Source organism: Streptomyces sp. NPDC006012, from assembly GCF_042871185.1.
In the GTDB taxonomy this organism is placed as follows: domain Bacteria; phylum Actinomycetota; class Actinomycetes; order Streptomycetales; family Streptomycetaceae; genus Streptomyces.
Genome location: NZ_JBIAIE010000018.1, coordinates 1 through 115,343, shown reverse-complemented (window position 1 = coordinate 115,343; position 115,343 = coordinate 1). Strand labels below are relative to the sequence as shown.

General features: G+C 71.2%; 94 protein-coding genes, 2 tRNA genes, 1 pseudogene and 1 riboswitch. Of the genes and pseudogenes, 51 read left to right on the top strand and 46 right to left on the bottom strand.

Annotated features, from left to right (window positions below):
- Nucleotides 1-68: 68 nt before the first annotated feature.
- The 4 genes from ACFYPJ_RS26855 to ACFYPJ_RS26840 all read right to left on the bottom strand — a co-directional run bounded on the left by ACFYPJ_RS26855 (nt 69) and on the right by ACFYPJ_RS26840 (nt 5,274).
- Complete coding sequence (locus tag ACFYPJ_RS26855) at nt 69-815, bottom strand: DUF6227 family protein (RefSeq protein ID WP_389022168.1); 747 nt, start codon at nt 813-815, stop codon at nt 69-71.
- Nucleotides 816-992: 177 nt separating this feature from the next.
- Entirely contained in the window at nt 993-2,210 is a 1,218-nt protein-coding gene (locus ACFYPJ_RS26850; RefSeq protein ID WP_389022166.1) for an Ig-like domain-containing protein, read from the bottom strand.
- Between the two features lie 733 nt (nt 2,211-2,943).
- The gene (locus ACFYPJ_RS26845; RefSeq protein WP_389022163.1) at nt 2,944-3,972 is read right to left on the bottom strand and encodes a P1 family peptidase; all 1,029 of its coding nucleotides are present in this window, start codon (nt 3,970-3,972) and stop codon (nt 2,944-2,946) included.
- Nucleotides 3,973-4,035: 63 nt separating this feature from the next.
- On the bottom strand, nt 4,036-5,274 hold the full coding sequence (locus ACFYPJ_RS26840) for a low temperature requirement protein A (protein WP_389022160.1): 1,239 nt from the start codon (nt 5,272-5,274) through the stop codon (nt 4,036-4,038).
- 163 nt (nt 5,275-5,437) lie between these two features.
- Here ACFYPJ_RS26840 and ACFYPJ_RS26835 point away from each other — a divergent pair, with 163 nt between their 5' ends.
- A complete protein-coding gene (locus ACFYPJ_RS26835) occupies nt 5,438-5,608 on the top strand; it encodes a hypothetical protein (RefSeq protein WP_389022157.1) in 171 nt (56 codons plus the stop codon).
- Between the two features lie 19 nt (nt 5,609-5,627).
- Here the strand turns inward: ACFYPJ_RS26835 and mscL are convergent, their stop codons facing one another.
- The 6 genes from mscL to ACFYPJ_RS26805 all read right to left on the bottom strand — a co-directional run bounded on the left by mscL (nt 5,628) and on the right by ACFYPJ_RS26805 (nt 12,097).
- Nucleotides 5,628-6,101, bottom strand: a complete 474-nt coding sequence (gene mscL, locus ACFYPJ_RS26830) for a large conductance mechanosensitive channel protein MscL (RefSeq protein ID WP_389022154.1) — start codon at nt 6,099-6,101, stop codon at nt 5,628-5,630.
- Between the two features lie 138 nt (nt 6,102-6,239).
- Nucleotides 6,240-6,959 (bottom strand): hypothetical protein, encoded by a 720-nt coding sequence (locus ACFYPJ_RS26825; protein ID WP_389022325.1) that lies wholly within the window; start codon nt 6,957-6,959, stop codon nt 6,240-6,242.
- Nucleotides 6,960-7,297: 338 nt separating this feature from the next.
- Nucleotides 7,298-8,131 (bottom strand): S-methyl-5'-thioadenosine phosphorylase, encoded by an 834-nt coding sequence (locus ACFYPJ_RS26820; RefSeq protein ID WP_389022152.1) that lies wholly within the window; start codon nt 8,129-8,131, stop codon nt 7,298-7,300.
- Nucleotides 8,132-8,234: 103 nt separating this feature from the next.
- The gene (locus ACFYPJ_RS26815; protein WP_389022149.1) at nt 8,235-8,588 is read right to left on the bottom strand and encodes an FmdB family zinc ribbon protein; all 354 of its coding nucleotides are present in this window, start codon (nt 8,586-8,588) and stop codon (nt 8,235-8,237) included.
- 67 nt (nt 8,589-8,655) lie between these two features.
- Nucleotides 8,656-9,948, bottom strand: coding sequence for an MFS transporter (locus ACFYPJ_RS26810; RefSeq protein ID WP_389022147.1), 1,293 nt, complete (start codon nt 9,946-9,948; stop codon nt 8,656-8,658).
- A gap of 640 nt (nt 9,949-10,588) precedes the next feature.
- Complete coding sequence (locus tag ACFYPJ_RS26805; RefSeq protein ID WP_389022323.1) at nt 10,589-12,097, bottom strand: potassium/proton antiporter; 1,509 nt, start codon at nt 12,095-12,097, stop codon at nt 10,589-10,591.
- Nucleotides 12,098-12,364: 267 nt separating this feature from the next.
- On the opposite strand from ACFYPJ_RS26805, the gene ACFYPJ_RS26800 reads away from it, so the two are divergent.
- Nucleotides 12,365-15,172, top strand: coding sequence for a penicillin acylase family protein (locus ACFYPJ_RS26800; RefSeq protein ID WP_389022144.1), 2,808 nt, complete (start codon nt 12,365-12,367; stop codon nt 15,170-15,172).
- A gap of 100 nt (nt 15,173-15,272) precedes the next feature.
- Here the strand turns inward: ACFYPJ_RS26800 and ACFYPJ_RS26795 are convergent, their stop codons facing one another.
- Entirely contained in the window at nt 15,273-15,926 is a 654-nt protein-coding gene (locus tag ACFYPJ_RS26795) for a 5-formyltetrahydrofolate cyclo-ligase (protein WP_389022141.1), read from the bottom strand.
- 61 nt (nt 15,927-15,987) lie between these two features.
- Between ACFYPJ_RS26795 and galU the strand changes: the two genes are divergently transcribed.
- From galU to ACFYPJ_RS26760, 7 genes and pseudogenes are all read left to right on the top strand, one after another.
- A complete protein-coding gene (galU, locus tag ACFYPJ_RS26790) occupies nt 15,988-16,890 on the top strand; it encodes a UTP--glucose-1-phosphate uridylyltransferase GalU (protein ID WP_389022139.1) in 903 nt (300 codons plus the stop codon).
- 4 nt (nt 16,891-16,894) lie between these two features.
- On the top strand, nt 16,895-18,217 hold the full coding sequence (gene glp / locus ACFYPJ_RS26785; protein ID WP_389022136.1) for a gephyrin-like molybdotransferase Glp: 1,323 nt from the start codon (nt 16,895-16,897) through the stop codon (nt 18,215-18,217).
- 252 nt (nt 18,218-18,469) lie between these two features.
- Complete coding sequence (gene moaC / locus ACFYPJ_RS26780) at nt 18,470-18,949, top strand: cyclic pyranopterin monophosphate synthase MoaC (protein ID WP_389022133.1); 480 nt, start codon at nt 18,470-18,472, stop codon at nt 18,947-18,949.
- Nucleotides 18,946-19,467: pseudogene (locus ACFYPJ_RS26775) on the top strand (molybdenum cofactor biosynthesis protein B); the annotation flags it as partial. The gene moaC and the pseudogene ACFYPJ_RS26775, both read left to right, overlap by 4 nt.
- A gap of 242 nt (nt 19,468-19,709) precedes the next feature.
- Nucleotides 19,710-20,393 (top strand): GNAT family N-acetyltransferase, encoded by a 684-nt coding sequence (locus tag ACFYPJ_RS26770; RefSeq protein ID WP_389022130.1) that lies wholly within the window; start codon nt 19,710-19,712, stop codon nt 20,391-20,393.
- A 184-nt stretch (nt 20,394-20,577) separates the two neighbouring features.
- On the top strand, nt 20,578-22,008 hold the full coding sequence (gene glpR / locus ACFYPJ_RS26765; RefSeq protein ID WP_389022127.1) for a gephyrin-like molybdotransferase receptor GlpR: 1,431 nt from the start codon (nt 20,578-20,580) through the stop codon (nt 22,006-22,008).
- 227 nt (nt 22,009-22,235) lie between these two features.
- A tRNA-Ala gene (locus ACFYPJ_RS26760) sits at nt 22,236-22,309 on the top strand.
- A gap of 231 nt (nt 22,310-22,540) precedes the next feature.
- Here ACFYPJ_RS26760 and ACFYPJ_RS26755 read toward each other — a convergent pair.
- Nucleotides 22,541-24,379, bottom strand: a complete 1,839-nt coding sequence (locus ACFYPJ_RS26755; protein ID WP_389022124.1) for a hypothetical protein — start codon at nt 24,377-24,379, stop codon at nt 22,541-22,543.
- A gap of 206 nt (nt 24,380-24,585) precedes the next feature.
- Between ACFYPJ_RS26755 and ACFYPJ_RS26750 the strand changes: the two genes are divergently transcribed.
- On the top strand, nt 24,586-25,740 hold the full coding sequence (locus ACFYPJ_RS26750) for a helix-turn-helix domain-containing protein (RefSeq protein ID WP_389022121.1): 1,155 nt from the start codon (nt 24,586-24,588) through the stop codon (nt 25,738-25,740).
- Nucleotides 25,741-25,913: 173 nt separating this feature from the next.
- Here the strand turns inward: ACFYPJ_RS26750 and ACFYPJ_RS26745 are convergent, their stop codons facing one another.
- Nucleotides 25,914-26,495 (bottom strand): hypothetical protein, encoded by a 582-nt coding sequence (locus ACFYPJ_RS26745; protein ID WP_389022118.1) that lies wholly within the window; start codon nt 26,493-26,495, stop codon nt 25,914-25,916.
- Nucleotides 26,496-26,807: 312 nt separating this feature from the next.
- Here ACFYPJ_RS26745 and ACFYPJ_RS26740 point away from each other — a divergent pair, with 312 nt between their 5' ends.
- A complete protein-coding gene (locus ACFYPJ_RS26740) occupies nt 26,808-27,749 on the top strand; it encodes a serine hydrolase (RefSeq protein WP_389022116.1) in 942 nt (313 codons plus the stop codon).
- 184 nt (nt 27,750-27,933) lie between these two features.
- Nucleotides 27,934-28,212, top strand: coding sequence for a nuclear transport factor 2 family protein (locus ACFYPJ_RS26735; RefSeq protein ID WP_389022113.1), 279 nt, complete (start codon nt 27,934-27,936; stop codon nt 28,210-28,212).
- 27 nt (nt 28,213-28,239) lie between these two features.
- Here ACFYPJ_RS26735 and ACFYPJ_RS26730 read toward each other — a convergent pair whose 3' ends face one another.
- Nucleotides 28,240-28,713, bottom strand: coding sequence for a GNAT family N-acetyltransferase (locus ACFYPJ_RS26730; RefSeq protein WP_389022110.1), 474 nt, complete (start codon nt 28,711-28,713; stop codon nt 28,240-28,242).
- A 135-nt stretch (nt 28,714-28,848) separates the two neighbouring features.
- On the opposite strand from ACFYPJ_RS26730, the gene ACFYPJ_RS26725 reads away from it, so the two are divergent.
- The gene (locus ACFYPJ_RS26725; protein WP_389022107.1) at nt 28,849-29,652 is read left to right on the top strand and encodes an exodeoxyribonuclease III; all 804 of its coding nucleotides are present in this window, start codon (nt 28,849-28,851) and stop codon (nt 29,650-29,652) included.
- Nucleotides 29,653-29,837: 185 nt separating this feature from the next.
- On the opposite strand, the gene ACFYPJ_RS26720 is transcribed toward ACFYPJ_RS26725, so the two are convergent.
- Nucleotides 29,838-30,458, bottom strand: a complete 621-nt coding sequence (locus ACFYPJ_RS26720) for a MerR family transcriptional regulator (RefSeq protein WP_389022320.1) — start codon at nt 30,456-30,458, stop codon at nt 29,838-29,840.
- Nucleotides 30,459-30,659: 201 nt separating this feature from the next.
- On the opposite strand from ACFYPJ_RS26720, the gene ACFYPJ_RS26715 reads away from it, so the two are divergent.
- From ACFYPJ_RS26715 to ACFYPJ_RS26700, 4 genes are all read left to right on the top strand, one after another.
- Nucleotides 30,660-32,165, top strand: a complete 1,506-nt coding sequence (locus ACFYPJ_RS26715; protein WP_389022104.1) for a flavin-containing monooxygenase — start codon at nt 30,660-30,662, stop codon at nt 32,163-32,165.
- Nucleotides 32,162-33,283 carry an alpha/beta fold hydrolase gene (locus ACFYPJ_RS26710; RefSeq protein WP_389022100.1) on the top strand — a complete coding sequence of 374 codons (1,122 nt, stop codon included), beginning with the start codon at nt 32,162-32,164 and terminating at the stop codon, nt 33,281-33,283. Before ACFYPJ_RS26715 ends, ACFYPJ_RS26710 begins: the two co-directional genes overlap by 4 nt.
- Nucleotides 33,280-34,167 carry an SDR family oxidoreductase gene (locus tag ACFYPJ_RS26705; protein WP_389022097.1) on the top strand — a complete coding sequence of 296 codons (888 nt, stop codon included), beginning with the start codon at nt 33,280-33,282 and terminating at the stop codon, nt 34,165-34,167. The genes ACFYPJ_RS26710 and ACFYPJ_RS26705 overlap by 4 nt, the downstream gene beginning before the upstream one ends.
- Before the next feature lie 89 nt (nt 34,168-34,256).
- Nucleotides 34,257-34,487 carry a hypothetical protein gene (locus tag ACFYPJ_RS26700; RefSeq protein WP_389022094.1) on the top strand — a complete coding sequence of 77 codons (231 nt, stop codon included), beginning with the start codon at nt 34,257-34,259 and terminating at the stop codon, nt 34,485-34,487.
- A 155-nt stretch (nt 34,488-34,642) separates the two neighbouring features.
- Here the strand turns inward: ACFYPJ_RS26700 and ACFYPJ_RS26695 are convergent, their stop codons facing one another.
- Nucleotides 34,643-38,179, bottom strand: a complete 3,537-nt coding sequence (locus tag ACFYPJ_RS26695; protein ID WP_389022091.1) for a S41 family peptidase — start codon at nt 38,177-38,179, stop codon at nt 34,643-34,645.
- A 215-nt stretch (nt 38,180-38,394) separates the two neighbouring features.
- Between ACFYPJ_RS26695 and ACFYPJ_RS26690 the strand changes: the two genes are divergently transcribed.
- Together ACFYPJ_RS26690 and ACFYPJ_RS26685 are read left to right on the top strand one after the other, a co-directional pair.
- On the top strand, nt 38,395-39,036 hold the full coding sequence (locus tag ACFYPJ_RS26690; protein WP_389022088.1) for a TetR/AcrR family transcriptional regulator: 642 nt from the start codon (nt 38,395-38,397) through the stop codon (nt 39,034-39,036).
- Nucleotides 39,037-39,260: 224 nt separating this feature from the next.
- Nucleotides 39,261-40,148, top strand: coding sequence for an NAD(P)-dependent oxidoreductase (locus ACFYPJ_RS26685; RefSeq protein WP_389022085.1), 888 nt, complete (start codon nt 39,261-39,263; stop codon nt 40,146-40,148).
- 299 nt (nt 40,149-40,447) lie between these two features.
- Here the strand turns inward: ACFYPJ_RS26685 and ACFYPJ_RS26680 are convergent, their stop codons facing one another.
- From ACFYPJ_RS26680 to ACFYPJ_RS26660, 5 genes are all read right to left on the bottom strand, one after another.
- A complete protein-coding gene (locus tag ACFYPJ_RS26680) occupies nt 40,448-40,723 on the bottom strand; it encodes a DUF1876 domain-containing protein (protein ID WP_389022082.1) in 276 nt (91 codons plus the stop codon).
- Between the two features lie 175 nt (nt 40,724-40,898).
- A complete protein-coding gene (locus ACFYPJ_RS26675; RefSeq protein ID WP_389022079.1) occupies nt 40,899-42,110 on the bottom strand; it encodes a serine hydrolase domain-containing protein in 1,212 nt (403 codons plus the stop codon).
- 188 nt (nt 42,111-42,298) lie between these two features.
- Nucleotides 42,299-43,081 (bottom strand): energy-coupling factor ABC transporter ATP-binding protein, encoded by a 783-nt coding sequence (locus ACFYPJ_RS26670; protein ID WP_389022076.1) that lies wholly within the window; start codon nt 43,079-43,081, stop codon nt 42,299-42,301.
- Nucleotides 43,069-43,830 carry a cobalt ECF transporter T component CbiQ gene (cbiQ, locus tag ACFYPJ_RS26665; protein ID WP_389022074.1) on the bottom strand — a complete coding sequence of 254 codons (762 nt, stop codon included), beginning with the start codon at nt 43,828-43,830 and terminating at the stop codon, nt 43,069-43,071. The genes ACFYPJ_RS26670 and cbiQ overlap by 13 nt, the downstream gene beginning before the upstream one ends.
- Nucleotide 43,831: 1 nt before the next feature.
- Complete coding sequence (locus tag ACFYPJ_RS26660) at nt 43,832-44,887, bottom strand: energy-coupling factor ABC transporter permease (RefSeq protein ID WP_389022071.1); 1,056 nt, start codon at nt 44,885-44,887, stop codon at nt 43,832-43,834.
- A gap of 180 nt (nt 44,888-45,067) precedes the next feature.
- On the opposite strand from ACFYPJ_RS26660, the gene ACFYPJ_RS26655 reads away from it, so the two are divergent.
- A complete protein-coding gene (locus tag ACFYPJ_RS26655; RefSeq protein ID WP_389022069.1) occupies nt 45,068-45,430 on the top strand; it encodes an SsgA family sporulation/cell division regulator in 363 nt (120 codons plus the stop codon).
- Between the two features lie 104 nt (nt 45,431-45,534).
- Here the strand turns inward: ACFYPJ_RS26655 and ACFYPJ_RS26650 are convergent, their stop codons facing one another.
- From ACFYPJ_RS26650 to ACFYPJ_RS26635, 4 genes are all read right to left on the bottom strand, one after another.
- A complete protein-coding gene (locus ACFYPJ_RS26650; protein ID WP_389022066.1) occupies nt 45,535-47,208 on the bottom strand; it encodes a penicillin-binding transpeptidase domain-containing protein in 1,674 nt (557 codons plus the stop codon).
- 101 nt (nt 47,209-47,309) lie between these two features.
- Nucleotides 47,310-48,920: a penicillin-binding transpeptidase domain-containing protein gene (locus ACFYPJ_RS26645; protein ID WP_389022063.1), complete on the bottom strand. Its 1,611-nt coding sequence runs from the start codon at nt 48,918-48,920 to the stop codon at nt 47,310-47,312.
- A 166-nt stretch (nt 48,921-49,086) separates the two neighbouring features.
- Nucleotides 49,087-49,500: a hypothetical protein gene (locus ACFYPJ_RS26640; RefSeq protein WP_389022060.1), complete on the bottom strand. Its 414-nt coding sequence runs from the start codon at nt 49,498-49,500 to the stop codon at nt 49,087-49,089.
- A 262-nt stretch (nt 49,501-49,762) separates the two neighbouring features.
- Nucleotides 49,763-51,520: a dolichyl-phosphate-mannose--protein mannosyltransferase gene (locus ACFYPJ_RS26635; RefSeq protein WP_389022058.1), complete on the bottom strand. Its 1,758-nt coding sequence runs from the start codon at nt 51,518-51,520 to the stop codon at nt 49,763-49,765.
- 96 nt (nt 51,521-51,616) lie between these two features.
- Here ACFYPJ_RS26635 and rsmI point away from each other — a divergent pair, with 96 nt between their 5' ends.
- From rsmI to ACFYPJ_RS26605, 6 genes are all read left to right on the top strand, one after another.
- Complete coding sequence (gene rsmI, locus ACFYPJ_RS26630; RefSeq protein WP_389022055.1) at nt 51,617-52,456, top strand: 16S rRNA (cytidine(1402)-2'-O)-methyltransferase; 840 nt, start codon at nt 51,617-51,619, stop codon at nt 52,454-52,456.
- Between the two features lie 410 nt (nt 52,457-52,866).
- Complete coding sequence (locus ACFYPJ_RS26625; protein WP_389022052.1) at nt 52,867-53,292, top strand: hypothetical protein; 426 nt, start codon at nt 52,867-52,869, stop codon at nt 53,290-53,292.
- Nucleotides 53,293-53,338: 46 nt separating this feature from the next.
- Nucleotides 53,339-54,226: a TatD family hydrolase gene (locus ACFYPJ_RS26620; protein ID WP_389022049.1), complete on the top strand. Its 888-nt coding sequence runs from the start codon at nt 53,339-53,341 to the stop codon at nt 54,224-54,226.
- Nucleotides 54,227-54,503: 277 nt separating this feature from the next.
- Nucleotides 54,504-56,024, top strand: coding sequence for a ubiquitin-like domain-containing protein (locus tag ACFYPJ_RS26615; protein WP_389022317.1), 1,521 nt, complete (start codon nt 54,504-54,506; stop codon nt 56,022-56,024).
- A gap of 119 nt (nt 56,025-56,143) precedes the next feature.
- The gene (gene rsmA / locus ACFYPJ_RS26610) at nt 56,144-57,157 is read left to right on the top strand and encodes a 16S rRNA (adenine(1518)-N(6)/adenine(1519)-N(6))-dimethyltransferase RsmA (RefSeq protein ID WP_389022046.1); all 1,014 of its coding nucleotides are present in this window, start codon (nt 56,144-56,146) and stop codon (nt 57,155-57,157) included.
- On the top strand, nt 57,154-58,053 hold the full coding sequence (locus tag ACFYPJ_RS26605; RefSeq protein ID WP_389022043.1) for a 4-(cytidine 5'-diphospho)-2-C-methyl-D-erythritol kinase: 900 nt from the start codon (nt 57,154-57,156) through the stop codon (nt 58,051-58,053). Before rsmA ends, ACFYPJ_RS26605 begins: the two co-directional genes overlap by 4 nt.
- Nucleotides 58,054-58,075: 22 nt before the next feature.
- Here the strand turns inward: ACFYPJ_RS26605 and ACFYPJ_RS26600 are convergent, their stop codons facing one another.
- On the bottom strand, nt 58,076-58,681 hold the full coding sequence (locus ACFYPJ_RS26600; RefSeq protein WP_389022040.1) for a Uma2 family endonuclease: 606 nt from the start codon (nt 58,679-58,681) through the stop codon (nt 58,076-58,078).
- 145 nt (nt 58,682-58,826) lie between these two features.
- Here ACFYPJ_RS26600 and ACFYPJ_RS26595 point away from each other — a divergent pair, with 145 nt between their 5' ends.
- The 4 genes from ACFYPJ_RS26595 (at nt 58,827) to ACFYPJ_RS26580 (ending at nt 65,815) form a co-directional block, all read left to right on the top strand.
- Nucleotides 58,827-60,635 carry an ABC-F family ATP-binding cassette domain-containing protein gene (locus ACFYPJ_RS26595; protein ID WP_389022037.1) on the top strand — a complete coding sequence of 603 codons (1,809 nt, stop codon included), beginning with the start codon at nt 58,827-58,829 and terminating at the stop codon, nt 60,633-60,635.
- 402 nt (nt 60,636-61,037) lie between these two features.
- Entirely contained in the window at nt 61,038-62,888 is a 1,851-nt protein-coding gene (locus ACFYPJ_RS26590) for a PQQ-binding-like beta-propeller repeat protein (RefSeq protein WP_389022034.1), read from the top strand.
- A 184-nt stretch (nt 62,889-63,072) separates the two neighbouring features.
- Complete coding sequence (locus tag ACFYPJ_RS26585; protein WP_389022031.1) at nt 63,073-64,860, top strand: PQQ-binding-like beta-propeller repeat protein; 1,788 nt, start codon at nt 63,073-63,075, stop codon at nt 64,858-64,860.
- 208 nt (nt 64,861-65,068) lie between these two features.
- The gene (locus ACFYPJ_RS26580; protein WP_389022028.1) at nt 65,069-65,815 is read left to right on the top strand and encodes a LuxR C-terminal-related transcriptional regulator; all 747 of its coding nucleotides are present in this window, start codon (nt 65,069-65,071) and stop codon (nt 65,813-65,815) included.
- Between the two features lie 134 nt (nt 65,816-65,949).
- On the opposite strand, the gene ACFYPJ_RS26575 is transcribed toward ACFYPJ_RS26580, so the two are convergent.
- Together ACFYPJ_RS26575 and ACFYPJ_RS26570 are read right to left on the bottom strand one after the other, a co-directional pair.
- On the bottom strand, nt 65,950-66,318 hold the full coding sequence (locus tag ACFYPJ_RS26575; protein WP_389022025.1) for a hypothetical protein: 369 nt from the start codon (nt 66,316-66,318) through the stop codon (nt 65,950-65,952).
- Between the two features lie 27 nt (nt 66,319-66,345).
- Complete coding sequence (locus ACFYPJ_RS26570; RefSeq protein ID WP_389022022.1) at nt 66,346-68,037, bottom strand: sodium:solute symporter family protein; 1,692 nt, start codon at nt 68,035-68,037, stop codon at nt 66,346-66,348.
- 178 nt (nt 68,038-68,215) lie between these two features.
- On the opposite strand from ACFYPJ_RS26570, the gene galT reads away from it, so the two are divergent.
- Genes galT through galK form a run of 3 tightly spaced genes read left to right on the top strand, consistent with a single transcriptional unit; the run spans nt 68,216 to nt 71,469 of the window.
- Complete coding sequence (galT, locus tag ACFYPJ_RS26565) at nt 68,216-69,331, top strand: galactose-1-phosphate uridylyltransferase (RefSeq protein ID WP_389022019.1); 1,116 nt, start codon at nt 68,216-68,218, stop codon at nt 69,329-69,331.
- Nucleotides 69,328-70,293 (top strand): UDP-glucose 4-epimerase GalE, encoded by a 966-nt coding sequence (gene galE, locus ACFYPJ_RS26560; RefSeq protein ID WP_389022017.1) that lies wholly within the window; start codon nt 69,328-69,330, stop codon nt 70,291-70,293. The genes galT and galE overlap by 4 nt, the downstream gene beginning before the upstream one ends.
- Nucleotides 70,294-71,469: a galactokinase gene (gene galK / locus ACFYPJ_RS26555; RefSeq protein WP_389022015.1), complete on the top strand. Its 1,176-nt coding sequence runs from the start codon at nt 70,294-70,296 to the stop codon at nt 71,467-71,469.
- A gap of 93 nt (nt 71,470-71,562) precedes the next feature.
- Here the strand turns inward: galK and ACFYPJ_RS26550 are convergent, their stop codons facing one another.
- Both ACFYPJ_RS26550 and ACFYPJ_RS26545 read right to left on the bottom strand, forming a co-directional pair.
- Nucleotides 71,563-72,246 carry a maleylpyruvate isomerase N-terminal domain-containing protein gene (locus tag ACFYPJ_RS26550; RefSeq protein ID WP_389022013.1) on the bottom strand — a complete coding sequence of 228 codons (684 nt, stop codon included), beginning with the start codon at nt 72,244-72,246 and terminating at the stop codon, nt 71,563-71,565.
- A gap of 179 nt (nt 72,247-72,425) precedes the next feature.
- On the bottom strand, nt 72,426-72,884 hold the full coding sequence (locus ACFYPJ_RS26545) for a GNAT family N-acetyltransferase (RefSeq protein WP_389022011.1): 459 nt from the start codon (nt 72,882-72,884) through the stop codon (nt 72,426-72,428).
- Nucleotides 72,885-73,146: 262 nt separating this feature from the next.
- Here ACFYPJ_RS26545 and ACFYPJ_RS26540 point away from each other — a divergent pair, with 262 nt between their 5' ends.
- Nucleotides 73,147-73,914 carry a LuxR C-terminal-related transcriptional regulator gene (locus tag ACFYPJ_RS26540; protein ID WP_389022008.1) on the top strand — a complete coding sequence of 256 codons (768 nt, stop codon included), beginning with the start codon at nt 73,147-73,149 and terminating at the stop codon, nt 73,912-73,914.
- On the opposite strand, the gene ACFYPJ_RS26535 is transcribed toward ACFYPJ_RS26540, so the two are convergent.
- The gene (locus ACFYPJ_RS26535) at nt 73,873-74,370 is read right to left on the bottom strand and encodes a MarR family winged helix-turn-helix transcriptional regulator (protein ID WP_389022005.1); all 498 of its coding nucleotides are present in this window, start codon (nt 74,368-74,370) and stop codon (nt 73,873-73,875) included. The genes ACFYPJ_RS26540 and ACFYPJ_RS26535 overlap by 42 nt on opposite strands.
- Before the next feature lie 134 nt (nt 74,371-74,504).
- Here ACFYPJ_RS26535 and ACFYPJ_RS26530 point away from each other — a divergent pair, with 134 nt between their 5' ends.
- Nucleotides 74,505-75,320 (top strand): trans-aconitate 2-methyltransferase, encoded by an 816-nt coding sequence (locus tag ACFYPJ_RS26530; RefSeq protein WP_389022314.1) that lies wholly within the window; start codon nt 74,505-74,507, stop codon nt 75,318-75,320.
- 72 nt (nt 75,321-75,392) lie between these two features.
- Here the strand turns inward: ACFYPJ_RS26530 and ACFYPJ_RS26525 are convergent, their stop codons facing one another.
- From ACFYPJ_RS26525 to ACFYPJ_RS26515, 3 genes are all read right to left on the bottom strand, one after another.
- The gene (locus tag ACFYPJ_RS26525; RefSeq protein WP_389022002.1) at nt 75,393-76,007 is read right to left on the bottom strand and encodes a Uma2 family endonuclease; all 615 of its coding nucleotides are present in this window, start codon (nt 76,005-76,007) and stop codon (nt 75,393-75,395) included.
- Nucleotides 76,008-76,117: 110 nt separating this feature from the next.
- Entirely contained in the window at nt 76,118-76,792 is a 675-nt protein-coding gene (locus ACFYPJ_RS26520; RefSeq protein ID WP_389021999.1) for a TetR family transcriptional regulator, read from the bottom strand.
- Nucleotides 76,789-77,796, bottom strand: a complete 1,008-nt coding sequence (locus ACFYPJ_RS26515; protein ID WP_389021996.1) for an acyl-CoA desaturase — start codon at nt 77,794-77,796, stop codon at nt 76,789-76,791. Before ACFYPJ_RS26515 ends, ACFYPJ_RS26520 begins: the two co-directional genes overlap by 4 nt.
- A 354-nt stretch (nt 77,797-78,150) precedes the next feature.
- Between ACFYPJ_RS26515 and ppc the strand changes: the two genes are divergently transcribed.
- On the top strand, nt 78,151-80,895 hold the full coding sequence (gene ppc / locus ACFYPJ_RS26510; RefSeq protein WP_389021993.1) for a phosphoenolpyruvate carboxylase: 2,745 nt from the start codon (nt 78,151-78,153) through the stop codon (nt 80,893-80,895).
- 124 nt (nt 80,896-81,019) lie between these two features.
- Here the strand turns inward: ppc and ACFYPJ_RS26505 are convergent, their stop codons facing one another.
- The 7 genes from ACFYPJ_RS26505 to ACFYPJ_RS26475 form a co-directional block, all read right to left on the bottom strand.
- On the bottom strand, nt 81,020-81,514 hold the full coding sequence (locus ACFYPJ_RS26505) for a hypothetical protein (RefSeq protein ID WP_389021990.1): 495 nt from the start codon (nt 81,512-81,514) through the stop codon (nt 81,020-81,022).
- 82 nt (nt 81,515-81,596) lie between these two features.
- Nucleotides 81,597-82,193: an aminoacyl-tRNA hydrolase gene (gene pth / locus ACFYPJ_RS26500; RefSeq protein WP_389021988.1), complete on the bottom strand. Its 597-nt coding sequence runs from the start codon at nt 82,191-82,193 to the stop codon at nt 81,597-81,599.
- 77 nt (nt 82,194-82,270) lie between these two features.
- Complete coding sequence (locus ACFYPJ_RS26495) at nt 82,271-82,867, bottom strand: 50S ribosomal protein L25/general stress protein Ctc (RefSeq protein WP_389021985.1); 597 nt, start codon at nt 82,865-82,867, stop codon at nt 82,271-82,273.
- Nucleotides 82,868-83,132: 265 nt separating this feature from the next.
- Nucleotides 83,133-84,113 carry a ribose-phosphate diphosphokinase gene (locus tag ACFYPJ_RS26490; RefSeq protein ID WP_389021982.1) on the bottom strand — a complete coding sequence of 327 codons (981 nt, stop codon included), beginning with the start codon at nt 84,111-84,113 and terminating at the stop codon, nt 83,133-83,135.
- Nucleotides 84,114-84,240: 127 nt separating this feature from the next.
- Complete coding sequence (gene glmU, locus ACFYPJ_RS26485; RefSeq protein ID WP_389021979.1) at nt 84,241-85,689, bottom strand: bifunctional UDP-N-acetylglucosamine diphosphorylase/glucosamine-1-phosphate N-acetyltransferase GlmU; 1,449 nt, start codon at nt 85,687-85,689, stop codon at nt 84,241-84,243.
- Between the two features lie 111 nt (nt 85,690-85,800).
- A tRNA-Gln gene (locus tag ACFYPJ_RS26480) sits at nt 85,801-85,875 on the bottom strand.
- A gap of 23 nt (nt 85,876-85,898) precedes the next feature.
- A complete protein-coding gene (locus ACFYPJ_RS26475; protein ID WP_389021976.1) occupies nt 85,899-86,759 on the bottom strand; it encodes a hypothetical protein in 861 nt (286 codons plus the stop codon).
- A gap of 166 nt (nt 86,760-86,925) precedes the next feature.
- Between ACFYPJ_RS26475 and ACFYPJ_RS26470 the strand changes: the two genes are divergently transcribed.
- Entirely contained in the window at nt 86,926-88,251 is a 1,326-nt protein-coding gene (locus ACFYPJ_RS26470; RefSeq protein ID WP_389021974.1) for a sensor histidine kinase, read from the top strand.
- 102 nt (nt 88,252-88,353) lie between these two features.
- Here the strand turns inward: ACFYPJ_RS26470 and ACFYPJ_RS26465 are convergent, their stop codons facing one another.
- Nucleotides 88,354-88,848 carry an SUKH-3 domain-containing protein gene (locus ACFYPJ_RS26465; protein ID WP_389021971.1) on the bottom strand — a complete coding sequence of 165 codons (495 nt, stop codon included), beginning with the start codon at nt 88,846-88,848 and terminating at the stop codon, nt 88,354-88,356.
- A gap of 163 nt (nt 88,849-89,011) precedes the next feature.
- Entirely contained in the window at nt 89,012-89,563 is a 552-nt protein-coding gene (locus ACFYPJ_RS26460) for a YwqJ-related putative deaminase (protein WP_389021968.1), read from the bottom strand.
- Between the two features lie 307 nt (nt 89,564-89,870).
- On the opposite strand from ACFYPJ_RS26460, the gene ACFYPJ_RS26455 reads away from it, so the two are divergent.
- From ACFYPJ_RS26455 to ACFYPJ_RS26445, 3 genes are all read left to right on the top strand, one after another.
- On the top strand, nt 89,871-90,899 hold the full coding sequence (locus tag ACFYPJ_RS26455) for an SMI1/KNR4 family protein (protein ID WP_389022311.1): 1,029 nt from the start codon (nt 89,871-89,873) through the stop codon (nt 90,897-90,899).
- 7 nt (nt 90,900-90,906) lie between these two features.
- The gene (locus ACFYPJ_RS26450; protein ID WP_389021965.1) at nt 90,907-93,594 is read left to right on the top strand and encodes an SUKH-4 family immunity protein; all 2,688 of its coding nucleotides are present in this window, start codon (nt 90,907-90,909) and stop codon (nt 93,592-93,594) included.
- A gap of 164 nt (nt 93,595-93,758) precedes the next feature.
- Nucleotides 93,759-94,646 carry a cellulose-binding protein gene (locus ACFYPJ_RS26445; RefSeq protein ID WP_389021963.1) on the top strand — a complete coding sequence of 296 codons (888 nt, stop codon included), beginning with the start codon at nt 93,759-93,761 and terminating at the stop codon, nt 94,644-94,646.
- 80 nt (nt 94,647-94,726) lie between these two features.
- Here ACFYPJ_RS26445 and ACFYPJ_RS26440 read toward each other — a convergent pair whose 3' ends face one another.
- Nucleotides 94,727-96,220 (bottom strand): MFS transporter, encoded by a 1,494-nt coding sequence (locus ACFYPJ_RS26440; protein WP_389021960.1) that lies wholly within the window; start codon nt 96,218-96,220, stop codon nt 94,727-94,729.
- Between the two features lie 550 nt (nt 96,221-96,770).
- Here ACFYPJ_RS26440 and ACFYPJ_RS26435 point away from each other — a divergent pair.
- Together ACFYPJ_RS26435 and ACFYPJ_RS26430 are read left to right on the top strand one after the other, a co-directional pair.
- A complete protein-coding gene (locus tag ACFYPJ_RS26435; protein ID WP_389021957.1) occupies nt 96,771-97,559 on the top strand; it encodes an ABC transporter ATP-binding protein in 789 nt (262 codons plus the stop codon).
- Nucleotides 97,556-100,120 (top strand): ABC transporter permease, encoded by a 2,565-nt coding sequence (locus ACFYPJ_RS26430; RefSeq protein ID WP_389021954.1) that lies wholly within the window; start codon nt 97,556-97,558, stop codon nt 100,118-100,120. Before ACFYPJ_RS26435 ends, ACFYPJ_RS26430 begins: the two co-directional genes overlap by 4 nt.
- Nucleotides 100,121-100,236: 116 nt before the next feature.
- On the opposite strand, the gene ACFYPJ_RS26425 is transcribed toward ACFYPJ_RS26430, so the two are convergent.
- Both ACFYPJ_RS26425 and ACFYPJ_RS26420 read right to left on the bottom strand, forming a co-directional pair.
- The gene (locus ACFYPJ_RS26425) at nt 100,237-100,491 is read right to left on the bottom strand and encodes a type II toxin-antitoxin system RelE/ParE family toxin (RefSeq protein ID WP_389021951.1); all 255 of its coding nucleotides are present in this window, start codon (nt 100,489-100,491) and stop codon (nt 100,237-100,239) included.
- Nucleotides 100,488-100,763: a type II toxin-antitoxin system Phd/YefM family antitoxin gene (locus ACFYPJ_RS26420; protein WP_389021948.1), complete on the bottom strand. Its 276-nt coding sequence runs from the start codon at nt 100,761-100,763 to the stop codon at nt 100,488-100,490. The genes ACFYPJ_RS26425 and ACFYPJ_RS26420 overlap by 4 nt, the downstream gene beginning before the upstream one ends.
- Before the next feature lie 143 nt (nt 100,764-100,906).
- Here ACFYPJ_RS26420 and mfd point away from each other — a divergent pair, with 143 nt between their 5' ends.
- The 9 genes from mfd to ACFYPJ_RS26375 all read left to right on the top strand — a co-directional run bounded on the left by mfd (nt 100,907) and on the right by ACFYPJ_RS26375 (nt 114,796).
- A complete protein-coding gene (gene mfd, locus ACFYPJ_RS26415; protein WP_389021946.1) occupies nt 100,907-104,476 on the top strand; it encodes a transcription-repair coupling factor in 3,570 nt (1,189 codons plus the stop codon).
- 293 nt (nt 104,477-104,769) lie between these two features.
- On the top strand, nt 104,770-105,477 hold the full coding sequence (locus tag ACFYPJ_RS26410) for an HNH endonuclease family protein (protein WP_389022309.1): 708 nt from the start codon (nt 104,770-104,772) through the stop codon (nt 105,475-105,477).
- Nucleotides 105,478-105,872: 395 nt separating this feature from the next.
- A complete protein-coding gene (locus ACFYPJ_RS26405; protein WP_389022306.1) occupies nt 105,873-106,700 on the top strand; it encodes a glycoside hydrolase domain-containing protein in 828 nt (275 codons plus the stop codon).
- A 214-nt stretch (nt 106,701-106,914) separates the two neighbouring features.
- Nucleotides 106,915-107,565: a SurA N-terminal domain-containing protein gene (locus tag ACFYPJ_RS26400; protein ID WP_389021943.1), complete on the top strand. Its 651-nt coding sequence runs from the start codon at nt 106,915-106,917 to the stop codon at nt 107,563-107,565.
- Nucleotides 107,566-107,920: 355 nt separating this feature from the next.
- On the top strand, nt 107,921-108,925 hold the full coding sequence (locus tag ACFYPJ_RS26395) for a nucleoside triphosphate pyrophosphohydrolase (protein WP_389021940.1): 1,005 nt from the start codon (nt 107,921-107,923) through the stop codon (nt 108,923-108,925).
- 308 nt (nt 108,926-109,233) lie between these two features.
- Entirely contained in the window at nt 109,234-111,168 is a 1,935-nt protein-coding gene (locus ACFYPJ_RS26390; protein ID WP_389021937.1) for a hypothetical protein, read from the top strand.
- Nucleotides 111,165-112,445 carry a cytochrome P450 gene (locus tag ACFYPJ_RS26385; RefSeq protein WP_389021934.1) on the top strand — a complete coding sequence of 427 codons (1,281 nt, stop codon included), beginning with the start codon at nt 111,165-111,167 and terminating at the stop codon, nt 112,443-112,445. Before ACFYPJ_RS26390 ends, ACFYPJ_RS26385 begins: the two co-directional genes overlap by 4 nt.
- A 194-nt stretch (nt 112,446-112,639) precedes the next feature.
- Nucleotides 112,640-113,743 (top strand): transglycosylase family protein, encoded by a 1,104-nt coding sequence (locus tag ACFYPJ_RS26380; protein ID WP_389021931.1) that lies wholly within the window; start codon nt 112,640-112,642, stop codon nt 113,741-113,743.
- A 182-nt stretch (nt 113,744-113,925) separates the two neighbouring features.
- Nucleotides 113,926-114,093: riboswitch (cyclic di-AMP (ydaO/yuaA leader) on the top strand.
- Between the two features lie 4 nt (nt 114,094-114,097).
- Nucleotides 114,098-114,796, top strand: a complete 699-nt coding sequence (locus ACFYPJ_RS26375; protein ID WP_389021928.1) for a transglycosylase family protein — start codon at nt 114,098-114,100, stop codon at nt 114,794-114,796.
- Nucleotides 114,797-115,343 lie beyond the last annotated feature (547 nt).

Genomic DNA, 115,343 nt, shown 5'->3' with positions numbered 1-115,343 from the left:
GGTGTAAGCCGCTGCCAGGTGCGGACGTGAGGAGCACGCGGCGCGCGTGGCGCGGTGCTCGGGCGTCCTCAGGGCCGGCGTGCCGCCCGGCGTTCCATGGCGGCCCGGGCCGCGTCCTCCGTGCCGTACACCTCGCACATGTGCCGGCCGTCCGGTGTCGCCGTGTGCTCGACCTCCCACAGGGAGAGTTCGCTGCCGTCGCGCAGCAGGAACGCGTGCTCGTAGAGCGAGATGCCGACCGCCGCCCGGCCGGTCCGCCCCGGCCGCCCGAATGCCTGCGTGATCTGGTGCGCGCACGCCGTCGTGAGCAGCGCGACCGTCTCCGTGTCCGGCCGGTCCGCGTTCTCCGCGCGCCGCAGCAGCCGGCGGGCGTGGTCCGCGGAGTCGTCCGGGGCATAGGCGTGCCGCGGCGCGGGGGCCGGTGGCAGCTGGGCCAGCACCGGCAGTTCGAAGTCCGGGCTCTCGGGCGGCAGCGGCAGCCGGGCGGTGGCGGCGCGCAGTTCCTCCTCGTCGGCGTAGATCTCGTGCGCCGGCTGGCTGTCGGGCGCGGTGTTGTGCACCAGCTCCCAGAGCGTGATCGCACAGCCGTCGGTGAGCAGCCAGGTATGCCGGTACGTCTCGCGGTGCAGGCCGGCACTGTGGTGGGCCGAGTGCAGCGAACTGTCGTGCGCCAGCGCGCAGTCGAGCCGCCGTAATGCCTCGTCGGGCAGTTCGAAGGAGTTCAGGGCACGGCCGAGGAGCCGCGCGAGGTGCTCCTCCGGAGACTCGGGCGACTCGGCTGGGTCGTACGCTGCTGTCTCGTACGGAACGCTCAAGGCTTCTCCCGGCGTTGCTGCATGTCACCTTGTGGGTGCATACCGTAGCCCCTCGATCGGACATCATGTCCGGGAACCGAGAAAACGTACGCCGGGAAAACGCGCGGGCCGCGCGGAAAAGTTCCCGCACGGCCCGATGATCCATCAAAAGCCGCCGGTCAGGCGGCACTTCGTCACTCAGACCGCGCTACCGGCGATCCACTGGTTCCACGGCATGTTCCAGCCGTTGAGCCCGTTGTCGGGGGCCACGGTGGTGTCCGGCGAGTTCTTGACGACCACCACGTCCCCGATGAGCGAGTTGTCGTAGAACCACTTGCCGCTCGTGTCCCCCTGCGCGCCCTGCACGTCGGCGAGCCCCACGCAGCCGTGGCTCGTGCCCTGCCGGCCGAAGGGCGGATTGCCCTGGCTGTACCAGTAGTTGCCGTGGACGAACGTCCCCGACGAGGTCAGTCGCATCGCGTGCGGCACATCCGGAATGTCGTACTCACCGCCGAACCCGACCGTCGATCCGTTCATACGCGTCTGGACGAACTTCTCGGAAATCACCATCTGCCCGTTGTACGTCGTGTGCTCCGGGCTGCCCGCCGAGATCGGCACCGACTTGAGGGTCGTGCCGTCCCGCACCACCGTCATGGTCTGCGTGTTGACGTCGACCGTGGAGACCTGCGAGCGCCCGATGGTGAACGTCACGGTCTTCTTCTGCACCCCGTAGACGCCGTTCGCGCCCTCGACGCCGTCCAGGTCGATGTCCACGGTGACCCGGGAGCCGGCCTTCCAGTACTCCTGCGGCCGGAAGTCGAGCCGCTGCGTCCCGAACCAGTGCCCCACCACCTGCTGCCCGCTGTCGGAGTTGACCTTGATGTGCGACTGCACGGCCTTCTTGTCGCTGATGGCCTTGTCGAAGGTGAACGACACCGGCATGCCGACGCCGACCGTGGTGCCGTTGTCCGGCGTGTACGTCCCGATGAAGCTGTTCTCCGTGCTGACCGTGGTGAAGACGGAATTCGCCGCGGCCGTGCGCCCGTCGGCGTCCTTCGCGGTCGCCGATATCTCGTACTTGGTCCCGCGCTCCAGCCGCTCCTTCGGCTTCCAGCTGGAGCCGTCGGCCGACACCGTGCCCGGCACGGCCTGTCCCGACCCCGCGACGGTCAACTTGACGTCGCTCAGCTTGCCGTCGCTGACCTTCACACCGGTGGTGTTGATGGACGCGCCGGTCGAACCGTCCTTCGCCGAGATCGCAATCTTCGCCGCGGAGGTCGTGGAGGAGTCGCCGCCCTTCCCGTCGTTGATCGTGGTGCCGGCGTTGCCGCCGCACGCGGTCAGGGTCAGGGCGCCGACCAGCAGGGCGGCACTGGCCACCACGACGCGCCGCGCTGCGATGTTCGGCGTAGTCACGAGCTGCTCCAAGTTTGTGTGGTGTGGGTGATCCGCTTCCGTACGCGAAGTGAGAAGGCACCCACGCCCAGATTTGTTCGCTTCGTCGACTCATGAGCACAGTCACGTGACAGAACCGCGACAATCCAGAACCGCGATAAACCAGGGCGGGGGCAAGGCGGGGGCGGGACAAACCAGGGGCGCGTCAGGCCAGGGGCGCTATGAGGCGGGGCCGGGACAAGGCAGGGACGCGATAGAGCAGGGACCCGATAGGGCAGGGGTGCTCGTTAGGCCAGGGCCAGGACAGGCAGGGCTGTGGCCAGCCAAGGGCGCGACAGGGCAGGGCTGGGACAAGGCAGGGCTGTGGCCAGCCAAGTAGGTTGCGACAAGCAAGGTTTGGAGTAGGCAGGAACGAGGCAAGGCCGCGCCGGCACCCACGACGAGTCACCGCGGCCGCCCTGCGCCGCAACGGCCGGGGCCCGCTACCCCTCGCGACCGCCCAGGCCATGGTCACCGCACCGCACGGCCCCCGCCCCAATCGTCCCCGCCCGGCTGCCGCTCCGCCTTGCTGCTGTTGCCCGCCACACCCATCCCTCGGCCACCTGGCTGACCGCCGCTCCCCGCCAGCCGGCAGCCGCTTTACTCACCCTTTCCCCTCCCCCTCCCTCCCCCTCCGCCCCCTCCCACCCCCACCCTCAACCCCACCCCACGCTCCCGCCCCACCTCCAACCCCACCCCTCGATCGTCCCCGCCCCTACGAAGCTCCGTACAACTCCTCGTACGACGGCCACGCCCCACCAGGTCCGGTCACCGGCGCGGCGGACCGTACGGCTCGTACGATCGCCCGTGTCACGGCGTCCGCGCCGGCCGTCAGGATCTCGTTGAGCGCGAGCGGGTTTCCGGCGTCGAGCGGGCGTTCGCCCGTGGCCAGCGCGAACACCGTGTCGCCGTCGTTGAGCAGATGCACCGGCCGTACGGCGCGCGCGATGCCGTCGTGGGCTGTGCCGGCCACCTTCTGTGCCTGGGCCTTCGAGAGGTCCGCGTCGGTGGCGACCACGGCCAGCGTGGTGTTGAGCGGCGGCGCCTGGTTCTGCACGGCGGCCTCGGCCAGGCGCCGGCCCGCCGCCTCGTGGACGTGCGCCTCCGGATAGGTCACCGGCCCCTGGAACAACTCCCCGTACAACGCACCCGTCCGCGGATCCAGTGCCGATCCCGCGGCGTTGGCGACCACCAGCGCGGCCACCGTGATGCCGGAGCCGAGGACCGTGCTCGCGGTGCCGATCCCGCCCTTGAGCTGTCCCACCACCGCGCCCGTACCTGCGCCCACACATCCCTCGGGTACCGGCGCCCCGGGGGCGTTCGCCGCGGCGGCCTCGACCGCCGCCCGCCCGGTGGCCGCGTCCGGGCGTGCCCGGAAGTCACCGCCCCGCCCGAGGTCGAAGACACAGGCGGCCGGCACCACCGGCACGACATGTGCGGGATCCGCCCCGACCCGCATCCCGCGTCCCCGCTCCTCCAGCCAGGCCATCACTCCGGAGGCGGCGTCCAGCCCGTACGCGCTGCCGCCGGTGAGCACGATCGCCTCGACCTTGTGGACCAGGTTGCGCGGGTCCAGGGCGTCGGTCTCCTTGGTGCCGGGCCCGCCGCCGCGCACGTCCACGGCGGCCACGGCCCCGCCCTCCGGCGTGAGGACGACCGTGGTGCCGGTGAGGCGTCCTTCGCCGGTGCGGGTCGCGTGCCCCACTCGAAGCCCGGCGACGTCCGTCAATGCGTCAACTGTCATGACGGCCAGTCTCTCCCGGGAGCGCATCCGCCGAAGGCAGCCGGAGGAACGTCCGGAGGAGTGTCAGGAGGCGGGTGCGGCGGGTCTCGCCTCCTTTCCGTGCGCCGTCCTCCGTGTCGTCAGCGCGATTCCGGCCGCCACCGCCAGTGTGGTCACGATGCCCGCTGCCAGTACCGCCCAGTGGCCGAGGAAGGTGCAGCAGATCACCAGCAGCGCTGCGAGCGGCAGCACCACCTGCTGGGCGGTGCCGACCTTGAAGTGGCGCGAGTGCAGGATCCACACCGTCAGCAGGTAGAGCGCCGTGGGCAGGGTGACGGCCGCCGAGGCGGCGAGGGCCGAGATGTGTGAGGTGCCCACGGTCTGTTCGACCACCACTTCCAGTCCGGCGCCGATCGCGGCCGCCGAGGCGAAGACCAGGTAATGGCCGTAACCCCACAGGAACGACTGTCTGTTGGAGCGCAGATGCCCGTGGATGGGCACCGCGAAGTAGATCCACCAGGCCGAGAAGACGATCAGCAGGCCGCCGGCCGCGATCGGCAGCAGCGTGTCGAGCGCGTCGTGCTCGGACACGGCGGACTTCACGGCGACCGTGGCCGCGGCGATCGTCTCGCCGAGCACGATGATCGTGAACAGCCCGTACCGCTCGGCGATGTGGTGCGGATGCCAGGCGGTGGTGTGGTGGCGCTCCGCGAACACCGGCACGCAGATTTCCGCAATGGCCATCACGAGGAACACCCAGGGGCGTGCGTGCTGAGGCAGGACCACCAGCCCGGCCCAGCCGATCTGGACCAGCAGGACACCGGCCGCGTACCGCAGTGCCGTGGTCCGTTCCGCGCCCTCGGCGGTTCTCGCGGCGCGCAGCCACTGGGTGGCCATTGCGACCCGCATGATCACGTAGCCGAGCCAGACCGCCATGTAGTCGTGCTTCTCGAACGCCTGGGAGATCCCCGCGGCCAGGACCAGGACACCGGCGATCTGGACCAGGGTGATGACGCGGTAGAGCACGTCGTCGTTGTCGTAGGCCGAGGCGAACCAGGAGAAGTTCATCCAGGCCCACCAGATGGCGAAGAACAGCATCGCGTAGTTCAGGATGCCGTTGCCCGCGTGCCCCCCGGCCACAGCGTGCACCAACTCGGCCCCCGCCTGTGCCACGGCCACGACGAAACAGAGGTCGAAGAAGAGTTCGAGCGGCGTGGCGACACGGTGCGGCTCGCCGCGTTCGCGGGCGGTGAGTCTGCGCAGGGGGCGCGGTGGATGCGGGGTGTCCGCGGAAGCGGGCGTCGGAGGGGGACTCGGCGTCATGCCTCTCAGCACAGCAGAAATCCCCACGAAAAGCTTGTGAATGTGTTCACAAGTCTTGGGGTGGATCTCACGCCGGAGAACCGGCCAGGTCGGACGGTGTCCGAACCGATCCCGGCGGCGCACTCGGCGCCGGGCGGCGGTCCCTGGGCCGTACCCTTGAGGCATGACCACCGCCCCCGAGCCGCGCGACCCCAGGGCCGCGCTCATCTTCGACGACCCGCTCGACCAGCAGTCCTCGGATGACACGGACCGCGGTTGGGGCGAGACCGACGACGGCGACTCCGCCGCCGGCCTGAAGCGCTTCCTCGACGAGAAGCCGCCCCACCACCTCTGAAGCAGACCCCTCGGGACCGCTACCGCGCGTCGTGGCCCGAACCGCGCTGCGCCACCAGTGCGTTGCGGATCTCCTTCAGCACCTCCAGCTCGGTCACCTCGATGACCTCCGGGGTGGCCTCCGGCCCCTTCTCCTCCCGGTCCTTCCTGCGGGCCTCCATCCGGGCCAGGTACTTCGCCATGGGCAGCACCATCAGGAAGTAGACCACCGCAGCGGTGATCACGAAGCTCAGTGTGGCGCCGAGGACCGAGCCCCACATCAGCTGGATGCCCTGGTCGCCCTTGCACGACGAGCTGAGGCATGAGCTGTAGTGGTCGAGGTTCTGGGTGCCGACCGCTCCGACCAGCGGGTTGATGATGCCTTTCACCACCGCGTTGACGATGTTCGTGAAGGCGGCGCCGATGACCACCGCGACCGCCAGGTCGACGACATTGCCGCGCATCAGGAAGGCTTTGAAGCCTTGCCAGATGCTCGGTTCCTGCTTCTCGCTCACCTCGGGGACTCTCCTCGTGCGCACAGGGTGTGGAACGAAACGCTCCGCAACCTACGGCACCATGCGGCCATCCTGTCCAATTCCTTCCCTCTAACGAGGGACTTGACGGCGTGTCGTCAAGACAATGTCCGCGCCGGTTCAGCACAGCGTCACCGCCAGTCGCGCCGTCGCGCTCGCCCCCACGAGTCGGGCCGCCGTGGCGCGCGGTACCGACAGCACGACGAGCGCCCCGCTCTCCACGGCACCGTCGAGCGGCTCCGGCAGCCGCGTCACCCGCGCTCCACGCGCGATCACCCGGGCGGCACCGCCCGTCGCGGGATCCGGCGCGGCGATGACGTCGACCCGGTCCCCGGGCCGCAGCAGCCGGACGGCGGCGGCGTCGGCGATCCGGACCGGCGCGGTCACCGCCTCGACCGCCGCGCCTGCGGCCGTCCGCCGTGCGGGCTCGATCGCGGGATGGCCGCGGGCCCGCTCGGGCCGGTGGGGATCCGTCGCGGCCTGCGGTCCGGCTGCCACGAGCACGGCGGCGGTGACGGCGAGCCCGGCCGCCAGGGCACGCCCGCGGTGCCGTACGAGCCGTTGCAGCCCGTACCGTCCGCCGCGCACCCGCACCGGCGCGAACTGCGGGATCTCACATGTGGCCGGGGCGTCGGTGCCGGGCGGGCGTAGCTCGGGAACGGGAACGGGAGAGGCCGGAGGCGGGAGAGGAGACGGGGGAAAGGCGGGAGGCGGCGAAGGGGCGGCCGGAGGTGGACTGGCGGAGGAAGGGGGCCAGGCGGCCGGAGGGGACTGCCGGGGGGTGGGGAAGGATCGCCGTGGAGGAGGGGAGGAGTGTTGCGGGGGAGGGGTGGAGGGCAGTGAGGTGCGGAAGGCCGGCCGCGGGGTGTCCGGCCAGGGACCGTGCGGCTGGGTGGAGCGGTAGGACAGCCCTGCGGAAGGCCGCGGAGGGACGGACAAGGGATCGGCGGACGGTGGAGAGACGGACATGAGGTCACCACCTGCGTGCGGAATCGGTTTGCGATCCCACGATGACGCCTCGCGCCGACACTCGCCGGAGCCGGTGGATCACGGGCGGACTGTGGACAACTCGGCCGCCCGAACGAGGAATTCCGCTACAGCGCCACGACCCCACGGCATCACGGCGCCACCGCATCGCGGCATCACCGCATCGCAGGGTCAGCCAGGACGTCAGCGCGCTACGGCAGCTCGAACCCGGGATCCATCCCGCCGAGCGCGCCGGCGCACAGGCAGTCCCGTGCCGCGCTGTCCGGCAGCGCCGCCACCACGTCGAACAGCACGCCCCGCAGCCGGTCCACATTGGCTGCGAACACCTGCAGCACCTCGTCGTGGGAGACCCCGTCGCCGGTCTCCGCACCCGCGTCGAGATCGGTGACCAGCGTCAACGACGTGTAGCACAGCTCCAGTTCACGGGCGAGCGCCGCCTCCGGGTGGCCGGTCATGCCCACCACCGACCAGCCCTGCGCCTGGTGCCACAGCGACTCGGCGCGGGTGGAGAAACGCGGTCCCTCCACCACGACGAGTGTGCCGCCGTCCACCGGTTCCCAGTCCTGGCCGCGTGCCGCCTTCAGCGCGGCGCTCCGGCCGACGGGGCAGTAGGGGTCGGCCAGGGACACGTGCACCACGTTCGGCACGGTCCCGTCGGGCAGCGGCAGCCCGTCGAAATACGTCTGTGCCCGCGCCTTCGTACGGTCCACCAGTTGGTCCGGGACGAGCAGCGTGCCGGGCCCGTACTCGGGGCGCAGGCCGCCCACCGCGCAGGGGCCGAGGACCTGGCGGACGCCCACCGACCGCAGGGCCCAGAGATTGGCCCGGTAGTTGATGCGGTGGGGCGGCAGATGGTGGCCACGGCCGTGCCGGGGCAGGAAGGCGACCCGCCGCCCGGCGACCTCGCCCAGGAAGAGGGAGTCGCTGGGAGCACCGTAAGGGGTGTCCACCTGGAGTTCGGTCACGTCGTCGAGGAACGAGTAGAAACCCGAGCCGCCTATTACGCCGATCTCTGCGTTCGCCATGACGAGCACACTAGCTGCGCGGAAAAGGGTGGGAAAGCCGAGGCCGGAGAGGATGCCGAAGACCCCGCCGTCGCATGACGGCAGGGTCTCAGGAAGAGGAGTCTCAGGCGGCCGAGCTGCCGCTGGAACTCGACGACGAGGAAGAAGATGAGGACGAAGACGCCGAGGACGACGAAGAAGAAGACGTCGAGGACGACGACGCCGGCTTCGTGTCGGAGGACGAGCCCGACGACGCGCCGGACGCGGCGGGCTTCGACGTCGGGCTGCTGCCCGAAGAGGAACCGCGGCTGTCGTTCCGGTAGAAACCGGAGCCCTTGAAGACAATGCCGACTGCGGAGAACACCTTCTTCAGGCGGCCACCGCAAGCGGGGCACTCGGTCAGGGACTCGTCGGTGAACTTCTGCACCGCCTCAAGGCCCTCGCCGCACTCGGTGCACTGGTACTGATAGGTGGGCACTGTCTTCCTCCTGGCACTCTCACTCGATGAGTGCTAACGACGGTCCATAGTGACGTATTCCCGGGGATCAGTCCACCGCGACCGGCGCTCGGTGACCGACGCCACGTGCCACGGTCCGGGCCCGGGGCGGACCGGCCAGCCGTGAGCGCAGCGTCAGCAGGGTCGCCAGGGCAAGCAGGGTGCCCGCCATCGGCACCAGGAATCCGGCGCCGTCCCACGCCCGGTCCTCCAGCTGGCCGGCGACGGTGACCGCGGCCGCCTGGCCCAGCGCGACCGCCCCGGTCAGCCAGGTGAAGGCCTCGGTGCGTGCGCCGGCCGCCACCAGGTCGCCCACCAGGGTGTAGCCGGTGATCAGGGCGGGCGCGATGCAGCTGCCGACCAGGAAGCCGAGCCCGGCGAGGAGCGGCGCCGAGTGGGCAATCCACAGGGACGACGCGGTCAGCGCGAGCGCCGCGTAGCCGATCACCAGGCGGCGCGGCGGCGCCGCCTTCCAGGTGATCGCTCCGCACGTGATGCCGGAGAGCATGTTGCCCGCTGCGAACGTCCCGTACAGGACGCCGTTCAGGCCGGGCCGGCCGGTCGACTCGCTGAACGCGGTCAGCGAGACCTGCATGCCGCCGAAGACCGAACCGATGCCCAGGAACGCCACGACCAGAACCCGTACGCCGGGGATGCGCAGTGCGGACGGCTGCCGCACGCGCGCGTGGCCGCGCTCGGTCACCGGCGGCTGGCTGCTCCTGCGACCGGCGAACAGCAGGCCGCCGAGCAGCGTCAGCGCGGCCTCCGTGACGAGCCCGGCGGCCGGGGCCACCGCGGTGCACAGGGCCGTGGCCAGCAGTGGGCCGACGACGAAGGTCAGTTCGTCCGTGACGGACTCGAAGGCCACGGCGGTGGCCGTCAGCGGGGACCCTTGCAGTCGCGCGCCCCAGCGGGCGCGCACCATGGGGCCGATCTGCGGCACCGAGGCGCCGGTCGGCACGGCGGCCGCCAGCAGCGCCCACAGGGGTGCGTGCGACAACGCGAGGGCCGTCAGCGACAGGCCCGACAGCGCGTGCACGAGGACGCCGGGGATCAGCACCGCATGCTGGCCGTTGCGGTCGGCGAGGCGCCCGCTGTACGGGGCGAACAGCGCCATGGAGACGCCGGTGACGGCCGCGGCGGCGCCCGCGACGCCGTAGGAGCCGGTGGTGTGCTGCACGAGCAGCACGATGGAGATGGTGAGCATCGCGAACGGCTGCCGTGCGGCGAAGCCGGGAAGCAGGAACGTCCATACACCGCGGATGCGCAGCAGTTGCCCGTATCCCGGGCGGGACGGTGCCGCCGGGTTCTCCGACGGCTCGGTGGTGACCGTGGACGCCACGGCCGTGCCTTTCTGCCGCCTGGTAGCGCGATCCCTTGCCGGGCCCGTACGCCTCGGGAGCACGCTCCTTCGGCCCACACGCCTCGCGGGGCGCCGAGAGCTGTCCTCTTGCGCGGAACTGCGGTAGATACCGGCGCCGCCACTCAGGGCGTCCGGCCGCCATACGGTCGCGCCAGCTCTGCGTCAGACAGAGTTGGTTCGATCAGGGGTGCCTTCAGCGTACAGGGTTCATAATGGCGTACGGCTGTGAATCCGCGCACCACGAGGCGCGTTCGCCTGGGATCGACGGAAGGCGCAAGCCGTATATAGAACGCCTCACGCGATCCGGCATGAAACGTCACGCGATGCGGCATGAAACGCGTCACGCGATGCGGCGTGAAACGTGCCACCCCGTACGTCACGCCCCAAGAGGCGGCACGCCCCAGGAAATGCGGCCCGTCCGAGGAAATGCACCCCTTATTACGCGCGCGTGCCCGTCCGAGGAAACGCAGCCCCACGCGCGCGTGCCCGTCCGAAGAAATGCACCACTTACGCGCGCGTGCCCATCCGCCGCTGCCCACGCAGGCGTACCCCTCCGGCGTCCGCGGACCGCAGGCCCGCAAGCAGGCCCGTCCGCCCACGGCCGGGAGCCGAGTTCTCCTCAGCGTGCCGTCCCCGTGCCGCCCGTGCCCAGCCAGCCGGCCAGCTTGCCGCCCTGGGCGACCGCCCGCAGTCGCTGTTCCGCGGCGTCCCGGACGGGGTCGGTGGTGACCACGAGGAGTTCGTCCCCGCGCCGCAGCACGGTCGTCGGCGTCGGGACGAACGATTTTCCGTCCCGTACGACCAGGGTGACCCCGGCCCCGGCGGGCAGGCGCAGTTCGCCCACCTCGACGCCGTGCATCCGCGAGCCCTCGGGGATCGCGAAGGACAGCAGATGGCCGCGCAGCCGCTCCAGGGGAGCCGATTCGATCCCGAGGTCGGCCGCCTCCGCCCCGTCGCCGAGCTTCAGCAGGCGGGCCAGCCAGGGCAGCGTCGGCCCCTGGACCAGAGTGAAGACGACGACCAGCACGAAGACGATGTTGAAGATGTGACGGCTGCCCGGGACGCCGTTCACCATGGGGATCGTCGCCAGGATGATGGGCACCGCGCCGCGCAGCCCGGCCCACGACATCAGGGCCTGCTCCTGCCACGGCAGCCGGAACGGCAGCAGGCTGAGCAGCACGCTCAGCGGGCGTGCGACCAGGGTCAGCGCCAGGCCGATGACCAGGGCCGGCCAGAAGTCGCTGCCCAGGGCGTGCGGCGTGACCAGCAGGCCGAGCAGGACGAACATGCCGATCTGGGCGATCCAGCCGACTCCCTCGGCGAAGCCGCGGGTGGCGGGCCAGTGCGGCAGCCTGGCGTTGCCGAGGACCATCGCGGCCAGGTAGACCGCGAGGAAGCCGCTGCCGTGCGCGATCGCGCCGGCCGCGTAGGCGGTGACGGCGATGGCCAGCACGGCGATCGGGTAGAGGCCGGAGGCGGGCAGCGCCACGTGTCTCAGGCCCCAGGCGCCGAGCCAGCCGACCGCGAGTCCGATGGCCGCGCCGATGGCCAGTTCCAGCAGTATTTCGCCCAGCAGCACGTACCAGTGCGCGACCGGTCCCGCGGTGGAGAAGGCGACGACCAGGATGACCACCGGGGCGTCGTTGAAGCCCGATTCCGCTTCCAGTGTGCCCGTCACGCGCGCGGGCAGCGGGAGTCTGCGCAGCACCGAGAAGACCGCCGCTGCGTCCGTGGAGGACACCACCGCACCGATGATGAGCGCCTGCCGCCATTCCAGCCCGACCAGGTAGTGCGCGGCCGACGCCGTCACCCCGACGCTCACCGCGACGCCGAACAGCGCCAGCGTGGAGGCCGCGGCCAGCGAGGGTTTGATCTCTTTCCACTTCGTGGCGAGGCCGCCCTCGGCCAGGATCACGACCAGGGCCGCGTACCCGATGAGCTGGGTCAGTTCGGTGTCACTGAACTGGATCTTCGCGATGCCGTCCTGGCCCATGAGGACGCCGATCCCCAGGTAGACGAGCAGGCTCGGGAGCCCGCTGCGCGAGGAGATCCGCACCGCCGCGACGGCGACGAGCAGCACGAGGGAGCAGACGAGCAGAAGCTGGTTGAGGTGGTCGACAGTCAGCAGCGCATCCCTTCACCGGGTCGCGCGCGGGGGGCGCGACGCTCACGTACACACAGTCGAGCCTGCGGCGGGCCGCACCACTCAACTACTTCATTACCTTACCTAACTCTTGACGCTTTCTTGACGCTGGGGGAGGCGGGATCGAACGTCCGTCCGCGCTGGTTCCCCGGTCCGGGTCAAGCGGCTCGGGTTCCTGCGCCTATGGTTGCTCCAGCGCTCATTCAAGTCACAGCCCGACCTGCCGCTCGCGTTAGGACAGCAAGGACAGCGATGCCCCCGAACACCACCGCCACAGTGGGTGCCCAGCCCGGCAAATCCGGCAGGAAGGCGGGTGCCCGGCCGGGCAGGTCAGGCAGGAAGAAGGGGCGCAGAGCCAAGTTGCTCGTGCTGGTCCTCGTCCTTGCCATAGTCGGCGGCATCGCCTACGGGTCGTACTGGTCGATCAGCACCGTGCGCGCGTCCTTCCCGCAGACCACGGGCTCGATCAAGCTCGACGGACTGTCCGGGCCGGTCGAGGTGAAGCGGGACGGCTACGGCGTCCCGCAGGTCTACGCCTCCTCCGACGCGGACCTGTTCATGGCGCAGGGCTACGTCCAGGCGCAGGACCGGTTCTACGAGATGGACGTGCGCCGCCACATGACCTCCGGGCGGCTGTCCGAGATGTTCGGCAAGAGCCAGGTCGACAACGACGCGTTCCTGCGGACCCTGGGCTGGGACCGGATCGCGCAGCAGGAGTACGACACCAAGCTGTCGGGCGCGACGAAGAAATACCTCCAGGCGTACTCCGCGGGCGTCAACGCCTACCTCCAGGGCAAGGACGGCAAGGACATCTCCCTGGAGTACGCGGCGCTCGGGTTCGCAGGCGACTACAAGCCCGGGAAGTGGAGCCCGGTCGACTCCATCGCGTGGCTGAAGGCGATGGCCTGGGACCTGCGCGGCAACATGCAGGACGAGATCGACCGCGCCCTGATGACCACCCGCCTCGGCCCGCAGCAGATCAAGGACCTCTACCCGGAGTACCCCTACAGCCGCAACAAGGCGATCGTCCAGGAGGGTCAGTACGACGAGCTGACCCGGGCGTTCGCGCAGAGCGGCGGCACGGGCGCTGCGAGCGGCACACAGGGCGCGACGGGCACGTCGGGCTACCCGGGGACCTCCGGCTCCGGAGCGGGCCTCACGAGCCAGCTGTCGGGCCTCTACGGCGTCCTGGACAACCTCCCCACGGCCGTCGGCGTGAACGGGCAGGGCATCGGCTCCAACGCCTGGGTCGTGTCCGGGAAGTACACGATCACCCACAAGCCGCTGCTCGCCAACGATCCCCACCTGGAGGCGGCGCTGCCGTCGGTCTGGTACCAGATGGGCCTGCACTGCCGCACCCGCTCCGCCAAGTGCCAGTACGACGTCACCGGTTACACCTTCGCCGGCATGCCCGGCGTGGTCATCGGCCACAACGGCGACATCGCCTGGGGCATGACCAACTCCGGTGTCGACGTCAGCGACCTCTACCTGGAGAAGCTGACCGGCGACGGCTACCTGTACGACGGCAAGGTCAGGCCCTTCACCAGCCGCGAGGAGACCATCAAGGTCGCCGGCGGCCAGCCCAAGACGATCGTCGTGCGCCAGACCGCCGACGGCATGCCCCTGCTGTCCGACCGCGACGACGAACTCGTCAAGGTGGGCAAGACGGCCTCCGTCGACACCGCGGCGCCGGACCGCGGCGACGGCTACGGCATCGCCCTGAAGTGGACCGCCCTGCAGCCGGGCACCACCATGGACGCCGTGTTCGCCCTCGACAAGGCGGCGGACTGGAGCGACTTCCGGGACGCCGCCGCCCTGTTCGAGGTGCCCTCGCAGAACCTGGTCTACGCCGACACCCAGGGCAACATCGGCTACACGCTGCCTGGAAAGATCCCCACGCGCGCGAAGGGCGACGACGGATCGGTCCCGGCGCCGGGCTGGGACGCCAAGTACGCCTGGACCGGGTACATCAAGCAGGACGAGCTGCCCTACGAGTACAACCCCTCGCGCGGCTACATCGTCACCGCCAACCAGGCCGTCGTCGACGCGGACAAGTATCCGTACACGCTCACCACCGACTGGGGATACGGCACCCGCAGCCAGCGGATCACCGACCTGATCGAGTCCAAGATCAAGAACGGTGGCAGGATCTCGACCGACGACATGCGGCAGATGCAGCTCGACAACAGCAGCGAGATCGCCAAGCTGCTCGTGCCCAAGCTGCTGAAGATCCACGTGGACGACAAGGACGTCCGCCAGGCGCAGCAGCTGCTGGAGGGCTGGGACTACACCCAGGACGCCGACTCCGCGGCGGCCGCCTACTTCAACGCGGTCTGGCGCAACACCCTCAAGCTCGCCTTCGGCAACAAGCTGCCCAAGGAGCTGCGGGTCAAGGGCCAGTGCCTGTGGGTCGACAAGGTCGGCGGCACCGGTCCGGTGGACGACGACACCAAGGTGCGCGAGTGCGGCCAGCGCGCCGACGACCAGGCGCAGCCGGACGGCGGCGACCGCTGGTTCGAGGTGGTCCGCACCCTCCTGGACAAGACGGACAGCGACTGGTGGAAGACGCCGGCCTCCAAGACGGGCAGCCGCCCGTCCGCCGACAACCGCGACGAGCTGTTCAAGCGCGCCATGATCGACGCCCGCTGGGAGCTGACCGCCAAGCTCGGCAAGGACATCGACACCTGGAGCTGGGGCCGGCTGCACCGGCTGTTCCTGAAGAACCAGACCCTCGGCACGGACGGCCCCGGCATCCTGCGGTACGCCCTCAACCGCGGCCCGTGGGAGCTGGGCGGCGGCGAGGCGGCGGTCGACGCGACCGGCTGGAACGCGGCCGGCGGCTACGGCGTCGTGTGGGTGCCGTCCATGCGGATGGTGGTCAACCTGGCCGACCTCGACAAGTCCAAGTGGATCAACCTCACGGGCGCCTCGGGCCACGCCTACAGCGCCCACTACACCGACCAGACCGACAAGTGGGCCAACGGCGAGCTGCTGCCCTGGTCCTACTCCGGCAACGCGGTCGACAAGAGCACGAGCGACACCCTGGTGCTCAATCCGTGACCGGCTGACGGCTGATGGGGGAGGGCCCGCTCACGCGCGCGTGAGCGGGCCCTCCCCTTGTGGCCGGGGCGTTCCCGGCTGGGACTGCGGGCCGCCGCTGTCAGCCGGTCCCGAAGCGGCGCACACCGGACGGCGTCACGACGGCGTGCACGGGACGGTCGTGCTCCTCGGCCGGAACGCGTTCGACGACCTCCGAGTCGTACAGGAGCACCACCAGGGCGGGGCGCGCGTCCGCACGCTCCAGACGGGCCAGCACGCGGTCGTACGAGCCGCCGCCGCGACCCAGCCGCATCCCGTGCGCATCGACCGCGAGGCCGGGCAGCAGGACCACGTCGGCACCCGTCACCGCCTGCGGGCCCAGCCGGTTTCCCGCCGGTTCGCGGAGCGTCATCCGCCCGGCGTGCCGGACCTGTGTGAGGGAGCCCTCCCCGGCGTACGCGCCCCAGTCCAGGTCCTGGTCCGGCAGCAGGGCGGGCAGCAGAACGCGCGCACCGCGCGCGTGCAGCGCGTCCAGCAGCGCCCGCGTCGCGGGCTCGCTCCCGACGGAGACGTACGCCGCCACCGTGCGGGCCCGCGCCAACTCGGGCAGTTCCAGCGCCCGCCCGGCCAGTGCGGCGCCGGCCTCCTCGATGTCATCCGCCGTCAACCTGTTCCTCACTGCGAGGATCTCTCGCCGCAACGTCCGCTTGTCAGGGTCGCCCAGGCGTGCTTCGTGTTCCACAGATCGTTCTCGCACCCTTCTTAATGTGCTCATATGAGAGCGAATTAACCGGAGTCACAGTTTTCTCGCAAAGGCACCGGATAAGGTTGCGCGCATGACTCAGTCGCACCCCCGGATCAGTAAGGCTGTCATTCCCGCAGCAGGTCTTGGCACCCGGTTCCTGCCGGCCACCAAGGCCACCCCCAAGGAGATGCTGCCGGTCGTGGACAAGCCGGCGATCCAGTACGTGGTCGAGGAGGCCGTGTCGGCTGGGCTCGATGACGTCCTCATGATCACGGGACGCAACAAGCGTCCCCTTGAGGACCACTTCGACCGCAATTACGAGCTGGAATCGGCCCTGGAGAAGAAGGGCGACGCCGAGCGGCTCGCCAAGGTCCAGGAGTCCAGCGACCTCGCGACCATGCACTACGTGCGCCAGGGCGACCCCAGGGGCCTGGGCCACGCCGTCCTGTGCGCGGCTCCGCACGTCGGGCACGAGCCCTTCGCCGTCCTGCTCGGCGACGACCTGATCGACCCGCGCGACCCCCTGCTCAAGCGCATGATCGAGGTCCAGGAGCAGCACGGCGGCAGCGTGATCGCGCTCATGGAGGTCGCGCCGGAGCAGATCCACCTCTACGGGTGCGCGGCCGTCGAGGCCACCGGCGACGCCGACGTCGTCGAGGTCACCGGCCTGGTCGAGAAGCCGGACCCGGCGGACGCGCCGTCGCACTACGCGGTCATCGGCCGCTACGTCCTCGACCCGCACATCTTCGACATACTGCGGCAGACCGAGCCCGGCCGCGGCGGCGAGATCCAGCTCACCGACGCTCTCCAGCAACTCGCCCAGGACGAGAAGACCGGCGGCCCCGTGCACGGCGTCGTCTTCAAGGGCCGCCGCTATGACACCGGTGATCGTGGCGACTACCTGCGTGCCATTGTCAGACTCGCATGCGAACGTGAAGACCTGGGCCCGGACTTCCGGACCTGGCTTCGCAGTTTCGTAGCCGAGGAGATGTAGCGATTTGACCAGTGCCGCGCCCCGCTCCGCCGACCCGGACCACCTGTGGTCGGTGGACGACCACCTGGAGGACGTCCTCGCCACCGTTCGCCCCCTGGAACCCATCGACCTGCAACTGCTCGACGCCCAGGGCTGCGTCCTCGTCGACGACGTCATGGTGCCGGTCTCGCTGCCGCCGTTCGACAACAGCTCCATGGACGGGTATGCGGTGCGGGTCACGGACGTCGCGGGCGCGAGCGAGGAGTTCCCCGCCGTCCTGGAGGTCGTCGGGGACGTCGCGGCCGGCGCGGCGGACCTGGTCCGGGTGGGTCCCGGCCAGGCCGCCCGCATCATGACCGGCGCTCCACTGCCGCCCGGCGCGGAGGCCGTCGTCCCCGTGGAGTGGACCGACGGGGGCCTCGACGAGGGCCCGGCGACCGGGATGCTCGCCCGCAGCCTGGCGCCCGAGGGCGCCGCCGGGCACGTCCAGGTGTACCGCTCCGCCGAGCCACGCGCGCACGTGCGCTTGAAGGGCAGCGACGTGCGGGCCGGCGTCTGCGCCCTGGAGGCCGGCACGGTCCTCGGCCCGCCGCAGATCGGCCTCCTCGCCGCCATCGGCCGCGGCACCGTACGCGTACGCCCGCGCGCGCGTGTGGTCGTCATGTCCACCGGCAGCGAACTGGTCCAGCCCGACGAGGAGCTCGGCGGCGGCCAGATCTACGACTCCAACAGCTTCGCCCTCACCGCCGCCGCCCGCGACGCCGGCGCCATCGCCTACCGGGTGGGCGCCGTCACCGACGACGCCGAGACCCTGCGCGCCACGATCGAGGACCAGCTGATCCGCGCCGACCTGCTGGTCACCACGGGCGGCGTCAGCGTCGGGGCGTACGACGTCGTCAAGGAGGCGCTGTCGGACTTCGGTGACGCGGACGAGGCGGGCGGCGGCGTCGAGTTCCGCAAGCTCGCCATGCAGCCCGGCAAGCCCCAGGGCTTCGGCTCCATCGGCCCCGACCACACACCCCTGCTGGCCCTGCCCGGCAACCCGGTCTCGTCGTACGTCTCCTTCGAGTTGTTCGTCCGCCCCGCCGTCCGCGCCCTGATGGGGCTGGCGGACATCCACCGGCCCCGGGTCCGGGCGACCCTCACGGCGGATGCGCCGCTCCGCTCCCCCAAGGGCCGCAGACAGTTCCTGCGGGGCAGCTACGCCGACGGCGAGGTGACGCCGGTGGGCGGTGCCGATTCCCACCTGGTCGCAGCCCTGGCGCACGCGGACGCGCTGATCGTCGTCCCCGAGGACATGGCCTCCGTCGAACCCGGCGCCGAGGTCGAGGTGATCCTGCTCCGCTGAGCGGGTACCCGGGCGGGGCGAGCGAGGCCCGCCGCGGCCCGGCAGCGCCCAGAAGGGCGCCGGGAAGCGCGGGACGGGTGACGATGCCCACACGGACGACGCAAGCACCGTACGGCCCGCACGGCCCGGTCGGCGTGAGCGTTCGGGCCGCGGTCCCGCTCCGGTGCGCACCGCGAGTTGGCGGTACCGTGTCGCGCACGACACAACCGTGCGCCGCACCCCTACGGACCCGACCGGAAGCCGCCACACAGCATGAATACGCAGGACCGACTGACCCACATCGACGAGGCGGGCGCGGCCCGCATGGTCGACGTATCCGGGAAGGACGTGACCGCGCGCACCGCCCGCGCCAGCGGACGCGTCCTGGTCTCGCCCCGGGTGATCGAGTTGCTGCGCGGCGGGGGCGTCCCCAAGGGCGACGCCCTGGCCACCGCGCGCATCGCGGGCATCATGGGCGCCAAACGCACCCCGGACCTGATCCCGCTGTGCCACCCGCTGTCGGTGTCCGGTGTGAAACTGGACCTGTCGGTCGCGGACGACGCCGTCGAGATCGTCGCCACCGTGAAGACGACGGACCGTACGGGTGTCGAGATGGAGGCCCTGACCGCGGTGTCGGTGGCCGCCCTCACCGTGATCGACATGGTCAAGGCGGTCGACAAGGGAGCGGTCATCACGGACGTGCGGGTGGAGGAGAAGACGGGCGGCAAGTCGGGCGACTGGAGCCGGGCATGAGCGGCGGGCCGTTCCTCGGTGGTGCGCTGACCGCTCCGTACAGCGCGCTGGTCGTCACCGCGTCCAACCGCGCCGCCGCCGGTGTCTACGAGGACCGTGGCGGGCCCCTCGTCGTCGCGGGCCTGGAACGGTTCGGGTTCGCCGTGGACGGGCCGCAGGTGGTGCCGGACGGGGACCCGGTTCAGGCGGCGCTGCGGGCGGCGGTGGAGGCCGGGTACGACGTCGTCGTCACCACCGGTGGCACCGGCATCTCGCCCACCGACCGCACGCCGGAGGCGACCCGCGAGGTGATCGACCGCGAGGTGCCGGGCATCGCCGAGGCGATCCGGGCGTTCGGACGCGAGAAGGTGCCGACCGCGGCGCTCTCGCGGGGGCTTTCCGGAGTGGCGCGGGGGACGCTGATCGTCAACCTGCCCGGGTCCACCGGCGGGGTCAAGGACGGGCTGGCCGTCCTGGAGCCTCTGCTGGTCCACGCCGTGGACCAGATCCGCGGCGGCGACCACCCGCGGCCGGCCGCAGGCCCCGCACAGGCCGCGGATCCCATGCCGTCCGCGGACGCCGTGCAGCCCGCCGGGCCCGGGCAGACCACGGACCCCGCGCCGCCTGCTGAGTCCGTGCCGCCTGCCGAGTCCGCGCAGGCGGGCGACGAGGACTCCAGACCCTCTCCCGGTGCCCGAGGGGCCCGGGTGGGGGTGCCCCCGGCGGCAGCTGGGGAAGTACCCCCAGGGGGTGTGCGCTGAACGGCCCGTCCTGGCCCGCGGTGCTGACGGACGGCGAGGTCGTCCTGAGGCCGATAAGGCTGCGTGACCAGCGTTCCTGGCGCGAGGTGAACCGGCGCAACCGGGACTGGCTGCGTCCGTGGGAAGCGACCGTTCCGCCGCCCACGCCCAGCGGGCCGATCACCCACCGCCCGACCTACCGCCAGATGGTCCGGCACCTTCGGTCGGAGGCGAACGCGGGCCGGATGCTGCCGTTCGTCATCGAGTACCAGGGGCGGCTGGTGGGGCAGTTGACGGTCGCCGGGATCACCTGGGGATCGATGTGCTCGGGGCACATCGGCTACTGGGTGGACCAGGGGGTGGCCGGCCGGGGGGTGATGCCGACGGCCGTGGCGCTCGCGGTGGACCACTGTTTCCGCACCGTGGGCCTGCACCGCATCGAGGTCTGCATCCGCCCTGAGAACCGGCCCAGCCGCCGGGTGGTGGAGAAGCTCGGATTCCGTGAGGAGGGACTGCGGCCGCGCTATCTCCACATCGACGGGGCCTGGCGCGACCACCTCGTCTTCGCGCTCACCGCGGAGGAGGTCCCGGACGGGCTGCGCGCGCGCTGGGCGCGGGCGCGATCCCGGCGGACGACGGACACCGGGAGTGTGCAGAACGCCCAGAGCGGGCAAAGCGCATCCGCCCCCTGGAATCCGCAGAACGCTCCGGGGAATCCCGGGTAGTGCGAAAATTGAATACTTGTTCGAAATTGATCGGCGGATGACCGACTCGGGGCAACGAAATTCTCGGGAACGGCGGTCCGCTGATCACATCGATGGCAAAAAAGCTGGAAGTATCAGCCTGATCGTGCGACACACCGGCCCAATTGGCAGATGGCCTCACGCAAACCCCTCTACCGTGTGAGGCGTGAGCAGCAGCGGCCTCATCTACGCAGTCATTGTCGGGGCCTGGGCCGCCTACTTGGTGCCGATGTGGCTCCGTAGGCAGGACGAGCTGAACGAGGCCCGTCCGACGGAACGCTTCAGTACCGCCATCCGGCTCCTGTCCGGACGGGCGGGTATGGAGCGCCGATACGCCAAGGACCTGCGGTCGCGCTCCGCCCGCGAGGGGGAGCCCGACACCGACAATGCGCCCGGCGCCGTCACCGACTCGGTGGACGTCCGGGCCTTTGCCATGCCCCGGAGTCGCCGTCAGGCGCAGGCGGAAGCCGAACCGGTGGCGCCGGGACGCCCCGAACGGCCGCGCGTGCCCGGCTCCGTGCCGGTGCCCGCGCGTGAGTCCGGCTCCGTGCCGGCCTCCGGCCGTGAGCACGGGGTGGTGTCGGCGTCCGTACCGGCCTCCGGGCGGGAGCACGGGGCGGTCCCGGCGTCCGCGTCGGCCTCCGGGCGTGAGTCCAGGTCGGCGTCGGCGTCCGCGCGTGAGTCCAGGTCGGCGTCGGCGTCCGGCGCCCCGGCCGGTTCCCCGTCCGCCGAGGCGGCCGAATCCCCGGCCGTGTCCGCACAGCAGGGCGCCCTGGCGGCCCGGCAAGCCCTGTCGGCACAGGCCGCCGCGGCACGCGCCCGGCGCACGAAGGTGCTCGCGCGCCGTCGGCGCACCACGGTGCTGCTGTTCCTCGCCTTCACGCTCGGCGCGATCGTCGCCGCTGTCGGCGGGCTCACCTTCCTGTGGGCACCCGGCGTGCCCGCGGTCCTGCTCAGCGGGTACATCGCCTACCTGCGCGCCCAGGAACGCCGCCGGTTCGCCTACCAGATGGACCGGCGCCGGGCCGAGGTCGCGGCGCAGCGGCTCAGGGAGCGCCAGCCGCGTCGGCGCGCGCCCGTGGACCAGGGCGCCACCGCCGACGAAGCGGAGGAAGGACCTGAGCCGGAGGCCGACCCCGCACTCTCCACGCTGGCCGCCGACCGGCGTGCGCTCGTCGAGCAGACCGACCACGCCGAATGGGTCGACCAGCAGCGCGAGCGCCAGCAGCGCCCCGGACACGGCGACAGCTGGGACCCGGTGCCGGTGCCGCTGCCCACGTACGTGACCGCGCCGGTCGCGCCGCGCGCCACCTCCGACGTGGACCTGGCGGCACCCGACGCGTGGAGTTCGGCGCGTTCCAGCTCCGTGCCCCCGGAGCAGGAGGCGGAGCCCGCCGAGTCCGCTGAGCCCGCCGAGCCGGACGGGCCGGATGCGCCGACGGGGGAGTCGGCGGGCCCGGCCGAGGACAAGCCGACGGCGGGCGGACGCAGCGACGCGCGCCGGGCCGCCTCCGCCCGCCGCGCCCGCGAGCGCGGACGCACGCCGCTGTTCGACCAGTACGAGGACGGCGAACGGCCGCGCGCGGCCAACGAGTGACGTCGGCCTGGCCGATGGCGTCGGCCCGACTGACGACGCGGTAGCGACGGCAGCGGGGCGCGGGGCAGTGGTGACGGCGGGGTGCGCGAGAGGGACGGTGGTCGGGAGGGGCGGTGTCCGGCAGCCGTCGAAAGCCGGTGTGACCAGCCGGAAACCCGGCCCCTGACCAGTCGGGGAACGGATTTCCAAGCACCCCGACGGGGATGCTAAAGTTTCACTCGTTGCAAGGGCCTGTGGCGCAGTCCGGTAGCGCACCTCGTTCGCATCGAGGGGGCCAGGGGTTCGAATCCCCTCAGGTCCACGCACGACTGTTCTCGAGTTAGCTCGGGAGTGGTTGACGAGATCCCGCCGATCTTCATGATCGGTCGGGATCTTTGTCGTTTCCGGGGTCTGTTCGACCGTGTTCGGGGTGGTCATGGCGCTGGTCGCTGTTGCGCTCGGTGAGGCTGAGCCTTCGGCGGGTGGTGTGGGCAGCACGAGGAGCCCCGAGGTGCCGGGGCTGGCGGTGGGCGTCAGCGGTTGTTTTGCCTGTTCAGCGATCAGCGGGTTGATGTGGGGGCGGCAGCCCTGTGTGGGTGACGGGTGCGAGCTCGCCTGGCTGGTCGCCTGGTGGTGCGGTGCCGGCTGTGGTGTCGGGAGTGAAGTCGGTGTCGGTGAGGTGGATGCCGGTTCGCTGGTAGAGCCAGGTTTCGAGGATGTCGAGGTTCCCGGCGGTTACCAGGAGGGCGACGAGGAGGTTTTGGGAAACCTGGCCGGGGGCGGGCCGGTGTTTGGGGTTCCCGATGTCGATCTCGTCGCTCTTGAGTCGCCCGTGGATCCCTTCGTTATGGGATCGGATGGGCTTGTATGCGGCGAGCCAGGCGGCGGAGAGGTAGGGGATGTCCTGCCGGAACTTGGCGGTCTTGAGATCACCGGACGCGTCCGCGGGGACGGTGATGGCGGACTTCCCGCAGACCGGCGGCAGTTCCTCGGCGGGTGGTGGGTCGAGCCACTCCTTGGAGGGGAGTTGGATGGTGGGCTTGGCAGCCGGGTGGGCCGCGCGGCGGCGGGCGTCGCTGATGTCCAGCACCGCCGGTGGCGGGCCTGCGGTGCGGGGGCCTTGTGGGCGGAGGCGGTCGCGGCGTGCGCAGTTCACCGAAGGGGACGGGCCGGAGGCCGGGCAGTGCAGCCGGATCGAGCCTCGGTCGTCCGGACCCTCCTTCGTCTTGAGGTGGAACGGGCTGCGGGCGGCGATGCGGTCGGTGAGCTGGGGGTTGTCCCGGATCTCGCGGGCCGTTTTGTCGTCGGTCCGGTGGGTGGCGCCTGCCAGGGCGGTGGGGATGTGGGGGCAGGTGAGGGTGCCGTCGATGAGGAGGGCGCCCTGCCAACTGCCCTGAGTGCCGCGATCGATGGCCTTGTAGTCGAGGGCCAGGCGGTAGCCGAGGCGGCGGACAGGGATCTGGAAGTTCTCCGGCGAGCATCCGGTGTAGGCCCGGTCGGCCGCGCAGGTGCCGACCGGCAGGCCGAGCCCGGACAGGGCCTCAAGAGCGGTGATCGCGTTGCGTCCGGTGTGGACGGTCGGGGTGTCCAGGACCAGACCGACACACATCTGCGGGTAGCTGGTGGGATCCCCGGCCGCTTGGCCGGGCGGTCGGCGGTGGGCGGCGACGACGAAGGTCGCGCTGTAACCGAAAATCCCTTTGTCCGATCCGCCACTGTAGTGCCAGCCGGCGGTGATCTCCACCGATGCGGTCCCGTTGCGGTCGCTGTCCGGATCGGCCAGCACGGGGATCGCCGTGGCGTCGACACCGACGTCCCCGCGCCAGCCCCGCAGATGCCCACGCTCCTGAGCCATGCGGACCGGGGCCAGGACGAGCTGGTTCGCCAAGAGCTGGAGCCGCTCGGCCGCCTCCAGCCCGGCGGACGAACCCCAGACGCGCGCGTGGTCGTCGGCGATGTCCTGCGGGAGGCGGGAGCGACGGTCGCAGCGGGCCGGGTCCAGGACCGTGGTGATCCGGTCGAAACCCCGGTAGAGACGGCGGCTGGCCGCGATACTCTCCCGCGCAGTCTTGGGCGGGTCGGGATCGATGCCCAACCATGTCCGGGCCCGGGGGCGGAGGCGGAAGTGCAGGATGCGCCAGGCCTCGGCGACCGTCGCCCGGCCTGTGAAGTAGGCGGCCAGCAGCAGGCCGGCCAGCACCGTCCGGGGCCGTACTCCGGGTGGTCCGGGACGGTGCTGCAGGAGTTCCTCCAGTTGCTGGGGGACTCCGGAGCGGTCGAGAAGGGTCAGCAACTGGCCGACCTTGGAGTCCTCGATGAAGGTGACCTTGCCGGGCCGGATGCGGGGCCGCAGCGCTCGGGCGGCGGTCTCGTCCGCCGCCGGGCGGGGCATCACCGGCGGTGCCCGTGCAGCAGCCGGATGACCTCCTCACGAGGCAGTGAGGGAACCCAGCCGTGGTAGGGGGCCAGGCCTGCGGGCGAGGACATCCCTGCCGCATCCGCCACCACCGCCGGGTTGATGCCCTCGGCCAGCAGACCGACAATCCACGTCGAACGAAGACGGCGGGCCGACAGCCGAGGCAGACCGTTCGGCGGCTGATGGCGGGCGGGCCAGGACGACACGAGGTTCTTCGCGGCCTCGACCTTCCGCCCGGGGCGGAACAGGAAGCCGCCCCCTGCCGACTCGGCCAGCTCCGTCAGGACCGGCGCCCACGACGCGCGGCAGGCCACCAGGCGGCCCACCAAGGTGTCGTCCAGGACAGGGACTCCGCAGCCGACATCGACGTGTCCGCCGCGAACAGCGGCGACTTCGCCGGGTGTCAGGCCGCAGCCTGCGCCGAGCGCCATCAGGGCCAGGCCATCCCGCCGGGCTTGGCCGGGCAGATGTCCCGCCCAGGCTCGCAGACCAGTCAACTCGGCAGGTCCATAGGGTGGTTGTGGCCTGCGAGGAGAGGAGATCCGTACGGGCGGTGCCTCGCCGCGCTGTACCCACACGAGTGCCTCGCGTGTGCGGCGCAACCAGGCCCGGTAGGTCTGGACCGTGGAGCCGTGCAGGCCGGTGCAGCCGGAGAGCACGAACGCGTCGATCGTCTCCGTCCGCAGCCATGTTCCCGGCTCTGGGGGCAGGCCCTGCTGGTCGGCCCAGACGGCCAGGCGCCCAACAGCATGCAGAAGCCGCCGTGCCTCGTAGCAGGTGGCCGGTGCGGTAGCCGTCACCGTTGCGCGGACCTGCTCAGCAACCGCGTCCCACCGCTGGGACGGCAGCCTGGGCTGGTAGGCGCGGATCCGGTCGGAAATCTCCGGGCTCAGTGTCACAGACCAACTCCACCGGCTGGTCAAGCAGCCAGTGAAGGGGTTGAAGTCGATCTTCACGGAAAGGAGTGCATCTGCATGGTCGGAGGCATGAACAGGCGAAAGCCGCCGCGGGAGCTTGCCACTGATCCGGAAACCTGGCCCGACGGCCACCTCGCTGACCCCGGCGCCGCCGCCGTCCAGCACATCGCCCGCGCTCTCGCCGCCGCCGTGGCCGAACGCGGTCTGAGCCTGCGCGGCGTCGCGGACGCCTGCGGAGTCAACCGGCAGGCCATCGCGGACCTGATCCACGGACGTTCGTGGCCCGACGTGGCCACCGTGGCCCGCCTCGCCGTCGGTCTCGGGCTTCCGCTCTGGCCTCAAACGGGCGTCTTCGAACGGGAGATGGGTCATGAAGCCTCAATCCCTGCCCGATACCGCACCAACAGCGACCGGGCATGACGATTTCGTGGCTCCACCCGCCGAGCGCCGCCGACCTCGCATACGCTCGGACACGCGATGAGCCACCTTGTAGGGAGCTCGCGTGCCGGCACCGCCGTCGCTTTCCACGGCTTTGCGGCGGTGCCGACCCTCTCCTGTCACCAGCCCCGCAGGGCCGTGCAGGAGCCTGTGTGTCAGCCCTCGCCGACCGTCCCCTCTCCGCCCGTGGCGGCACTGCCCGCGGCGATGGCGAACCAGCCGACCGGACCCTCGACGACGTGACCCTCCTCCGCGAGCCGCTTCAAACGCCCACGGGTGGTCTCCACCCGCGCCGGGGTCGAGATGTCCTCCCCGACCGCCGCAGCGATCTCCCGGACCTTCATCGCCCGCCCCGCAGTGGCCAGCAGCGACAGCATCCGCCGCCGGCCCTCCTCCCACTCCAGAGGCCCCACGGGTTCCTGCCACCTTTCGGATGCCGTCCCGGAAGGGACTGCTGCTTCATCCGCAGCCGGGGTCTGAGCGCCAGATCCGATCGGCCCGCCTTGCATCTGCTTCTCTGTGGGCAAGGACTCCAGCGTTTCCCGGGTGATGGCCAGCCGTTGCAGCCGGTTCTCGGCCTCACCGATCTGCTGGTGGACCCGCTCGAGTTCCTCGCGCAGTCCGGACAGGCAGTCACGCACGGCCGCCTCTTCCCGGTCCAAAAGCTCAAAGTACGACGCCATGATCCACCCCTGGCTCCCGCCGACGCCCCAAGAAAGACCCTGCAGTCCTGCCAAGGCCGCACCACACGGTACGGGCCAAAACCACAAGATCGCACGAGCTGTCCACCAACGACCGCAAAAAACAACTCACGCCCACCACAAGCTATTTGACGTCCAGATTGAGTGAGATAGCAGACAGTCCAGGGAGGGTGCCCGACCAGCCACCCCCGGCTCCGTTCCTGCAGTGACAGCATTTGTCGGCGAATTACGGTTCCGGCACGGCTCTTGGGGAGCCGTCGTGGTGGCGTCGTCTTGCGGATCAGGGCGGGAGGTTCGCCGTTGGTGAATCGTCCGCAGGATGCGGGTCGGGCGGGTCATCGTGGCCGAATGATCGAGGACACGTTGGAGCAGGTGTTCGCCGAGGCCGGATGCAAGGGCAGTGTGGCTGTCCTGGACGTCGACGGTCAGGGCCGGGTGGTGTTTGGAGATACCGAATTGGTGGTTGCCGCGTCCACGTTCAAGATCGTGGTGGCGTTGGAGCTGTTCTGTCAGGGAGCCGAGGGGCGCCTGGATCCGGCGGAGCGCGTTCGGCTCTCGCCGGCGCAGGCCACGCCGGGCGGTCAGGGGTTTTGCATCTTTGAGGATGAGGCCGAGGTCTCTTTGCGTGATATCGCCCGGATGATGCTCACCATCAGCGACAACACCGCAACCGACCTGCTGATTCGCCGGGTATCGCTGTCGTGCATCCATGATCGCTTGGCCGGCTTGGGTCTGGACCGGATCCGGTTGGTGGGCACGATCCGACAGGAATTCGACGCCATTGGCCGCGACGCGGGTTTCGCGGGGTGGGTGGATATGGGACATGCGATGCGTCAAGCGGGTTCGCCGGCGGACGCTGAGCGCGTCTGGGAGCGCGCACGGTCCGCTCCCTCCCTGCGGCCCGGCCGTATCACGAGCGCGACGGCCGGGCAGATGGCGACCTTGCTGAGGCTGATCTGGCGGGACGAGGCCGGTCCGGGTGACGCTTGCCGGGCCGTGCGGACCATCCTCGGCCAGCAGCGGCTGACCCGGAAGATTGCCACTGGCTTCAGCGACGAGGTGCGGGTAGCAGCCAAATCGGGCACCGTACCCGGCTGTGCAAACAACGACGCGGGAGTTGTGCAATACCCGGACGGTTCTCGTTTCGCGGTGGCGGTATTCACCAGACCGGCCGGACCCGCCCCCCGGGCACCAAAGGCCGACTCCGCGATCGGTACAGCAGCCCGGCTGGCGGTCGAGCACCTTCGTCGGCATCCAGGAAGGCCGCAGACACCACTGTCCCACCCGTAACCCCTCGGTGACGTGACGACATGCACCCTGGACAGGCCTTGGGGAACGATCTTCAACAGCCTGGGGAACGATCTTCAGGGCCTCGGATTGCCGCACGTCATCAGCGCTCGTGAACACCCGACGCAGCTCGGAGCCCCGGTCGGTGATAACCGACCGGGGCTCGCTGTTGTTTTCGTGATCCGCCGTGTTGTTGTCGCGAAGTGCCGCTGTCCGCCGTGATCTCGCCGTGCACGGGCTGCACGGGCCGGAGGAGTACTGCGGCCTCTTCTCCGGCCTGCCCGCGTCGGACGATGCGTCCCGGTCGTGGCAGTGCTGCATCGACGCCATCGACGTCCACGGCACTGTTGCGACCGCGTCCCTGACGCTCCGGCACAGCGCAGACGGCTTCACTGACGCTTTCCTGCTGGTGCACGCCGACGGCGGTCGGCGTAACGCCGACGAGGTCTGTCACCGGTGCCGTTGAGCGGGGGCCGGCGGGCGGACGGCCCGGCTACAGGGGCTTCGCGTAGCAGAGGCTGGACTCGTGGTGGCGGTAGTAGCCGAACTTGGTGCACGGTTCGTAGCCGCTGGAGGTGTACAGGGCGATGGCCTCCGGCTGTGCCGTGCCCGTCTCCAGGACCATGCGGATGCGGCCCGCCGCGCGTGCGTCCTCCTCCAGGGCGGCCAGGATGCGACGGGCGAGGCCGCGGCCGCGCATCTGCTCGATCACGTACATGCGCTTGAGTTCGGCGTCGCCGTCCTCGTTGCCCTGGCCGTTGACGTCCTGGCTGCGCCAGCCGCCGGTGGCCACGGGGTGGTCGTCGTCGTAGGCGATCAGGTACACGCCCCTCGGCGGGGTGAAGTCCAGGACGTGCAGGGCGGTGGCGTCGCCGTCGTCGCCGTAGCGCAGGCGGTACTCGGCCTGGACCTCGTCGTTGAGCTTGACTGCGTCGGGGTGGTCGAAGGGGACGGGGCGTATAAGCATGTTATGTATCGTAATTCTATGCAGAGAGCGGGCGGGGGCCTCGTACAGTGTGCCGGTATCGTGCCGCGGAGCTAACAGTGACCTCGGACGACGTGCCGTGAAGCCGGGGTCCGCCGTGACGCCGGGGAGAGTGTTTTGCTGACGGTGACCTCTGTCAACGTGAACGGGCTGCGGGCCGCCGCGAAGAAGGGCTTCGTGGAGTGGCTCGCCGGGACCTCCGCGGACGTGCTCTGCCTTCAGGAGGTGCGCGCCGAGCCGCAGCAGTTGCCCGAGGGCGTACGGCAGCCGGAGGGGTGGCATGTCGTGCACGCCCCCGCCGCCGCCAAGGGGCGCGCGGGCGTCGCTCTGTACACCCGGCGGGAACCCGACCGCGTGCAGATCGGCTTCGGCTCGGACGAGTTCGACACGAGCGGCCGGTACGTCGAGGCCGATCTGCCCGGGGTCACCGTCGCCTCCCTCTATCTGCCCTCCGGCGAGGTGGGCACCGAGCGGCAGGACGAGAAGATCCGGTTCATGGACGAGTTCCTGGCCCATCTCAAGGCGCTGCGTGTGCGGGCCGCCGCCGACGGGCGGGAGGTCGTCGTCTGCGGCGACTGGAACATCGCCCACCAGAACATCGACCTCAAGAACTGGCGCGGCAACACCAAGAACTCCGGCTTCCTGCCCGAGGAGCGGGCCTGGTTGACGCGGGTCCTCGACGCGGCGGACGGCGGGTACGCCGACGTCGTACGGTCGCTGCATCCCGACACCGAGGGGCCGTACACCTGGTGGTCGTACCGGGGGCGGGCCTTCGACAACGACAGCGGGTGGCGGATCGACTACCACGTCTCGACGCCCGGGCTCGCGGGCAAGGCCGTCAAGGGGTACGTGGAACGGGCGGCCACCCACGCCGAACGCTGGTCGGACCACGCACCGGTGACGGTCGTTTACGACCTGTAGGTCGTGGTGTCGTGGTCCGTCTGCGACCTGGGTGGTTTGCGGTCCGTAGGTGGATTGCGTTTCTGTGGATGGTCTACGGCGGGTAGCTGGTCTACGGCCTGTAGGTGGTCGGCGGTCTGTAGGCCCGCCCCGCGGCCGTCTGCTCCGCCGCGGCCTGCTCTCCGGGCCGGTCGTCCGTGCCTGCGTCAGTCCCGTTTGTGCAGGCGTCTGTCCAGCGCCAGGGAGAATTCCGCCTCGACCACGCTGCGGGCCAGTGGGCGCAGGCGTTCCAGGTCGTCCTCGGGGGCGTGGCGCAGGACCATCAGGGCGAACATGTCGGCCAGCGCGTCCGCGTGTTCGCGTACCCGCTTGCCCGCCGCCAGTACCTCGGCGAGCGGGATGCCCTCGCGGACCAGTGCGGACGACACGTCCAGCAGGCGCCGGCTGATGTGCACGATCTCGTTGCCGTCCGTGCCGAGATAGCCCAGCTCCAGTGCCGCGGCCAGATTCTCCGGGGTGTCCTCGCCCTCGAAGCGGTCGGCCAGTTCCTCGGGGGTGAGGCGGACCGGTTCCTCCTCGGTGGGGGTGCCGACGCCGAGCAGGTCGGCGACGCCGCGGCCGTGTTCGAGGGCGTCGGCCAGCTCCGCGATGCCGCTGAGGGTGTGGCCGCGCTCCAGCAGCGCCGAGATGGTGCGCAGGCGGCCAAGGTGCTGGTCGTCGTACCAGGCGATCCGGCCCTCACGGCGGGGCGGCCGGATCAGCTTGCGTTCGCGGTAGAAGCGCAGGGTGCGCACCGTGATGCCGGCCAGCCGGGCCAGTTCCTCCATGCGGTACTCGCGGGGGCCGTTCTGACGGCCGCCGCCCTGTCCGTCGCTTCCGCCACCGTCTGCTGCCACAGGGGCAGCCTAGGGCGTACCGCCGGTAACTTTCCCGCGCGCGCCCCCTACCCATCGGTACGGAGCTGCCCTACGCTCCCATCGTGCCAGTGTTCACTGGCAGAATCCGTTGCGATGCCGGGAGGCTGCGGGATGGCCCAGCACGAGCATGTACGGGTGGCGGTGATCGGGTCCGGGTTCGGCGGGCTCGGCGCGGCCGTGCGGCTGCGCCGCGAGGGGATCACCGACTTCGTCGTCCTGGAACGGGCCGACAGCGTCGGCGGCACATGGCGGGACAACGACTATCCCGGCTGCGCCTGCGACGTACCGTCCCACCTGTACTCCTTCTCCTTCGCGCCCAACCCCGAGTGGCCGCGCGCCTTCTCCGGGCAGGAGCACATCCGCGCCTACCTGGAGCGCGTCGCCGACACCTTCCGGCTGCGTCCGCACCTGCGGTTCGGCGCCGAGGTGCAGCGGATGGCCTGGGACACCGGGAAGCTGCGCTGGGAGATCGAGACCAGCAGCGGTGCGCTGAGCGCCGACGTCGTCGTCTCCGCCGCCGGGGCGCTGGCCGACCCGAGGATCCCGCCGATCCCCGGGCTCGACTCCTTCCCGGGCGAGGTCTTCCACTCCGCCCGCTGGAACCACGACTACGACCTGCGCGGCAAGCGCGTCGCCGTCGTCGGCACCGGCGCCTCCGCCATCCAGATCGTGCCGGCCATCCAGCCGCTCGTCTCCCGGCTGACCCTCTTCCAGCGCACCCCGCCGTGGGTGCTGCCGCGCGTCGACCGGGCCATCACCGGTGCCGAACGGTGGCTGCACCGGCACCTGCCGATCACCGCGCAGGCCCGGCGCGGACTGCTGTGGGGCATCCGCGAGCTGCAGGTGCAGGCATTCACCAAGCACCCGGACGAACTCGGCCCGGTCGAACAGCTCGCCAAGCGCAACATCGCCCGCGCCGTCAAGGACCCCGAGCTGCGTGCCAGGCTCACCCCCGACTACCGGATCGGCTGCAAGCGGATCCTGCTCTCCAACTCCTACTATCCGGCCCTCGCCCGGCCCGACGTCGACGTGGTGGCGAGCGGGCTGAGCGAGGTCAGGGGCACCACCCTGGTCGCCGCCGACGGCACCGAGACCGAGGTCGACGCGATCGTCCTCGGGACGGGCTTCCACGTCACCGACATGCCGATCGGCGAGCGGGTCGTCGGGGCGGACGGCAGGACCCTCGCTCAGGCGTGGCAGGACGGCATGCAGGCGCTGCGCGGGGCCTCCGCGGCCGGCTTCCCCAACTGGATGACGATCGTCGGGCCGAACACCGGCCTCGGGAACTCCTCCATGATCCTGATGATCGAGTCCCAGCTGAACTACATGGCGGACTACCTGCGCCAGCTCGACGTCCTCGGCGGCCGGGCCGCCCTCGACGCCCGCCCCGGTGCGGTGCGCGCCTGGAACGAGCGGGTCCAGGAGCGGATGCGGCGCACGGTGTGGAGCACCGGCGGCTGCACCAGCTGGTACCTGGACGCGAGCGGCCGCAACACCACCATCTGGCCCGGTACGACGACGGAGTTCCGGCGTGCCACCCGGCGGGTGGACCTCGCCGAGTACGAGGTCCTGCGGGTACCCGCCCGTACCCAGGCCCCGGTGGAGGTGAGGGCATGAGCAGCCGTCCGACGCATGTGACCGCGGGCCCCTACGCGCCGCCCACGCCCGTCCGCGAGCTGACGGTGGTCTCCGCCGACGGCGCGCGGCTGCACGCCGAGGTGCATGGCCCCAAGGACGCGCCGCCGGTCGTCCTCGCCCACGGCTGGAGCTGCTCGACCGCCTTCTGGGCGGCCCAGATCCGGGACCTGGCCGTGGACCACCGGGTCATCGCCTACGACCAGCGGGGCCACGGGCGCAGCCCGGCGAACCCGGTCTGCTCGCCCCGGGCGCTCGCCGACGACCTGGAGGCCGTGCTCGACCAGACGCTCGCGCCGGGCGAACGGGCCGTGCTCGCCGGGCATTCCATGGGCGCCATGACGATGCTGGCGGCGGCCGCGCGGCCCCGCTTCCGTGAGCACACCGCCGCCGTCCTGCTGTGCAGCACGGGCAGTTCGCGGCTGGTCGCGGAGGCACGCATCGTGCCGCTGCGCGCCGGGCGCGCACGCACCTGGATCACGGCGCGCATTTTGGGCGTGCGCGCCCCGCTCGGTCCGGTCACGCCGGTGGCCCGGCGGATCCTCAAGTACGCGACGATGGGCGCCGGTTCCGCGCCGTACATGGTGGACGCCTGCGCCCGGATCGTGCACGCCTGCCCGCCCGGCGCGCGGTACGCCTGGTCGCAGGTGCTGGCCCGGCTCGATCTCGACGACGGCGTACGGGAGTTGACGGTGCCCACGGCGGTGATCGCCGGGACCGCCGACCGGCTCACCCCGCCGGTGCACGCACGGGCCGTCGTCGCCGCGCTGCCGCACTGCGTCGGCCTGACCGAACTGCCCGGACTCGGCCACATGACTCCGGTGGAAGCGCCCGAACTGGTCACCGGGCGGATCCGGGACCTCGTCACGACGTACCTCGACGACCCGGCGCACCCCACGGACGATACGAAAAGCGTGAAAGACGCGAAGGGCACCAAGGGTGCAAAGGGCGCGAAGGACGGGGAGGGCAGGGCGGATATGGCGAACACGGCAGACGTAGCTGACGTGGCAGGTGTCGCGGACACCGGCAGGGCGGGCACCCCGGGCACCGGTACGGGCGCGGTGGACGGTGCGGACGTGCACGCCAAGGAGGGCGCGTGAACAGGGCGGCCGGCCTCGAAGGGCAGGTCGTGGTCGTCACCGGCGCGGCACGCGGCGTCGGCGAGATGCTCGCCCGCAAGCTGTCCGCGCGCGGTGCGAAGGTGGCGCTGGTCGGCCTGGAGCCGGACGCGCTCAAGGAGGTCTCCGGGCGGCTGCACGGCGACAGCGGCCACTGGTACGCCGACGTCACCGACCACGAGGCGATGGTCCGGGTGGCCGGTGAGGTCAAGGAGCGCTTCGGCAAGGCGGACATCGTCGTCGCCAACGCCGGTGTCGCCACCGGCGGCCCGTTCGCCGGCTCCGACCCGGACGCCTGGCGGCGGGTGATCGAGGTCAACCTGATCGGCTCGACGGTGACCGCCCGTGCCTTCCTGCCCCTGCTCGTGGAGAGCCGCGGCTATCTGCTCCAGATCGCCTCGCTCGCCGCGCTCACCCCGGCACCGATGATGTCGGCGTACTGCGCCTCGAAGGCGGGCGTGGAGGCGTACGCGCACAGCCTGCGCGCCGAGGTCGGCCACCAGGGGGTGCGGGTCGGGGTGGCGTATCTGTCCTGGACCGACACGGACATGGTGCGCGGTGCCGACCAGGACGCGACCATGCGGGAGTTGCGCCGGCGGCTGCCGTGGCCGGCCAACCGGACCTATCCGCTGGGGCCCGCGGTGGAGCGGATCGTGGCCGGGATCGAACGGCGGTCGAGCCATGTGTACGGGCAGTGGTGGCTGCGCGGGATGCAGGGCGTACGGGGCTACCTGCCGGCCCTCATCGGGACGGTCGGACAGCGCGAGATGCGGCGGTTCGGGCCCCGGTTGCAGGGGATGCGCACCGGACTGGTCGGCGCGGGCGGCGAGGCCGACGAACGGGCCCGTGCTACGCACCGTGACTGATCGACATGCGTAGGGTGTCGGGCCGTGTGAATCTGGTCGGGGGCCCATCGAGGACCCAACACCCCTCACCCTCACGGGAGTGAACCCACATGGGTATGAAGGACCAGTTCCAGGAGAAGGCCAAGAACCTGCGGGACCAGGCCGAGCAGAGCGCGCGCGAGAAGGCCGGTCAGCGCGGTCAGCGGGGCCAGCAGCAGCCCGGCAAGCCGCAGCCCGGCGGCAAGCCGCAGCCCGAGCGCGGCGGCCGCCAGAACCCGCGGGACACGCAGGACACCGAGCGTGAGATGCACGACCGCATGGACCAGGACTACGACGCCTGACGCCACGGTCGTTCACCGGTCCGCACAGGGCGCCCCGGACGCGGGGCGCCCTTCCTGTGCCCGGTTTCGCCGGGTCTCGTCTCCGTGTCCGGTCTCTGTGGCTGGTTCGCGCGTACGAGGGCGGGCGGTCGGACACGGGGCACGGGGGCGGGCGGTCAGGGTCGGGGCGGCAGTCCGGGGCGTGAGCGGTCCGGTACCTCGCGGAGGTCGGGCGGCGTCGCCGCGGGCCAGGACGCCAGCAGTTCCAGGACCAGCCGGATCGCGTCGTCCATCTCGACGTGCCGGCCCTCGGCCCAGTCCAGCGGCGTGCGCAGGGCTTCCACGTCCGGTGCCACCCCGTGGTTCTCCACGGACCAGCCGTACGCGTCGAACCAGGCCGCGTTCATCGGCACCGTGATCACCGTGCCGTCGCCCAGCCGGTGCCGCCCGGTGACGCCGACCACGCCGCCCCAGGTGCGCTGCCCGACCACCGGCCCCAACTTCAGCAGCCGGATCGCGGCGGTGATCATGTCGCCGTCGGACGAGGTGGCCTCGTCGGCCAGCGCCACGATCGGGCCGCGCGGTGCGTTGGAGGCGTACGACACGGGCTGGGCGTCGCGCGTCAGGTCCCAGCCGAGGATGGTCCGGGTCAGCTTCTCGACGACGAGTTCGCTGATGTGCCCGCCCGCGTTGCCGCGCACGTCCACCAGGAGCGCGGGCCGGGACACCTCCATGCGCAGATCGCGGTTGAACTGGGCCCAGCCGGAGCCGCCCATGTCCGGGATGTGTAGATAGCCGCACCGGCCGCCGCTCAACTCCCGGGTCACCTGGCGGCGTTTGGCCACCCAGTCCTGGTAGCGCAACGGCCGCTCGTCGATCAGCGGCACCACCGCCACCCGCCGCGCCGGGCCCGTCTCGCGTTCCGGGCTCACCGGGCCTTCCGTAACCGTCCCGTCCTCCCGGTTCACCGGGCTTTCCGTACCCGCCCCGCTTTCCTGGCCTGCCTCGTCCTGCTCCTTCGTCGTGCCTTGCTCGTCGGCCGCGCCCTGTTCATCCGTCGCGTCCCGCTCGTCCCTCCGTCTCGCGGAGCCGGCCGTGTCCGGCGGGCCCTCGTCGCACGGGGGATGGACGAAGGTCAGTTCCACGGTCGTACCGCCCGCGCCCGCCAGCAGCGGGTACGGGCCCGCCACCGGGTCCACCGGCCGCCCGTCCACCTGGGTGAGCACCGCGCCCGCCCGGATGCCGGTGCCGGCCAGCGGCGAACGCGCCCGGGAGTCGGAGGAGTCGCCCGGCAGGATCCGCCGGACCGTCCAGCGGCCGTCCCGGCAGACGAAGTCGGCGCCGAGCAGGCCCTGGTAGCGCTGGAAGTGGGGCGGGCCCTCGTTGCGCCGGGCCGGGGTGACATAGGCGTGGGAGGTGCCCAGTTCGCCCAGCACCTCGCGCAGCAGATCCGCGAAATCGTCCGGGGACGCGACGCGTTCGACCAGCGGCCGGTACTGGTCGAGGACCGCGTCCCAGTCGATGCCGCACATGCCCGGGTCCCAGAAGTAGGCCCGGATGAGCCGGCCCGCCTCCTCGAAGGACTGGCGCCACTCGGCGGGCGGGTCGGCCTCGTGCAGGATGCGGCGCAGGTCGATCCAGACCGTGGTGTCGGCGTCGCCCGACTCGGTCGACGGGACGGCGCGCAGGTCGCCCTCGTCGACCACGACCAGCCGGGTGCCGTCGCCGCTGACCGTGAACCAGTCCAGGTGGCCGACGAGTTCGGACCTCTTCGCCTTGGTGATGCTGAAGTACTCCAGGGTCGGGCGTCCGCTGGTGTCGGCCGGGTTGACGAAGGTCTCGCCCAGGGCGCCCGAGATCGGCCAGCGCAGCCAGACCAGGCCGCCGCCGGCCACCGGGTGCAGCGCCGAGTACTTGGAAGCGGTCACCGGGAACGGGGTGACCCGGCTCTCCAGGCCCTCGACCTCGACGGTGACCGCGGACCCGTCGCCGGGCCCGCCCTCGGCGGGGTCCAGACCGCCGGCCGCCGGACGGCCGTCCGGGTTCAGGGCGAACGGGGAGGGCGTCGCGGACGACAGCGGCACCAGGTAGGGGCGGCAGCCGAGCGGGAAGGACAGGTCCCCGGTGTGGACGTCGTACACCGGGTCGAAGCCGCGCCAGGACAGGAACGCCAGGTAGCGGCCGTCCCGGGTGAACACCGGGTTCTCGTCCTCGAAGCGGCCGTTGGTCACGTCGACGATCAGCCGGTCCGGCTGTCCGGCGCCGGGCACGCGGGCCATCTTGATCTGCCGCAGCGAGCGCCCGATCCCCGGGTGGGACCAGGTCAGCCAGGTCCCGTCCGGGGAGAACGCCAGGTCCTTCACCGGGCCGTTGACGGACCGGATCAACTCGGTGATCTCGGCTCCACAGGGGGCTACCTCGCCTCCACCGGGGACGGCCCCGCTTCCGCCGGTGCCGTCGGCAGAGTTCCCGGCGCCGTTCCCGGTGCCCTCGGCCGCGTCGATGAGCAGCAGCCGTCCGTCGTGCGAGGCGACGGCGAGGCGTTCGCCCGACGGGTCCGACACCAGTTCCAGGACCCGGCCCAGCTCACCGGTGGCCGGCCGGCGCGGCGCGCGGTCGCCGCTGGCCCGGGGCAGGTAGGCGATCTCGATGGCGTCCTCGCCCGTCGCGTCCGTGACGTAGGCGATCTGCCCGGTCGAGCCGAGCATCTCCGGGAGCCGGACCCGTACGCCCGGAGTGTCCGCGATGGTGCGGGCCGGGCCGTCGCGGTGGGTGAGCCAGTACAGACTGCCGCGTACGACGACGGCGCTGGCCCGCCCGGTCTCGTCGACCGATATGCCGTCCAGGTGCTGGGCGGCCGGGACCTGGTACCTGCGGCGGCCGGCCCGCGGCCCGGACAGCCGGATGTCCAGGCGGCGCGGTACGGCGTCCGGGGACAGGTCGTCGACCAGCCACAGGTCGCCCCCGCACTGGTACACCACCCGGGTCCCGTCGCTCGCGGCGTGCCGGGCGTAGAAGGCGTCGTGGTCGGAGTGGCGGCGCAGGTCGGAGCCGTCGTACGCGCAGGAGTAGAGGTTGCCGACGCCCTCGTGGTCGCAGAGGAAGGCGATCCGGCCGGCCACGAACATCGGTGCGTCCAGGTGGCCGCCGATGCCGGCGAGCAGCCGCTGTCCGTGCAGCCACAGCCGGCCCATGGCGCCGCCCCGGTAGCGCTTCCAGCCGGCCGGTTCGTGCGGCGGGGTGCCGGTGAGCAGCAGGGTCCGGTGTTCGTCGCCGAGGTCGGCGACCTGGATGTCAGAGACCGGGCCCCAGGGCAGTTTGCGGCCCGGGTCGCCGTCGGGGGAGACCTTGTAGGCCCAGCTGAAATAGGAGAAGGGCTGGCCGTGGGAGGCGACGGCGAGGATGTCGCAGCGGCCGTCCGGGTCGGGCGGGGTCCAGCCGCACACCCGGGTGTCGGCGCTGCCCCAGTACGTAAGCTGCCGGCCCGGTCCGCCGTCGGTGCAGGCCAGGTGGATCTCGGGCACGAGGCTGTGCCAGGTCGTGTAGGCGATGTGGCGGCCGTCGGGGGAGAAACGCGGATGGCCGATCTTGGTGCGGTCGACGGTGAGTCGCCAGGCACGGCCCGGGGTGTCGAGCGGGGTCAGCCACAGGTCGTCCTCGGCCACGAAGCACAGCCGGTCGCCGCTGAGGTGGGGCAGACGCAGATAACTCACCTCCCCATGTTTTTCCGGCCGATGCGGAACGGGCAACTCAGGGCGACTCGCACGGAACCGGGAAAAGGGCTTCTTGCGTGCAATTCACTGGCACGATTCACGGCACGCACTGACGGGATTCAAGGTACGTACGAAACGGTTTCGTTTCGTTGAAGTGTGCGCTACATTCATCCCATACAAAACCGTGTCGTCCGGAGCGGGAAAGGGCGAGAGACATGACTGAGGCATCCAAGGGCGCGGCATTAGTCGCTCCGGTGGAGCCGGTGCTTGCATCCGGACGTCGCAGTCGCATCACCCCCGAGCGCGAGGCCGAGCTGTACGAGGCCGTGCTCGATCTGCTCCGGGAAGTGGGCTACGACGCCCTCACCATGGACGCCGTGGCCACGCGCACGCGGTCCAGCAAGGCCACCCTCTACCGTCAGTGGGGTGGCAAGGCCGAGCTGGTCGTGAAGGCCATCCGGCATGGCAAGCGGGGCATCGGCAACGAGATCGACACCGGAACGCTCCGGGGCGACCTGCACGCCCTGATGGCGGCCGAGGACGACTGCGAGATGGAGCGGAACTCCGCGCTGATGCGGGGTGTCGCCATGGCCATGCACCACAACCCGGACCTGCGCGAGGCCTTCCGCAACCTGGTGGTGGATCCCGAGATAAAGGGTTTCCGCTCGATGGTGCAGCGCGCCATCGACCGGGGTGAGGTCCGCCCGGACTGTCCCGCGCTGGAGTTCCTGGTGCACATGGTGGTCGGCGGTTTCGCCACCCGGGCGCTGCTCGACGACCAGCCGCCGACGCAGGCGTTCCTCACCTCGTACCTGGACGCGGTGGTCCTGCCCGCACTCGGCGTGCCGGTCGGCTGACCGCCTCGTGGTTCCACCGGCGCCGCGGCCCGCGCGGCGCCTGACCGTATGAACGAGGTGAACAGGGCTCACGGGGCGTACGGGCTCACGGGGCGTACGGGGGGAAAGGCCGACCGCGTCGGACGCCGATGCCTCGATGACCGCGATCTGACCGAAAAGGGCGCCTAAGATCGCCGCGGCGAGGGGAATCCGCGAGCAGGCATCCGAGAACAGGAACCGACCGCATGACCGAGAAACTCACCGTGAGCGTCCTGGGCACCGGCATCATGGGCGCCCCGATGGCCCGCAACATCGCCCGCGCCGGGCACACCGTCCGCGCCTGGAACCGCACCGCGAGCAAGGCCAAGCCGCTGGCCGCCGACGGGGTGCAGGTCGCCGCCGACCCGGCCGCGGCCGTGCGCGACGCCGATGTCGTGCTGACCATGCTCTACGACGGTGACACCGTCCTGGAGGTCATGCGCGAGGCGGCGCCCGCGCTGCCCTCCGGCGCGGTCTGGGCGCAGTCGACCACGGCCGGTCTCGACTCCGTCGCCGAACTCGCCGGATTCGCCCGCGAGCACGACCTCGTCTTCTACGACGCCCCCGTCCTCGGCACCCGCCAGCCCGCCGAGTCCGGTCAGCTCACCGTGGTGGCCGCCGGTCCCGAGGAACACCGCAAGACGGTCAAGCCCGTCTTCGACGCGGTCGGCGTGCGTACCGTGTGGACCGGCGAGGACGGAGCCGCGGCCGGCGCGACCCGGCTGAAGCTCGTCGCCAACAGCTGGGTCCTCGCGGTCACCGCGGCGGGCGGCGAGGTCCTCGCCCTCGCCCAGGCCCTCGGGGTCGACCCGCAGAGCTTCTTCGACCTGATCGCCGAGGGGCCGCTCGACATGGGGTACCTGCGGGCCAAGGCGGGGCTGGTCCTGGAGGGCCGGCTGAGCCCGGCGCAGTTCGCGGTGAGCACCGCCGGGAAGGACGCGCGGCTGATCGTGCAGGCGGGGGAGCGGGGGCATGTGCGACTCGACATCGCCGCCGCCACCGCCGAGCGCCTCGCGCGGGCCGCGGCGCAGGGTCATGGTGACGAGGACATGGCTGCCGCCTATTTCGCGAGCTTCGCGGAGAAGGCGGAGTAGGTTCCCCGCGGGGGTGGGGTGGGCGGGGCTGGTTGCGCAGTTCCCCGCGCCCCTGTGGGGGCTCGCGCTTTGTTCGTCTGCGGGTGTGTCGTGGCTGGTCGCGCAGTTCCCCGCGCCCCTAGGAGGGGGCCGGTCGCCTCGTGCGTCTGCGGGTGTGTTGTGGCTGCTTGCGCAGTTCCCCGTGCCTTTTTCGGGGGCGCTTAGGTCCCCGTGCCCCCTGGGGCGCCTCCCGTCCCCGTTCTTTGGCGGGTGCGTTGGGTCTTGTGCCCTCTGCGGGGCGCCCCTCGGGGCGGTCGGGGTCAGACGTTGATCGGGTGTGAGGTGCGGCCGGACATCGCGTCTATTTCTCCGTGTGCCTTGGCCAGCAGTTGCATCGCGAGTTCGTTGAGGGCGCGGGCGCCCGCGATCTCCTCGCCGACCCGTGGCTGATTGCAGTCGGTGTGGTGCCGGCTCGCCCGGCCGTGCCCCCGGATCTCCGTGCCGTCGGGCACCCGCACCAGCGCCACCGCCCGCGTGTGCTGATCGTCCTCCTCGAACTCCATCTCGACATGCCAGCCCACTGTGGTTTGCATCATGACGACCACCTCCGGAACCACTGATTCCAGAGTGCGCCCACCCCACCGCGACGTCACGCCGACGGCACCCCGAAAAGGGGCGCGGGGAACTGCGCGACCACCCCCCGCGCTCCCGCAGACGCACACCCCGCACGAGCACGACGGCGCACGACTCGCACCCCACCCGGCGGAGCGCTCACCCGAGAGCCGCCCGCACCGCCCCCACCAGCGCCTGCGCCCGAGGATCGGCCGTCACGCTCTGCCGGAAGCCGTTGGTCACGTAGCCGAAGGCGATGCCCGACTCCGGGTCGGCGAAGCCCAGCGCACCGCCCCGGCCCGGGTGGCCGAAGGACGCGGGGGACAGCAGCGGCGAGGCCGTGCCGTGCAGCATGTAGCCGAGGCCGAACCGGGTGTTCACGACCAGGACGCGGTCGGGCCCGGCGGACCGTTCCCCGCGGGCCAGTTCCACGGTGCGTGGGGTGAACAGCCGCCGGCCGCCGTCCACGTCGCCGATCAGCGACGCGTAGAAGCGGGCCAGGCCGTCGGCGGTGGCGATGCCGTTGGAGCCGGGCAGGGCGGCGGCGCGGTAGTCGGGGGCGTTCTCGTCGGGCAGCGGGGTGATCGCGGCGAAGGCACGCCGGGTCAGCGAGCCGGGGTCGGCGTAGGCCGCGGCGACGGACCGCTTCGGCCGGGTCCGCAGTCCGCCGGCCGTTTCGGGGGCGTCGACGGGGCCGACCCGGCCCACGCGCGCCGCCTGCGCGTCCGGCAGCCCGAGCCACAGGTCCGTGCCGGCCGGCCCGGCGATCTCGGTGGCCAGCCACTCGCCGATCGGCCGGCCGGTGACGCGTCGTACCAGTTCGGCGGTGAGCCAGCTGTAGGTCTGCGCGTGATAGCCGTGGTCCGTGCCCGGCTCCCACACCGGTGCCTGGGCCGCGACGGCCGCCGCGCCGGCCTCGGGGTCGGCCGCCTCCCGCGGGGTGAGCGGCCGGTCCAGCACCGGGACGCCGGCGCGGTGCGCGAGCAGGTGCCGTACCAGGGTCCGTTCCTTGCCCGCGGCCTTGAACTCGGGCCAGTACGCACCCACCGGGGCGTCCAGGTCCAGTTCACCGCGCTGGTGGAGGAGGAGCAGTGCGGCCGCGGCGACGCCCTTCGTCGCGGAGCGCACGATCTGCGCGGTGCCGCGTTCCCAGGGCGCCGCGCCGTGCCCTCCGTCGCCTCCGTCCGCGCCGTCCCCTCCATCCACGTTCTTGGCGCCGCCCCACAGGTCGACGACCCGGTGCCCGTCCCGGTACACGGCCACCGCCGCGCCCCGCTCGCCCAGCCGGTCGAAGTTGCGCAGGAACGCCTCCCTGACCGGCTCGAAGCCCTCGGTCACGGTGCCGCCGACGTCTGTGCCGTTGCCGTCCACGCCCGTCCTTCCCTTCGGCTTGCCTTCGACGGTGGGTGAAACACCCGCTGTCAGCCTGCGATTCCTTCGTTTCGCGGGCCGCGGGGGACCGTTACGCCGATGTTGCCGCGGGCCGACGGCGGACCCGTCACGTGACCCGTGACAGGACCCGTCACATGGCCCGCAACAGGACCCCGTCACAGGACCTGTCACAGCCGGGCGGAGCGCCCGTTCACCGATCGCGGGTCGAAGCCGAAGGGCAGTTCCAGGCGGTGGGCCCGCATCAGCGCGTCGTCGGACAGGAGGTCGCCGGTCGGTCCGTCCGCCGCGATCACACCGTCGCTGAGGATCAGCGCGCGCGGGCACAGCTCCAGCGCGTAGGGCAGGTCGTGCGTGACCATCAGGACGGTGACGTCCAGGGCGCGCAGGATGTCGGCGAGTTCCCGGCGGGAGGCCGGGTCGAGGTTGGAGGAGGGTTCGTCCAGGACCAGGATCTCCGGCTCCATCGCCAGCACGGTCGCCACGGCGACCCGGCGCCGCTGGCCGAACGAGAGGTGGTGCGGCGGCCGGTCCGCGAAGTCCTGCATGCCGACCCGCTCCAGGGCCGTACGCACCCGCTCCGCCAGCGCGTCCCCCTTGATCCCGGCGGCGGCCGGCCCGAACGCCACGTCCTCCCGCACGGTCGGCATGAACAGCTGGTCGTCCGGGTCCTGGAAGACGATGCCGACCTTCTGCCGGATCTCGGCCATGTGCGCGCGGCCGACCGGCAGCCCGGCCACGGTCACCGTCCCGGTCCCGCCGCTCAGGATGCCGTTGAGGTGCAGGACGAGGGTGGTCTTGCCGGCGCCGTTCGGGCCGAGCAGCGCGACCCGTTCGCCGCGGCCGACGCTGAAGTCCACGCCGAACAGGGCCTGGTGGCCGTCGGGGTAGGCGAAGGCGAGGCCGGAGACCGCCAGGGACGCGGGGATCGGGTCAGTGCTCACAGGGTCCATCCCAGCAGACAGACGACGAGGGCGGTGACGGGGAGGGCCAGGGCGTGCGACCACTGGGCCCGGGACGCGGTCACCTCGTCGATGACCGGCATCGAACCGGCGTAGCCGCGGCTCACCATGGCGAGGTGGACGCGTTCGCCGCGCTCGTAGGTGCGGATGAACAGTGCGCCGGCGGACTTGGCGAGCACGCCCCAGTGGCGCACCCCGCGCGCCTCGAAGCCGCGCGACTCGCGGGCGATCCGCATGCGGCGCATCTCGTCGGTGATGACATCGCCGTAGCGGATCATGAACGACGCGATCTGCACCAGCAGCGGCGGCAGCTTCAGCCGCTGGAGCCCGAGCAGGAGCGCGCGCAGTTCGGTGGTGGCGGCCAGCAGCACCGAGGCGGCGACGCCGAGGGTGCCCTTGGCGAGGACGTTCCAGGCGCCCCACAGGCCGTGCACGCTCAGCGACAGGCCGAGGACGTCCACCCGCTCGCCCTCCGCCACGAACGGCATGAGCACCGCGAACGCCACGAACGGCACTTCGATCAACAGGCGCTTGAACAGGAAACCGGCGGGTACACGGGCATGACGGGCCACGCCCGCGAGCAGTACGGCGTACAACCCGAAGGCCCACACGGCCTCCCGCGGGGTGGAGACCACGACCACGACGAAGGCGAAGGCGGCGGCGAGTTTGGTGTGCGGCGGCAGCGCGTGCACGGGCGAGTGCCCGTGCCGGTACAGCCGGTGGGAGTGTCCGGCTCCCATGTCAGAGGTCCGTGCCCGCGGGAGAGACCTCCTGGGTGCGGCGCCTGCGCAGCGCCCAGAAGACCGCGCTGCCCGCGACGACGGTGACGCCGACGCCGATCACGCCCGCGAGGCCGCCGGAGAGCCGGGCGTCGGAGACGTCCTTGACGCCGTAGTCGGCGAGCGGCGAGTCGGCCGAGGCGTGGTCCCCGGTCTTCTTGTCGATCCCGTGGTCGTGGGCGACTTTCTCCAGACCGTCCGGGTTGGCGGAGGCGTAGAAGCTGACGAAGCCCGCGAGGACGAGGGAGGCGGCGAGCCCGGTGATCCACAGGGTGCGGTGCGAGGTCCTGGCGGCGGCCGGGGCCGGGGCCGGGGCGGGTGCGGCCGGGGCGTCGACCAGTTCGCCGTTCACCCGCAGCTTCAGCTCCTGCCGCAGGCCGCGGGCGCCGTGCACCAGGTCCGGCCGTACGGCGATGACGGCGCCGACGGTGAGTGCGGTGATCACGGCCTCGCCGATGCCGATCAGCACGTGGACGCCGATCATCGCGGTGGCGACCTTGCCGATGGCCACGTCGGTGGTGCCGCCGATCGCGTAGATCAGCGTGAAGGCGACGGCGGCGGCCGGCACCGACAGCAGCGCGGCGACGAAGGAGGCGGCGGTGACCGACCGCCGGCTGCGCGGGAGCACCGCGAGCAGGCCGCGGAAGAGGGCATAGGACACCACGGTGGTCACGACCGCCATGTCGGTGATGTTCACGCCCAGCGCGGTCAGGCCGCCGTCGGCGAACAGGATGCCCTGCATCAGCAGGACGACGGACACGCAGAGCACTCCGGTGAAGGGGCCGACGAGTATCGCGGCCAGGGCGCCGCCCAGCAGATGGCCGCTGGTCCCGGCGGCGACCGGGAAGTTCAGCATCTGCACCGCGAAGATGAACGCTGCCACGAGCCCGGCCAGCGGCGCTGTCTTTTCGTCCAATTCGCGTCGCGCGCCGCGCAGGCTCACGGCGAGGGCGCCGGCGGCGACCACCGCGGTGACGGCGGAGGTAGGGGCGTCGATGAATCCGTCAGGTACATGCACGGGCCGATTTTAGGCGCTTGTTGCGAACGAATTGCAAGAGCGAGGTTCTCGTTTTTTGCACAGACGAGATCGATCGCCTCCCAATGAGCACAATCTTGGAAATATGCGACATTTGAAGGGAGACGGGAAGACACCGATGCACAGCTTCCGTATAGGTGACGCAGTGTTAGGGGCCGTCCGATGTCCGTAGTCGAACAGTACGCACGAGCCCGGATCGTCACGCCCGAGGACCCCCTCGCCGACGCCGCGTCCGTACCCGTCGTCCTGCGCTACGACCCCGAGGCCGACCCGGACTCGGTCGGCGTCGGCCTGCCCGGGTCGCTGCCCGGACCGCGGGACTGGACGTTCCCCCGCACCCTGCTCGAACAGGGCCTGCGGGCGCCGGTCGAGGGCGGTGGCATCCGGGTGTGGCCGTGCGGACGGGTCCAGGCCGTGGTGGAGTTCCACTCCGCGGACGGCGTCTCGGTGGTCCAGTTCGAGACGAAGGCCCTGCTGCGGTTCCTGCGCCGTACGTACACGGCGGCCGCGCCCGTGGCGCGGTGACCGCGCGGCCGCGGTGACCATCCGCCCGCGGCGCCGCCCGGGGGCGGCCCCCGCCCCTCGGCGGCCGGCCGCTCCCGTCCGGTGGTGGGCCCGGCCGTCCCCGCTCAGCCGCCCGCCCGCAGCAGGGCCGCCACGATCGGGCCCGCCGTGTCACCGCCGTGGCCGCCCGCCTGGACGACGCCCGCCGCCGCCAGATCCCCGCGGTACGCGGTGAACCAGCCGTTGGGCTTCTTCTGCCCGTCGACCTCGGCGGACCCCGTCTTGGCGCCGTAATCGGGGCCGAGACCGGACATCGCCTCCGCCGCCGTGCCGTACGCGGCGGTGTACTGCAACAGCTCGCGCAGCTGGGAGAGGGTGCCCGCGGACATCGTGCGGGACGCGGTGGCCAGCTTGCGGTGGTCGACCGAAGGGGAGACCAGATACGGCTGGTGGAAGCTGCCCGCCTGCACGGTCGCGGCCACCGACGCCATGTTGAGCGGGTTCATGCGCACCCCGCCCTGCCCGATCAGCGAGGCCGCCATCTGGGCCGCCGACTGCACCGGCACCGAGCCGTCGAAGCTCGGGACGCCGATCGCCCAGTTGTTCCTGGACAGGCCGAAGACCTCCTCGGCCTGCTTGGTCAGGTCGTCGTTCTTCAGCTTCCCGGCCTGGCTGATGAAGGCCGTGTTGCAGGAGCGCGCGAAACTCGCCTTGAACGTGCCGCCCTTGATCTCGAAGTCGTCGTCGTTGTGGAACTTCCAGCCGCCGAAGGTGAACGTCTTCGGGCAGGGGTGCGGCTTGTCCGCGGAGGCCAGGCCCTTCTCGATGAGCAGCGACGACGTGATGACCTTCATCGTGGAGCCCGGGGCCAGCGAGCCCTGGAGGGCCGCGTCGAAGCCGTGGCCGGTGTTGGCCACCGCGAGGATCTCACCGGTCGAGGGGCGCACCACCACGACCGAGGCGTGGTCCGACTTGGCGACCTTCTGCTCGGCGAGGTCCTGGAGGGCGGGGCTCAGCGTCGTCTTCACCGTGCCCGGCGTGCCCTGGCTCAGCTCCTGCAGCGTCTTGTCGGACAGCTTGGCCTTCTTCGACGCCGCGCCGCGCAGCACCCGCAGCTCCACGCCGGCCTTGCCGCCCGCCAGCTTGCCGTACTTCTCGCGCAGCCCGTCCAGCACCGCGCCCAGCGACGGGTAGGCGGCCGTGGTCAGCTTCCCGCCGTTGCGGTCCAGTGCCGTCACCGGCGGCGTGCCGGACTCGCCGGTGACCAGCCGGTCGCCGTCCGCGAGGTCGGGGTGCAGGACGGCCGCGTGCCAGCCGACCAGCGGCTTGCCGTCGGACTCGGCGCGCACCACGGTGAGCGCGCTGTCGTAGGCCAGCGGTTTGCTGATTCCCCGGTAGGAGACCGTGGCCCGCACGGAGAAGGGCACCTTGGGGCCGGCCGCGGTGCCGGCGGTGATCTTGACGTTCTGGAGGTGGGCGTCCTTCGTGTAGCCGGCGAGCAGCGCGGTGGCGCCGCTCGCGTCGTCCGTGGCGGCGGCTGCCTGCGTGGTCCGGCCGCGCTGCCAGGCGGTCAGGAAGCGGGTGGCAGCGGTCCGCACCTCGGTGGCGGTCAGCGGGCCGGTCTTCACCGGCTTGTGGTCCGCCGTCGACCCGGCCCGGCCGCCGTCCTCGGCCGCGGCGCCGCTCCCGTAGAGCGCGTAGCCGCCGACACCGGCACCGATGACGACCACGGCGGCCACGCCGCCGAGCACGACCGGCCTGGCCCTCCGTCGCTCGGCGACGCGTCTTCTCTTGCCCACTGCCTCAGTTCCTCCGCGAAATCTCCGGGCCCGTCACCCTTGTCGTCCCTGTGCTCTCAACGACGGCGACCACCCTGGAGTCCCGTCCTGTACGGGTGACTTCAGCCACCTGCTCGTAGCACGGCTGCGACAATCGGCCCGGCCGCGTCGATGCCGTGGCCGGCGTCCTGGGCCATCGCCGCCGCCGCGACGTCGTTGCGGTAGCCGGTGAACCAGCTGTTGGACTTGGCCTGCCCGTCGACCTCCGCGGAGCCGGTCTTCGCGCCGATGGTGCCGCCGAGGCGGGCCATCACACCGGCGGCGGTGCCGCTGGTCGCGGTGCGGTTCATCATCGCCCGCAGCTGCTGGACGGTGCCCGCGGACAGCCCGCGCGCCCGGGCGGCCTCGCGGCCGTCGAGGGAGAGCGGCACGAGCACCGGCTGGCGGAAGGCGCCCGTCATCGCGGTCGCCGTCACCGACGCCATGTTCAGCGGGCTCATCTGGACCTGGCCCTGGCCGATGAGGGAGGCGGCCATGTCCGGGCCGCCGGTGGCGGGCACCGAGCCGTCGAAGGACGGGATGCCGGTCTGCCAGTTGTCCCGGCCGAGGCCGAAGCGGTCCTCGGCCTCCCGGGTGAGCGAGTCCGTCTTCAGGTCGTCCGTGTACTTGATGAAGGCCGTGTTGCAGGAGCGGGCGAAGCTCTCGGAGAGCGTCGCGTTCAGGTTCGGGGCCAGGTCCTTCAGGTTGTGGAAGGTCTGGCCCTCCCACAGCGCGTCCGGTGTGCACGGCGCGGGCCCGTTGGCGGTGGTGATGCCGTTGTCGATGAGCGTGGCCGCGGTGATGATCTTCATGGTGGAGCCGGGGGCCAGCTTGCCGAGGAAGGCCGCGTTGAAACCGTCCGCGCGGTGGTTGGCGACGGCCAGCACCTCACCGGTGGACGGCTGCACCGCCACCACCGACGACTCGTCGTACGTGCGCACCGCCTTCTCCGCCGCGGCCTGCACGCCGGCGCTCAGCGTCGTCCGCAGCCGGCCCGGCTTGCCCTTGGCGAGGGTGAGCAGCGTGGTGTCGGCGGCGGATCCGGCCTGGTGCCGGATCACCAGCTCCACCCCGGGGCTGCCGCCCGCCTTCGCGCCGTACTTCTCGCGCAGCGTGTCCAGGATGGGACCCAGGGACGGGTACGCGTCCTTCGTCAGCACCTTCCCGTTCCGGTCCACGGCGTCGATCGGCGGGCTCGCGGACTCGTCCGTCACGAGCGTGTCGCCGATCTCCAGGCCGGGGTGGACGACGGACGGCTTCCAATCGACCAGCGCGCGGTGCGTGGTCTGGCCGCGGACGACCGTCAGCTCGCTCTTGTAGTCGAGCGGCTTCGACTTCCCGGCGTAGGACACCGTCGCCTTGACCGTGAAGGGCACGGTGGCACCGGTCGCCGTGCCGGGCGTGATGTGCACCCCGGTGATGTCCGCGTCCTGCGTGTACGCCTTCAGCAGCGGTTCGGCGCCGCCCGCGTTGTTCGTGTACGAGGCCGCCGCCGACGCGTTGCCCTGTTCCCAGGCGGCGAAGAACTTCTGTGTGGTCTCCCGGACCTCGGCGGCGTCGGGCGGACCGGTGCGCGTGGACGACACGTCGCCGTTGCGCAGGGCGGAGAGGACGTTGTACGTCCCGTAACCCGCTCCGCCCACGAATATGACCAACACGCCGCCGATGACGGCGGCCTTGACCCCCTTGCGCATACCGCGCACCCCTCCCCGTGCCCCCTGCCAGACCTACGAACTCTAGGCGGAGCATGACGCGGATGTGAAACCTGTTGTCCGATGTTGTCCGAACAGTGATCGGTCACCGCCTCGCGAGAGCCTCGTGCCGGTGAACCACCGTCCGGCCACAAGGCAGAGGCTCAGCTCACCGCTTCCGCGGTTTCTGCGGCGCGGCTTTTTTGCCCGTCCAGCGCGCATCGGACGCAGCCGACGGTCCGGCGGCTTTCCTCGCCGGCGTCTGCTTGAACAGCTTCCTGGCCCAGCGACTGATCTGTTTGTCCATGCCGTCGGTTTCGGATTCGGTTTCGGAATCGGAGTCGTTGTCGACCCAGTAGCTCGACTGAACCTCCTGAGCGGCTCCAGGCACGGGGGGGACCGGTCGAGGGTTCTTGTAGGCACCCGGGTTGTTCACCAACTCGATCCCCGTGGCGCTCAACAGCGATGCATCCGGAACCACCGGCCCCTTCTCGCGATCGGGATACGAGAAGTTGTGCACCTTTTGCCCGTGAACATTTCCCGCCGCTGCCCCACTTGGTCCTGGTGGGCGTTTGCTGTCCATGGGAGCTCCTTCCGGTGACTTCCGTTGTTCAGGAGGAAACGTAAGAGTCGGCCTGCCGGTTCACCGGAAGGTGACAGTGACCTCGCGTGCAGCGCGATGCCCCTTTCCTGGCGTTTCCCGGCGTTTCCGGGCTGTCCGTAGGCTTCTGTGGGCCTCTGCGGTCGTCCGCCGGGACCGGCGGAGACCGGCGGTGATCACAGATGTCCGACAACGACCGTGGGGGCGCGGCCGTCGGCCACGCCCCCACGCTACGTACGCCCAGCTACACCCACGTATCCAGCCACATCCGCGACCGCCACTGGTCGACCGGGATCGCGGTGCCCGTGTAGATCGGCCAGAAATAGATGAAGTTCCAGGCGATCAGCAGGACCAGGATGCCCGCGCTCGACGCGCCGAACAGGCGGCGGGTGTCGCTGGAGCCGGGTGGGCCGATGATCGCGCCGATCATCATCGCCACCGCCAGGCACAGGAACGGCACGAAGACGACGGCGTAGAAGAGGAAGATCGTGCGCTCCTGGTACATGAACCAGGGCAGGTAGCCGGCGGCGATCCCGCAGGCGATGGCGCCCGCGCGCCAGTCGCGGCGGAAGAACCAGCGCCACAGCACGTAGAGGACGGCGAAGCAGGCCGCCCACCACAGCAGCGGGGTGCCGAGCGCCAGGACCTCGCGGGCGCACTTCCCGCCCGCGTCGGCCGGGCAGCCGTCCGTGCCGGGGGACGGTGACTCGTAGAAGTACGAGACCGGGCGGCCCAGCACGAGCCAGCTCCACGGGTTGGACTGGTAGGTGTGCGGGGACGACAGGTTGACGTGGAACTCGAACACCTCGTGCTCGTAGTGCCACAGGCTGCGCAGCCAGTCCGGCAGGAAGGTCCAGGGGCCGCCCTTGCCGGCGGTCGCCGCCCAGTTGCGGTAGTAGCCGCCCGAGCCGTCGGAGGGGGAGAGGATCCAGCCCAGCCAGGAGAGCACGTACACGCCGATCGCCACCGGGACCGTGGCCAGGAACGCGAAGCCGGTGTCGTACTTGAGCACCGCCACGTAGGGGCTGCGGGCCCCGGCCACCTTCCGCGCGCCCACGTCCCACAGCAGCGTCAGCACACAGAACGCGGCGAGGACGTAGAGGCCGTTCCACTTGGTGCCGAAGGCGAGCCCGAGCAGCACACCGGCCGCCCAGCGCCAGGGGCGCCCGCCCAGGCGCAGCGTGTCGCCGGTGCGGGCGTCCGGGCGGACGCGGCCGTCGGCGCCGATGGGCAGCGCCGCGGCGAGTCTCGCCCGGGTCCGGTCCCGGTCCACGACCAGGCAGCCGAAGGCCGCGAGGACGAAGAACATCAGCACGCCGTCGAGCAGCGAGGTGCGGCTCATCACGAAGTGCAGGCCGTCCACCGCCATCAGCGCGCCCGCCAGACAGCCGAGGAAGGTCGAGCGGAAGATCCGCCGGCCGATACGGCACAGCAGCAGCACGCTGAGCGTGCCCAGCAGCGCGGTCATGAACCGCCAGCCGAACGGGTCGAACCCGAAGATCAGCTCGCCGAGCCCGATGACGTACTTGCCGACCGGCGGGTGCACGACGTACGCCGGGTCCGCGGGGATGCCCAGATGCCCGGCCGACTGGAGGATCTGGTCGTTGGCGTTCTTGTCCCAGTTGACCTCGAAGCCGCGGTGGACGAGCGCCCAGGCGTCCTTGGCGTAGTACGTCTCGTCGAATATCACCGCCTTCGGGCTGCCCAGGTGCCAGAACCGCAGCAGGCCCGCCATCAGCGTCACCAGCAGCGGGCCGATCCAGCCCGACCAGCGGGTGATGCGCTCGGCCAGGGAGGACGGCACCCCCAGGGCGTGCCACAGGCGCGGGCTGGGCTCGGCGAACGGCGGCACCAGGCGGTCGCGGGCGTCGCCGAGGCCGCGGTCGGTCCCGTCCGGGTCCGTCCGGTAGCCGAGGTGGCGCAGTCGCCGCAGCCACGACGGCCGCTGGTCGTGCGGGGCCTGGCCCTGCCGGGTGTCCATGGAGGACGCGGTACTGGTCACCGCGCCATCGTAGGGAACCCTTCTGTGTGAGTCCCGCGCCTGGGCGGTACTGATCCGGATGAGCCCGCTTCCGACCGCCCCTGGGAGGATGGCCGGGTGACTGGAACTCTTGTCCTGGCGGGCACCCCCATCGGCGACGTCGCGGACGCGCCGCCGCGGCTTGCGACGGAACTGGCGGACGCGGACGTCGTGGCCGCCGAGGACACCCGGCGGCTGCGCCGGCTGACCCAGGCGCTGGGCGTCACGCCCAAGGGGCGCGTCGTCTCCTACTTCGAGGGCAACGAGTCGGCCCGGACACCCGAGCTGGTCGCGGAGCTGCTGGGCGGCGCGCGGGTGCTGCTGGTCACGGACGCCGGGATGCCGTCGGTCTCCGACCCCGGATACCGGCTGGTCGCCGCCTCCGTCGAGCAGGGCATCCGGGTCACCGCGGTTCCCGGGCCGTCCGCCGTGCTCACCGCGCTCGCGCTGTCCGGGCTGCCCGTCGACCGGTTCTGCTTCGAGGGGTTCCTGCCGCGCAAGGCGGGCGAGCGGCTGTCGCGGCTGTGGGAGGCCGCGGCGGAGCGGCGCACCCTGGTGTACTTCGAGGCGCCGCACCGCCTCGGCGCCACCCTCGCCGCGATGGCCGAGGCGTTCGGCGGCGAGCGGCGGGCCGCGGTCTGCCGGGAGCTGACCAAGACGTACGAGGAGGTACGGCGCGGTCCCCTCGCCGAGCTGGCCGAGTGGGCGGCGGAGGGGGTACGGGGCGAGATCACCGTCGTCGTCGAGGGTGCCCCGGCACCCGGCCCCGCGGATCTCGGCGCCGATGAACTCGTGCGCCGGGTCCGGGCGCGGGAGGAGGCCGGGGAGCGGCGCAAGGAGGCGATCGCGGCGGTGGCGGTCGAGGCGGGCGTGCCCAAGCGTGAGGTGTTCGACGCGGTGGTGGCGGCGAAGGGGTAGCGCTCCGCCGGGTGGGATGGGGTGGGGGTGCCGGAGGCGTCGGTGGGCGGGGCGGGTCCGGGGTTCGGGTGTGCTGGTGGGGGTGGGGCCGTGCGGGTGGGTTGTGGCTGGTCGCGCAGTTCCCCGCGCCCCTGAGGGGCGCCGTTTGCTGCGCTTCGTCATGGTCGGGTGTGCGCCCCATGCGGGAGCAAAGGGAGATCGCGCAAAGCAAAGGCCGCGCCTGCCCGCCGAGAGCCCAATGGCAAGGGAAGCCCAAATCGACTCCAACACTCGACAGGCCCCGGTGCATTCGCTCCGGCACAGGAGTCCACTGGGTCGAGGGGGCGGACCCGTCCCCCGTCCCGTTGGGATTCCGGGGGGAGTCCCGAACGCAGGGGACGCTTGTCCAGCGGACAAGAGGAGCAGCTGGCATGAGTGAGATCGCAGGGCAGACCGGCCTCCGCGGTGCGGCTACAGCCGTCGTTCACGAGTCGTATTCCTTCGCCTGCATGCGCTGTGGGCACGGCTGGGAGCAGTCGTACGAGATAGAGCACCACACGGACGCCGACGGTGCGCAGTTCGTCATATATGTGGCGAACGGGCGAATCGTTCCGTCGCCGCTGAGCCGGCCCGCGTGCCAGAACTGCGACGGCCAGGTGGTGCGGATCATGCGGGCCGGGCAGGTCGCGTCGGTGCGCGGCGCGGCGGCGTACGGGAGTGCGCACCGCACGCCTGCGGCCGGACCCGTCGAGGTCCCGGAGGTGCCGACGGCATCGCCGATCGCCGAGCGGGATCCGGTGCACCGCCACTGGCACCTGGCCGACCTCCTCCACCCGTTCCAGCGCAAGGCGGGCTGACCCGCTCGCTGATCGGCGGGGATGTCCGGATCCGTAGGATCAGGACATGTCTTCGAACGCCGACACCGCCGACAAGAACGCGGCGCCGCCGCTCCCGGAACCGCTCCGGGTGCCGGTCGCCGACTCCCACACGCACCTCGACATGCAGTCCGGCACCGTCGAGGAGGGGCTCGCCAAGGCCGCGTCGGTGGGGGTGACGACCGTCGTCCAGGTCGGCTGCGACATCAAGGGCTCCCAGTGGGCCGCGGAGACCGCCGCGGCCCACGACCGCGTCCACGCGACCGTCGCCCTGCACCCCAACGAGGCCCCGCGGATCGTCCACGGTGATCCCGACGGCTGGTCCCGGCAGGGGGCGCGGGTACCCGGCGGGGACGCCGCCCTCGACGACGCGCTCGCCGAGATCGACCGGCTGGCCGGGCTGCCCCAGGTGAAGGGCGTCGGGGAGACGGGACTCGACCACTTCCGTACCGGGCCCGAGGGCATGGCGGCCCAGGAGCGGTCCTTCCGGGCCCACATCGAGATCGCCAAGCGGCACGGCAAGGCGCTGGTCATCCACGACCGGGACGCGCACGCCGACGTGCTGCGCGTCCTCAAGGAGGAGGGTGCCCCCGAGCGCACCGTCTTCCACTGCTACTCGGGCGACGCCGCGATGGCCGAAGTGTGCGCCCGCGAGGGCTACTTCATGTCCTTCGCCGGGAATGTCACCTTCAAGAACGCCCAGAACCTGCGCGACGCCCTTGCCGTCGCCCCGCTGGAACTGGTCCTGGTGGAGACGGACGCGCCGTTCCTGACCCCGGCGCCGTACCGCGGACGGCCCAATGCGCCGTATCTGGTTCCGGTGACGGTACGCGCGATGGCCGCCGTGCGCGGCATCGGCGAGGACGTGCTGGCGACGGCCCTGGGGGTCAACACCGCCCGCGCCTTCGACTACTGACCGCGGGCGGTCGCGCGGCGACTTTTCCCAACTGTCGGTTGTTGTGTCGTTTTGAAGGATGAGGGGGGCTCCGCTAGGTTCTGGGGGCCTTTTGGACCCTTCTGGCCCTCTGGAGCGTGTCGGTGTGAGCAATCCGCAGTACGAGACGTATGGGACGCATGGGACGCACGGGGCTGATGGGATGTACGGCCCGTACGGAACGTACATTCCTGGCCCCGGTCCGGCCCCGGCGACCGGGTACGGCACGGGCCCGGACCCGGACCCGACGGGCTACGGCATGTGGGAGGCGCCCGTCGCGGGCGGGGCGTACCGCGACACCTACCGGCCCGCCTACGAACAGCAACTGCTGCCCCGGCAGGCATCGGGCGAGACCCGGCCCGGACCCGGTCCGCGTGAATCCGGTTCGCGTGAGCCCGGTTTGCGTGAGCCCGGACTGTGGGAGGCGGGCCTGCGCGGACCCGGTCTGCGTGAGCCCGGCTTGCGTGACCCCGGACTGCGCGAGCCCGGTCTGCGCGAGCCCGGTCTGCGCGGGCCCGGTCTCCGTGAGGCGGGTCTGTACGAGGCGGGTCTGTACGAGGCGGGTCCGCGTGAGCCCGGTCTGCGTGCGGCGAGCCAGTACGAGTCCGGTCTGCACGAGTCCGGTCTGCGTCCCCGCTCGGACCGGCGTGCCGCGCGTCGGCGGCGGGAGCGCAACGCCCGGCGCTCGGAGTCCGCCATGCGCCGACTGGTGCCGCAGGCCCTGGTCGTCGCGTTCCTCGCCGGCGGCACCACCGCGTTCGTCGCCAACGACAAGGCGGTCGAACTGAACGTCGATGGCAAGGCGCGCACCCTGCACACCTTCGCCGACGACGTGAACGAACTGCTCGCCGAGGAGGACCTGCCGGTGGGCGCGCACGACCAGGTCACGCCCGGCCGGGACGCCGAACTCGAAAGCGGCGACCAGGTCACCGTGGACCACGGACGTCCCGTGCGGCTCACGCTCGACGGCCGGCGGCACGAGGTGTGGACGACGGCCCGCACGGTGGAGGGCATGCTCGGCCGGCTCGGGGTGCGCGCGGAGGGCGCGTATCTGTCGGTGCCGCGCTCCCGGCCCATCGGCCGCTCCGGTCTCACCCTCGACGTACGCACCGAACGCGCGGTGACGGTCATCGCCGACGGCCGCGCCCGCGTCGTCCGCACCAACGCGGCGACCGTCCGTGAGGCGGTCCACGCAGCCGGGGTCACCCTGCGCGCCCAGGACACCACGTCCGTGCCGCTCGGCAGTTTCCCGCGGGACGGACAGACGGTGACCGTGCTGCGGGTGACCGGCGCCAAGGAGGTCCGGGAGGAGCTGATCCCGTTCCAGGTGAGCCGGACGGACGACCCCTCGCTGTTCCGGGGCATCGAAGTGGTCGACAGCGCCGGGCAGCCGGGCGTGCGGCGCGTCACGTACCTCATGCGGACCGTCAACGGGGTCCGGCAGAAGCCCCGCCGGGAGCGGGCCGAGGTGGTCCGCGAACCGCGCACCCAGCTCGTACGGGTGGGCGTCAAGCCGCCGCCGCCCTCCGTGGACGGCGCCGAGGGCCTGAACTGGCGCGGCCTCGCGGCCTGCGAGTCCGGCGGGCGGCCCGCGGCCGTGGACCCCTCGGGGACGTACGGCGGCCTCTACCAGTTCGACACCCGCACCTGGCACGGCCTCGGCGGCAAGGGACACCCCCAGGACGCCTCGCCGTCGGAGCAGACCTACCGGGCGAAGAAGCTGTACCTACGGCACGGATCGAGCCCTTGGCCGCACTGCGGGATGCGCTTGCACAGCTGAGCACCCGGCCGGTGGCCCCTGGGCTGTGGAGCCACCCCGCCGGCGGCCCGTGGGCCGTGGCTCTCCGGTCTGCCCGGGCGGTGGGCCGAGCGGGGGCGGTCGCCCCTTACCCTTGTGCCGTGAGCAGCCCCATCCCCGACGCCCTCCTCGGCCCCGCCGACATCCGTGAGCTGGCGGCAGCGCTGGGCGTGCGCCCGACCAAGCAGCGCGGCCAGAACTTCGTGATCGACGCGAACACGGTCCGCCGGATCGTCCGCACCGCCGAGGTCCGCCCCGACGACGTGGTCGTCGAGGTCGGCCCGGGGCTCGGCTCCCTCACCCTCGCCCTGCTGGAGGCGGCCGGCCGGGTCACCGCCGTCGAGATCGACGACGTGCTGGCCGCCGCGCTGCCCGCGACGATCGCGGCCCGGATGCCCCAGCGCACCGACCGGTTCGCGCTGGTCCACTCCGACGCGATGGCGGTCGGCGCGCTGCCCGGCCCCGCGCCGACGACGCTGGTCGCGAACCTGCCGTACAACGTGGCCGTGCCGGTGCTGCTGCACATGCTCGAAACCTTCCCCAGCATCGAACGGACGCTGGTGATGGTGCAGTCGGAGGTCGCGGACCGGCTGGCCGCCGCGCCCGGCTCCAAGGTGTACGGCGTGCCGTCCGTGAAGGCGAACTGGTACGCCGAGGTGAAGCGGGCCGGGGCCATCGGACGCAATGTGTTCTGGCCCGCGCCGAACGTGGACAGCGGGCTGGTCTCGCTGGTCCGGCGGGCCGAACCGGTCCGGACGACGGCCTCAAGGGCGCAGGTCTTCGCGGTCGTCGACGCGGCGTTCGCGCAGCGCAGGAAGACGCTGCGGGCGGCGCTGGCCGGCTGGGCGGGCTCCGCCGCCGCGGCCGAGGCGGCACTGGTCGCCGCGGGTGTCCCGCCGCAGGCGCGCGGTGAGTCGCTGACGGTGGAGGAGTTCGCCCGGATCGCCGAGCACGGCACACCCGCCGAGCACGATGGTCGCCCCGGCCGAGCTGACCGCCCCGACCGCGACGGCCGCGCCGTGCGCGACGGCCACACCGACCAGCCCGACCGGCCCCGGCAGCACCACGATCAGCAGCACCAGCAGCACTCCGAGCACGAGGAGACCGCCCAGTGACGGAGACGGTGACGGTACGCGTCCCGGCCAAGGTCAACGTCCAGCTCGCCGTGGGTGCCGCCAGGCCCGACGGCTTCCACGACCTCGCCAACGTCTTCCTCGCGGTCGGTCTGTACGACGAGGTCACCGTGACCCCCGCGGACGAACTGCGGGTCACCTGCGCGGGCCCGGACGCCCCTCAGGTCCCGCTCGACCGCACCAACCTCGCGGCCCGCGCCGCCCTCGCCCTCGCCGGACGCCACGGCATCGAGGCGGCCGTGCACCTCCACATCGCCAAGGACATCCCGGTCGCCGGGGGCATGGCGGGCGGCAGCGCGGACGGGGCGGGCGCGCTGCTGGCCTGCGACACCCTGTGGGGCACGGGCGCCTCCCGCGCCGAACTCCTGGACATCTGCGCCGAGTTGGGCAGCGACGTTCCGTTCAGTCTGATCGGCGGGGCGGCTCTGGGCACCGGGCGCGGCGAGAAGCTGACGGCTCTGGAGGTCGGCGGGACCTTCCACTGGGTGTTCGCGATGGCCGACCGGGGGCTGTCCACACCAGCCGTCTTCAGGGAGTTCGACCGGCTCGCCGAGGGCCGTGCCATTCCCGCGCCGGTCGCCTCGCAACCGCTGCTCGACGCCCTGGCCAAGGGCGATCCGGAGGCTCTGGCCGCCGCCGTCTCCAACGACCTCCAGCCGGCCGCGCTCTCCCTCTTCCCCGAACTGGCCGACACCCTGTCCGCGGGCCGTACGGCCGGCGCCCTGGCGGCGCTGGTCTCCGGTTCGGGCCCGACGACGGCGTTCCTGGCGGGCGATGCCGAGTCCGCGGAGCGGGTGGCGGGGGAACTGCGGGCTTCGGGGACGTGCCGGACGGTGCGTACGGCGGCGGGGCCTGCGGTGGGGGCGACGGTGATCTGAGCAGGCGCCCCTTCCCGCCCGCTCAGAGTTCGTCGATCGCCGTGAGGTCGATGTCGATGGGGTAGGGCCGGTCGACCTTGACGCGGTCGCGGTGCATGCCCATGTGCAGGTACGCCTTGGTGAGTGGGTCGAGTTCGTAGACGTGGACGACGGGCGCGCCGCTCGGCCCGCTCGCCTCGACCCGCCAGAAGTTCGGGATCCCGGCGGCGGCGTACTTCTGCGGCTTGGTGGTGCGGTCGCGGGACTCGGAGTCGGGGGAGACGACTTCTACGGCAAGGAGTACGTCCTGCGCCTGATAGCGCGTCTGGTCCGCACTGCTGACTGCGTTGGCCCAGACCACGCTCACATCGGGCTCCGGAGCGTTGCTCCGGTCGAGGACTACAGTCATTTCCCGTTTGACCTTGAATTTTTTCGGCACGCTCAGCCGGAGACCGCTGACCAGCAGGTCGATGACGTCGGCGTGGAAGTTGCGCTGCGGACTCACGAAAATCAGGCTCCCGTCGATCAGCTCGGTGTGCGGCGGGAGATCCGGCAGCGTGAACAGGTCGTCCACGGTGTAGCCGTCCTGCGGTGGCACCGGCCACCGGACGTGGTGCTCTACGGACTCGGCGGTCATGGTTCCTCCCATGGACGGGATCCTGCTGCCTGCCCTCAACGGTAGCGGCCGCTTCCCGATCATGTCATCACAAAGAGTGACGACCCCCGCGCGCCCCGTCCCCGCGCCCGCAGGCCCTACGCTTGAAGGCTGATCGATCCCCGCGCACAGGAGTGAAATGGCCGTCAACCTGGTCAATGTCGAGAACGTCAGCAAGGTGTACGGCACGCGTGCGCTGCTGGACGGCGTCTCGCTCGGAGTGTCCGAAGGGGACCGGATCGGGGTCGTCGGACGCAACGGCGACGGCAAGACCACCCTCATCCGGATGCTCGCGAAGCTGGAGGAGGCCGACAGCGGGCGGGTCACCCACTCCGGCGGGCTGCGGCTCGGCGTGCTCACCCAGCACGACTCACTCGATCCGGCGGCCACCGTGCGGCACGAGGTCATCGGGGACATGGCCGACCACCAGTGGGCGGGCGACGCCCGGATCAGGGACGTCCTCACCGGCCTGTTCGGCGGCCTCGACCTGCCGGGCTTCCCGGCCGGCCTGGACACCGTCATCGGTCCGCTCTCCGGTGGCGAGCGGCGCCGGATCGCGCTCGCCAAGCTGCTCATCGAGGAGCAGGACCTGCTCGTCCTCGACGAGCCCACCAACCACCTCGACGTGGAGGGCATCGCCTGGCTGGCCCGGCACCTGCACGAGCGGCGTTCGGGACTGGTCTGCGTGACCCACGACCGCTGGTTCCTGGACCAGGTCTGCACCCGCATGTGGGACGTGCAGCGCGGCACCGTCTACGAGTACGAGGGCGGCTACTCCGACTACGTCTTCGCCCGCGCCGAACGCGAGCGCATCGCCGCCACCGAGGAGGTCAAGCGGCAGAACCTGATCCGCAAGGAGCTGGCCTGGCTGCGCCGCGGCGCCCCCGCCCGTACCTCCAAGCCACGGTTCCGGGTCGAGGCCGCCAACGAGCTGATCCAGGACGTGCCACCGCCCCGCGACAGCAGCGAGCTGATGAAGTTCGCCTCCTCGCGGCTCGGCAAGACCGTCTTCGACCTGGAGGACGTGAGCATCCAGGCCGGCCCCAAGATGCTGCTCAAGCACCTCACCTGGCAGCTCGGCCCCGGCGACCGCATCGGCCTGGTCGGGGTCAACGGCGCCGGGAAGACCTCCCTGCTGCGGGCCATGGCCGACGCGGCGCGCACCGAGGGGGAGACGCAGCCGGTCGCCGGGCGGGTCGTCGTCGGCAAGACCGTCAAGCTCGCCTACCTCTCCCAGGAAGTCGCCGAACTCAACCCCGCCCTGCGGGTGCTGGAGGCCGTGCAGCAGGTGCGTGAGCGGGTCGACCTCGGCAAGGGCCGCGAGATGACCGCGGGGCAGTTGTGCGAGACGTTCGGCTTCAACAAGGAGAAGCAGTGGACGCCGGTGGGCGACCTGTCGGGCGGTGAGCGGCGGCGGCTGCAACTGCTGCGGCTGCTCATGGACGAGCCCAACGTCCTCTTCCTCGACGAGCCCACCAACGACCTGGACATCGAGACCCTGACCCAGCTGGAGGACGTGCTCGACGGCTGGCCCGGCTCGATGATCGTCATCTCGCACGACCGGTTCTTCGTCGAGCGCACCACCGACCGGGTGTTCGCGCTGCTCGGCGACGCGACGCTGCGGATGCTGCCGCGCGGCATCGACGAGTACCTGGAGCGGCGCCGGAGCATGGCGGCGGCCGTGTCCGCCGCGTCCGCCGCCGTGGCGCCCAAACCCGCGACGACGGAGCGGAGCGCCGCCGAGCAGCGGGCCACGAAGAAGGAACTCCAGCGGATCGAGCGCCAGTTGGACAAGCTCTCGGACAGCGAGACCAAGCTGCACGCACAGCTCGCCGAGCACGCCACCGACTTCGCGAAGGTGGCCGAACTCGACGGGCGGCTGCGCGAGGTGGCGGGGGAACGCGAGGAACTGGAGCTGCGCTGGCTGGAACTCGCGGAGGACGCCTGACCACGGTGCATGACGATGACATCTGACGTCTGACGCCGACGCCTGACCGCGACGCGGGCGCAGGGGCCGGTTCCCCGGTCCGGTCCCGACCCGTTCGCCGGTCTGTCCTCGCCCGTTCCCCGGTCCGTTCCCGGGGTGTGCGCGAGGCGGCCGGAAGCGGTCGTATGCCGTCGTACGCGCCGGGGCACGGCCCTCGCGGGCGCCGTGTGAAGGGGGCGTGAACGCTCGTAACGGCGTCATCACGGGCCGGTCCACCCTTGGGAACAGCGCTGGATCGGGTTCCTTCGGCGGCTGGATCCGGGTGGTAAAAAGGGCCGACTGAGAACCAACCCGGGCGGCCTTGCAGCCGTCGTGGTCCTCAGGGCGTGGCTAAAAGCCAGTGAACGAGGGGGAACAGCGCTGATGACCCAGCCGCCCGACCAGCCGCCGCACGGCGGCTTCGGAGCACCGCAGGACCGGCCGCCGCAGGGGGAAGGATCCGGGGCCCCGCAGACCCCGCCCGCCCAGCCACCGCCCCCGCCGCAACAGCCCCCGCCCCCTCCGCAGCAGCAACCGGGACACGGCTCCCCGCAGCAACCCGGCCCGTACGCCCAGACCGGTCCCTACGCCCAACCGGGTCCCTACGCCCAACCGGGCCCGTACGCCCAGCCCGGCCCTTACGGTCAGCCCGGCCCGTACGCCCAGACGGCTCCCTACACCCAGCCCGGCCCGTACGGATATCCCCAGCAGCCGGGCCCGTACGCCCAGTACCAGCAACCCGGTTACGGCTACCCGCAGCAGCCGCCGCAGTTCCCCGCCGGCGCACCCGGCACCCCGCCGCCCGCCGGCCCCTCCCGGCGGAAGCCCGCGCTGATCGCCGGCGGTGCGGTGGCGGCGCTGCTCGTCATCGGCGGTCTGGTGTACGCGATCGGTGGCGACGGCGGGAAGCAGCCCGCCGCCCGACGGTCCGACGACGCCAAGTCCGCCGCCTCCGCCTCCGCCGACCCGGTCGATCCCGGCGACGGCAGCGGCAGCGGCGACGGCGACCCGGAGAACCTCAACGCGGGCCGCAAGCCCGGCGAGGCCAAGGTGCTCTGGTACAAGCCGGCGCCCGACGCGCCCGCCTCCGGTGCCAGTGCTCCCGGCATGTGGATCACCGGCAGGACCGCGGTGAAGGCCGCCTACAAGCAGGTCTTCGGCTACGACGTGGCCGACGGCAGGCCCAGTTGGGCCCCGATCACCTTCCCGGAGAAGATCTGCGCGGTGACCCCGCAGAAGTCGGCCGACGACAAGGTCGTCGTGGCGTACATGAGCGGTTCGAGCGACCGTGCCGAGTGCAACCGGCTCCAGGTGATCGACCTGGACACCGGTGCGAAGGGCTGGCAGGGCAAGGTCCCCGACGGTGCGCTGTTCGACAGCACCGTCTCCGTCGGACTGACCCTCGTCGGCAAGACGCTGATGGTGGGCCGTTCGCAGTCCGGTATCGCGTACGACCTGGACAGCGGCCGGAAGCTGTACGACAGGACGAGGTACGGCGACGCCTGCTTCCCGACCGCGTTCGCGGGCGGTGCCGGCCGGCTGGTCTCGGTGGCCTCCTGCGATGCCACCGGCCGCAACGAGCACCAGGAGATCCAGGAACTCAACCCGGTCACCGGCAAGGTCAAGTGGACCAGGCCGGTCGAGAAGGGCTGGAAGGTCGCGCGCGTCTACTCCCTCGACCCGCTCGTCGTCTACCTCACCAACGAGGACCGGCAGGTCTGGAACATCTCGGTCATCACCGCCGGCGGCGGCTTCCGCTCGCAGGTCCGGGTCGACGAGAAGTTCGCCCCGCAGTGCGGGTGGGGGAGCGTCGCGCGCAACCTCCAGGGCTGCACGGGTGTCGCCACCGACGCGGACACGCTCTATCTGCCCACCGATGTCGCCGGCGGACCCAACGAGATCGTCGCGATCAGCCTCGACGACGGCACGGAGAAGTGGCGCGTCAAGTCCCCGGCGGACGAGTCGATGATGCCGCTCACGGCGAAGGACGGTCGGCTCGTCGCATACGTCCGGCCGTCGTACGACGAGGGCGGCCGGGTCGTGTCCGTCGCGACGTCGGGCGCCGACCACCGGACGACCGAGCTGCTGCGGAACCCGCACGGCACCGCGAACATCGAGAACGGCTTCTTCGACGGTTCCGTCGCCTTCGTCGACGGGCGGTTCTACATCTCCTCCACCCGGTTGACCGGCAAGGACGACGCGCCGGAGAAGCTGATGCTCGCCTTCGGCAAGTGAGCCCGGTTCACCGTTCCGGTCCCGGTCTCCACCCCGTCCCGGTTTCCGTCTCCGCTTCCGTCTCCGCTTCCGCTTCCGCTTCCGCTTTCTCCGTCTCCGTCTCCGTCTCCGTCGTGTCGGCCGTCTCCGCCGTCATCGTCGTCCTTCCCGCCGTATTCGAGCGCTCCTTCGAGGTGCACCCGTCATGACCCAGCCGCCGCCACCCCCCAACCAGCCGCCGCAGCAGGGCGGTTTCGGCCCGCCCCAGCAGCCCGCGGCACCCCCGCGGCCACCGTCCGCACCACCGGGACCCCCACCGTCCGCACCACCGGGCCCACCCCAGACACCTCCCCAGACGCCACATCAGATACCGACGCAGCCCGGCTACGGCTACCCGGCCCAGTCGCCCGGCCCTGGCCACCCCGGCCGGCAGCCCAACCCGTACGCGCAGCCGAACCCGTATGCCCAGCAACCCGGTTACGGCTATCCGGGCGGGTCGGCCATGCCCACGCAGCCGCAGCCGCAGCCCGGACCGCCCGGCGGCCCGCGGAAGTCCAAGGCACCGCTGGTCATCATCGTGTCGGCGGTCGTGGCCATCGCGCTGATCGTCGGCGGTGGCGTGCTGTACTCGAAGTCGTCCGGTGACGGCGCCGGAAAGCAGGACGACACGGCCGGCTCCAGCAGCGGCACCGGCGGCAGCAGCGCCCAGGACGGCGGCGCCACCGGCGGCAAGGAGAAGGTGCCCGCCGACACCGCCTCCAAGGTCCTCTTCAAGGTCCCGCTGCCCAAGGCCGACGACACGGTCGTCACCGCGGGTTCCTGGCTCACCGACAAGGTGTACGCCAAGAGCGGCATCGCCGAGATCATCGGCTACGACCCCGTCCAGGGCTCCGAGCTGTGGACGATCAAGCTGCCCGGCCCGGTGTGCTCGGTCACCGACCACGTCACCTCGGACGACAGGACCGCGGTCGTCTTCCAGCCGGGGATGCCGGCGAAGTACTCCTCCGAGGGGTGCAGCCAGGTCGCCGTGATCGACCTCGACGCGGGAACCAAGCTCTGGACGAAGTCGGTCAAGTCCGGTGACAAGCTGGTCAGCTTCGATAACGTCACCATCGCCCGGAACACGGTCGCCGTGGGCAGTACCAGCGGCGGCGCCGCCTTCGACCTGCCCTCCGGAAATCTGCTCTGGCAGCCGAAGCCGTCCGACACCTGCTTCGACGCCGGATACGGTGGCGGCGACAGACTGGTCTCGGTCCGCAAGTGCGGCAGCTACGGCAACCGCCGGCTGCACATCCAGACCCTCGAACCGACGTCCGGGAAGGTGGTCTCCGAGTACCAGATGACCGCGGGCATCGAGTACGCGTCGATCGTCTCGGCCGACCCGCTGGTGGTGGCCGCCGACGTCGGCGGCACCGCGGGCGACGGCAGCGGCGTCTCCGACTACTTCTCCATCGACGGCCGGACCGGCAAGCTGCGCGCCAGGATCTCGGCGCCGGGCGACTCGTACGCCGGCCGCTGCGACGGCGCCGCCCGGATCGAGTACTGCCGGCAGATCGTCGTCGGCGGCGACCGGCTGTACGTGCCGACCGAGCAGCACGACGGCGGCGGTCCGCGCAACAGAACCAACGAGATCGTCGCCTTCGACCTGGCCACCGGCGAACAGACCGGCCAGCGCGCGGACGCCGGCGACGGCTACACGATCAGCCCGCTGCGCATGGACGGCGGCAACCTGCTCGCGTACAAGCGCCCGCCGTACGACAAGGGCGGCCAGATCGTCAGCATCGACGGCAACTCCTTCAAGGAGACCGTACTGCTGGAGAACCCGGCCCTCCGGGCCGTGCGCGACGTGGAGACCCGGCTGTCACCGGAGTACGCGGAGTTCCGCTACGGGCAGGGCCGCCTGTACCTGTCGTCGGCGTATGCCCACAAGGCGTCGATCGCGTACGGCAAGGAGTACCTGGTGGTCGCGTTCGGCGCGGGAGCCGGCGGCTGAACGGGGCCCGCTCGTCACCCGCGAATGCCAGAAAAGCAAGAGATTCCTCCGATCCGGGGCACTTCTCATCTGTAGGGGCAGCGGAACGTCGAACAAGCGTGTAGCTTCCGGGGGCATGAAGGACGAGGTGCCGGGGGGTCCTCTGTCCATGCGGACCGGTGGGCATCCATAGTGGGGGCTCCGTAGGGGGGACTGGGGGGGTTGCTCCATGGGAGTGCGGCTCATCGTCGTCGACGACCATCGACTGCTCGCGGAGGCGCTGGCCTCGGCACTGAAGCTGCGCGGGCACCGGGTGCTCGCCGCGGCGGCGCCGTCCGTGGGCGCGGCTGATCTGGTGATCAGCCGCGCGCCCGAGGTGTGCCTGTTAGGCACCGCGGCACCGGCCGAGCCGGGGACCTTCGACCCGGTGGTGAAGATCAAGCGGGAGCGCCCCCAGGTCGCGGTGGTGGTCCTCGGGCCGGTGCCGTCCCCGCGCGGGATCGCTGCGGCGTTCGCGTCCGGTGCGTCCGGTTACGTGCGGCACGACGAGCGGATCGAGGGGGTCGAGCGGGCCATCATGAAGGCCCGGACCGGGGAGGCGGCCGTCGCTCCGCAACTGCTCCAGGGCGCCTTCGGTGAGCTGCTGAATCCCGCCGCCCAGCCCGACGACGAGGGCCAGCGGCTGTTGCAGATGCTCACCCCGCGCGAGGTGGAGGTCCTGGTCCGGGTCGCGGACGGCGAGGACACCCGGTTGATCGCCGCGGGGATGGGCATCGCCCCGTCGACCGCCCGGACGCACGTCCAGCGGGTACTCATGAAACTGGGCGTGGGCTCCCGCCTGGAGGCGGCGGCCCTGGCCGCCCGCACCGGCCTGCTGGACCGGGCCGGTGCACTGCCCGACGGCACGCCGCACGCCCCGCAGGCACCACACGCCCCGCACGCGGGGCAGGGGCCGGAGCCACCGCCGGAGCCCTAGCGACTCCGGCCCCTTTCCTCTGCTTCTCCCTGCTTCTTCTCTCTGCTTCTTCTCTCGGCTTCTGCTTCTGCTTCTTTCTGCTTCCCCTGTGACCACGCGCCCGACGGGGTGCGTCACCTCCGCCGGGAGCGTCGTCACTCAGGTCCGGCTGCGTCCTGCTCCGGCTGCGCGGGGACCGGCGGCGGGGTCGGGCGGAGCTTCAGCCAGGCCAGGAAGAACAGGCCGAGGAGCAGCATGCCGAGGCCGGTCCACAGGTTGATGTTGACGCCCTGCGCCTTGTCGATGGCGGACTGCGAGTCGGTGATGCCGACGATCGTGACGATGACGCCGTACAGGACGAACAGGCCGCCGATGATGCGCCGCAGGTCGAAGATGCGGGCGGCGGTCGTCGACCGCTGTTCCAGCTCGCTGACTTCCCGCTGGACGTCCCGCTCGGAAAATCCGGACGGCCCGGAGTGCTCGGAGTGCCCGGAGTGCTCGGGGTGTTCGGGTTGCTCGGTCATGGTTGCTCGGACTCCCTTCGGTGGCCGTCAGAACGAGAACGGGATGTAGCAGGCCGCGGCCAGTACCACGGCGCCCCAGCCCAGCAGGGCGGGCCTGCGGTACCAGGCGTCGTCGCCGGCCGCGGGGGCCTCGGTCATCCCCGGGGACCTCGTGCCGTAGACCAGCCCCTGCAGATCCTCGGCCGGCTTCGGGTTGGTGAACAGCGACACCGCGACCATGACGACGGCACCGGCGACGAAGCCCGCGATGGCGGAGACGAAGTTGGCGCCCTGGTCGGAGGGGATGCTGATGATGTCCTTCTTGTACAGCACGAAGTAGTTGACCATCGCGGTCACGGTCCCGGCGAGCAGACCCCAGAAGCCGGACTTCGCGGAGGCGCGCTTCCAGAACATGCCCACGATGAAGACCACGAACATCGGCACGTTGAAGAAGGAGAACAGCGTCTGGAGATAGCTCATGATGTTCGAGAACGAGGACGCCAGGAACGCCGTGCCGATCGAGGCGAACACACCGATCGCGGTGATCAGCCGGCCGAAGCGGACGTAGTACGCGTCCTCGCGGCCCCTGACCACGTACTTGGCCCAGATGTCGTTCGTGAACACCGTGTTGAACGAGGACACGTTGGCCGCCATACCGGCCATGAACGCGGCCAGCAGACCGGTGACCGCGATGCCGAGCACGCCGTTGGGCAGCAGTTCCTGCATGAGGTAGGGGATGGCGTCGTTGTACTGGAGCCCGGAGGACGAGGTGCCGATGTTCGGCACCAGCGCGGCGGCCACCAGGCCCGGGATCATCACCAGGAAGACGATGAAGATCTTCGGGTACGCGGCGATCAGCGGGGTGCGCTGGGCGGCCGAGAGGTTCTTCGCGGACAGGGCGCGCTGCACCTCGGCGAAGTTGGTCGTCCAGTAGCCGAAGGACAGGACGAAGCCTAGGCCGAGGACGATGGTCAGCCAGTTGGCGCCGAGCGGATTGACGTGCCCGATGCCGGTGCCGCCCCAGGCGGTGGTGAAGTTGTCCCCGTGGGCCGCGGTGAGCTTGTCGGTCAGCCCGCCCCAGCCGCCGACCTTCTTCAGGCCGAGGATGGTGATCGGGATGAGGGCGGCCAGGATCACGAAGAACTGCAGCACCTCGTTGTAGATCGCGGAGGACAGCCCGCCGAGGGTGATGTAGGCGAGCACGAAGAGGCCGGCGACCACGATCGCCACCCACTGCGGCCAGCCGAGGAGGGCCTCGACGACGATCGCGAGGGCGTAGAGGTTCACACCGGCGATCAGAATGGCGGCGAACGCGAACAGGATCGAACTAAGCAGGTGGGCGGACCGGTCGAAGCGCAGCAGCAGGAACTCGGGGACCGAGCGGACCTTGCTGCCGTAGTAGAACGGCATCATCACCAGGCCGAGGAAGACCATGGCCGGGATGGCGCCGATCCAGTACCAGTGGACGGTGTACGCGCCGTACTGGGCGCTGTTGGCGGCCATGCCGAGGATCTCGGTGGCGGCGAGGTTGGCGGAGATGAAGGCGAGGCCGGTGATCCAGGCGGGCAGCGAGCGCCCGGAGAGGAAGAAGTCGAGGCTGGTCCTGACCGACCGGCGGGCGGCCAAGCCGATGCCCAGCACGACGACGAAGTAGATCGCCAGGATCGTGTAGTCGAGCCAGTTGGTGGGAAGCCGTAGCTCCGCTGCCAGATATGTGGGGGTTTGTGTGGGGGTTTGCATGAGTACTCGCTTCGTTGCGCGAACTGATACGTAGCGAAAGCTATGCCTCGGCGTTCAGGTGTTGGAGAGTTTCCATGGTGTTCTTTGTTTGATTGTGATCGTGCGAGGGGGTGTGGATTCTGATCCGTTATGTTTGATTGTGTTGAATGATTGGGTGCGGACATATGAGGAGTCCGGCGTGAAGAAGACCTCGACCCGGCTGGCCGACGGTCGTGAGCTGATCTACTACGACCTGCGGGACGACACGGTGCGCGACGCGGTGGACCACCGACCGCTCGACGCGACCGCGACGACCTCCGAGATCCGCCGCGACCCCCTGCTCGGCGACGCCGTCGCCATCGCCTCGCACCGGCAGGGCCGCACCTACCACCCGCCGGCCGACCAGTGCCCGCTGTGCCCCACCCGCGAGGGCCGGCTCAGCGAGATCCCGGACTCGTCGTACGACGTCGTCGTCTTCGAGAACCGCTTCCCCTCGCTGGCCGGCGACTCGGGCCGGTGCGAGGTGGTCTGCTTCACCTCGGACCACGACTCCTCCTTCGCGGACCTGAACGAGGAGCAGGCCCGGCTGGTACTGGACGCGTGGACCGACCGGACCTCGGAACTGTCCCATCTGCCCGCCGTGCACCAGGTGTTCTGCTTCGAGAACCGCGGCGCGGAGATCGGCGTGACGCTCGGTCACCCGCACGGCCAGATCTACGCCTACCCCTTCACCACCCCGCGCACCGCGCTGATGCTGCGCTCACTGGCCACCCACAAGGAGGCGACCGGCGGCGAGAACCTCTTCGACGCCGTCCTGGAGCGCGAGACGGCCGGCGAACGGGTCGTCCTGGAAGCGGAACACTGGGTGGCCTTCGTGCCGTACGCTGCGCACTGGCCCTACGAGGTCCACCTGTACCCGAAGCGCCGGGTGCCCGATCTGCTGGGTCTCGACGAGGCCGCGCGCTCAGAATTCCCCAAGGTCTACCTGGAACTCCTGCGGCGCTTCGACCGGATCTTCGACGAGCGGACGGAAGGGGAGCGGACCGTGGCCGACAACGCCGCGGGCGGGAACCGCACGGGTCAGCCCTCCACGCCCTACATCGCGGCCTGGCACCAGGCCCCGTTCGGCGCGCTGGACGAGTTCGACGGTGTGACGCGCGACGACTTCGCGCTTCACCTGGAGCTTTTCACCATTCGCCGGACTTCGGGCAAGCTGAAGTTCCTCGCGGGTTCCGAGTCGGGCATGAGCGTGTTCATCAACGACGTGCCGCCGGAGCGCGCGGCCGAGCGACTGCGAGAGGTAACGAGTCAATGAGCAAGTATCTGGTCACCGGCGGTGCGGGCTATGTCGGCAGCGTGGTGGCCCAGCACCTGCTGGAGGCCGGTCACGAGGTGACCGTCCTCGACAACCTCTCCACCGGTTTCCGTGCGGGCGTCCCCGCCGACGCGGCCTTCGTCGAGGGCGACATCCGCGACGCCGCCAAGTGGCTCGACTCCTCCTACGACGCCGTGCTGCACTTCGCCGCCTCCTCCCAGGTCGGCGAGTCGGTCACGAAGCCGGAGAAGTACTGGGAGAACAACGTCGGCGGCACCATGGCGCTGCTCGGCGCCATGCGCGACGCGGGCGTGCGCCGGCTGGTCTTCTCCTCCACGGCGGCGACCTACGGCGAGCCCGAGCAGGTCCCGATCGTGGAGAGCGCCCCCACCCGGCCCACCAACCCCTACGGCGCCACCAAGCTCGCCGTCGACCACATGATCACGAGCGAGGCGACGGCGCACGGCCTCGCCGCCGTCTCCCTGCGCTACTTCAACGTGGCCGGCGCGTACGGCGCGTACGGCGAGCGCCACGACCCCGAGTCGCACCTGATCCCGCTCGTGCTCCAGGTCGCCCAGGGCCGGCGCGAGGCCATCTCCGTCTACGGCGACGACTACCCGACCCCCGACGGCACCTGCGTCCGTGACTACATCCACGTCGCCGACCTGGCCGAGGCCCATCTGCTGGCGCTGCGGTCCGCCGCCCCCGGCGAGCACCTGATCTGCAACCTCGGCAACGGCAACGGCTTCTCGGTCCGCGAGGTCATCGAGACCGTCCGCCGGGTCACCGGCCACCCCGTCCCGGAGGTCGTCGCCCCCCGCCGCGGCGGCGACCCCGCGGTCCTGGTGGCCTCGGCGGCCACGGCCCGCGAAAAGCTCGGCTGGCAGCCGTCCCGCGCGGACCTCGCGGGCATCATCGCGGACGCCTGGACGTTCGCACAGCACATCTCCAAGGGGCAGTAGATGGCGTCAGCAGTGGCAACACAGCAGGTCCGCGAGGACTTCGTCCGGCTGTACGGAGCCGAACCCGAGGGCGTCTGGTCGGCGCCGGGCCGGGTCAACCTGATCGGCGAGCACACCGACTACAACGACGGCTTCGTCATGCCGTTCGCGCTGCCGCATGTGACGACGGCCGCCGTGACCCGCCGCACGGACGGCGTGCTGCGGCTGCACTCGGCGGACATCGACGGCGGCACCGGCCCGGCCGTGGAACTGAGGCTCGACGCGCTGGCCCCGCAGTCCGACCGGAACTGGACGGCGTACCCGGCCGGCGTGGTCTGGGCGCTGTGCGAGGCGGGCCACGCGGTGACCGGCGCCGACATCCACCTGTCCTCGACGGTCCCCACCGGCGCGGGCCTGTCGTCGTCGGCGGCGCTGGAGGTCGTGGTCGCGCTGGCCCTGAACGACCTGTACGAACTCGGCCTGCAACGCTGGCAGTTGGCCCGCCTGTGCCAGCGCACCGAGAACGTCTACGTCGGTGCGCCCACCGGCATCATGGACCAGACCGCGTCCGCGTGCTGCGAGGCGGGCCACGCCCTGTTCCTCGACACCCGCGACCTCTCCCAGCGGCAGATCCCCTTCGACCTGGCCGCCGAGGGCATGCGCCTGCTGGTCGTCGACACCCAGGTCAAGCACGCCCACAGCGACGGCGAGTACGGCAAGCGGCGGGCCGGCTGCGAGAAGGGCGCGGCCCTGCTGGGCGTGGACGCCCTGCGGGACGTGCCCTACGACGGTCTCGACGCCGCGCTCGCTCGGCTCGGCGACGAAGAGGAGGTGCGCCGCCTGGTGCGCCACATCGTCACCGAGGACCAGCGGGTGGAGCGGGTCGTGTCCCTGCTGGAGTCCGGCGACACCCGCGCCATCGGCCCGGTCCTGACCGAGGGTCACGCCTCTCTGCGGGACGACTTCCGCATCTCCTGCCCCGAACTCGACCTGGTGGTCGACACGGCGCTGGAGGCGGGCGCGGTGGGCGCGCGGATGACCGGCGGCGGCTTCGGCGGCTCGGCGATCGTCCTCGCCGAGGCGTCCGACGTCGAGACGATCACCAAGGCGGTCCAGGCCGCGTTCGCCGCGGCGGGCTTCACGGCCCCCCGCACCTTCGAGGCGGTACCGGCGGCGGGGGCGCACCGGCTGAGCTGACCGCGGACGGCGGCGCCGGGCACGGACGCCTGGCGCCGCCCCCGCTGTGATCGGTGTGGCCGACTGCCGGCCGTCGGAGATCGCTGCCGCCTGTCAGCCCAGCGTGATCCACCGTATGCCGATCCGCTCGACCTGGGCGGTCTCCGCGGCGTCGAGCGTCGCGCGACCCGTGGCCTTGCGCAGGAAGGCCGGCCCGTCCCAGCCGAGTTCACGCGCGGTGTCCAACTGCCCGGGCCCGAGCAGCAGTTCCAGCACGGCCGCACCGGCCTGCGGTGTCAGCCACGGTTCGCGTCCCAGCGCGTCCGCCAGGTCCAGCCCGTGCACCGCGACCTCCACCACCCTGGTGAGCAGGAACTCCGAGAGCAGCATCGCGTCGCCGTGACGCGTACGCACGACGCGGCCCGCCGGTTCGTCCCGGCACCTCTGAGCCACCCGCTGCCACATCGCGGCGAAGTCCGCGGCGAGCGCGGCGCCGTCGGCATGCCCGGCCGCGTGGTTCTGGGCCAGGCCGATACGCGCAGCGTCGGTCTGCGGGCTGAAGCGGTCGTCGGGCCGGTAGTACTCCACCGCAGTGACCTCGGCCCCGTCCGGAGCAGGGGCGTCCAGCATCTGCGGCAGCCACGCGATCACCACCCGGACGTGACCCAGCAACGCGCGCACGGACCAGGGTTCACACCGCGTCGGACGATCCCACTCGGACTCGGACAGAGCGGCGACCACACGGGAGAGCCGCCCGGCTTCGAGGCAGAACGCTTCCAGCACACGACCGTGATCCACGCCGGTCAAGCTAGCAGCGGCCGCTGCCGTACACCCGGGAGAGCGACCGCATCAGGCGGGCTCACGGTCTCAAGCTGCGGCGCTCCCGCGGCTTCGGGAGCACCGGGCCGCCCAGGCCCCGCGTGGGCGGCCTTTCACTGCTGAGTCCCGCCCTCGGCCAGAGGCCCGACAGCCTTCAGCTAGGGGACCAGCGCCTTCGTCAGCGTGTACTCCGTGACCCCCGGCGGATAGTCCGGGATCACGCACACCACCTCGAACCCCTGCTTCCGGTAGAACTCCGGCGCCTGGAAGTCCCAGGTCTCCACCCGTGCCGCCCAGCAGCCGCGGTCCTCGCCGGCCAGCCGCTCGGCCTCCGTGAGCAGACGGGCGCCGAGGCCCGCGCGACGGTGCCGGGCGTCGACCCAGAGGTACGTCAGGTGCAGCCAGGCCGCCCAGGTATGGCCGACCAGCCCGCCGGCCAGCTCCCCCGAGGCGTCCAACGCCCAGACATGCAGGGGGACTTCGCGTGCGCCGGGCGTGCCGCTCAGGGCGGCCAGGGCAGGGGACGCCGTCGTATTGGAGTTCCGCAGCCGGGACCGGAGCAGATCACGTCGGGCCTTGTCGACTTCTGCCTCAATACGAAACATGCGGCACACCATAAACGCGTCGGACGCCGAGTTCTGCGAATTGGCTTCCCCATCCGGCCCCCATCCGTACTCTGATGAGCAGCACCGGTGGGGGCCGGTGCCGATCAGGGGGCGAGACAGGCGGGTACGACGCCCGCGGCGGGGGTAGCAGTGACAGCACGGCGGCGGCCGTGTGGTCGATTCCGCCAGCCACAGCGTCGTACCCGCAAGGTCGTCGTTCCTCGGACCTTTGGGGGCATCCCCTGCTCGTCGAGAGCATGGGGAAGGGGGTTTCATGGTTCGCATCCGAGTCCTGGTCGTCGACGACCACCGCATCTTCGCCGAGTCGCTCGCCGCGGCTCTGGCCGCCGAACCGGACGTGGAGGTCTCCGCGGCCGGCAGCGGCCCGGCGGCGCTGCGCTGCCTGGAGCGGGCGGCCGGTGAGGGCCGCCGCTTCGACGTGCTGCTCGTCGACGCCGATCTGGGCGGCCTGCTGCCCGGCGCACGCGCCGCGGTGCCGGTGCAGGCGAGCAACGAAGAGGGCCTGGTGGACGGGATCTCGCTGGTCGCGGGGGTCCGATCGGCGTACCCGGGGGTGCGGACCGTCGTCCTCGCCGAACGGGACGAGGCACGCCGCGCCGCACTCGCGCTGCAGGCCGGCGCGTCCGGCTGGGTCGCCAAGGACTGCTCGCTGTCCCGGCTGCTCAACGTCATCCGGGGTGTGCTGCGCGACGAGACGCATCTGCCGCCCGCGCTGCTCACTGGCGTGCTGCGCGAACTGACCGCCGCGCGCAAGCACCGTAGCGAGAGCGAGCAACTGGTCGAGTCGCTCACCCCGCGGGAGCGGGAGGTGCTGCGCTGCATGGTCGCCGGGCTCGGCCGCAAGGCGGTCGCCGAGCGGCTGTTCCTGTCCCCGCACACCGTGCGCACCCACATGCAGAACGTCCTCGGCAAGCTGGGCGTCCACTCCACCCTCGCCGCCGTGGCCCTGGCCCGCCGCGCCGGGGTGGGTCCGGTCGACCTAACCAGGGATGTTGTCGAACGGGGCGGTCAGCTGGCGTAGCAGCCCGGCCAGTTCGGTGCGCTCGGTACGGGACAGCTCCGCGAGGATCGCCCGTTCCTGCTCCAGCAGGCCCGCCAGCGCCTCGTCCGCGCGGTTCTGGCCCTTCGGCGTGAGGCGGACCAGCACGCCGCGCCGGTCGCTGGGGTCGGGCAGCCGCTCGACCAGGCCCTTCTTCGCCAGCCGGTCGATGCGGTTCGTCATCGTGCCCGAGGTGACCAGGGTCTGGGTCAGCAGTTGCCCGGGGGAGAGCTGGTAGGGCGTGCCGGCCCGCCGGAGCGCGGTCAGGACGTCGAACTCCCAGGGCTCCAGCTGATGCTCGGCGAAGGCCAGCCGACGTGCCCGGTCCAGGTGCCGGGCCAGCCGGCTCACCCGGCTGAGCACCTCAAGGGGTTCCACGTCGAGGTCCGGGCGCTCCCGGCGCCACGCCGCGACCAGCCGATCGACCTCGTCCTCCATGGCGATCAGTGTAATGGTTGTGTCGACATTAAGTCTCTTGAGATCGAGTATCTTCATTTCAAGTGTCTTGACGTCAAGGTATATCGGGGAGGAGAGTGGCGATCACAACGGTGTACGACCCCGAGGAGCCCGCCATGTCCGCCGCCTCCCCCACCTGGGACCCCGCCCAGTACCTCCGGTACGCCGGACCCCGCACCCGTGCCTTCACCGACCTGCTCGCCCGCGTCCCCGACCCGCCCGCGCCGGCGCCCCGCATCGCCGACCTCGGCTGCGGCCCCGGCAACGTCACCCGGCTGCTCGCCGACCGCTGGCCCACCGCGCACATCACCGGCTACGACAACTCCCCGCAGATGCTCGCCGACGCCCGGGCCCACGCCGGCCCCACACCCGGCGGCGGCCACCTCGACTTCGCCCCCGCCGACCTCGCCGACTGGACGCCCGGCGAGACGTACGACCTGATCGTCTCCAACGCCACCCTGCAGTGGGTCCCCGGCCACCTGGACGCCTTCCCGCACTGGCTGGCCGCCCTCGCACCCGGCGGCACCCTCGCCTTCCAGGTGCCGGACAACATCGACGCGCCGCTGCACGCCCTGATGCGCGAACTCGCCGCCGGCCCCCGCTGGCGGGCCCGCCTCGCCCACGTCCTGCGCCGCACGGACTCCGTCCACCTCCCCGGCGTCTACCTGGACCACCTGGCCCGGCTCGGCTGCACGCCCGACGTCTGGGTGACGACGTACCACCACGTCCTGACCGGCGAGGACCCCGTCCTCGACTGGGTCAAGGGCAGCGGCCTCAGGCCCGTCCTCACCGCCCTCGCGGACGACCCCGAGGCCCGGGACGCGTTCCTCGCCGACTACCGCGGCCTGCTGCGCGAGGCGTACCCGAGCACCGAGTACGGCACCGTCCTGCCCTTCCGGCGGCTGTTCGCCGTCGCCGTGAAGGAGGCATGAGGGTGATCGCCGCACTGCGCTTCTTCAGCGCGGACCCGGTGGGCAACCGGCTGGAGTTCCTGGCGCCGGCCGTCACAGCTCGTCGAGCGCGCCCGAGCTGATGTCGATGTCGATGCCGAACGGCACGGACAGCTCCAGCTTGTCGTGGTGGATGCCGGTGAGTACGTAGGTCCTGCTCGCCGGATCCAGTGTGTAGGTCCGCACCACCGGGTGCTGATCCCCCTCGGCCATCTCGACCAGCCAGAAGTGCGGGATGCCGGCGGCCGCGTACTTCAGAGGTTTGGTGTCCCGGTCACGGGCCTCGGAGTCCGGCGAGACGACCTCGACCGCGAGGAGCAGGTCTTCGGCCCGGTACCGGGTCTGCTCCCGGCCGGTGAAGGCATCCGCTCGGATGACGCAGACGTCGGGTTCCGGGGCGTTGCGGTCATTCAGGACGACAGTCATCTCGCGACGCACCTTCAACCCGCTCGGCAGCTTCCGACGCAGGCCCACCATCAGCAAGTCGATCACAATGCTGCGGAAATCACGCTGCGGACTCACGAAAACCAGGCTCCCGTCGATCAACTCGGTGTGCGGCGGGAGGTTCGGCAGGGTGAACAGGTCGTCGACCGTGAAACCCTCGGGTGGCGGCACGGGCAGGTGAATGCCGGGCTCGGAGTCGTGTGCGGCGCCCGGCTCGGCAGTCATGGTGATTCCTCCCATGAGCGGGATTCTCGGCCTGGGTACCCACGGTAGCCGCCGAAACCGGCAACGGGTCATCACAACGGGTGATCATCCCCCGGTTGTCGTGGGCACCGCTAACTCCTACGGTGCCCGATCAGCCGCGGCTTCGGCTCCAGGCCGTCCAGGCCGTGCCACGCCAGGTTCACCAGGTGCGCGGCCACCTCCGCCTTCTTCGGGCGGCGCACGTCCAGCCACCACTGGCCGGTCAGCGCCACCATGCCCACCAGGGCCTGCGCGTACAGCGGCGCCAGCTTGGGGTCGAAACCGCGGCTCTTGAACTCACGGCCCAGGATGTCCTCCACCTGGGTGGCGATGTCCGAGATGAGCGAGGCGAAGGAACCCGTCGACTGCGGGATGGGGGAGTCGCGGACCAGGATCCGGAAACCGTCCGTGTACTCCTCGATGTAGTCGAGGAGCGCGAAAGCGGCCTGCTCGCACAGTTCACGCGGGTGGCCGGCTGTCAGCGAACTGGTCACCATGTCCAGCAGGCGGCGCATCTCGCGGTCGACCACCACCGCGTACAGCCCCTCCTTGCCGCCGAAGTGCTCGTAGACCACCGGCTTGGAGACCCCGGCCTTCGCCGCGATCTCCTCCACCGACGTGGCTTCGAAACCCTTCGCCGCGAAGAGGGTACGACCGATCTCCAGCAGTTGCTGGCGGCGCTCGGCACCGGTCATGCGGGTGCGGCGCGCTCGCCGCGGCTTCTCGGGACTTGGGGTGCTGGAGTCGGTCGCCACGGCGTCAATCATGCCGTCTGCGCGGTCTCCGCCTCGCGTCCGGAACCGCCTTCCCCGGTGTTGCGGCGCGAATCGATACGTGAGCGTGACGGCCAGCGCACGTCGTACGCCCAGCCGAACCGCTCGAACCGGCGGATGAACCACGCCGAGGAGTCCAGCTGACCGCGTTCCACACCGTGCCGGGCCGACGTCGGGTCGGCGTGGTGCAGGTTGTGCCAGGACTCGCCGCACGACAGGACCGCCAGCCACCACACGTTCCCGGACCGGTCGCGGGAGCGGAACGGCCGCTTGCCCACGGCGTGGCAGATCGAGTTGATCGACCAGGTCACGTGGTGCAGCAGCGCCACCCGGACCATGGACCCCCAGAAGAACCCGGTGAACGCGCCCCAGAAGGACATGGTGGCCAGGCCGCCGATCACCGCGGGCAGCGCCAGCGACACCACGGTCCACATCACGAACTGGCGGGAGACCGCCCTGATCGCCGGGTCCTTGATCAGATCCGGCGCGTACTTCTCCTGCGACGTCTGCTCCTCATCGAACATCCAGGCGATATGAGCCCACCACAGGCCCTTCATCAGCGCCGGCACGGTCTCGCCGTAACGCCACGGCGAGTGCGGGTCGCCCTCCGCGTCGGAGAACTTGTGGTGCTTGCGGTGATCGGCCACCCACCGCACCAGGGGACCTTCGACCGCCATCGACCCCATGATCGCAAGCGCGATCCGCAAGGGCCGCTTCGCCTTGAACGCGCCATGCGTGAAATAGCGGTGGAAACCGATCGTGATGCCGTGGCAGCCGAGGTAGTAGAAGAAGACCAGCAGACCGAGGTCCAGCCAGCTGACCCCCCAGCCCCAGGCCAGTGGCACCGCCGCGACCAGCGCGAGGAACGGGACGGTGATGAACAGCAGCAGCGTGATCTGCTCGATCGAGCGCTTCTGCTCGCCACCCAGCGTGGCGGACGGGACCAAGGGGTCGGTGGCCTTCCGGTCGTCTTCGATCACATCGGAACTACTGGTCATGGGACGTCCCCTGGGGAGTCGAGGGCCGAGACGGGTGCCGGGCCGCCGGAACCGTACGGGACGGAGCGGTCGTCCCTACGGTTCCGTAACCTACGGCGTCGTAAGTATGGCAGCGCCGCGTGCCGCGGCAAGAGCCCGTGAGCCTGCGCGTCCGCATGGACACCTATCCTGGAACCCGGTCGGACAGCGCGGTCCGCTCTGATTACTTCCCGGCAGTCCCGCCCGTATGCGGCACCCGCCGCCGCGGCGGACGACCGGGTTCTCCTAAGGACGAACCCTCCCGTCTCCCACTACCGCCCGTCTGGGGAGTCGCTGACGCGACACACATCCTCAACACTGCAAGGAGTCGCATCTGTGAGCAGTGCCGACGATCAGACCATCACGACCAGCACTGAGCTGCGCGCCGACATCAGGCGACTGGGTGACCTCCTCGGCGAGACCCTCGTGCGGCAGGAGGGTCCCGAGCTGCTCGAACTGGTCGAGAAGGTCCGCCGCCTCACCCGCGAGGACGGCGAAGCCGCCGCCGAGCTGCTGCGTGGCACCGAACTGGAGACCGCGGCCAAACTGGTGCGCGCCTTCTCCACCTACTTCCACCTCGCCAACGTCACCGAACAGGTCCACCGCGGCCGCGAACTGCGCGCCCGACGCGCCGCCGAGGGCGGCCTGCTCGCCCGCACCGCCGACCGCCTCAAGGACGCCGACCCCGAGCACCTGAAGCAGACGGCCCGGCACCTGAACGTTCGCCCAGTGTTCACGGCGCACCCCACCGAGGCCGCGCGCCGCAGCGTCCTCACCAAGCTCCGGCGCATCGCCGCGCTCCTGGAAACCCCCGTCATCGAGTCCGACCGCCGCCGGCACGACACCCGGCTGGCCGAGAACATCGACCTGGTCTGGCAGACCGACGAACTGCGCGTCGTACGGCCCGAACCCGCCGACGAGGCCCGCAACGCGATCTACTACCTGGACGAACTGCACGCCGGCGCCGTCGGCGACGTCCTGGAGGACCTGACCGCGGAACTGGAGCGCGTCGGCGTCAAGATCCCCGACGCCAGCCGCCCGCTCACCTTCGGCACCTGGATCGGCGGCGACCGTGACGGCAACCCGAACGTCACCCCCGACGTCACCTGGGACGTCCTCATCCTCCAGCACGAGCACGGCATCAACGACGCCCTGGAGATGATCGACGAACTGCGCGGCTTCCTCTCCAACTCGATCCGCTACACCGGCGCCACCGAGGAACTCCTGCAGTCCCTCGACACCGACCTGGACCTGCTGCCGGAGATCAGCCCCCGCTACAAGCGGCTCAACGCCGAGGAGCCCTACCGGCTCAAGGCCACCTGCGTCCGCCAGAAACTCGTCAACACCAAGCAGCGCCTCGCCACCGGCACCCCGCACGAACCGGGCCGGGACTACCTCGGCACCGCCGAGCTGATCGGCGACCTGCGCCTCATCCAGACCTCCCTCAGGCAACACCGCGGCGGCCTGTTCGCCGACGGCCGCCTCGGCCGCAACATCCGCACCCTGGCCGCCTTCGGCCTCCAGCTCGCCACCATGGACGTACGCGAACACGCCGACGCCCACCACCACGCCCTCGGTCAGCTGTTCGACCGGCTCGGCGAGGAGTCCTGGCGCTACACCGACATGCCCCGCGAGTACCGGTCCAAGCTCCTCGCCAAGGAACTGCGCTCCCGCCGGCCGCTCGCACCCACCCCGGCACCGGTGGACGCCGCCGGCGCCAAGACCCTCGGCGTCTTCCAGACCGTCAAGCGCGCCCTGGAGATCTTCGGCCCCGACGTCATCGAGTCGTACATCATCTCCATGTGCCAGGGCGCCGACGACGTCTTCGCCGCCGCCGTCCTCGCCCGCGAGGCCGGCCTGATCGACCTGCACGCAGGCTGGGCGAAGATCGGCATCGTGCCGCTCCTGGAGACCACCGACGAGCTGAAGGCCGCCGACACCATCCTGGAGGACATGCTCTCCGACCCCTCCTACCGACGGCTCGTCGCCCTGCGCGGCGACGTCCAGGAGGTCATGCTCGGCTACTCCGACTCGTCCAAGTTCGGCGGCATCACCACCAGCCAGTGGGAGATCCACCGCGCCCAGCGCCGGCTGCGCGACGTCGCCCACCGCTACGGCGTCCGGCTGCGCCTCTTCCACGGCCGCGGCGGCACCGTCGGCCGCGGCGGCGGCCCCTCCCACGACGCCATCCTCGCCCAGCCCTGGGGCACCCTCGAAGGCGAGATCAAGGTCACCGAACAGGGCGAGGTCATCTCCGACAAGTACCTCGTCCCCTCCCTCGCCCGGGAGAACCTGGAACTGACCGTCGCGGCCACCCTGCAGGCATCCGCCCTGCACACGGCTCCCCGGCAGTCCGTGGAGGCCCTGGCCCGCTGGGACGCCGCCATGGACGTCGTCTCCGACGCCGCCCACACCGCCTACCGGCGCCTCGTCGACGACCCCGACCTGCCCGCCTACTTCTTCGCCTCCACCCCCGTCGACCAACTCGCCGACCTGCACCTCGGCTCACGGCCCTCGCGCCGCCCCGACTCCGGGGCCGGACTCGACGGACTGCGCGCCATCCCCTGGGTGTTCGGCTGGACCCAGTCCCGGCAGATCGTCCCCGGCTGGTTCGGCGTCGGCTCCGGCCTCAAGGCGCTGCGCGAGGCGGGCCTGCGGCAGGAAGGGGACACCGTCCTCGCCGAGATGCACGAACAGTGGCACTTCTTCCGCAACTTCATCTCCAACGTCGAGATGACCCTCGCCAAGACCGACCTGCGGATCGCCCGCCACTACGTCGACACCCTCGTCCCCGACGAACTGAAGCACGTCTTCGACACCATCGCCGCCGAACACGAACTGACGGTCCGCGAAATCCTGCGGATCACCGGCGAGGACGAACTGCTCGACGCCCAACCGGTCCTCAAGCAGACCTTCGCCATCCGCGACGCCTACCTGGACCCCATCTCCTACCTCCAGGTCGCCCTGCTCAAGCGGCAGCGCGACACGGCCGCCGCGGACGAGCAGCCCGACCCGCTGCTCTCCCGGGCCCTGCTCCTGACGGTCAACGGCGTCGCCGCGGGCCTGCGCAACACCGGCTGACCCCGGCCACCCGGCACGACGGTGCCCCCACGCCCACGGAAACCCGACACGGCGTGGGGGCACCGCTCTTGCCGGCGACGCCGGAACCATCCACCCGTACGGCCAGGACCGCCGAAGCCGCCTACTAGATGGCCAGGAACGTCGAGGTGAGCAGCACGAACCCGGCACCCGCGAGGATCCACGCGATCCGGGCCCGCCGCAGTCCGCCCGCCACCACCACCGCGGCCAGCAGCAGCGCACCGCCCAATGGCACCCAGGCGTTCAGGACTCCGGCCGGACCCGACCGTACGACCTCGTCGGTACCCGGCTTCACCACCACCGCGTACGTCTCGTTCTTGCGCACCGCGACGCTCTGCGCGATCACCACGCTCCGGCGGGCCTTCGCCCCCGGCGAATCCGGCGTGAACGGCCCGGAACAGGTGTCGTCGGCGCAGCTCGTCACCTTGACCGTGCCGCTCTCCCGGCCCTTGGTCAGCATCGCGTACTGCGCGGTCCCCCACGAACCCCACACCCCCGCGACCAGGATCAGCACCGCGAGGGCCCCCATCGCGGCGAACCGCAGCGCGGTGACCGGGGACTGACGGGACGTGGCAGCTGAGGCGGGCATGGCCGGGATCATTGGCCATAACTGTGCCCCGAGTCAAACCTCACTGCCGGACCGCCCCGGCCGGCCCCAGAGGCGGACCCGGGCGCCCACACCGTCACGAGTTGTACGAACTCTGCGCCCGCTCCAGCCCGTCGGCCACCAGACACTCCACCGCGTCCGCCGCACGGTCCACGAAGTAGTCCAGCTCCTTGCGCTCCGCCGACGAGAAATCCTTCAGCACGAAATCGGCCACCTGCATCCGCCCCGGCGGCCGCCCGATCCCGAACCGCACCCGGTGGTAGTCCGGCCCCATCGCCTTCGTGATCGACTTCAGCCCGTTGTGCCCGTTGTCCCCGCCGCCCAGCTTCAGCCGCAGCGTCCCGTAATCGATGTCCAGCTCGTCATGGACCGCCACGACGTGCGCCACCGGCACCTTGTAGAAATCCCGCAGCTGGCTCACCGGGCCGCCCGACAGATTCATGTACGACTGCGGCTTGACCAGGATCACCCGCCGGCTCGCCGGGCCGGCCGGACCGATCCGGCCCTCCACGACCTGCGCCTGCGCCTTCTGGGCACGCTTGAACTTCCCCCCGATCCGCGCCGCCAGCAGATCGGCCACCATGAACCCGACATTGTGCCGGTTCATCGCGTACTCGGGTCCCGGATTGCCCAGCCCGACGATCAGCCAGGGGGCACCTACAGGGGTGGTCACGGCCTTCTCCTTCACACACAACAGCCGCCGCTCCCCCGAGGGAGCGGCGGCTGGAGCCTATACCGCCGAGCCGCGGATCACGCCTCGGCAGTCGCCTCCTCGCCCTCGGCGGCCTCCGCCGGGGCCTCCTCGGCCTGCGCGGCCAGCACCTGGAGGACCACCGCGTCCTCCTCCACCGCCAGCGTCACACCCGACGGCAGGACGACGTCCTTGGCCAGGACCGAGGCACCGGCCTCCAGACCCTCGACGGACACCGTGACGGCCTGCGGGATGTGCGTGGCCTCGGCCTCGACCGGCAGCGCGACGAGCACGTGCTCCAGCAGGTTGCCGCCCGGGGCCAGCTCGCCCTCGGCCTGCACCGGAACCTCGACCGTGACCTTCTCGCCCCGCTTGACCAGCAGCAGGTCGACGTGCTCCAGGAAGCCCTTCAGCGGGTCGCGCTGCACGGCCTTCGGGATCGCCAGCTCGTTGGACTTGCCGTCGATGTCCAGCGCGATCAGGACGTTCGGCGTACGCAGCGCGAGCAGCAGCTCGTGACCCGGCAGGGTCAGGTGCAGCGGCTGCGAGCCGTGACCGTACAGAACACCGGGAACGTTGTTGTCACGGCGGACACGACGTGCGGCACCCTTGCCGAACTCGGTGCGCGTCTGGACGGCGAGCTTCACCTCGGACATGATCACTCCTCGTAGAGGCGGTAGGACTGCGGGCACCCCGGCCCGCTCGGAGCCTGGGGAAAGTCACCCGGCCACGAACGGCCTGCTACGAAGAGCGCGTCGATAACGGACCGCCGTACCCCGCCCAAAACGGGACACGGCCTCCCTCGCCGAGCAACCTGAGCAGTCTACTCGGCCAGGAAGGCCACACCCAAAAGGATCTTCAGGCAGGCGGTGACCCGCCCCGCCCGGCGGCGAAACGCTCAGCCGGACACCTGCAGAAACCTCACTGCTCGTCGAAGAGGCTCGTCACCGAACCATCCTCGAACACCTCACGCACCGCACTCGCAATCGTCGGAGCGATCGACAACACCGTGATCTTGTCCAGATCCCGGCCCAGCTCACCCGGCGTCGGCAACGTGTTCGTGAACACGAACTCACTCACCCGCGAGTTCTTCAACCGATCCGCCGCCGGACCCGAGAGCACCCCGTGCGTCGCCGTCACGATGACGTCCTCCGCACCGTGCGCGAACAACGCGTCCGCGGCCGCACAGATCGTCCCACCGGTGTCGATCATGTCATCGACCAGCACACACACCCGGCCCTTGACCTCACCCACCACCTCGTGGACCGTCACCTGATTCGCGACGTCCTTGTCGCGGCGCTTGTGCACGATCGCCAGCGGCGCCCCCAACCGGTCACACCACCGGTCCGCCACCCGGACCCGGCCGGCATCCGGAGAGACCACCGTCAGCTTGCCGCGGTCCACCTTCTCGCCCACATAGTCCGCCAGCAACGGCAACGCGAAGAGATGATCCACCGGACCGTCGAAGAAACCCTGGATCTGATCCGTGTGCAGATCCATGGTCAGGATGCGGTCCGCACCCGCCGTCTTCATCAGATCCGCGATCAACCGCGCCGAGATCGGCTCCCGTCCACGGTGCTTCTTGTCCTGCCGCGCATAACCGTAGAACGGCACGATCACCGTGATGGAGCGCGCCGACGCACGCTTCAACGCGTCGATCATGATCAACTGCTCCATGATCCACTTGTTGATCGGCGCCGTATGGCTCTGAATCAGAAAACAGTCCGCACCACGAGCCGACTCCTGGTACCGGACATAGATCTCGCCATTGGCGAAATCGAAGGCCTTCGTCGGGACGACCCCGACCCCCAGTTGATGGGCGACCTCCTCCGCAAGCTCGGGGTGGGCGCGGCCGGAGAAGAACATCATCTTCTTCTTGCCGGTCGTCTTGATCCCGGTCACAGCACTGTCTCCTCAGAGGTGTCGCCAGCCCTGCGAACAACCTCCCGGAGCAAGAGAGGCCGACTCGGCTGGTGGGTGCGGATGTGCACTTATCACGGTACGCCGTGTTTCACGTACCCGTTTCCGGTCAGTCTTCGCTACGCCCCTGCCCCGACGCCTCCTCCGCAGCCTTCGCAGCGGCACTCCCCGGACGCTTCCGTGCCACCCAACCCTCGATGTTCCGCTGCTGCCCACGGGCCACAGCCAACGAACCGGGCGGCACATCCTTCGTGATCACAGACCCCGCAGCCGTGTAAGCACCGTCCCCCACCGTGACAGGCGCCACAAACATGTTGTCCGCCCCGGTACGACAGTGCGAACCCACAGAGGTGTGATGCTTGTCCTGCCCGTCATAGTTCACGAACACACTCGCAGCACCGATGTTCGTGAACTCACCGATCGTCGCATCACCGACATACGACAGATGCGGCACCTTCGTACCCTCCCCGATCCGGGCATTCTTCGTCTCCACGAACGTACCCACCTTGCCCTTCACCCCCAGACGCGTACCCGGACGCAGATACGCGAACGGACCCACACTCGCCCCCGCCCCGATCTGCGCCCCATCCGCCACCGTCGTGTCCACCCGGGCACCCGCACCCACCACCGTGTCCGTCAGCCGCGCACGGGGACCCACCTGAGCACCCTCGGCCAACACCGTCGAACCAAGCAGCTCCGTACCGGGATGGACCACCACGTCCTGCTCGAACGAAACCGTCACATCGACCCACGTCGTCGCCGGATCCACCACCGTCACACCCGCCAGCATGGCGCGCTCCAGCAACCGGTCATTGAGAATGCGACGCGCCTGCGCCAACTGGACACGGTTGTTGATACCGGCGATCTCCCGGTGATCACCGGCCACACACGCACCCACCCGATGCCCCGCCTCCCGCAGGATCCCGAGAACATCGGTCAGATACTCCTCACCCTGACTGTTGTCCCGGCGCAACTTCCCCAGCGCCTGCGCCAGCAACTGCCCGTCGAAGGCGAACACACCCGAATTGATCTCACGGATCGCGCGCTGGACCTCGTCGGCGTCCTTGTGCTCCACGATCTCCGTGACCGCACCGGAGACACCGTCACGCACGATCCGCCCGTACCCGGTCGCATCCGGCACCTCCGCCGTCAGCACCGTCACGGCGTTGCCGTCGCCATGGTGCACGGCCGCGAGCCGCTGCAACGTCTCACCCGTGAGCAGCGGAGTGTCCCCGCAGACCACGATCACCGTCCCGTCGACACCACCCCCCAGCTCCTCCACGGCCATCCGCACGGCGTGCCCCGTGCCGTTCTGCCGGTCCTGCACGGCCGTCCGCGCCTGCGGATCCAGCTCGGCGAGATGCGCGGTGACCTGCTCACGCGCGTGCCCCACCACGACGACCAGTTCCTGAGGGGTCAACTCGCGTGCGGCGGCAAGCACATGGCCGACCAGGGAACGACCACAGATGTCGTGCAGGACCTTGGGTGTGGCCGACTTCATACGGGTGCCCTCACCCGCTGCGAGAACGACGACGGCGGCCGGGCGAATGGCGCTCACGGAGTTGCCCTTCGGCTTTGACGGGTTGGGGACATCCGCAGGATACCGGGGCGACTTGTTGGGGACATGAGAGCGGGCCCTGACTGGGGGGGTCAGGGCCCGAACCGAACGTGGCTCCCCCGCCAGGACTCGAACCCGGACAGATGGCACCAAAAGCCACAGTGCTGCCAATTACACCACGGGGGAATATTCTCTACCAAACCGGACAATTAGTCGGTCTGTCGAGTGGCGCCTCCTACTATGCCGTACCAGGCGCCCTCAGTGCGACGATACAAGTCGGCGCTTCCGAGTACATAGATGGTCAGGCAGCCGTGGTACGCCTCGGACGTGTTCTTCCGGCTCGTCTTCGGGTTGTCCTTCTTGAGGGTGGTCCTCTGGAAGGTGGACGGCGCCACGCCTGCCAGTCCGGCCCAGAACTCTTCGGCGCCGATCACGTCGGCTGACTCGTGGATGCTCACCCGGAAACGCAGGCGTTCGCGCTCCACCCCGAGCACTTCTAACCAGTGCAGGAACAGCCGGATGACATTCGGGTCGCTGTTGATGAATTGCAGTTTTTCGCGACGGTTGTACGTCTTGTCCTTGGCGCCCTCTGCCCAGTAGAGGACCACGCCCGCCAGGAACACCTCGCGGTCGGACAGGTCACCGATCGCTTGTTCGGCGGCCACCTTCGTCTGGTGCCGTTCCTCGTCGCGGATGCGGAGCCTCTCCTCCCAGCCCTTGCGGGCGATGGCCGCCGCCTCCTCCGTGTTCCGCCTCCGGTCCGGCTTCGGCAGGTCTCGGACCCACAGGGAGATCGAACTCTTCGAGCACCCCAGCTCCACCTGGATCCGGTCGTACGTCCAGCCCTGAAGGCGCAGTTCCCGGGCCCGGTCCCGCAGGTCGTCCTTCGCGTTCGGTCGTTTCGTCCATTCCGGCGGCGGTTCGCCTTCGAGGAGCCGATTGAGGATGTCGTTGTTGTCGAGGTGCAGGCGGTCTCGGATCTGCCGTCGGCTGAGCCCCGCCCGCCGCAGCGCCACCGCCCGCTCCCGCAGCCCTTCGAAGTCGGCGTACTTGCCGCTCACGTGTTCCATGGACATACCGTCCGGCCGGAATGATCCGTTCCGAGGGCGGATGGTAATGGTTCAGCAGTTCGAGGGATATCCGGGCGTTTCGGGGTCGTTCGCTCACGGAGTGTGGTGGGTGCGGATAGACGAAACTCACCGGAAAAGCGGCACCGGGCGCCCGTAGGCTGGTCGCATGACCATGACGGGGGAAGACCGCACTGCGGCCCATGCGGGGCCCTGGTGGTGGGTGAGACGGCGCAGTGCGGCGCTGGACGTGAGCCTTGCGGTGGTGTCCGCCGCGGAGTGCGGGGCGGAGGGCGTGCCGTTCGCCCGGGACGCGGGGATCCCGGTGGTGGTCGGGATCCTGTTCGGGGTGCTGGCCGGTTCTGTGCTGTTGCTGCGCCGGAAGTGGCCCATCGCCGTCGTTCTGGTGGCGATCGCGATCACCCCGGCCCAGATGGGTTTCCTGATGGGTGTCGTCGGCCTGTACACCCTGTCCGCCGCCGAACTGCCACGTCGGATCATCGTGGCGTTGGCCGGGATGTCGATGGTCGGGACGATGATCGTCACGTTCCTGCGGGTGCGGCAGGACATGGCGCGCGGGGATCTGACGCTCGGTGACTGGTTCGAGCCGTTCGCGTCCATCACCACCTCGCTGGGGTTGACGGCTCCTCCGGTGCTTCTGGGGCTGTACGTGGGTGCGCGGCGCCGGCTGATGGAGAGTCTGCGGGAGCGTGCGGACAGTCTGGAGCGTGAGCTTCAGTTGCTCGCGGAGCGGGCCGAGGAGCGGGCGGAGTGGGCGCGTGGTGAGGAGCGGACGCGGATCGCGCGGGACATGCATGACGTGGTGGCGCACCGGGTGAGTCTGATGGTGGTGCATGCGGCGGCGTTGCAGGCGGTGGCGCGGAAGGATCCGGAGAAGGCGGTGCGGAACGCGGCGCTGGTCGGGGACATGGGCCGGCAGGCGTTGACGGAGTTGCGGGAGATGCTGGGGGTGCTGCGTTCGGGGGAGGGGGTGGCGCGGGATCCGGATCCGGTGCCGTTGGCGGCTGTGGGGGTGGCTGCTGCTGCGGCGGCGTCCCGGGCGGCGGCGGAGGACGGTGTGGGGGAGGGGCCGTGTCTGTCGGAGTTGGACGAGTTGATCGGGCAGTCGGCCGCCGCGGGGATGGTGGTGGATCTCTCGGTGGAGGGTGAGGGGCGGTCGTATGGTCAGGAGATCGAGCGGACCGCGTATCGCGTGGTGCAGGAGGCGTTGACGAACGTCCACAAGCATGCGGCGGGTGCCAAGACGTATGTGCGGCTGGCGCATCGCCGGTCGGAGATCGCGATGCAGGTGGAGAACGAGCCGCCGCCCGAGCCGTCGTCGGCTTCGGGGGCGCGGTTGCCGTCCGGTGGCAATGGTCTGCTCGGGATGCGGGAGCGGGTCGTGGCGTTGGGCGGCGTTTTCGTGTCGGGGCCGACGGATGCGGGGGGTTTCCGGGTGTCGGCGGTGATTCCGGCGGTCGTTGCGGCGGTGTGAGCGGGGCGCTCCTGCGGTCGGTGCCGGGTGTCCGGTGGTCGGGGTGAGGGCCGAAGGGTGCCCGGTGCGGTGTGTGCCGGGTGCCGGGTGGTGGGTGGTGGGTCAGCCTGCGGTCAGGCGGGTCGGCTGGGTGCCGGCGATGAGGGTGGTGAGGCCGCGGTCGATGTCGGGGCCGAGGTACCAGTCGCCGGTGTGGTCGAGGGCGTAGACGCGGCCTTCGATGTCGATGGCGAGCAGTGCGCCGGTGTCGGGTTCCGCGCCGAGCGGGCAGGTCTCGGTGTCGAGGGCGCGGCCGAGGTCGCCGAGGGTGCGGGCGTGGTGCAGGCCGTGCAGGGGGTCGAGGTGCAGGGCGGCGGGGGCGACCTGGCGGCCCGGGCCGGTGGGGGTGATGTGGAGGCTGCCGAATTCGGCCCAGGCTTCGACCGCGGCGGGGAAGACGGCGTGCCGGTGTCCGGCGGGTGAGGCGTGGGCGCGCAGGGCGTCGGCCCAGACCTCGGCCTGGTGTATGTCCCAGCGGCCGGGCTGCCAGCCGGCGGCGCGCAGGGCGACGTCGACGGGTGCGGTGAAGCGGGTGGAGGTGGCGCGGTCGGTGTGCATCTGCCCTTGTCGGTCGGTCGAGATCTAGGCGTGGTTCGGGTGGTGCGGGGTGGTGCGGGGTGGTGCGGGGTGGTTCTGGTGGTGCGGGTGGGTGGTTCAGGTGGTGCGAAGTAGTGCGGGTAGTGCGGGTAGTGCGGGTAGTGCGGGTGGTGGCCGGGGGTGTTCAGCGGTTCTTCGCGGCGGGGTCGACGATGCGGACGCCGAAGTGGTCGATGAGGGCGGTGCAGGCGCGGCAGGGTGCGGCGAAGGCGCCGTGCAGGGGGTCGCCGTCCTCGCGTATGCGGCGGGCGGTGAGCTTGGCGTGCTTGAGGGCCTTGCGGGCTTCGCCGTTGGTCATGGGTTTGCGGGCGGCGCGTTTGCTGCGGGTGGCGTCGGCGGCGGTGAGGTGCCGTGAGATGAGGATGGTCTCGGCGCAGCGTCCGGTGAAGCGGTCGCGTTGGTCGCTGGTGAGGGTGTCGAGGAAGTCCTGTACGAGCGGGTGCAGGGACGGGCCGTGGTCGCCGCGGGCGGCGGTGCCGGTGAGGGTGTCGCCGCGTACGGAGAGGGCGGCGGCGACGGTCGGCAGGATGCCGTCGCGGCGGTGGAGCAGGGTGGGGACGTGGGGTGATTCGGTGTGGCTCCAGCCGATGCGGGGGTCGCCCGACGGCCCGTCGCCGGTAGCGGCCAGGGCTTCGGCGCGGGCGTTCGCATGTGGTCCCGTCTGCGTCGCGTTCATGATCGTCTTTACCTCCCGGGCATCCCCCGAAGGACACAGAGTGCCAAATGCCGTGGCGGGTGCGGAAGCTGGGGCGGTGCGACACGCCCGGATTTGGGCAGGCTGTCACGGTGCGGTGACCTTTGGTCACGGAAGCGGAGGCCCGGTGACCGGTGCCTGCGTACCGCATAGGCTGTCGGCACCGCGATGGGTCGCGATGGGTGCGGTCAACGCGTCGGTGACGTTGGACAGACAGTCGGATACGGGTCGTGCGCGCCGTGCGTGGTGTGGTCGTGGCCCGTACAGAGTGCCGCAGGGGGCAAGCGCCATGACGACAGGTCGGCCCGGGCTGGGGGCGCCACCCGGCCGCCAGGCTGGGGGAGGGGCTGCGCCGCCGAACGCGGCTTATGCCGGGCAGGTCGTGCACTTTCCGGATCCGGTGCGGGCGGCGCGGCATCCGAGAGGGGTACGGGTCGACGAGCGTGGTCATCCGGATTTCTCTCCCTATGCGCGTGCGGCGGCGGAGATCGCCGATCCGCCGGAGGGCTTCGGCGTCGACGAGTTGCGGCTGACTGACTATGTGTCGGCGAACGCGGCGCTGTCGGCGGACGGGCACGAACTGTGGGACACCGTTCCGGAGGTGGCCACTCCGCACGGCTGGACCTGGCACCACGTGGTGGGTTCGCGGCGCCTTGAGCTGATTCCGGTCGAGGTGAAGGCGCTGTTGCGGCATCACGGCGGGGTCGCCACGGCCCGGGTCGACCAGGGCAAGCGGGGCACGCGGCCGTTGCAGGAGACGCGTCCGGCGCATTTCGGGCTGCCGAAGTCGGGTGTGGCGGTGACGGAGCAGCAGGTGCAGGGGGTCGAGGAGGATCTCGGGTACCGGCTGCCGGGTGCGTACCGCTCCTTCCTGAAGGCGGCGGGCGGTTGTGCGCCGGTGGGCACGGCGCTGGACGCCGAGTTGGGGCTGCTGCTGGACCAGCCGTTCTTCACGGTGCGGGACGAGGCCGCGGTCAACGACCTGGTGTATGTGAACAAGTGCCTGCGTGACCATCTGACCAAGGACTATCTGGGCGTGGGCTTCGTCCAGGGCGGGCTGCTGGCGGTGCAGGTCAGGGGTGAGCGGGTCGGTTCGGTGTGGTTCTGCGTGTACGACGATGCGCGGGACGTGGATCCGGCGTGGCCGCCGGCGGAGCGGGTGGAGCGGTTGCTGCTGCCCTGCGGTGAGGATTTCGATGCTTTCCTGTCGCGGCTCGCGGGCAGTCCGCCGGAGTTGTCGACGGTGGCGAATCTGATGGTGGACGGCGGTTTCGCGCGTGCGGTGCCGGTGTCGTCGGCCGGGTCTGCGGGGGAGTGAGCTTGCGATGGTGACGTTTGCTCAGGCGCAGGAACGCGCGGAGGAGTGGATCAACGGGGATGTGCCCGCGTACCAGCATCGTGAGGTGCGGGTGCGGGAGTTCGAACTCGGTTTCGTGGTGTGGGGCGAGGACCGGGCCGCGGGGCCGCGTTCGGACGCGGGCGCCCAGCGGCTGGTGATCGCCCGGGACAGCGGGGAGGCCACGTTGTGGCCGGCGTTGCCGGTGGGGGAGGTGGTCCGCCGGTTCGAGGAGGAGTACGGCCGGGCGGCGCACGAAGCCCAGGAGCCGCGGGCGCCCGCGGCGCGGGTGGACCTCAACCAGACGTCGTTCCTGCTGAGTCCGCCGGAGTGGTTGCAGGAGGCGGCGGACAAGCTGGGGATGTCGGAGGGGCGTCCCTCCGGGGGCCCGTCCGGGGGTTCGTCGGCGGGTGCCGGTGCCGGTGCCGGTGCCGGTGACGGGGCCGGTGCGGTCTCGCCGGGTACGCCCGCGGGGGCGACGCCCTGGGCGGGCACGGACACCAACGCGGAACTCGGCGAGGACCGTTCCGTACCGCTGCCCGCGACGGTGTTCGCACCGCCGTTGGGCGATTCGGACGACGGCTCCGAACCGCCCGCCGTCCCGCCGGAGGCGAAGACGGCCCTGATGCCGGGCGGCAGCCAACTGCCGCGCACGGTGATCGAACCGGGTCCCGGTGTCCCGGACGCGCCCGGGGCGCCGGGCGGTCCCCAGGGCAGCACACCGCCGCCCGTGCCGACCCCGCAGGGGAGCGCCCTGCCGCCTCCGCCGCAGGACGCGTCGCGCGGGAGTACGCCGCCGTCCGGGCCGGGTGCGCCGCGGGGCAGCGCGCCGCCGCCTCCGCCGGGCGTGCCCTCGTACGGCTGTCCGCAGGGGCCGGTGGCTCCCGGACCCCCGCCGCCGGGTGCGGTGCCGGGCGGTCCTGCTCATCCGCAGGGGCCCACCGTGCCGCCTCCGCCGGGGGCGGCACAGGGGAGTACGCCGCTGGTGGCCGGCGCGGGTGACGTCACCAACAGGTCCGCGCCGCCGCGCCGTGGGAACAGCGGTCCTGGCATGCCGCCCCCGCCGCCGGGTGCGCCGGGCGCCCCGGGTGCGCGGCCCGGGAACGCGCCTCCGCCCGCCGCCGGTCCCGGTGCGCCGGGTGCGCCGGGAAGGACAGGCGCACCGGGTACGCCGCCCGGCGATTACGCACCCACGCAGTTCGCGTCGCCGCAGGTCCCCGGCGGCCCGGGCGGCACCGGTCCCGGTGCGTCCGGCGCCCCGGGCGACACCCCGCCGGGCAGTGTGCACCACGCGGCCACCGTATGGGGCGACGTGAACCTGCCGGGCAGCGGTGGCGGTGTGGGCGGCGGCTCCCAGCCGTCTCCGGGTGCCCCGCAGTCCCCTGGCGCCCCGCAGCCTCCGGGTGCGCCGCGTTCCCCGGGTGCTCCGGGTGCCCCGGGCGTGCCGAACCCGCCGGCCGGCCCCGGCGCGCCTGCCTCGTCGCAGGCTCCCGGGATGCCGCAGGGCCCCCCGCCGCCGATGCCGCCGGGCGCGGTACCGCCGCCCGCCGGACCGGTACCGGGCCAAGCCGCACCGGGACAATCCATGCCTGGCCAGCATGTAACAGGGCAATCTGCACCCGGGCAATCCGTGCCGGGACAGCCCGCCCCCGGGCAGCCGGCCCCCGGGCCGCCCCCGGCCTACGGCTATCCGCAGCAGGCGCAGCCGACGGTCGGCCCGGGCTATCAGGCCGTGCTGCGCTATCGCGCGCAGGACGGTTCCGAGCAGCAGTTGATCCGGCGGTCGGCGCCGGGCACGCCGCACCCGGAGTGGCAGATCTTCCACGAGCTGCGCGCCATGAACGTCCCGCCGGACCAGGTGCTGGAACTCCACACGGAGCTGGAGTCCTGCGAACTGCCGGGCGCCTACTGTGCGCGGATGATCCGGGAGCAGTGGCCGCAGGCGCGGATCACGAGCATCGCGCCGTACGGTGCGGACCACGCGAGCCGGCAGCAGGGCATGCGGCAACTGCTCGCGCATCAGGGCGAGTTGCACCAGGTGGCGGACGGGCCCGCGCGGCCGGGGCCGGTGCGGGCGCCGCTGCCCCCGGTGCACGCCGCGCCGCCGGTCCCGCCGGAGGGGATCGCGCAGGAGCTGGCGGCGGCGTTCGGGCCGGGCGTGTACCGGTTCGAGCAGGCCGCGGTGGACCGGCAGGGGGTGCCGCCGGTGGTGGCGCACACGCTGGTGGTGGCCGGGCTGCCGGTGGACATGGGGCCGTTCTTCTGGGCGCAGACCCAGCCGGACCGGCCGGTGCCGACGCTGGCCGAGCTGGCGCAGGAGCGCGGGGTGCGGTGCGCCCCGGACGCGGCCTCGTACCTGGTGATGGGCACCGACTTCGGCCGGTCGCTCTGTGTGCAGTACGGCACGGCGAACATCGTCGCGGTGCCGATGGAGGCGGGGCCGGGCGGGGCGTCCGTGCCGCCGCAGTTCGTGAACACCGGGCTGCCGGAGTTCGTGCGCTGTCTGGCGCTGCTCGGCCGGATGTGGAGGCTGCGGTACGGGCTGAACCAGGAGCAGGCGGGCCGCTGGACCGTCGACTTCCAGGCGCAGCTCGCCTCGCTCGACCCGGCGGCGCTCGGCTCGCCGGAGAGCTGGTGGTCGGTGTTGCTGGAGCAGATGTGGGACGGCCTGTTGTAGTCGCGTCCAGGTGAGCCCGTGGGGCCGGGTCCGGTCGAGTGATCGGATCCGGCCCTCTTTGCGTGTCATAAACATTTGCGGCCGATTAGCGCTTGTGCCTGTTTCATCCTGTTGTGCGTCGAAATCATCATTTCGTGTGTGTTCGACGGAGAGGGGTTCCCGGGATGAGCAGCGCATCGATGTCGTCGCACGGCTTCCTGAGCGTCCGGGGGCGCGGCTACCGCGCCGAGCAGGTGGACGCGTACCTGGCGGCGCTCTCGCAGGAGCGGGACGCGGCGTGGGAGCGGGCCGCGCGGCTGACCGTACTGGCCAAGGACATGGAGGCGGAGGCGGACCGGCTGCGCGAGGCGGCCGGGCGGGCGGTGCCGCAGACGTACGAGACGCTCGGCGAGGGGCCGCGGCAGATCTTCCGGCTGGCCGAGGAGGAGGCGGCGGTGCTGCGGGAGTCGGCCCGGCGTGCCGCGCAGGAGGAGGTGGCCCGGGCCGAGGAGTACGGGTTCGGCGTGCGCCGGGCGGCCGGGGAGGAGGTGGTCGTGCTCCGCGAGGAGGCCGAGGAACGGGCCCGCAGGTGGCTGCTCGCGGCGCAGGCCGAGGCGGACGAGACGCGCATCGGCTGCCGGCGCGCGGTCAAGGAGCAGCGCGCCGAGGCCCTGGCCGCCCTGCGGGAGATGCGGCAGCGAACCGCGGGGATGCTCGCCGAACAGGCCAAGGAGCATGCGGCGGTATGGGCGGCGGCGGACCACGAGGAGCTTGAGCTTGCCGCGGCGCGGGAGATCGGGGACACCGAGGCGGTGGCCCGGGCCGAGGCCGCGCTCGTCGCGGCGCAGCGGGAGTTCGGGGCGGCGGGGGAGGTGGTCCGCCGGTACCAGGAGGAGGTGCACGTGCGGGCCGCCGAGATCGTCGCCGCGGCTCGGGCGGAGGAGGAGCGGATCGCGCGGGAGACCGAGCGGGTGCTGCGTGAGCACGGTGAGGAGTGGGACGAGATGCAGGCGCAGATGGACTGCGTGCGCAACAGCCTCACCTCCCTGACGGGGCGTACCGCCTGGGAGTGAACCGGAGCGAACCGGAGTGACCCGCGCCCGCGGCGCCCGGACGTCACACCCGGACGTCGTCAGTCCTTGAGTCCTTCCCGTCAGTCCGTCAGTACCGGGAAGCGGCGCGGGGCGAGGAGCAGCAGGGCCAGGAAGGCGAGGGCCGCCGCGCAGGCCGCTCCCAGGTACACGGCGTGCACCGCGTCGGCGATCGCGTGCCGGGTGGCTTCCACGGCGGTGCCGTCGTCCAGGGAGCGGGTGACGGAGTCCAGGTCGCCCGCGCCGCCCAGGCGGGCGGCCAGGACGCCATTGGCGATGGCGCCGAACACGGCGGCGCCGATGGTCTGGCCGGTCTGCCGGCAGAAGAGGACGGAGGCGGTGGCCGTGCCGCGCTCCGTCCAGCCGACCGTCGACTGGACGCCGACGATCAGCGGCAGCTGGAACAGGCCGAGCGCGGCGCCGAGCAGCAGCATCAGCAGCGTCGGCTGCCAGGCCGCGCCCGGGTAGGGCAGGAACGGGAACGCGAACAGGATCAGCGTGGCCGCGCCGATGCCGAGCAGCGCGGTGTCGCGGAAGCCGATGCGCCGGTACACGTGCTGGCTCAGGGCCGCGGACACCGGCCAGGTCAGGGTCCAGACGGAGAGGACGAATCCGGCGGCCACCGGGGCGAGGCCCAGCACCGACTGCGCATACGTCGGCAGGAACACCGTGGGCGCCACCATCAGCAGGCCCAGCGCGCCCAGTGCGAGGTTGACGGCCGCGATGGTGCGGCGGCGCCACACCCAGCCCGGGATGATCGGCTCCGCGGCCCGGCGTTCCACCCACACCACGACCGCGACCAGGGCCAGGCCCGTGCCGAACAGCGCGAGGGACGGCCCGGACAGCCAGGCCCAGGCCACCCCGCCCTGCACCAGCGCGGTCAGCAGCGCCCCGCCGCACGCGAACACCGCGAGCGCGCCGGCCCAGTCGATGCGCGGGGTCCTGCGCGGCTCGCGCGCCGGCTCGTGGAGGTGGCGGACGATCAGCCACAGGGCCGCCGCGCCGATGGGCAGGTTGACCAGGAAGATCCACCGCCAGTCCGCGTAGGCGGCGAGGACGCCGCCGAGTCCGGGGCCCGCGACCGCGGACACCGCCCACACCGTGGACAGTTTGGACTGGATCTTCGGGCGCTCCTTCAGCGGGTACAGATCGGCCGCGAGGGTCTGCACCGTGCCCTGAAGGGCCCCGCCGCCCAGGCCCTGCACGATGCGGAACGCGATCAGCGCGCCCATGTTCCAGGCGAGCGCGCACAGCAGCGAACCGATGAGGAAGACGATCGCGCCCGCGACCAGGACCGGTTTGCGGCCGAAGGTGTCGGAGAGCTTGCCGTAGACGGGGAGGGTGACGGTGACGGCGAGCAGGTAGCCGGAGAACAGCCAGGAGAAGACGGAGAAGCCGCCGAGATCGCCGACGATCTGTGGGACGGCCGTGGAGACGATGGTGGAGTCGAGTGCGGCCAGTGCCATCGCGAGCATGAGGGCCGCGACCACGGCGCCCCGACGGCTCGTTCCGGTCTGCTGAGCGGCGTCCCGTATCGCGGGTTTCGTGCGGCTCACCCGGAGTCCCTCCCTGTTTTGCTTCCCTATGCAGCTATTTGCCGTACACAGCTTCGCACTTGTTCCTGACGCTGCGGGAGGGCGCATGATTCCGGAGCGGGAGGGCGCGGACTTCCTGGGCCGGGGGGTGCGGACTACCTGGGCAGGAGGGTTCGGGCGTCCCCGTGGGAGGGTTCGGGCGTCCCGGGCGGGAGGGCGGATGGCTTCGCCGGCGGGGTGGAGACGTCCTGGGGCGAAGGGTGGACAGGTTCCCGGAGGGGGTCCACCCAGTGGTGGACGCCCCTTAGGGGGACCTCCGTACTGGGGTGGGGGGAGGGTTCGTACCGGCGGAGGACGAAAGGCCGCGGCCGTCGTCCTTAACCTGGCTTTACGTCGCTGGGGGGCGACGCTCCCAACGGCGGGGGTGGGGTTTTCCCCAGGAGAAGACGGGGCCGCGCACCAGCGCGCGCCACCTCCGTCAGCCATGAGACTCATCGTCGTACCGCTGCGCGTCCTCACACGCCCGCCGGCATCCATCCAGCACCAGCAAAACCGACATAGGAGACTTACCGTGACATCGGCTGTGACCATTCCCAGGCATGGGGGTACTGGCGAGCGTACGGCCGTTGCCGCGCGGGCGCGGCAGGTCGTCAAGGCGTACGGCTCGGGGGAGACCCGGGTCGTCGCACTCGACCACGTCGACGTGGACATCGCCCGCGGTCAGTTCACCGCGATCATGGGCCCCTCGGGGTCCGGCAAGTCCACCCTGATGCACTGCCTCGCCGGTCTCGACACGGTGACCGCCGGACAGATCTTCCTGGACGAGACCGAGATCACCGGTCTGAAGGACAAGAAGCTCACCCAGCTGCGCCGGGACCGGATCGGGTTCATCTTCCAGGCGTTCAACCTGCTGCCGACGCTGAACGCGATCGAGAACATCACCCTGCCCATGGACATCGCCGGCCGGAAACCGGACAAGGCGTGGCTGGACCGGGTCGTGGAGACCGTCGGACTGGCCGGCCGGCTCAAGCACCGGCCCACCCAGCTGTCCGGCGGGCAGCAGCAGCGGGTCGCCGTGGCCCGCGCGCTGGCCGCCCGGCCGGAGATCATCTTCGGTGACGAGCCGACCGGAAACCTCGACTCCCGGGCGGGCGCCGAGGTGCTGGGCTTCCTGCGCCGGTCGGTGGACGAACTGGGCCAGACCATCGTGATGGTCACCCACGACCCGGTGGCCGCCTCCTACGCGGACCGGGCCCTCTACCTCGCCGACGGCCGCATAGTCGACGAGATGCACCAGCCCACCGCCGAGCAGGTCCTCGACCGCATGAAGGACTTCGACGCCCGGGGGCGTACGTCATGACCGTCCTGAAGACCGCGCTGCGCAACTTCTTCGCGCACAAGGGACGCATGGCGCTGTCGGCGACAGCGGTGCTGCTCTCGGTCGCGTTCGTGTGCGGCACGCTGGTGTTCACCGACACCATGAACACGACGTTCGACAAGCTGTTCGCGGTGACCGCGTCCGACGTCACCGTCGCACCGAAGGAAGCCAAGAACGAGGGGACCCCGCAGAACGGCGTGCCGCTGTCCCTGCCCGCCGCCACGCTGGACCGGGTCAAGTCCGTGGACGGCGTCAAGTCGGCCGAGGGCGCGGTCAGTTCGACGCAGGTGACCGTCGTCGACGGCGACAACAACAACGTCGGCGCCACCAGCGGCGCCCCCACCATCGCCGGCAACTGGACCAGCAACGACCTGCGGTCCATGGAGATCACCTCCGGGCACGCCCCGCGCGGCCCGGCCGAGACGATGGTCGACGCGGACACCGCCGACAAGCACCACCTCAAGATCGGCGACGAACTGCGCACCATCGCGCAGACCGGTGACTTCACCGCCCGGATCGTCGGCATCGCCACCTTCAAGGTGACCAACCCCGGTGCCGCCGTCGTCTACTTCGACACCCCCACCGCCCAGCACCAACTGCTGGGCACCGCCGGCCGGTACACCCAGCTCAACGTCACCGCCGCGGCCGGCGTCTCCGACGCACAGCTCAAGCGGAGCGTCGCCCAGGCGCTGACCGGGCCCTACAAGTTCCAGACGGCCAAGGAGAACGCCGACGAGAACCGCAAGGACGTCGGCTCCTTCATGGACGTCATCAAGTACGCCATGCTCGGCTTCGCCGGGATCGCGTTCCTGGTGGGCATCTTCCTGATCATCAACACCTTCTCGATGCTGGTCGCCCAGCGCACCCGGGAGATCGGCCTGATGCGGGCCATCGGCTCCTCCCGCAAGCAGGTCAACCGGTCGGTGCTGATCGAGGCGCTGCTGCTCGGCTTCATCGGCTCGATCCTCGGCGTCGCCGCCGGCGTCGGCATCGCGGTCGGCCTGATGAAGCTCATGGGCGCGGCGGGCATGGAACTGTCGACGCGCGACCTGACCATCAAGGCCACCACCCCGGTGGTGGGCGTGGTGCTCGGCGTGGTCGTCACCGTGCTGGCCGCCTACCTGCCCGCCCGCCGGGCCGGCAAGGTCTCCCCGATGGCCGCGCTGCGCGACGCGGGCACCCCGGCCGACGTCCGCTCGGGCTGGATCCGCGCACTGATCGGCCTGGTCCTCACCGGCGCCGGCACGGTCTCCCTGTACGCGGCGGCCAGCGCCCACAAGGCGAGCGACGGCTCGCTCCTGCTCGGCCTGGGCATCGTGCTGACCCTGATCGGCTTCGTCGTCATCGGCCCGCTGCTGGCCGGCGGCGTGGTCCGGGTGATCAGCGCGGTCCTGCTGCGGGCCTTCGGACCGGTCGGCCGCCTGGCCGAGCGCAACGCCCTGCGCAACCCGCGGCGCACCGGAGCCACCGGCGCGGCCCTGATGATCGGCCTGGCGCTGGTCGCCTGTCTGTCGGTGGTGGGCTCCTCCATGGTCGCCTCCGCCACCAGTGAACTGGACAAGTCGGTCGGTGCGGACTTCATCATCGAGGGCAACCAGCCGATCGTCCCGCAGGCGCAACGGGCCATCGAGCACAGCCCGGGCCTGGCCCACGTCACCAACTACAAGATGCTCGACGCCACCCTCGTCTCGCCCGACGGCAAGAAGGACGACACGGGCATCACGGCCGCGGACCCGTCGTACGCCGGTGACCTGCGGCGCCCGACCACCGAGGGCACCCTGAAGAACGCCTACGGCACCGACGCCATGTCGGTGGGCTCCGACTACGCCAAGAAGCACGGCGTGCACGTCGGCGACACCATCACCGTCGCCTTCAAGGGCGGCCGTACGGCGAAGCTGAAGGTGGCCGCCGTCACCGACGACTCCACCGCGATCGACCAGGGCGCCCGCTACACCAGCATCGCCACCATGGAGAAGTACGTCCCCAAGAGCCAGATCCCGCCGAACGTGATCATGTTCGCGAAGGCCGACGACGGACAGGCGAAGCAGGCGTACGCGGCCCTGAAGGGCGCGCTGAAGAAGTACCCGACGTACCAGGTGCGCGATCAGACCGACTTCAAGCAGGAGCTGAAGGACCAGATCGGCCAGCTCCTGAACATGGTCTACGGCCTGCTCGCCCTGGCGATCATCGTGGCGGTCCTGGGTGTGGTGAACACCCTGGCGCTGTCGGTGGTCGAGCGGACCCGGGAGATCGGCCTGATGCGGGCCATCGGCCTCTCCCGGCGCCAGCTGCGCCGCATGATCCGGATGGAGTCCGTGGTCATCGCCCTCTTCGGCGCCCTCCTCGGCCTCGGCCTGGGCATGGGCTGGGGGGCGACCGCACAGAAGCTGCTCGCGCTGGAGGGCCTGGGCGTCCTGGACATCCCCTGGCCGACGATCATCGGCGTCTTCGTCGGGTCGGCCTTCGTGGGCCTGTTCGCCGCGCTGATCCCGGCGTTCCGGGCGGGCCGGATGAACGTACTGAACGCGATCGCTACCGAATAGCACGCGAGCGAACAGCGCGCGACCGAGCAGCGGCTCGGCGCGTCGCGGCCACCGCGGACGGGGGTTGCGGGGGAAAGGGCCGGGCCCGGTGGATCATCCACCGGGCCCGGCCTTCGTCATGCTGTTCGACGGCCGAGATGGATCACCAAGACGGTGACGGTGCTCTCGGCGATCTCGTACATGACGCGGTACCGCCCGACGCGCATCCGACGCAGATTGCGCGAGCGGTATTCGGCGGTTTCCGATGGCCGGGGATCGGAGGCGAGACGATCGGTGGCGGTGAACACCTGGCGTAAGCCGTCGGGGTCTTCGGCCAGGTACTTGGCCGCCGTGTCGAGGGCCGGTTCGTCCCAGAGGACCGTGTAGTTCACCGGCGCTCCAGCCCGAGTCGTGCGCGCGCTTCGTCCTGCGGGATGCCGATGACTTCACCGCTGGCCTGTCGGGCTCGGTACTGGGCCAGAGCCAGTTGATCCTCCAGGTCCTCAAGTCGCGACTCCAGCTCCGCCAGCTCCTGGGGGTTTATGAACACGGTCGCGTCCTGGCCGTGATCCGTGATGGTGATGCGCTCGCGTGCGGTCGCCGTCCGGCGCACGAGGGAGCCGAACTGGGCGCGAGCCTCGGTGATGGGGAACGATGCACTCATGTGCAGAACTGTACAGTTCACTCTCCGTAGAGTCGATCGCTCTCCTGGGTGAACGCTTCGCGGGCGTCGTAGGCTGGACACCCCCGGCCCGCCCCGCGTGTCGGGTGATTCGCGTTGCCCATATCAGGACGGAAACCCCCTCCATGAGCCTGCACGGTCTGCTCGACGCCGTCGTCAAGGACGCCGCCCTCGCGGAAGCGATCAAGGCGGCGACCGACGGCAACCGCATGCACGTCGACCTGGTCGGCCCCCCGGCGGCCCGCCCCTTCGCAATCGCCGCACTGGCCCGCGAGGCCGGCCGCACCGTGCTGGCCGTGACGGCGACCGGCCGTGAGGCCGAGGACCTGGCCGCCGCGCTGCGCTCGCTGCTGGATGCGGACGGCGTCGTCGAGTACCCCTCCTGGGAGACCCTGCCGCACGAGCGGCTCAGCCCGCGCAGCGACACCGTCGGCCGCCGCCTCGCCGTACTGCGCCGGCTCGCCCACCCCAGTTCCGACGACCCGGCCACCGGTCCGGTCTCCGTCGTCGTCGCTCCCGTGCGTTCCGTGCTCCAGCCGCAGGTCAAGGGCCTCGGCGACCTCGAACCGGTGTCCCTGCGGACCGGTCAGAACGCCGATCTGAACCAGATCGTGGACGCGCTCGGCGCCGCCGCGTACGCGCGCGTGGAACTGGTCGAGAAGCGCGGCGAGTTCGCGGTCCGCGGCGGCATCCTCGACGTGTTCCCGCCCACCGAGGAACACCCCCTGCGCATCGAGTTCTGGGGCGACGACGTCGAGGAGATCCGCTACTTCAAGGTCGCCGACCAGCGCTCCCTTGAGGTCGCCGAGCACGGCCTGTGGGCGCCGCCCTGCCGTGAACTGCTGCTGACCGACGACGTACGCGCGCGTGCACGGGCCCTCGCCGAGGACCACCCCGAGCTGGGCGAACTCCTCGGGAAGATCGCCGAGGGCATCGCCGTCGAGGGCATGGAGTCGCTGGCCCCCGTGCTGGTCGACGACATGGAGCTGCTGCTCGACGTCCTGCCGCCGGGCGCCATGGCCGTCGTCTGCGACCCGGAGCGGGTCCGCACGCGCGCCGCCGACCTGGTCGCCACCTCCCAGGAGTTCCTGCAGGCGTCCTGGGCGGCCACCGCGGGAGGCGGCGACGCCCCCATCGACGTCGGCGCGGCCTCCCTGCGGTCCATCGCGGACGTCCGGGAGCGGGCCCGCGGGCTGGACATGATGTGGTGGTCGGTGTCCCCGTTCGCCGCCGACGAGTCCCTGACGGCCGCCGCTGACGCGACGGGGGAGACGGCGGGGGACGCGGACACCCTCAAGCTGCGCATGCACGCCACGGAGACCTACCGCGGCGACACCGCGAAGGCGCTCGCCGACACCAAGGGCTGGCTCGCCGACGGCTGGCGCACCGTCTTCGTCACCGAGGCCCACGGACCGGCCTCCCGCACCGTCGAGGTGCTCGGCGGCGAGGGCGTCGCCGCCCGCCTGGACATCGACCTGGGGGAGATCGCACCGTCCGTCGTGCACGTGGCGTGCGGCTCGATCGACTACGGCTTCGTCGACCCGGACCTGCGGATCGCCGTCCTCACCGAGACCGACCTCTCGGGGCAGAAGGCGGCCGGCAAGGACGGCGCCCGGATGCCCACCCGCCGCCGCAAGACCATCGACCCGCTCACCCTGGAAGCGGGCGACTACATCGTCCACGAGCAGCACGGCGTCGGCCGCTACGTCGAGATGGTGCAGCGCACCGTGCAGGGCGCCACCCGCGAGTACCTGGTCGTCGAGTACGCCCCCGCCAAGCGCGGCCAGCCCGGCGACCGCCTCTACATCCCCACCGACCAGCTGGAGCAGATCACCAAGTACGTCGGCGGCGAGGCCCCCACCCTGCACCGCCTCGGCGGCGCGGACTGGACGAAGACCAAGGCGCGCGCGAAGAAGGCCGTCAAGGAGATCGCCGCCGACCTGATCAAGCTGTACAGCGCGCGGATGGCCGCCCCCGGACACGCCTTCGGCACGGACACCCCCTGGCAGCGCGAACTTGAGGACGCCTTCCCGTACGCCGAGACGCCCGACCAGCTGACCACGATCTCCGAGGTCAAGCAGGACATGGAGAAATCCGTCCCGATGGACCGGCTGGTCTGCGGCGACGTCGGCTACGGCAAGACGGAGATCGCGGTGCGGGCCGCGTTCAAGGCGGTGCAGGACGGCAAGCAGGTCGCGGTGCTGGTGCCGACCACGCTGCTGGTGCAGCAGCACTTCGGGACGTTCGGCGACCGCTACGCCCAGTTCCCGGTGAACGTGCGCGCCCTGTCCCGCTTCCAGACCGACACCGAGGCCAAGGCCGTCCTGGAAGGGCTCCAGGAGGGCGCCGTCGACGTCGTCATCGGCACCCACCGCCTGTTCTCCTCGGAGACCCGGTTCAAGGATCTCGGCCTGGTCATCGTCGACGAGGAGCAGCGCTTCGGCGTCGAGCACAAGGAACAGCTGAAGAAGCTGCGCGCCAACGTCGACGTCCTGACGATGTCCGCGACCCCGATCCCCAGGACCCTGGAGATGGCGGTCACCGGCATCCGCGAGATGTCCACGATCACCACCCCGCCGGAGGAACGGCACCCGGTGCTGACCTTCGTCGGGCCCTACGAGGAGAAGCAGATCGGCGCCGCGATCCGCCGTGAACTGCTGCGCGAGGGCCAGGTCTTCTACATCCACAACCGGGTCGAGTCGATCGACCGGGCCGCCGCCCGGCTGCGCGAGATCGTCCCCGAGGCGCGCATCGCCACCGCGCACGGCCAGATGTCGGAGTCGGCGCTCGAACAGGTCGTCGTCGACTTCTGGGAGAAGAAGTTCGACGTACTGGTGTCGACGACGATCGTCGAGTCCGGCATCGACATCTCCAACGCCAACACGCTGATCGTGGAGCGCGGCGACACCTTCGGCCTCTCCCAGCTGCACCAGCTGCGCGGCCGTGTGGGCCGCGGCCGGGAACGCGGGTACGCCTACTTCCTCTACCCCCCGGAGAAGCCGCTCACGGAGACCGCGCACGAACGGCTCGCGACCATCGCCCAGCACACCGAGATGGGCGCCGGCATGTACGTCGCGATGAAGGACCTGGAGATCCGCGGCGCCGGCAACCTGCTCGGCGGCGAGCAGTCGGGACACATCGCGGGCGTCGGCTTCGACCTGTACGTCCGCATGGTGGGCGAGGCCGTCGCCGACTACCGGCGGCAGCTGGAGACCGGCGGGATCCAGGAGGAACCGCCGCTGGAGGTCAAGATCGAGCTGCCCGTCGACGCGCACGTCCCGCACGACTACGCGCCCGGCGAGCGGCTGCGCCTCCAGGCGTACCGGGCCATCGCCTCCGCCAACTCGGAGGACGACATCAGGTCCGTACGCGAGGAACTCGCCGACCGTTACGGCAAGCTGCCCGAACCGGTGGAGAACCTGCTGCTGGTGGCCGGCCTGCGGATGCTCGCGCGCGCCTGCGGGGTCGGCGAGGTCGTCCTCCAGGGCACCAACGTCCGTTTCGCGCCGGTCGAGTTGCGCGAGTCGCAGGAACTGCGGCTCAAGCGGCTCTACCCGGGCACCGTCATCAAGCAGGCCGCCCACCAGGTCCTGGTCCCCCGCCCGAAGACCGCGAAGGTGGGCGGCAAGCCCCTGGTCGGCCGCGAACTGCTGGCCTGGGTCGGCGAATTCCTGACCACGATCCTTGGTTCGTAGCGGATCGACATCGGTTCCGGGCCGGTAGGGGATCGATGCTGTTCCCGGCCGGAAGGGGATCGATGTCGCCGCCCCAGCCGGTAGCGGATCCGCGCCGATCCCCGCCCCGTAGCGGATCCATGCAGCTAGGGGGCGGGGATCGGCGCATCCCGTGGCACGACCGGAATACGCCCGGTCTGCCTCCGATGCTCCTGTGAGCCCTCTGCTGCTGCCCGCCGGCCAGTCGCTACGGTGGGACGGCAACGATCTGCTCCGGGGTGGGGCGGAGCAGAGATCCAGGGGGACGCGCCGTGATGCGTCTGAGGGGCGGGGCCGTCACCGCCGCCGTCGTGCTGTTCGCCGTGGCCGGCTGCACGGAAAGTGAGACGAAAGGTTCCTCCGGACCCGAAGGGGCCGGGGGCGCGGCCCTCGCCGCGGCGAAGTCACTGACCGTCAAGGGACGTGCGCCGAAGACCGGTTATGCCCGGGACCGGTTCGGCACCGCCTGGGCCGACACCGACTCCAACTCCTGCGACACCCGGGACGACATCCTCAAACGGGACCTGCGGGAGGTGAAGTTCACCGGCGGCGACTGCAAGGTCTCCTCCGGAGTGCTGGAACCCGACCCGTACTCCGGCAAGGACATCACGTACCGGCGCGGCCGCAGCCAGGTGGACATCGACCACATCGTCGCCCTCTCGGACGCGTGGCAGAAGGGCGCCAAGTACTGGGACGCGAGCAAGCGCATAGCCCTCGCCAACGACCCCCTCAACCTGCTCGCCGTCGACGCGAGCACCAACCGCGGCAAGGGCGACGGCGACGCGGCTACCTGGCTGCCGCCCGACCATGCCTACCGGTGCGCGTACGTCGCCGCGCAGGTCGCGGTGAAGAAGAAGTACGAGTTGTGGGTGACGAGCGCGGAGCGGTCCGCGATGGAGAAGGTCCTCTCCGCCTGCCCGAACGAGAAACTCCCCTCCGGCGGCAACCCGACGAAGGCGCCGTCCCGCTTCCACGCGAAGTGAGCCCCGCCGGGCCGGCGCACGCCGGAGACTCCTCGTCTTTGCCGTGCCCGGAGAGATTCTTGTCATGATCAAGAGGAACTGTTCGCCGCGCTGACGGGCGGTCTTCGGTACGGTGCTGCTTCTTCGGCGCCCGAGTCCCGTGCGTACGCGTACATCCCTGTACGCGTACATGCGCGCACGCGTACACCTCTGTACGGACGTTGCCGCGTCAAGGGAAGGGCGTCCAGGGCAGGTCAGGGGGACACGTCGGGGGGACACGTCGGGGCTCGGATTCTTTCGGCGGACGCCGCGTGCGTCCGCCTGCCGTGGAGCATCCGCGTAGGCACCGTATGCACCGCCTGCGCGCCAATGTCATGAACATAATGAACAACGAATACCGTGAACCAGGGGTGGAGATGGCCGGTCACCGGCAGTCGAAGAGACGTAGATACCTCATGTGGGGCGTGACGGGGGCCGCCGTCGTCGCGGGCGCCGGGATCGCGGCGCAGACCTCGATGGCGGCCACGACGTGGCCCGCGCAGAAGACGTACACCGGCCGCGCCTTCGATGCCTGCACCGCGCCGTCGCTCGCCGCGATGAAGGCATGGCGCGGCGGCCTCTACGGCGCCGCGGCCGTCTACGTCGGCGGCAAGAACCGAGGCTGCGCGCAGCCCAACCTGACCGCGTCCTGGGTCAAGTCCGTCAGCTCGGCCGGCTGGAAACTCATCCCGATCTACGTCGGTGCCCAGCCGCCCTGCCAGACCGGCACCAAGTCGGAGAAGCTCACCGCCGCCAATGCGACCTCCCTCGGCGCGACCGACGGCAAGGACGCCGTGGCCAAGGCCGCCGCGCTCGGGATGAAGGCGGGCAGCCCGGTCTACCTCGACATGGAGTCGTACGACGTCACCAACAAGTCGTGCAACGACGCGGTGCTGGCGTACGTGCGCTCCTTCACCAAGACCCTGCGGGGCAAGATCTACCGCGCCGGCTACTACGGTTTCGCCTCCTCCAGCGCGAAGGCGATCGCCACGGCGACGAACAAGACCGACCTGCCGGGCAACCTCTGGTACGCGCTGTACGACCAGAAGTACACGACGACCTCGGACTGGCCGTGGGGCGCGACCCAGTTCACCGGTCACAGCCGCGGCCACCAGTACATGGTCAACAGCAAGGAGACCCGGGGCGGTTACACCATCACCGTCGACCGTGACGCCTGGGACGCGCCCGTCGCCATCACTGGCTGACCTGGCTCCCGACGCCGGAAGGTGGGCTGGAACAGCAGGCCGGAGCGGTGGCGTGCGGGGCCCTCCAGAACGGTGCGAACGGTGGCGCCCACCAGCGGTACCCGAACACCGGGCGAATCGTTGGTCCAATGGGTTGGCCAGAGCCTGCCCACTGCCTACCATCGATCACCGCAAGACTTTGTGCACCGTCGCACAATCTCCTCGGGAGGCTTCCTTGCACCGCCGCCGTCGCACCGCGCTCGTCCTGTCCGCCGCGATCGCCGCCGCGGCACCCCTGCTCACCGCCTGTGGAAGCGACACGCATCCGGGCGCGGCGGCCGTCGTCGGCGGCGACCGGATCACGGTCGCCCAGCTGGAAGGCCGGGTGAACGAGGTGCGCCGGGCCCAGCAGGCGGCCGTGCCCGACGAGACCCAGTACCAGCAGGTCCTTGGCTCCACCAGCGCCCTCACCCGGGACACGCTGCACAACATGGTCCTGGACCGGGTGCTGCACCGCGCCGCGCAGGACCAGCACATCACCGTGGCACGCAAGGAGGTCCAGCAGATGCGCACCAGCCTGGAGCAGCAGGCCGGCGGCGCGACGGCGCTGGAGACGACGTGGCTCCAGCGGTACGGCGTCGCCCCGCAGCGGCTCGACGACAACCTCCGGCTCCAGCTGGAGGCCCAGAAGCTCGCCCAGAAGCTCGGCACCGACACCACGACGCCCGCCTTCTGGAAGGCCCTGTCCTCCGCTTCCGCGGAACTCCACGTCGACCTCAATCCGCGTTACGGCGCCTGGGACGTCGAAAGGAGCAGCCGCGTCGACGCGAAGACGCCGTGGCTGCGGGAGATCACGGAGAAGGGGCCCCAGCAGCAGACGGCGTAGCCGGCCAGGGTGGGTCGGCCGCAGGTGACGATGCGGATCCGGTCGTCCGGTGCGTCTGAGCCGCCGGGGGAGGAGCCGACCGGTGGTCCACCCAGGGGTGTCTGGTCCACTCCGGGGCGTCTGGTCCGCCCAGGGGTATCCATCCCTGGGCGTCTGATCCGCCCGAGGGTCTCCGGTCCGCCCGGGGGTCTCCGGTCCACTCGGGGGTCTCCGGTCCACTCGGGCGTGTCTGATCCACCCGGGGGTGGCCGGAGTGGCCGGTCCGTGCGAGGGGTGCGGTCATACGATCGCACCGACGGCCCCGGCCTGTGGATAATTCGCTGGGCGGCCGGCGGGTGTGCGTTACGTTCGATGAGTGAACACCACCAGCCTCGATGCCGCCGCTCCGCAACCGGGCCCGGACGCCCCGCCCGGCCGCGTCATCCTGCTCACCACCAGCCACCGCGTCGCGCCCGGCCTGCTCTCCTGGCCCGCCTGGCAGGCGCTGCGCGCCGCCGACCGGGTGCTGTGCGCGGACGGCGCCCACCCGCAGCTGCCCTATCTGCGCGAGGCCGGCATAACCGTGGACGAGGCGTCCCCCACCGCCGGGGAACTGGTCGACGCCTGCGCCGGCGGGCACACGGTGGCGGTCGTGGCGACCGGTGAGGGCGAACCGGCCCTCACCGACGGACTGGCCCGGCTCGCCGGCTCCGGCCGCGTCCGGATGCCCGAGCTGGAACTGCTCCCCGCTTCGTACGACCTGCCCGGTGCCCGGCTGCTCGACCTGGTCCAGGTCATGGACCGCATCCGCGCCGAGTGCCCCTGGTCGTCCCGGCAGACCCACGAGGGCCTGGCGAAGTACAGCATCGAGGAGGCGTACGAACTCGTCGAGGCGATCGAGGCCGGCGACCGCACCGAACTGCGGGAGGAACTGGGCGACCTCCTCCTCCAGGTCGTCTTCCACTCCCGCATCGCCGAGGAGGACACCGACGCGCCGTTCTCCGTCGACGACGTGGCCGGCGGGATCGTCGCCAAGCTGATCCACCGCCACCCGCACGTCTTCGGTGACGAGACGGCGAAGACCCCGGAGGACGTCAAGGAGCACTGGCTGCGTACGAAGGCGGAGGAGAAACGCCGTGCCTCGGTGACCGACGGCGTCCCGCTCGGCCAGCCGGGGCTGGCCCTGGCCGCCAAGCTCGCCTCCCGTGTGCGCACGGCCGGCCTTGAGGTGCCGCTGCCAAGGGGCGAGGGCATCGGTTACGAACTGCTGGCGCTGGCGGCGGGAGCCGAGGCGGCGGGCGTGGACCCCGAGGCGGCGCTGCGGGCGGCGGCCCGGGCCTACCGGGACGCGGTGCGGACCGTCGAGGGGGTGGACGCCTAGCGCCGACCGGGGACCTGGGACCGCTCAGGGAGCGCTCGGAGGCCGCCGGGCGGATCAGCCGCGAGTACCGTTGGCCACACGGGTGGCGGCTACGCGTGGGGGCGTTGCATGGAGCGGGAGTTGGAATGGCTCGTGGGCAAGCTCCTGGAGGTGCAGGACGCGCAGCGGGAGTTACCGTTTCCCGGCTACGCGAGCCGTGATGCGTTGCGCGGTTACCTGCTCACGCTGCGGGAGCAGAGCCCGGACGCCTACCGCCGGTTCGTCGACCGGATGCGGACCGCGGACCGCCCCGTGCCCGCGCCTGACCGGTGGTTCCCGTCAACGCGCTCTCCGAGTCCGCGCTCACCGACAGCACGCAACCCGACCTCGCTCACGTCGACCTCGCTCCCCCCGGCCAGGCTCACTCCGCCGACATCTACTGCGACGACACCGATCCCGAGACCGCCGACTCCGGGACTGCCCACTCCGACACGGCCGACGGCTCACCCACCCGCCTCGCTTCCGCCGACGCCCGCGCCCCGACGCTACTCGTGGACACCCGTGCCCCGGCCCCACCAGCGGACGCCCCCGTACCTTTGCCGCTCGTGGACTCCCCTGTACCGGCCCCACACACGGACACCCCCGCACCGGCTTCGCCCATCCACCATCCCGCGCCCGCATCCGCTGCGCCCGCCCGCGCCCCCTTGCCCGCACCGGCATCACCTGTCAGCGCCCCCGCGTCGGCACCGGCACCACTCGTCCACGACCCCACACCACAGGCGCCCGCCAGCGTCCCCGCGCCCCACACCCCCGCACCGGAGGCCCCCGCCCAGGATCACGGGTCGGCGAGGTCCGCCGATCACCTCGACTTCCGTGACGCCACCTTCCACGCCCAGGTGGTCGGCGTGCAGTACCTCACCTACCCGGTCGCGCCCGGGCCCGCGACCGGGCTGTGGGGCCCCGTGGACGAGGCCGACCCGGTGTGGTTCGGGGTGCGGCCGACCCGGCTCGTGCCCGGGCTGCCGGAGGTGCCGCCGTACGTCCCCCGGGACTGCGACGCGGAGCTGCGGGGCCTGCTGGGGCGGGGCGGACTGGTGGTGGTCCTGGGCGAACCGTGCGCCGGGAAGTCCTACACCGCGTGGAACGCCGTACGGTCGCTCGCGGAGGAGGGCTACCTGCTGTACGCCCCCGATCCGCACGACGACCTTCGCCGGCTGCCCGGCGAGCTGAAGGACAGTCCGGGCAAGCGGGTCCTCTGGCTCGACGAACTCAGTGACCACCTCGGCCCGGGCGGACTGGACCGGCGGCTGTTGCAGCGCTTCACCGGCCGCGGTGTGGTGGTGCTCGGCACGATGTCCGCGCGGGAGTACTACCGGCGGCGTTCCGGCACCGGCCCGGCTGAGAGCGTGCTGGCGCTGGCCCGCACGGTCGAACTGGCCCGGGAATGGAGCGAGTCGGAGCTTGAGCGGCTGGCCGGGCACACCGACGACCCGCGCGCGTACCCGGCCTACATGTGGAGCGGGCGGGAGGGTGCCGCCTCCTACTTCGCGATCGGGCACCTGCTGTACGACGAGTGGCAGCGCCTCGGCACGCAGACCGAGCATCCGCGCGGGCGGCTGCTGGTGCGGGCGGCCGTCGACCTGGCGCGGTGCGGCGTCACGGAGGCCGTGCCGGTGGAGCTGCTGCTGCGGGCGGCGGCCTGCTATCCGGCCCACGGCGCGGAGCGGGAGGCCCTCGAAACCGGGCTGGCCTGGGCCACGGCGCCGATGTTCGGGATTTCCGGGCTGCTCGTGGCGGGGGAGAAGACCGGCACGTGGCGGGCGTACGGGGCGCTCGTCGCTGAGGCGCTGCGGTCGGGCGGCCTGCCGCCCGTTCCGGACGACGTGTGGTGGACGCTGCTCGGGGACCGGGAGGTCGACCGCGCGGCCGTACTGGACGGGGCCCGGGCCGCGCTGCGACCGCGGGTGGACGGGGGCGACATCCCGGTCATCATGCGGTTCGCGTCGCTGACCGAGGGGACGGAGCGGGAGGACTGGTACCGCAGGGCCGCGGACCTCGGGCACCAGCCGGCGGTCCTCCAACTGGCGACGCTGCTGCTGCGCCGTGGCGACGACGGGCAGGCGATCCCGTACCTGGAGGCGGCTGCGCGACGCGGTGCGGTGGAGGCAGCCCGGCAGCTCGCCGTGATCTACGAGGTCCGCGCCCGGTACTGGTGGGACCGGAGCCGTTCCCACGTGCCCGCGCCCGATACCGTCGAAGAGTGACCGACCAGCCCCTCCCCCCGGCCTCAGCCCCCGCCGCGCCCTCCCTCTTCACCTGGGAGTTCGCCGCGGACCCCTACCCGGCGTACGCCTGGCTGCGCGAGCACGCCCCCGTGCACCGGACGGAACTGCCCAGCGGGGTCGAGGCATGGCTGATCACGCGTTACGCGGACGCGAAGCAGGCGCTGGCCGATCCGCGGCTGTCGAAGAATCCGGCACATCACGACGAGCCCGAGCACGCCAAGGGCAAGACCGGGATCCCGGGGGAGCGCAAGGCCGAGCTGATGACGCATCTGCTCAACATCGACCCGCCGGACCACACCCGGCTGCGCCGGCTGGTCAGCAAGGCGTTCACGCCGCGGCGGGTCGCCGAGTTCGCACCGCGGGTGCAGCAGCTCAGCGATCAGCTCATCGACCGGTTCGCGGCCAGCGGCTCGGCCGACCTCATCCATGAGTTCGCCTTCCCGCTGCCCATCTACGCCATCTGCGACCTGCTCGGCGTTCCGCGTGAGGACCAGGACGACTTCCGGGACTGGGCGGGGATGATGATCCGGCACGGGGGAGGGCCCCGGGGCGGGGTGGCCCGGTCGGTGAAGAAGATGCGCGGCTACCTGGCCGAGCTGATCCACCGCAAGCGCGCCGCGCTGCCCGCCGAGCCCGCGCCCGGCGAGGACCTCATCTCCGGCCTCATCCGCGCCTCGGACCAGGGCGAGCACCTCACGGAGAACGAGGCGGCGGCGATGGCCTTCATCCTGCTGTTCGCCGGGTTCGAGACGACCGTCAACCTCATCGGCAACGGCACCTACGCGCTGCTCACCCACGCCGGGCAGCGCGACCGGCTGCAGAACTCCCTCGCGGCCGGGGACCGGGCGCTGCTGGCGAGCGGGATCGAGGAGCTGCTGCGTTACGACGGTCCGGTGGAGCTCGCCACCTGGCGGTTCGCCACCGAGCCGGTCCACATCGGCGGGCAGCGGATCGCGGCCGGCGACCCCGTCCTGGTCGTTCTGGCCGCCGCGGACCGGGACCCGGAGCGGTTCGCCGATCCGGACGTGCTCGATCTCGGCCGGCGTGACAACCAACACCTCGGCTACGGGCACGGAATCCACTACTGCCTCGGCGCCCCGCTCGCCCGGCTGGAGGGCCAATCCGCGCTCGCCACCCTCCTCACCCGCCTCCCCGATCTGCGACTTGCGGCGGATCCGGCCGATCTGCGGTGGCGAGGCGGGCTCATCATGCGCGGATTGCGCACTTTGCCGGTGGAGTTCACCCCTGTCCGGTGATCGACCGGACTGCGAAATGCCGTACGCCCTTGCCGGAAAGGGAAAATGACAGCGTTTCACGGCTGTGATCTTCATGTGATCCGTGCGGCATTAACTTGTGACAAGGGATCGTATGCCTATACGTTCACCCCTCGGTGCGGTAGTCCGGCACGATCCACCGCACCGGTCAGTGCCGTCGCGCGAAAGGCTTCCGCATGCTCACCGGGAACGGTCGTCACCGTCGCCCCCGCCAGGCTCCGGCCCTCGTCGTCGCGGCCGGAGTGACCGGCTCCGCGATTGCCATCCCGCTCCTCGCCGCCACCGCCGCGAGTGCGGCCGACGGCACCACCTGGGACCGGGTGGCCGAGTGCGAGAGCGGCGGCTCATGGAGCGCCAGCACGGGCAACGCGTACTACGGCGGACTGCAGATCTCGCAGCAGGACTGGGACAAGTACGGCGGTGACAAGTACGCGGCCACCCCGGACCAGGCCAGCCGCCAGCAGCAGATCGCGGTCGCCGAGAAGATCCTCGCCGACCAGGGGACGACCCCCTGGGCCACCTGCGCCCTGCTCTCCGGGCTCTCCGCCAAGTCGGGCCATGTCGGGGTCGACACCGGCGTCACGGGTGGCTCCTCGACCGGCCAGAAGAATTCCCCGGAGAATTCGGAGGATGGGGAGGATTCGGACGAGTCGGGTTCGAAGGGTTCGGCGAACGGTTCTGGTTCATCTGGTTCATCTGGTTCGTCCGGATTGACCGGCTCGCTTGGCTTGTCCGACTCGCCGCCGTCGTCCGACACCTCCTCGGATTCCACTTCGGGCTCCCTCCTCGGTGGTTCGCCGTCCGGCTCTCCGTCGCCGAGCGCGAGCGCGAGTCCGGGTGTGGGCCATGGCGCGACGGGCGGGCCTGCAAAATCCGGCAAGTCCGACAAGTCGGCATCGCCTGACTCCAGTGCTTCGCCGGGAATCGGTGGTTCATCCACGGAATCCCCCGGTTCGGCCGATGAGGACAACTCCTGGCGGACCGGCGGCTCCTGGAGCCTGGTCGACACCGGTTCCCTGGACGGCGGCGGCCGTCACCGGGGTGGCAGTGCGGATGAAAGCGGGACAAGCGGGACGGGTGGCCGAGGGGCTGCGCCGTCCGGCAAGCACGCCTACACCGTCCGGGCCGGCGACACCCTCGGCTCCATCGCCGACTCGCTTGGCGTGGACGGCGGCTGGCACGCGCTGTACGCCGCCAACAAGAAGGCCATCGGTTCCGACCCGGATCACATCACCCCCGGTCAGACCCTGAAGGCCGCGGCTGAAGGGCACGCCGGATAGCGGGAGTTGGCATCCCGCTTCGGGCTTAATGTCCGCTTTGGTGAAAGTGTGGGATGAGTCTCAGAAGCCTTGATCGTCTTTGAAATTCCGCGGATCGCGTGTCTACGGTCATGACCGCTCGCCACCGCGGGCCCCGGCTGCCGCAACGCCGAATCCTGCCAGCGGCCGTACGGGAACAGCCGTCGCGTCAAGCGCCGTAGGCAGGAGCGGGGGACCCAAGGTAGGTGCCGCTGCGGTCGGTTGACCGAAGCGGCTAGGGGTGAAGCCGTGCCTCCACGCGGAGGTGCGGCCGGGCAACTCAACCGGCCCGAACCCGACAGCTCACCTCGCAGGCGTCGGTGAGGGGATCGATCCATGCTGTTCTCCAGCAAGGGCAAGCACCGTCGCCCGTCCAAGGCCACCCGTGTCGTCGCGCTCGCCGGTGTCACCGGTGCCGCCGTCGCCGTCCCGCTGATGGCCGTCGGCAACGCCTCCGCCGCCACCGCCTCCGAGTGGGACGCCGTCGCCCGGTGCGAGTCCGGCGGCAACTGGTCCATCAACACCGGCAACAGCTACTACGGCGGCCTGCAGTTCTCCGCCTCCACCTGGGCCGCCTACGGCGGCACGCAGTACGCGGCTTCCGCCGACAAGGCCACCAAGGCGCAGCAGATATCGGTCGCCGAGAAGGTCCTCGCGAGCCAGGGCAAGGGCGCCTGGCCGGTCTGCGGCACGGGCCTGTCCGGCAGCCCCTACTCCGGTGGCGGCTCCAGCGGTTCGGGTTCCGGCTCCAGCGGTTCCGGTTCGACCGGCTCCACCTCCAGCCGTGCCACCGAGCAGCAGGCCGCCTCCCGCTCCGCCGACCGCCCGGCCGCGAGCAGGACCGTCACCACCCCGACGGGCAAGAAGGTCAAGAAGGGCGACGGCGAGTACAAGGTCGTCAAGGGCGACACCCTCAGCTCGATCGCCGAGAAGCACCACGTCGCCGGCGGCTGGCAGAAGCTGTTCGAGCTGAACAAGGACATCGTCGAGAACGCCGACCTCATCTACCCGGGTCAGCAGTTCCACCTGAAGTGACCCCGGCAACCGCCTCGGGCGCAGGCCCCGGCCGCCGGCTCCGCGAGCGGCGGCCCGGGGTCCGCTCCTGAAGCGCTCCCCGGCCGGCCGGTGACCCCGCCGGTCCGGCCGCCGGTCAGCGAGACAGCCGGTCCGCTCCGGAAGCACTCCCCTCCGCCGGTCAGCAACGCGGCCGGTCCGCTTCTGATGCACTCCCCGGCCGCTCGGTGACCCCGCCGATCCGCTCCTGAAGCACTCCTATCAGACCGCTCCAGAACCGTCCCGGTGGTTGCTTCTGACTCCGGTGGTTGCCTTCTGGCTCCGGTGGTTGTTCCTGGCTCCGGTGGTTGCACTTGTCCCAGGCGCTCGCACTTGTCCCAGGCGCTCGCACCTGCCCCCCCGGCTGTTGCTTCTGAAGCAGCAGCCGATCCGTAGCCCGGTCCCGGTCACAGCCCCCGCACAGTGGCGGCCCTCCCCCGTTATGTTCTTCGCGGTCCTGCAAGAGGGCCGCTGGCCTCCGGGCCCGGCATGACTGTGTCCCCCTGTCGAAGGCATGACCTGGGGGGTG

Excerpts from the sequence above, each read along its gene's own strand:
- ACFYPJ_RS26520 (WP_389021999.1), bottom strand. The coding sequence starts at position 76,792 with ATGATTGACGCCGTGGCGACCGACTCCAGCACCCCAAGTCCCGAGAAG.
- ACFYPJ_RS26740 (WP_389022116.1), top strand. The coding sequence starts at position 26,808 with ATGATCGAGGACACGTTGGAGCAGGTGTTCGCCGAGGCCGGATGCAAG.
- galK (WP_389022015.1), top strand. The coding sequence starts at position 70,294 with ATGGCGTCAGCAGTGGCAACACAGCAGGTCCGCGAGGACTTCGTCCGG.
- ACFYPJ_RS26700 (WP_389022094.1), top strand. The coding sequence starts at position 34,257 with ATGGGTATGAAGGACCAGTTCCAGGAGAAGGCCAAGAACCTGCGGGAC.
- ACFYPJ_RS26580 (WP_389022028.1), top strand. The coding sequence starts at position 65,069 with ATGGGAGTGCGGCTCATCGTCGTCGACGACCATCGACTGCTCGCGGAG.
- ACFYPJ_RS26685 (WP_389022085.1), top strand. The coding sequence starts at position 39,261 with ATGACCGAGAAACTCACCGTGAGCGTCCTGGGCACCGGCATCATGGGC.
- ACFYPJ_RS26655 (WP_389022069.1), top strand. The coding sequence starts at position 45,068 with ATGTCCGTAGTCGAACAGTACGCACGAGCCCGGATCGTCACGCCCGAG.
- ACFYPJ_RS26505 (WP_389021990.1), bottom strand. The coding sequence starts at position 81,514 with ATGATCCCGGCCATGCCCGCCTCAGCTGCCACGTCCCGTCAGTCCCCG.
- ACFYPJ_RS26540 (WP_389022008.1), top strand. The coding sequence starts at position 73,147 with ATGGTTCGCATCCGAGTCCTGGTCGTCGACGACCACCGCATCTTCGCC.
- ACFYPJ_RS26455 (WP_389022311.1), top strand. The coding sequence starts at position 89,871 with ATGACGACAGGTCGGCCCGGGCTGGGGGCGCCACCCGGCCGCCAGGCT.
- cbiQ (WP_389022074.1), bottom strand. The coding sequence starts at position 43,830 with ATGGGAGCCGGACACTCCCACCGGCTGTACCGGCACGGGCACTCGCCC.
- ACFYPJ_RS26640 (WP_389022060.1), bottom strand. The coding sequence starts at position 49,500 with ATGGACAGCAAACGCCCACCAGGACCAAGTGGGGCAGCGGCGGGAAAT.
- moaC (WP_389022133.1), top strand. The coding sequence starts at position 18,470 with ATGAATACGCAGGACCGACTGACCCACATCGACGAGGCGGGCGCGGCC.
- ACFYPJ_RS26820 (WP_389022152.1), bottom strand. The coding sequence starts at position 8,131 with ATGGCGAACGCAGAGATCGGCGTAATAGGCGGCTCGGGTTTCTACTCG.
- ACFYPJ_RS26620 (WP_389022049.1), top strand. The coding sequence starts at position 53,339 with ATGTCTTCGAACGCCGACACCGCCGACAAGAACGCGGCGCCGCCGCTC.
- ACFYPJ_RS26845 (WP_389022163.1), bottom strand. The coding sequence starts at position 3,972 with ATGACAGTTGACGCATTGACGGACGTCGCCGGGCTTCGAGTGGGGCAC.
- ACFYPJ_RS26530 (WP_389022314.1), top strand. The coding sequence starts at position 74,505 with ATGTCCGCCGCCTCCCCCACCTGGGACCCCGCCCAGTACCTCCGGTAC.
- ACFYPJ_RS26600 (WP_389022040.1), bottom strand. The coding sequence starts at position 58,681 with ATGGGAGGAACCATGACCGCCGAGTCCGTAGAGCACCACGTCCGGTGG.
- ACFYPJ_RS26615 (WP_389022317.1), top strand. The coding sequence starts at position 54,504 with ATGTGGGAGGCGCCCGTCGCGGGCGGGGCGTACCGCGACACCTACCGG.
- ACFYPJ_RS26450 (WP_389021965.1), top strand. The coding sequence starts at position 90,907 with ATGGTGACGTTTGCTCAGGCGCAGGAACGCGCGGAGGAGTGGATCAAC.
- ACFYPJ_RS26470 (WP_389021974.1), top strand. The coding sequence starts at position 86,926 with ATGACCATGACGGGGGAAGACCGCACTGCGGCCCATGCGGGGCCCTGG.
- ACFYPJ_RS26430 (WP_389021954.1), top strand. The coding sequence starts at position 97,556 with ATGACCGTCCTGAAGACCGCGCTGCGCAACTTCTTCGCGCACAAGGGA.
- ACFYPJ_RS26840 (WP_389022160.1), bottom strand. The coding sequence starts at position 5,274 with ATGACGCCGAGTCCCCCTCCGACGCCCGCTTCCGCGGACACCCCGCAT.
- ACFYPJ_RS26545 (WP_389022011.1), bottom strand. The coding sequence starts at position 72,884 with ATGGTGTGCCGCATGTTTCGTATTGAGGCAGAAGTCGACAAGGCCCGA.
- ACFYPJ_RS26535 (WP_389022005.1), bottom strand. The coding sequence starts at position 74,370 with ATGGAGGACGAGGTCGATCGGCTGGTCGCGGCGTGGCGCCGGGAGCGC.
- ACFYPJ_RS26420 (WP_389021948.1), bottom strand. The coding sequence starts at position 100,763 with ATGAGTGCATCGTTCCCCATCACCGAGGCTCGCGCCCAGTTCGGCTCC.
- ACFYPJ_RS26465 (WP_389021971.1), bottom strand. The coding sequence starts at position 88,848 with ATGCACACCGACCGCGCCACCTCCACCCGCTTCACCGCACCCGTCGAC.
- ACFYPJ_RS26585 (WP_389022031.1), top strand. The coding sequence starts at position 63,073 with ATGACCCAGCCGCCGCCACCCCCCAACCAGCCGCCGCAGCAGGGCGGT.
- ACFYPJ_RS26755 (WP_389022124.1), bottom strand. The coding sequence starts at position 24,379 with ATGCCCCGCCCGGCGGCGGACGAGACCGCCGCCCGAGCGCTGCGGCCC.
- ACFYPJ_RS26710 (WP_389022100.1), top strand. The coding sequence starts at position 32,162 with ATGAGCAGCCGTCCGACGCATGTGACCGCGGGCCCCTACGCGCCGCCC.
- ACFYPJ_RS26575 (WP_389022025.1), bottom strand. The coding sequence starts at position 66,318 with ATGACCGAGCAACCCGAACACCCCGAGCACTCCGGGCACTCCGAGCAC.
- ACFYPJ_RS26720 (WP_389022320.1), bottom strand. The coding sequence starts at position 30,458 with ATGGAGGAACTGGCCCGGCTGGCCGGCATCACGGTGCGCACCCTGCGC.
- ACFYPJ_RS26460 (WP_389021968.1), bottom strand. The coding sequence starts at position 89,563 with ATGAACGCGACGCAGACGGGACCACATGCGAACGCCCGCGCCGAAGCC.
- ACFYPJ_RS26515 (WP_389021996.1), bottom strand. The coding sequence starts at position 77,796 with ATGACCAGTAGTTCCGATGTGATCGAAGACGACCGGAAGGCCACCGAC.
- ACFYPJ_RS26445 (WP_389021963.1), top strand. The coding sequence starts at position 93,759 with ATGAGCAGCGCATCGATGTCGTCGCACGGCTTCCTGAGCGTCCGGGGG.
- galU (WP_389022139.1), top strand. The coding sequence starts at position 15,988 with ATGACTCAGTCGCACCCCCGGATCAGTAAGGCTGTCATTCCCGCAGCA.
- ACFYPJ_RS26475 (WP_389021976.1), bottom strand. The coding sequence starts at position 86,759 with ATGGAACACGTGAGCGGCAAGTACGCCGACTTCGAAGGGCTGCGGGAG.
- ACFYPJ_RS26375 (WP_389021928.1), top strand. The coding sequence starts at position 114,098 with ATGCTGTTCTCCAGCAAGGGCAAGCACCGTCGCCCGTCCAAGGCCACC.
- ACFYPJ_RS26570 (WP_389022022.1), bottom strand. The coding sequence starts at position 68,037 with ATGCAAACCCCCACACAAACCCCCACATATCTGGCAGCGGAGCTACGG.
- ACFYPJ_RS26835 (WP_389022157.1), top strand. The coding sequence starts at position 5,438 with ATGACCACCGCCCCCGAGCCGCGCGACCCCAGGGCCGCGCTCATCTTC.
- ACFYPJ_RS26750 (WP_389022121.1), top strand. The coding sequence starts at position 24,586 with ATGGCGGGCGGGCCAGGACGACACGAGGTTCTTCGCGGCCTCGACCTT.
- galE (WP_389022017.1), top strand. The coding sequence starts at position 69,328 with ATGAGCAAGTATCTGGTCACCGGCGGTGCGGGCTATGTCGGCAGCGTG.
- mfd (WP_389021946.1), top strand. The coding sequence starts at position 100,907 with ATGAGCCTGCACGGTCTGCTCGACGCCGTCGTCAAGGACGCCGCCCTC.
- ACFYPJ_RS26670 (WP_389022076.1), bottom strand. The coding sequence starts at position 43,081 with ATGGACCCTGTGAGCACTGACCCGATCCCCGCGTCCCTGGCGGTCTCC.
- ACFYPJ_RS26405 (WP_389022306.1), top strand. The coding sequence starts at position 105,873 with ATGGCCGGTCACCGGCAGTCGAAGAGACGTAGATACCTCATGTGGGGC.
- ACFYPJ_RS26730 (WP_389022110.1), bottom strand. The coding sequence starts at position 28,713 with ATGCTTATACGCCCCGTCCCCTTCGACCACCCCGACGCAGTCAAGCTC.
- ACFYPJ_RS26590 (WP_389022034.1), top strand. The coding sequence starts at position 61,038 with ATGACCCAGCCGCCCGACCAGCCGCCGCACGGCGGCTTCGGAGCACCG.
- ACFYPJ_RS26680 (WP_389022082.1), bottom strand. The coding sequence starts at position 40,723 with ATGATGCAAACCACAGTGGGCTGGCATGTCGAGATGGAGTTCGAGGAG.
- ACFYPJ_RS26795 (WP_389022141.1), bottom strand. The coding sequence starts at position 15,926 with ATGAGCACATTAAGAAGGGTGCGAGAACGATCTGTGGAACACGAAGCA.
- ACFYPJ_RS26690 (WP_389022088.1), top strand. The coding sequence starts at position 38,395 with ATGACTGAGGCATCCAAGGGCGCGGCATTAGTCGCTCCGGTGGAGCCG.
- ACFYPJ_RS26715 (WP_389022104.1), top strand. The coding sequence starts at position 30,660 with ATGGCCCAGCACGAGCATGTACGGGTGGCGGTGATCGGGTCCGGGTTC.
- ACFYPJ_RS26595 (WP_389022037.1), top strand. The coding sequence starts at position 58,827 with ATGGCCGTCAACCTGGTCAATGTCGAGAACGTCAGCAAGGTGTACGGC.
- ACFYPJ_RS26800 (WP_389022144.1), top strand. The coding sequence starts at position 12,365 with ATGCCCCCGAACACCACCGCCACAGTGGGTGCCCAGCCCGGCAAATCC.
- ACFYPJ_RS26410 (WP_389022309.1), top strand. The coding sequence starts at position 104,770 with ATGCGTCTGAGGGGCGGGGCCGTCACCGCCGCCGTCGTGCTGTTCGCC.
- ACFYPJ_RS26525 (WP_389022002.1), bottom strand. The coding sequence starts at position 76,007 with ATGACTGCCGAGCCGGGCGCCGCACACGACTCCGAGCCCGGCATTCAC.
- ACFYPJ_RS26380 (WP_389021931.1), top strand. The coding sequence starts at position 112,640 with ATGCTCACCGGGAACGGTCGTCACCGTCGCCCCCGCCAGGCTCCGGCC.
- ACFYPJ_RS26645 (WP_389022063.1), bottom strand. The coding sequence starts at position 48,920 with ATGCGCAAGGGGGTCAAGGCCGCCGTCATCGGCGGCGTGTTGGTCATA.
- ACFYPJ_RS26495 (WP_389021985.1), bottom strand. The coding sequence starts at position 82,867 with ATGTCCGAGGTGAAGCTCGCCGTCCAGACGCGCACCGAGTTCGGCAAG.
- ACFYPJ_RS26625 (WP_389022052.1), top strand. The coding sequence starts at position 52,867 with ATGAGTGAGATCGCAGGGCAGACCGGCCTCCGCGGTGCGGCTACAGCC.